This window comes from Pseudomonas sp. R151218B TE3479 (assembly GCF_053629195.1).
The window spans coordinates 569,403-680,915 of record NZ_JBRJHV010000001.1 but is presented as its reverse complement, the minus strand read 5'-3'; the positions used below and the strand labels follow the sequence as shown (position 1 = coordinate 680,915).

The 111,513-nt window shown below is 62.5% G+C and carries 106 protein-coding genes and 1 pseudogene (1 of these 107 cut by a window edge); 57 read left to right on the top strand and 50 right to left on the bottom strand.

From position 1 onward, the window contains the following. Nucleotides 1–1,512, bottom strand: the 5' portion of a protein-coding gene (locus tag AB7M32_RS03170; RefSeq protein WP_072405963.1) for a GspE/PulE family protein. The gene continues 273 nt to the left of window position 1, outside the view; only the first 1,512 of its 1,785 coding nucleotides appear in the window; its start codon is at nt 1,510–1,512; its stop codon lies off the left edge, out of view. A 145-nt stretch (nt 1,513–1,657) separates the two neighbouring features. Then, nucleotides 1,658–1,990: a hypothetical protein gene (locus AB7M32_RS03165; protein ID WP_454249066.1), complete on the bottom strand. Its 333-nt coding sequence runs from the start codon at nt 1,988–1,990 to the stop codon at nt 1,658–1,660. Nucleotides 1,991–2,116: 126 nt separating this feature from the next. Between AB7M32_RS03165 and AB7M32_RS03160 the strand changes: the two genes are divergently transcribed. Continuing rightward, complete coding sequence (locus tag AB7M32_RS03160; RefSeq protein ID WP_072405961.1) at nt 2,117–2,587, top strand: Lrp/AsnC family transcriptional regulator; 471 nt, start codon at nt 2,117–2,119, stop codon at nt 2,585–2,587. A 125-nt stretch (nt 2,588–2,712) separates the two neighbouring features. On the opposite strand, the gene AB7M32_RS03155 is transcribed toward AB7M32_RS03160, so the two are convergent. After that, nucleotides 2,713–4,080 (bottom strand): CYTH domain-containing protein, encoded by a 1,368-nt coding sequence (locus AB7M32_RS03155; RefSeq protein WP_454252092.1) that lies wholly within the window; start codon nt 4,078–4,080, stop codon nt 2,713–2,715. Nucleotides 4,081–4,238: 158 nt separating this feature from the next. Here AB7M32_RS03155 and argE point away from each other — a divergent pair, with 158 nt between their 5' ends. The 3 genes from argE (at nt 4,239) to AB7M32_RS03140 (ending at nt 8,640) form a co-directional block, all read left to right on the top strand. Further along, complete coding sequence (argE, locus tag AB7M32_RS03150) at nt 4,239–5,396, top strand: acetylornithine deacetylase (RefSeq protein ID WP_454249065.1); 1,158 nt, start codon at nt 4,239–4,241, stop codon at nt 5,394–5,396. 141 nt (nt 5,397–5,537) lie between these two features. Next, nucleotides 5,538–6,836 carry an amino-acid N-acetyltransferase gene (gene argA, locus AB7M32_RS03145; protein ID WP_053126389.1) on the top strand — a complete coding sequence of 433 codons (1,299 nt, stop codon included), beginning with the start codon at nt 5,538–5,540 and terminating at the stop codon, nt 6,834–6,836. A 469-nt stretch (nt 6,837–7,305) separates the two neighbouring features. Beyond that, nucleotides 7,306–8,640 carry an OprD family porin gene (locus tag AB7M32_RS03140; RefSeq protein WP_135847678.1) on the top strand — a complete coding sequence of 445 codons (1,335 nt, stop codon included), beginning with the start codon at nt 7,306–7,308 and terminating at the stop codon, nt 8,638–8,640. Nucleotides 8,641–8,748: 108 nt separating this feature from the next. Here AB7M32_RS03140 and hepT read toward each other — a convergent pair whose 3' ends face one another. Then, nucleotides 8,749–9,177: a type VII toxin-antitoxin system HepT family RNase toxin gene (gene hepT / locus AB7M32_RS03135; protein WP_454249064.1), complete on the bottom strand. Its 429-nt coding sequence runs from the start codon at nt 9,175–9,177 to the stop codon at nt 8,749–8,751. Further along, the gene (gene mntA / locus AB7M32_RS03130; RefSeq protein WP_454249063.1) at nt 9,167–9,562 is read right to left on the bottom strand and encodes a type VII toxin-antitoxin system MntA family adenylyltransferase antitoxin; all 396 of its coding nucleotides are present in this window, start codon (nt 9,560–9,562) and stop codon (nt 9,167–9,169) included. Before mntA ends, hepT begins: the two co-directional genes overlap by 11 nt. A gap of 335 nt (nt 9,563–9,897) precedes the next feature. Between mntA and AB7M32_RS03125 the strand changes: the two genes are divergently transcribed. The 7 genes from AB7M32_RS03125 to AB7M32_RS03095 all read left to right on the top strand — a co-directional run bounded on the left by AB7M32_RS03125 (nt 9,898) and on the right by AB7M32_RS03095 (nt 15,507). Then, on the top strand, nt 9,898–10,536 hold the full coding sequence (locus AB7M32_RS03125; protein ID WP_454249062.1) for a peroxiredoxin: 639 nt from the start codon (nt 9,898–9,900) through the stop codon (nt 10,534–10,536). A 312-nt stretch (nt 10,537–10,848) separates the two neighbouring features. Continuing rightward, complete coding sequence (gene ssuE, locus AB7M32_RS03120) at nt 10,849–11,442, top strand: NADPH-dependent FMN reductase (RefSeq protein ID WP_072405956.1); 594 nt, start codon at nt 10,849–10,851, stop codon at nt 11,440–11,442. A 91-nt stretch (nt 11,443–11,533) separates the two neighbouring features. Continuing rightward, nucleotides 11,534–12,499: a sulfonate ABC transporter substrate-binding protein gene (locus AB7M32_RS03115; RefSeq protein WP_454249061.1), complete on the top strand. Its 966-nt coding sequence runs from the start codon at nt 11,534–11,536 to the stop codon at nt 12,497–12,499. 25 nt (nt 12,500–12,524) lie between these two features. Then, nucleotides 12,525–13,673, top strand: coding sequence for an FMNH2-dependent alkanesulfonate monooxygenase (ssuD, locus tag AB7M32_RS03110; protein ID WP_060740150.1), 1,149 nt, complete (start codon nt 12,525–12,527; stop codon nt 13,671–13,673). A gap of 7 nt (nt 13,674–13,680) precedes the next feature. Next, complete coding sequence (gene ssuC, locus AB7M32_RS03105) at nt 13,681–14,463, top strand: aliphatic sulfonate ABC transporter permease SsuC (RefSeq protein ID WP_072342904.1); 783 nt, start codon at nt 13,681–13,683, stop codon at nt 14,461–14,463. Further along, nucleotides 14,460–15,266, top strand: coding sequence for an aliphatic sulfonates ABC transporter ATP-binding protein (ssuB, locus tag AB7M32_RS03100; protein WP_454249060.1), 807 nt, complete (start codon nt 14,460–14,462; stop codon nt 15,264–15,266). Before ssuC ends, ssuB begins: the two co-directional genes overlap by 4 nt. Nucleotides 15,267–15,291: 25 nt before the next feature. Further along, nucleotides 15,292–15,507, top strand: coding sequence for a TOBE domain-containing protein (locus AB7M32_RS03095; protein WP_003177394.1), 216 nt, complete (start codon nt 15,292–15,294; stop codon nt 15,505–15,507). A gap of 138 nt (nt 15,508–15,645) precedes the next feature. On the opposite strand, the gene AB7M32_RS03090 is transcribed toward AB7M32_RS03095, so the two are convergent. Then, entirely contained in the window at nt 15,646–16,281 is a 636-nt protein-coding gene (locus tag AB7M32_RS03090) for a TetR/AcrR family transcriptional regulator (RefSeq protein WP_072405953.1), read from the bottom strand. A gap of 365 nt (nt 16,282–16,646) precedes the next feature. Next, nucleotides 16,647–18,023: a glutamine synthetase family protein gene (locus AB7M32_RS03085; RefSeq protein WP_025216023.1), complete on the bottom strand. Its 1,377-nt coding sequence runs from the start codon at nt 18,021–18,023 to the stop codon at nt 16,647–16,649. Between the two features lie 278 nt (nt 18,024–18,301). On the opposite strand from AB7M32_RS03085, the gene AB7M32_RS03080 reads away from it, so the two are divergent. The 8 genes and pseudogenes from AB7M32_RS03080 to AB7M32_RS03045 all read left to right on the top strand — a co-directional run bounded on the left by AB7M32_RS03080 (nt 18,302) and on the right by AB7M32_RS03045 (nt 27,465). Then, a complete protein-coding gene (locus tag AB7M32_RS03080) occupies nt 18,302–19,078 on the top strand; it encodes a gamma-glutamyl-gamma-aminobutyrate hydrolase family protein (protein WP_454249059.1) in 777 nt (258 codons plus the stop codon). 40 nt (nt 19,079–19,118) lie between these two features. Then, on the top strand, nt 19,119–20,477 hold the full coding sequence (locus AB7M32_RS03075; RefSeq protein ID WP_060740155.1) for a glutamine synthetase family protein: 1,359 nt from the start codon (nt 19,119–19,121) through the stop codon (nt 20,475–20,477). Nucleotides 20,478–20,535: 58 nt separating this feature from the next. Continuing rightward, entirely contained in the window at nt 20,536–21,900 is a 1,365-nt protein-coding gene (locus tag AB7M32_RS03070; RefSeq protein ID WP_454249058.1) for an aspartate aminotransferase family protein, read from the top strand. 181 nt (nt 21,901–22,081) lie between these two features. After that, nucleotides 22,082–23,179, top strand: coding sequence for a polyamine ABC transporter substrate-binding protein (locus AB7M32_RS03065; RefSeq protein WP_092170604.1), 1,098 nt, complete (start codon nt 22,082–22,084; stop codon nt 23,177–23,179). A 184-nt stretch (nt 23,180–23,363) separates the two neighbouring features. Continuing rightward, nucleotides 23,364–24,461, top strand: coding sequence for a polyamine ABC transporter substrate-binding protein (locus tag AB7M32_RS03060; protein ID WP_072405949.1), 1,098 nt, complete (start codon nt 23,364–23,366; stop codon nt 24,459–24,461). A gap of 59 nt (nt 24,462–24,520) precedes the next feature. Further along, nucleotides 24,521–25,663, top strand: a complete 1,143-nt coding sequence (locus AB7M32_RS03055) for an ABC transporter ATP-binding protein (RefSeq protein ID WP_454249057.1) — start codon at nt 24,521–24,523, stop codon at nt 25,661–25,663. Further along, the gene (locus AB7M32_RS03050; RefSeq protein ID WP_057449505.1) at nt 25,660–26,580 is read left to right on the top strand and encodes an ABC transporter permease subunit; all 921 of its coding nucleotides are present in this window, start codon (nt 25,660–25,662) and stop codon (nt 26,578–26,580) included. Before AB7M32_RS03055 ends, AB7M32_RS03050 begins: the two co-directional genes overlap by 4 nt. Next, nucleotides 26,577–27,465 (top strand): annotated as a pseudogene (locus tag AB7M32_RS03045) (ABC transporter permease subunit). Before AB7M32_RS03050 ends, AB7M32_RS03045 begins: the two are co-directional and overlap by 4 nt. Before the next feature lie 882 nt (nt 27,466–28,347). Here AB7M32_RS03045 and AB7M32_RS03040 read toward each other — a convergent pair. Next, entirely contained in the window at nt 28,348–28,986 is a 639-nt protein-coding gene (locus AB7M32_RS03040) for an HD domain-containing protein (RefSeq protein ID WP_072405947.1), read from the bottom strand. Between the two features lie 188 nt (nt 28,987–29,174). Between AB7M32_RS03040 and AB7M32_RS03035 the strand changes: the two genes are divergently transcribed. After that, nucleotides 29,175–30,140 carry a GlxA family transcriptional regulator gene (locus AB7M32_RS03035; RefSeq protein ID WP_454249056.1) on the top strand — a complete coding sequence of 322 codons (966 nt, stop codon included), beginning with the start codon at nt 29,175–29,177 and terminating at the stop codon, nt 30,138–30,140. Between the two features lie 11 nt (nt 30,141–30,151). Here AB7M32_RS03035 and AB7M32_RS03030 read toward each other — a convergent pair whose 3' ends face one another. From AB7M32_RS03030 to AB7M32_RS03020, 3 genes are all read right to left on the bottom strand, one after another. Then, a complete protein-coding gene (locus AB7M32_RS03030) occupies nt 30,152–30,493 on the bottom strand; it encodes a carboxymuconolactone decarboxylase family protein (RefSeq protein WP_014340738.1) in 342 nt (113 codons plus the stop codon). A gap of 102 nt (nt 30,494–30,595) precedes the next feature. Further along, complete coding sequence (locus AB7M32_RS03025) at nt 30,596–33,001, bottom strand: penicillin acylase family protein (RefSeq protein ID WP_454249055.1); 2,406 nt, start codon at nt 32,999–33,001, stop codon at nt 30,596–30,598. Between the two features lie 101 nt (nt 33,002–33,102). Next, nucleotides 33,103–33,690 (bottom strand): DUF6436 domain-containing protein, encoded by a 588-nt coding sequence (locus AB7M32_RS03020; protein ID WP_454249054.1) that lies wholly within the window; start codon nt 33,688–33,690, stop codon nt 33,103–33,105. Nucleotides 33,691–33,798: 108 nt separating this feature from the next. Between AB7M32_RS03020 and AB7M32_RS03015 the strand changes: the two genes are divergently transcribed. After that, nucleotides 33,799–34,746 carry an alpha/beta hydrolase gene (locus AB7M32_RS03015; RefSeq protein WP_454249053.1) on the top strand — a complete coding sequence of 316 codons (948 nt, stop codon included), beginning with the start codon at nt 33,799–33,801 and terminating at the stop codon, nt 34,744–34,746. A 129-nt stretch (nt 34,747–34,875) separates the two neighbouring features. Here AB7M32_RS03015 and AB7M32_RS03010 read toward each other — a convergent pair whose 3' ends face one another. Next, nucleotides 34,876–35,619 (bottom strand): DUF2059 domain-containing protein, encoded by a 744-nt coding sequence (locus tag AB7M32_RS03010; protein WP_072405939.1) that lies wholly within the window; start codon nt 35,617–35,619, stop codon nt 34,876–34,878. A gap of 140 nt (nt 35,620–35,759) precedes the next feature. Between AB7M32_RS03010 and AB7M32_RS03005 the strand changes: the two genes are divergently transcribed. Together AB7M32_RS03005 and AB7M32_RS03000 are read left to right on the top strand one after the other, a co-directional pair. Next, nucleotides 35,760–36,392 carry a 2OG-Fe(II) oxygenase gene (locus tag AB7M32_RS03005; RefSeq protein WP_454249052.1) on the top strand — a complete coding sequence of 211 codons (633 nt, stop codon included), beginning with the start codon at nt 35,760–35,762 and terminating at the stop codon, nt 36,390–36,392. Between the two features lie 2 nt (nt 36,393–36,394). Further along, nucleotides 36,395–36,886 carry a DUF523 domain-containing protein gene (locus tag AB7M32_RS03000; protein ID WP_454249051.1) on the top strand — a complete coding sequence of 164 codons (492 nt, stop codon included), beginning with the start codon at nt 36,395–36,397 and terminating at the stop codon, nt 36,884–36,886. A 179-nt stretch (nt 36,887–37,065) separates the two neighbouring features. On the opposite strand, the gene AB7M32_RS02995 is transcribed toward AB7M32_RS03000, so the two are convergent. Both AB7M32_RS02995 and AB7M32_RS02990 read right to left on the bottom strand, forming a co-directional pair. Then, nucleotides 37,066–38,439, bottom strand: coding sequence for a GTPase/DUF3482 domain-containing protein (locus tag AB7M32_RS02995; RefSeq protein ID WP_454249050.1), 1,374 nt, complete (start codon nt 38,437–38,439; stop codon nt 37,066–37,068). Further along, entirely contained in the window at nt 38,432–39,799 is a 1,368-nt protein-coding gene (locus tag AB7M32_RS02990; protein WP_454249049.1) for a DUF2868 domain-containing protein, read from the bottom strand. The genes AB7M32_RS02995 and AB7M32_RS02990 overlap by 8 nt, the downstream gene beginning before the upstream one ends. An 86-nt stretch (nt 39,800–39,885) precedes the next feature. Here AB7M32_RS02990 and AB7M32_RS02985 point away from each other — a divergent pair, with 86 nt between their 5' ends. Further along, nucleotides 39,886–40,398: a dihydrofolate reductase gene (locus tag AB7M32_RS02985; protein WP_454249048.1), complete on the top strand. Its 513-nt coding sequence runs from the start codon at nt 39,886–39,888 to the stop codon at nt 40,396–40,398. 117 nt (nt 40,399–40,515) lie between these two features. Here AB7M32_RS02985 and AB7M32_RS02980 read toward each other — a convergent pair whose 3' ends face one another. Continuing rightward, nucleotides 40,516–41,907, bottom strand: a complete 1,392-nt coding sequence (locus AB7M32_RS02980) for an L-cystine transporter (RefSeq protein WP_454249047.1) — start codon at nt 41,905–41,907, stop codon at nt 40,516–40,518. Nucleotides 41,908–42,149: 242 nt separating this feature from the next. On the opposite strand from AB7M32_RS02980, the gene AB7M32_RS02975 reads away from it, so the two are divergent. Then, nucleotides 42,150–43,205 carry an HAD family hydrolase gene (locus AB7M32_RS02975; RefSeq protein WP_072405932.1) on the top strand — a complete coding sequence of 352 codons (1,056 nt, stop codon included), beginning with the start codon at nt 42,150–42,152 and terminating at the stop codon, nt 43,203–43,205. 188 nt (nt 43,206–43,393) lie between these two features. Here the strand turns inward: AB7M32_RS02975 and ilvD are convergent, their stop codons facing one another. From ilvD to AB7M32_RS02955, 4 genes are all read right to left on the bottom strand, one after another. Then, nucleotides 43,394–45,235 (bottom strand): dihydroxy-acid dehydratase, encoded by a 1,842-nt coding sequence (gene ilvD / locus AB7M32_RS02970; protein ID WP_053126275.1) that lies wholly within the window; start codon nt 45,233–45,235, stop codon nt 43,394–43,396. A gap of 268 nt (nt 45,236–45,503) precedes the next feature. Further along, nucleotides 45,504–46,709, bottom strand: a complete 1,206-nt coding sequence (locus AB7M32_RS02965; RefSeq protein WP_454249046.1) for an MFS transporter — start codon at nt 46,707–46,709, stop codon at nt 45,504–45,506. 214 nt (nt 46,710–46,923) lie between these two features. Beyond that, on the bottom strand, nt 46,924–48,120 hold the full coding sequence (locus AB7M32_RS02960; protein WP_003206543.1) for a class I SAM-dependent rRNA methyltransferase: 1,197 nt from the start codon (nt 48,118–48,120) through the stop codon (nt 46,924–46,926). 193 nt (nt 48,121–48,313) lie between these two features. Then, a complete protein-coding gene (locus AB7M32_RS02955) occupies nt 48,314–48,853 on the bottom strand; it encodes a type 1 glutamine amidotransferase domain-containing protein (RefSeq protein ID WP_454249045.1) in 540 nt (179 codons plus the stop codon). 233 nt (nt 48,854–49,086) lie between these two features. On the opposite strand from AB7M32_RS02955, the gene AB7M32_RS02950 reads away from it, so the two are divergent. The 3 genes from AB7M32_RS02950 to AB7M32_RS02940 are packed head-to-tail and all read left to right on the top strand — an operon-like array spanning nt 49,087 to nt 51,121. Further along, complete coding sequence (locus AB7M32_RS02950) at nt 49,087–49,902, top strand: HDOD domain-containing protein (RefSeq protein WP_454252091.1); 816 nt, start codon at nt 49,087–49,089, stop codon at nt 49,900–49,902. 30 nt (nt 49,903–49,932) lie between these two features. Next, nucleotides 49,933–50,745: a bifunctional DNA-formamidopyrimidine glycosylase/DNA-(apurinic or apyrimidinic site) lyase gene (mutM, locus tag AB7M32_RS02945; protein ID WP_454249044.1), complete on the top strand. Its 813-nt coding sequence runs from the start codon at nt 49,933–49,935 to the stop codon at nt 50,743–50,745. 55 nt (nt 50,746–50,800) lie between these two features. Continuing rightward, entirely contained in the window at nt 50,801–51,121 is a 321-nt protein-coding gene (locus tag AB7M32_RS02940) for a hypothetical protein (protein ID WP_060740179.1), read from the top strand. Between the two features lie 153 nt (nt 51,122–51,274). On the opposite strand, the gene AB7M32_RS02935 is transcribed toward AB7M32_RS02940, so the two are convergent. From AB7M32_RS02935 to AB7M32_RS02915, 5 genes are all read right to left on the bottom strand, one after another. Further along, complete coding sequence (locus AB7M32_RS02935) at nt 51,275–51,526, bottom strand: YfhL family 4Fe-4S dicluster ferredoxin (protein WP_016489663.1); 252 nt, start codon at nt 51,524–51,526, stop codon at nt 51,275–51,277. A 133-nt stretch (nt 51,527–51,659) separates the two neighbouring features. Further along, a complete protein-coding gene (gene coaD / locus AB7M32_RS02930; protein ID WP_003177462.1) occupies nt 51,660–52,139 on the bottom strand; it encodes a pantetheine-phosphate adenylyltransferase in 480 nt (159 codons plus the stop codon). 115 nt (nt 52,140–52,254) lie between these two features. After that, nucleotides 52,255–53,850, bottom strand: coding sequence for a GMC family oxidoreductase N-terminal domain-containing protein (locus AB7M32_RS02925; RefSeq protein ID WP_454249043.1), 1,596 nt, complete (start codon nt 53,848–53,850; stop codon nt 52,255–52,257). A gap of 149 nt (nt 53,851–53,999) precedes the next feature. Next, nucleotides 54,000–54,545, bottom strand: coding sequence for a twin-arginine translocation pathway signal protein (locus AB7M32_RS02920; protein WP_454249042.1), 546 nt, complete (start codon nt 54,543–54,545; stop codon nt 54,000–54,002). A 27-nt stretch (nt 54,546–54,572) separates the two neighbouring features. Further along, nucleotides 54,573–56,003 (bottom strand): coniferyl aldehyde dehydrogenase, encoded by a 1,431-nt coding sequence (locus tag AB7M32_RS02915; protein WP_454249041.1) that lies wholly within the window; start codon nt 56,001–56,003, stop codon nt 54,573–54,575. Nucleotides 56,004–56,150: 147 nt separating this feature from the next. Here AB7M32_RS02915 and AB7M32_RS02910 point away from each other — a divergent pair, with 147 nt between their 5' ends. Together AB7M32_RS02910 and AB7M32_RS02905 are read left to right on the top strand one after the other, a co-directional pair. Next, nucleotides 56,151–56,822, top strand: coding sequence for a TetR/AcrR family transcriptional regulator (locus tag AB7M32_RS02910; protein WP_072406112.1), 672 nt, complete (start codon nt 56,151–56,153; stop codon nt 56,820–56,822). A 33-nt stretch (nt 56,823–56,855) separates the two neighbouring features. Continuing rightward, on the top strand, nt 56,856–57,710 hold the full coding sequence (locus AB7M32_RS02905; RefSeq protein ID WP_454249040.1) for a sulfurtransferase: 855 nt from the start codon (nt 56,856–56,858) through the stop codon (nt 57,708–57,710). A gap of 160 nt (nt 57,711–57,870) precedes the next feature. Here the strand turns inward: AB7M32_RS02905 and AB7M32_RS02900 are convergent, their stop codons facing one another. Genes AB7M32_RS02900 through AB7M32_RS02885 form a run of 4 tightly spaced genes read right to left on the bottom strand, consistent with a single transcriptional unit; the run spans nt 57,871 to nt 62,349 of the window. Further along, complete coding sequence (locus AB7M32_RS02900; RefSeq protein WP_454249039.1) at nt 57,871–58,869, bottom strand: hydrolase; 999 nt, start codon at nt 58,867–58,869, stop codon at nt 57,871–57,873. A 30-nt stretch (nt 58,870–58,899) separates the two neighbouring features. After that, complete coding sequence (gene rsmD, locus AB7M32_RS02895; RefSeq protein ID WP_092170692.1) at nt 58,900–59,511, bottom strand: 16S rRNA (guanine(966)-N(2))-methyltransferase RsmD; 612 nt, start codon at nt 59,509–59,511, stop codon at nt 58,900–58,902. Continuing rightward, entirely contained in the window at nt 59,511–61,001 is a 1,491-nt protein-coding gene (locus AB7M32_RS02890; protein WP_454249038.1) for a M16 family metallopeptidase, read from the bottom strand. Before AB7M32_RS02890 ends, rsmD begins: the two co-directional genes overlap by 1 nt. Next, nucleotides 60,994–62,349 (bottom strand): M16 family metallopeptidase, encoded by a 1,356-nt coding sequence (locus tag AB7M32_RS02885; RefSeq protein WP_454249037.1) that lies wholly within the window; start codon nt 62,347–62,349, stop codon nt 60,994–60,996. The genes AB7M32_RS02890 and AB7M32_RS02885 overlap by 8 nt, the downstream gene beginning before the upstream one ends. A 344-nt stretch (nt 62,350–62,693) precedes the next feature. Between AB7M32_RS02885 and ftsY the strand changes: the two genes are divergently transcribed. The 4 genes from ftsY (at nt 62,694) to rpoH (ending at nt 66,781) form a co-directional block, all read left to right on the top strand. Further along, nucleotides 62,694–64,127, top strand: coding sequence for a signal recognition particle-docking protein FtsY (ftsY, locus tag AB7M32_RS02880; RefSeq protein ID WP_454249036.1), 1,434 nt, complete (start codon nt 62,694–62,696; stop codon nt 64,125–64,127). Continuing rightward, nucleotides 64,124–64,795, top strand: a complete 672-nt coding sequence (ftsE, locus tag AB7M32_RS02875) for a cell division ATP-binding protein FtsE (protein WP_003177474.1) — start codon at nt 64,124–64,126, stop codon at nt 64,793–64,795. The genes ftsY and ftsE overlap by 4 nt, the downstream gene beginning before the upstream one ends. Further along, nucleotides 64,792–65,814, top strand: a complete 1,023-nt coding sequence (gene ftsX / locus AB7M32_RS02870; RefSeq protein WP_454249035.1) for a permease-like cell division protein FtsX — start codon at nt 64,792–64,794, stop codon at nt 65,812–65,814. Before ftsE ends, ftsX begins: the two co-directional genes overlap by 4 nt. Nucleotides 65,815–65,926: 112 nt before the next feature. After that, nucleotides 65,927–66,781: an RNA polymerase sigma factor RpoH gene (gene rpoH, locus AB7M32_RS02865; RefSeq protein ID WP_003177476.1), complete on the top strand. Its 855-nt coding sequence runs from the start codon at nt 65,927–65,929 to the stop codon at nt 66,779–66,781. Nucleotides 66,782–66,980: 199 nt separating this feature from the next. Here the strand turns inward: rpoH and mtgA are convergent, their stop codons facing one another. Further along, complete coding sequence (gene mtgA, locus AB7M32_RS02860; protein ID WP_454249034.1) at nt 66,981–67,703, bottom strand: monofunctional biosynthetic peptidoglycan transglycosylase; 723 nt, start codon at nt 67,701–67,703, stop codon at nt 66,981–66,983. A gap of 73 nt (nt 67,704–67,776) precedes the next feature. Here mtgA and AB7M32_RS02855 point away from each other — a divergent pair, with 73 nt between their 5' ends. From AB7M32_RS02855 to trmB, 4 genes are all read left to right on the top strand, one after another. Further along, entirely contained in the window at nt 67,777–68,148 is a 372-nt protein-coding gene (locus tag AB7M32_RS02855; protein ID WP_192262661.1) for a DUF423 domain-containing protein, read from the top strand. A 90-nt stretch (nt 68,149–68,238) separates the two neighbouring features. Next, entirely contained in the window at nt 68,239–68,439 is a 201-nt protein-coding gene (gene thiS / locus AB7M32_RS02850; RefSeq protein WP_060740194.1) for a sulfur carrier protein ThiS, read from the top strand. Between the two features lie 54 nt (nt 68,440–68,493). Then, nucleotides 68,494–69,288 carry a thiazole synthase gene (locus AB7M32_RS02845; protein WP_003177480.1) on the top strand — a complete coding sequence of 265 codons (795 nt, stop codon included), beginning with the start codon at nt 68,494–68,496 and terminating at the stop codon, nt 69,286–69,288. A 9-nt stretch (nt 69,289–69,297) separates the two neighbouring features. Then, a complete protein-coding gene (trmB, locus tag AB7M32_RS02840) occupies nt 69,298–70,023 on the top strand; it encodes a tRNA (guanosine(46)-N7)-methyltransferase TrmB (RefSeq protein ID WP_454249033.1) in 726 nt (241 codons plus the stop codon). Between the two features lie 143 nt (nt 70,024–70,166). Here trmB and AB7M32_RS02835 read toward each other — a convergent pair whose 3' ends face one another. The 9 genes from AB7M32_RS02835 to AB7M32_RS02795 all read right to left on the bottom strand — a co-directional run bounded on the left by AB7M32_RS02835 (nt 70,167) and on the right by AB7M32_RS02795 (nt 76,884). Continuing rightward, a complete protein-coding gene (locus tag AB7M32_RS02835) occupies nt 70,167–70,490 on the bottom strand; it encodes a DUF3392 domain-containing protein (protein ID WP_060740196.1) in 324 nt (107 codons plus the stop codon). Between the two features lie 18 nt (nt 70,491–70,508). Beyond that, nucleotides 70,509–71,708: a radical SAM family heme chaperone HemW gene (hemW, locus tag AB7M32_RS02830; RefSeq protein ID WP_454249032.1), complete on the bottom strand. Its 1,200-nt coding sequence runs from the start codon at nt 71,706–71,708 to the stop codon at nt 70,509–70,511. Then, the gene (rdgB, locus tag AB7M32_RS02825; protein WP_454249031.1) at nt 71,705–72,301 is read right to left on the bottom strand and encodes an RdgB/HAM1 family non-canonical purine NTP pyrophosphatase; all 597 of its coding nucleotides are present in this window, start codon (nt 72,299–72,301) and stop codon (nt 71,705–71,707) included. The genes hemW and rdgB overlap by 4 nt, the downstream gene beginning before the upstream one ends. Beyond that, nucleotides 72,298–72,732 carry a DUF4426 domain-containing protein gene (locus AB7M32_RS02820; RefSeq protein ID WP_454249030.1) on the bottom strand — a complete coding sequence of 145 codons (435 nt, stop codon included), beginning with the start codon at nt 72,730–72,732 and terminating at the stop codon, nt 72,298–72,300. The genes rdgB and AB7M32_RS02820 overlap by 4 nt, the downstream gene beginning before the upstream one ends. 25 nt (nt 72,733–72,757) lie before the next feature. After that, the gene (gene metW, locus AB7M32_RS02815; RefSeq protein ID WP_454249029.1) at nt 72,758–73,378 is read right to left on the bottom strand and encodes a methionine biosynthesis protein MetW; all 621 of its coding nucleotides are present in this window, start codon (nt 73,376–73,378) and stop codon (nt 72,758–72,760) included. Between the two features lie 7 nt (nt 73,379–73,385). Next, nucleotides 73,386–74,525, bottom strand: coding sequence for a homoserine O-succinyltransferase MetX (gene metX / locus AB7M32_RS02810; RefSeq protein ID WP_454249028.1), 1,140 nt, complete (start codon nt 74,523–74,525; stop codon nt 73,386–73,388). Between the two features lie 217 nt (nt 74,526–74,742). Continuing rightward, nucleotides 74,743–75,333, bottom strand: coding sequence for a YggT family protein (locus AB7M32_RS02805; RefSeq protein ID WP_072405911.1), 591 nt, complete (start codon nt 75,331–75,333; stop codon nt 74,743–74,745). Between the two features lie 10 nt (nt 75,334–75,343). Next, entirely contained in the window at nt 75,344–76,162 is an 819-nt protein-coding gene (proC, locus tag AB7M32_RS02800; protein WP_454249027.1) for a pyrroline-5-carboxylate reductase, read from the bottom strand. Between the two features lie 35 nt (nt 76,163–76,197). Beyond that, nucleotides 76,198–76,884, bottom strand: coding sequence for a YggS family pyridoxal phosphate-dependent enzyme (locus AB7M32_RS02795; protein WP_454249026.1), 687 nt, complete (start codon nt 76,882–76,884; stop codon nt 76,198–76,200). Between the two features lie 54 nt (nt 76,885–76,938). On the opposite strand from AB7M32_RS02795, the gene AB7M32_RS02790 reads away from it, so the two are divergent. Further along, nucleotides 76,939–77,973, top strand: a complete 1,035-nt coding sequence (locus AB7M32_RS02790; protein WP_092170735.1) for a type IV pilus twitching motility protein PilT — start codon at nt 76,939–76,941, stop codon at nt 77,971–77,973. 161 nt (nt 77,974–78,134) lie between these two features. Here the strand turns inward: AB7M32_RS02790 and AB7M32_RS02785 are convergent, their stop codons facing one another. Then, on the bottom strand, nt 78,135–78,746 hold the full coding sequence (locus tag AB7M32_RS02785) for a C40 family peptidase (protein WP_454249025.1): 612 nt from the start codon (nt 78,744–78,746) through the stop codon (nt 78,135–78,137). Nucleotides 78,747–78,995: 249 nt separating this feature from the next. On the opposite strand from AB7M32_RS02785, the gene AB7M32_RS02780 reads away from it, so the two are divergent. Further along, nucleotides 78,996–79,424 carry an NINE protein gene (locus AB7M32_RS02780; protein ID WP_072405906.1) on the top strand — a complete coding sequence of 143 codons (429 nt, stop codon included), beginning with the start codon at nt 78,996–78,998 and terminating at the stop codon, nt 79,422–79,424. 132 nt (nt 79,425–79,556) lie between these two features. Here AB7M32_RS02780 and AB7M32_RS02775 read toward each other — a convergent pair whose 3' ends face one another. The 7 genes from AB7M32_RS02775 to gshB form a co-directional block, all read right to left on the bottom strand. Next, on the bottom strand, nt 79,557–80,828 hold the full coding sequence (locus AB7M32_RS02775; protein WP_454249024.1) for a dihydroorotase: 1,272 nt from the start codon (nt 80,826–80,828) through the stop codon (nt 79,557–79,559). After that, nucleotides 80,825–81,829, bottom strand: coding sequence for an aspartate carbamoyltransferase catalytic subunit (locus AB7M32_RS02770; RefSeq protein WP_003177495.1), 1,005 nt, complete (start codon nt 81,827–81,829; stop codon nt 80,825–80,827). Before AB7M32_RS02770 ends, AB7M32_RS02775 begins: the two co-directional genes overlap by 4 nt. A gap of 24 nt (nt 81,830–81,853) precedes the next feature. Further along, nucleotides 81,854–82,360, bottom strand: a complete 507-nt coding sequence (pyrR, locus tag AB7M32_RS02765; protein ID WP_454249023.1) for a bifunctional pyr operon transcriptional regulator/uracil phosphoribosyltransferase PyrR — start codon at nt 82,358–82,360, stop codon at nt 81,854–81,856. A gap of 84 nt (nt 82,361–82,444) precedes the next feature. Beyond that, complete coding sequence (gene ruvX, locus AB7M32_RS02760; protein WP_003177497.1) at nt 82,445–82,882, bottom strand: Holliday junction resolvase RuvX; 438 nt, start codon at nt 82,880–82,882, stop codon at nt 82,445–82,447. Continuing rightward, complete coding sequence (locus AB7M32_RS02755; protein ID WP_092329700.1) at nt 82,882–83,451, bottom strand: YqgE/AlgH family protein; 570 nt, start codon at nt 83,449–83,451, stop codon at nt 82,882–82,884. Before AB7M32_RS02755 ends, ruvX begins: the two co-directional genes overlap by 1 nt. Before the next feature lie 225 nt (nt 83,452–83,676). Beyond that, nucleotides 83,677–84,573: a TonB family protein gene (locus tag AB7M32_RS02750; protein ID WP_454249022.1), complete on the bottom strand. Its 897-nt coding sequence runs from the start codon at nt 84,571–84,573 to the stop codon at nt 83,677–83,679. Between the two features lie 76 nt (nt 84,574–84,649). Further along, nucleotides 84,650–85,603, bottom strand: a complete 954-nt coding sequence (gshB, locus tag AB7M32_RS02745) for a glutathione synthase (protein ID WP_454249021.1) — start codon at nt 85,601–85,603, stop codon at nt 84,650–84,652. A 224-nt stretch (nt 85,604–85,827) separates the two neighbouring features. Here gshB and AB7M32_RS02740 point away from each other — a divergent pair, with 224 nt between their 5' ends. The 6 genes from AB7M32_RS02740 (at nt 85,828) to AB7M32_RS02715 (ending at nt 96,002) form a co-directional block, all read left to right on the top strand. Then, entirely contained in the window at nt 85,828–86,256 is a 429-nt protein-coding gene (locus AB7M32_RS02740) for a response regulator (protein ID WP_454249020.1), read from the top strand. Nucleotides 86,257–86,304: 48 nt separating this feature from the next. Beyond that, nucleotides 86,305–86,670: a twitching motility response regulator PilH gene (pilH, locus tag AB7M32_RS02735; RefSeq protein ID WP_003206465.1), complete on the top strand. Its 366-nt coding sequence runs from the start codon at nt 86,305–86,307 to the stop codon at nt 86,668–86,670. Between the two features lie 10 nt (nt 86,671–86,680). Next, the gene (locus AB7M32_RS02730; protein WP_454249019.1) at nt 86,681–87,220 is read left to right on the top strand and encodes a chemotaxis protein CheW; all 540 of its coding nucleotides are present in this window, start codon (nt 86,681–86,683) and stop codon (nt 87,218–87,220) included. 159 nt (nt 87,221–87,379) lie between these two features. Further along, nucleotides 87,380–89,440, top strand: a complete 2,061-nt coding sequence (locus AB7M32_RS02725) for a methyl-accepting chemotaxis protein (protein ID WP_454249018.1) — start codon at nt 87,380–87,382, stop codon at nt 89,438–89,440. 180 nt (nt 89,441–89,620) lie between these two features. Next, entirely contained in the window at nt 89,621–95,539 is a 5,919-nt protein-coding gene (locus AB7M32_RS02720; protein WP_454249017.1) for an Hpt domain-containing protein, read from the top strand. After that, on the top strand, nt 95,532–96,002 hold the full coding sequence (locus AB7M32_RS02715; protein ID WP_454249016.1) for a chemotaxis protein CheW: 471 nt from the start codon (nt 95,532–95,534) through the stop codon (nt 96,000–96,002). The genes AB7M32_RS02720 and AB7M32_RS02715 overlap by 8 nt, the downstream gene beginning before the upstream one ends. Nucleotides 96,003–96,165: 163 nt before the next feature. Here the strand turns inward: AB7M32_RS02715 and AB7M32_RS02710 are convergent, their stop codons facing one another. Next, nucleotides 96,166–96,669 carry a hypothetical protein gene (locus tag AB7M32_RS02710; protein ID WP_454249015.1) on the bottom strand — a complete coding sequence of 168 codons (504 nt, stop codon included), beginning with the start codon at nt 96,667–96,669 and terminating at the stop codon, nt 96,166–96,168. A 522-nt stretch (nt 96,670–97,191) separates the two neighbouring features. Between AB7M32_RS02710 and mdcA the strand changes: the two genes are divergently transcribed. The 9 genes from mdcA (at nt 97,192) to madM (ending at nt 104,464) form a co-directional block, all read left to right on the top strand. Continuing rightward, a complete protein-coding gene (mdcA, locus tag AB7M32_RS02705; protein WP_003206457.1) occupies nt 97,192–98,862 on the top strand; it encodes a malonate decarboxylase subunit alpha in 1,671 nt (556 codons plus the stop codon). Beyond that, on the top strand, nt 98,863–99,738 hold the full coding sequence (locus AB7M32_RS02700) for a triphosphoribosyl-dephospho-CoA synthase (protein ID WP_454249014.1): 876 nt from the start codon (nt 98,863–98,865) through the stop codon (nt 99,736–99,738). Beyond that, nucleotides 99,738–100,037 (top strand): malonate decarboxylase subunit delta, encoded by a 300-nt coding sequence (locus AB7M32_RS02695; RefSeq protein ID WP_123343679.1) that lies wholly within the window; start codon nt 99,738–99,740, stop codon nt 100,035–100,037. The genes AB7M32_RS02700 and AB7M32_RS02695 overlap by 1 nt, the downstream gene beginning before the upstream one ends. Further along, nucleotides 100,030–100,881, top strand: coding sequence for a biotin-independent malonate decarboxylase subunit beta (locus AB7M32_RS02690; RefSeq protein WP_454249013.1), 852 nt, complete (start codon nt 100,030–100,032; stop codon nt 100,879–100,881). The genes AB7M32_RS02695 and AB7M32_RS02690 overlap by 8 nt, the downstream gene beginning before the upstream one ends. After that, complete coding sequence (gene mdcE, locus AB7M32_RS02685; protein ID WP_454249012.1) at nt 100,878–101,681, top strand: biotin-independent malonate decarboxylase subunit gamma; 804 nt, start codon at nt 100,878–100,880, stop codon at nt 101,679–101,681. The genes AB7M32_RS02690 and mdcE overlap by 4 nt, the downstream gene beginning before the upstream one ends. Further along, nucleotides 101,675–102,298, top strand: a complete 624-nt coding sequence (locus AB7M32_RS02680; protein ID WP_454249011.1) for a malonate decarboxylase holo-ACP synthase — start codon at nt 101,675–101,677, stop codon at nt 102,296–102,298. Before mdcE ends, AB7M32_RS02680 begins: the two co-directional genes overlap by 7 nt. Further along, complete coding sequence (mdcH, locus tag AB7M32_RS02675) at nt 102,295–103,215, top strand: malonate decarboxylase subunit epsilon (RefSeq protein ID WP_454249010.1); 921 nt, start codon at nt 102,295–102,297, stop codon at nt 103,213–103,215. The genes AB7M32_RS02680 and mdcH overlap by 4 nt, the downstream gene beginning before the upstream one ends. 66 nt (nt 103,216–103,281) lie before the next feature. Beyond that, on the top strand, nt 103,282–103,698 hold the full coding sequence (gene madL, locus AB7M32_RS02670) for a malonate transporter subunit MadL (protein WP_072405887.1): 417 nt from the start codon (nt 103,282–103,284) through the stop codon (nt 103,696–103,698). Nucleotide 103,699: 1 nt separating this feature from the next. Beyond that, a complete protein-coding gene (madM, locus tag AB7M32_RS02665; protein WP_454249009.1) occupies nt 103,700–104,464 on the top strand; it encodes a malonate transporter subunit MadM in 765 nt (254 codons plus the stop codon). Between the two features lie 137 nt (nt 104,465–104,601). Here madM and AB7M32_RS02660 read toward each other — a convergent pair whose 3' ends face one another. Then, nucleotides 104,602–105,516 (bottom strand): LysR family transcriptional regulator, encoded by a 915-nt coding sequence (locus AB7M32_RS02660; RefSeq protein ID WP_454249008.1) that lies wholly within the window; start codon nt 105,514–105,516, stop codon nt 104,602–104,604. Between the two features lie 299 nt (nt 105,517–105,815). On the opposite strand from AB7M32_RS02660, the gene trhA reads away from it, so the two are divergent. Continuing rightward, on the top strand, nt 105,816–106,433 hold the full coding sequence (gene trhA, locus AB7M32_RS02655; protein WP_060740225.1) for a PAQR family membrane homeostasis protein TrhA: 618 nt from the start codon (nt 105,816–105,818) through the stop codon (nt 106,431–106,433). Between the two features lie 126 nt (nt 106,434–106,559). On the opposite strand, the gene AB7M32_RS02650 is transcribed toward trhA, so the two are convergent. Together AB7M32_RS02650 and AB7M32_RS02645 are read right to left on the bottom strand one after the other, a co-directional pair. Continuing rightward, nucleotides 106,560–107,279, bottom strand: coding sequence for a 16S rRNA (uracil(1498)-N(3))-methyltransferase (locus AB7M32_RS02650; RefSeq protein ID WP_454249007.1), 720 nt, complete (start codon nt 107,277–107,279; stop codon nt 106,560–106,562). Nucleotides 107,280–107,486: 207 nt separating this feature from the next. Beyond that, the gene (locus tag AB7M32_RS02645) at nt 107,487–108,893 is read right to left on the bottom strand and encodes an adenosylmethionine--8-amino-7-oxononanoate transaminase (RefSeq protein ID WP_092177031.1); all 1,407 of its coding nucleotides are present in this window, start codon (nt 108,891–108,893) and stop codon (nt 107,487–107,489) included. Nucleotides 108,894–109,139: 246 nt separating this feature from the next. Between AB7M32_RS02645 and AB7M32_RS02640 the strand changes: the two genes are divergently transcribed. Beyond that, nucleotides 109,140–110,900 carry a flavin monoamine oxidase family protein gene (locus AB7M32_RS02640; protein ID WP_454249006.1) on the top strand — a complete coding sequence of 587 codons (1,761 nt, stop codon included), beginning with the start codon at nt 109,140–109,142 and terminating at the stop codon, nt 110,898–110,900. The last annotated feature ends 613 nt before the right edge of the window (nt 110,901–111,513 follow it).

Sequence of the window (111,513 nt, the reverse complement as noted above, 5' to 3'; positions counted from 1 at the left end):
CTGCCAGGGCCGCGTCAGGGTCTGCCAGTCGTCTTCGTCCAGGGCCAGCGGGGCCTTGCATTGCGGGCACAGGGTGCGCACCAGCCGTTGGGCCATGACCCCGAGCACGGTGGCCTTGATCAGGTAATGGGGCACACCCAGCTCCAGCAGGCGGCTGATGGCGCTCGGCGCGTCGTTGGTGTGCAGCGTCGACAGCACCAGGTGCCCGGTCAGCGCCGCCTGGATCGCCATTTCAGCGGTTTCCAGGTCACGGATCTCGCCGATCATGATGATGTCCGGGTCTTGCCGCATCAATGCACGTACCCCGGCGGCGAAGGTCAGGTCGATGTTGTGCTGGACCTGCATCTGGTTGAAGGAGGCCTCGACCATTTCTATCGGGTCCTCGATGGTGCAGAGGTTCACTTCCGGTGTCGCCAGTTTCTTGAGGGTGGTGTAGAGGGTGGTGGTCTTGCCGGAACCGGTAGGCCCGGTCACCAGGATGATGCCATTGGGCTGGCGGGTCATGTCCTGCCAGCGGCGCAGGTCGTCGGCGGAGAAACCGAGCTGGTCGAAATCCTTGAGCAGCACTTCCGGGTCGAAGATCCGCATGACCATTTTCTCGCCGAACGCCGTGGGCAAGGTCGACAGGCGCAACTCCACTTCGCCGCCGTCCGGGGTCTTGGTCTTGACCCGGCCGTCCTGGGGTTTGCGTTTTTCCGCGACGTTCATCCGCCCCAGGCTCTTGAGGCGGCTGACGATTGCCATCGTGACCTGCGGCGGGAACTGATAGACGGTGTGCAGCACCCCGTCGATGCGAAACCGCACGGTGCCCTGCTCGCGGCGTGGTTCGATGTGGATATCGCTGGCCCGCTGTTGGAAGGCGTACTGGAACAGCCAGTCGACGATATTCACGATGTGGGCGTCGTTGGCGTCCGGCTCCTGATCGCTGGCCCCCAGGTTGAGCAATTGTTCGAAATTGCTCAGGTTGCTCGGTTGCTGATCGACCGTGGTGGCGCCGCTGACCGATTTGGCCAGGCGATAGAACTCCACGCTCAGGCGCTGGATATCCACCGGGTTGGCGACCACCCGCTTGATCGGCAGCTTGAGCACGTGGGTCAGGTCGGCTTCCCAACTGCTGACGTAGGGCTGCGCGCTGGCAACGGTGACGGCGTCACGATCGACCGCTACCGCGAGGATCTTGTGGCGCTGGGCAAAGGCATAGGACATCAAGGGTGTCACGGCCGCTACGTTGATTTTCAGCGGGTCGATGCGCATGTAGGGTTGGCCGGCCTGCTGGGACAGCCACAGGGTCAGGTTCTCCAGGTCCAGGCGCTTGCCAGGTCGACTGAGGTCGTCCAGATGCTGGTTGGCAATGAACTCCAGCGGATGCAGCTGACTATTGGCGCTGTGGCGTCGGCGGGCGTTGAGCGCGGTTTCGGCTGAATCCTGGCTGATGAAGCCCTGGGTGACCAGTTGGCGCAGCAGATCATTGAGGTCCAGCCAGCGGTCCTGAGTGGCGTGTTTGGTGGACATGCGGGTTCCTATTGGACAATTGCAGCAAAGCCGCGATACAGACGCTTCGGCGTCCTCGCTCGGTCTGCAAAAGAATAGTCCCGACCCTGTGGTCCGTTGGGCCACTACCCGACCAATGCGTTACCAAGTCTTGCCCATGGGCCGCTCAACCGGCCGCTTGGGTCGGCTCAACCCTCGTAAATTCAGCGCTTTGCAGGTCCACCGAGCACATGCCGATCAGGTTACGTAATTTTTCAGCGATCACCTGGGCTCGATGCCAACTCAGCCCGTCCAGGCCGATGTCCAGGGAGAGCAGATCGTCGAGGCGCTCGACGTGCACGTGCCGTGGGGTCAGGCCCTGCAAGGCAAACAGGTTCAATGCCCGGCACAGCAGGTCCGGCTCGGCCTCGGCCAGCATCTGGTACTGCGCCCGGCAATGGGCATTGGCGGCGTGCCAGACGTCGGCGCGGATCGTGGTTGTGGCAACGGCTTCGAGCATGGATGGTCTCCTGGAGTGCGGGAGAAATATTTACATGTGTTGTGGGGTATTTCTTATCTAAAATGAGTGGTTGTGGCGATTTTTAGAATCGCTTGATTCTCAAGATCATTAATTACGGGTTTATTTATGCAAAGCGAGCTGGATGGCTATGACCGCCGGATACTGGCGTTGCTGCAAGAGGATGCCTCGCTGTCCAGTGCGCAAATCGCCGAGCAGGTCGGCTTGTCTCAATCGCCGTGCTGGCGTCGGATCCAGCGGATGAAGGAGGAGGGGATCATCCGCGGTCAGGTGACGTTGCTGGATCGCAAGAAAATCGGCCTCAACACGCAGATCTTCGCCGAAGTGAAACTCAACGCCCATGGCCGTTCGAACTTCACCGAGTTCACCGAGGCGATTCGCGGCTTCCCCGAAGTGCTGGAGTGTTACGTGTTGATGGGATCGGTGGATTTTCTGCTGCGCATCGTCACGGCGGACATCGAGGCGTATGAGCGATTCTTTTTCGAAAAGCTGTCGATGGTGCCGGGGATCCAGGAAGTGAATTCGATCGTGGCGCTGTCGGAGATCAAGTCGACGACGAGTTTGCCAGTGCTGCGCTGAGTTCTGTGGAGGATGTGCTGGCCTCATCGCGAGCAAGCTCGCTCCCACAGTTGATCTTCAGCGGCCACTAGATGTGATTACAACGCTGAACCCCTGTGGGAGCGAGCTTGCTCGCGATAGCGGCATCACAGCCGCAGCAAAGTCTTCCAGGCCCGATTCTGGTACACCGCGATCGCCTGTTGCTTGCGCGCATCCAGGGTTTCGTCGGTGATGGGTTGGTTGGCCAGTTGCGCCAGCTTGTTCAGTTCACCGTAAAGGCGATCCATTTCCGGGATCTCCAGCACATGACGGGCGTGGTGCAGCCAGGCCTGGATGCGTTCGATACGCGGCAGTTGCTCGGCGAGGTCTTCCGGCTGCTGCTGGTAGCGTTGCAATTGCAGGGACGAGGATTCTTCGCCCAGCAGACGCGGCAGCCAGCTGCCCAGTTGCGCCGCGCCCTGGCGATTGCCGCGGGTGTTGCGCTCGGCGGCCCAGCTGCGGGCCAGCAGCCAGCGTGACGTGTTGAGGGAAAACAGGCCCCAGCGCGGATCTTGCAGCTCTTCAAGGAACTGTTCCGGCGCGGCCTTGCGCACGTCTTCGTCGTCCAGGCCCGCCTGGACCAGCGGACGCCAGTCTTCCAGCAACGCGTCCAGGGCCAGGCGCAAGTCGTGGGTCGATTGGCGCGGCGCGGCCTGGCCGAGACTGCTGAGCAGGGCACGCAGTTCGGCGAGGTTTTCCACCCAGTCCTGCAGCAGGCGCCAGTGGCCGTTGAAACGGTATTGTTCGGCCAGGCGTTGGCTGCTGCCGAGCAAATGCCAGCTCAGCGCGGCGAAGGCGTCATCCAGCGGCGTTTCGGCAGTCAACTGTGGGGTCGGCAGGCTCAAGGCGTAGCTGCCCGCGTCATGCAAGCGATAGCCACGTTCGGCCTTGCTGATGTCGCAAGGCATTAAAGGCAGGGTTACGGCCAGCTCGGCGGCCAGTTCCAGCAGGGCGGCGGGCTCGCCTTCGCGCAATTCCAGCTCCAGCTCGCAGATTTCTTCCTTCTGCTTGCCGACCACGACATAGCCCAGGTCCAGCGCGGCTTCGATCACCACTTTGCTCTTGCCACGGCCCCAGGCGATTTCAGCGCGTTCGCGGACGAAATCGGTGGTGAAGATGGCCTTGAGGGTTTTCTTGTCCAGTTCGGCCAGGGTCTCGGGCCAGCATTCGCCGTCGAGCTTCTTCAGGTCGAGCTTGGCCTTGGGCAGGTGCCAGTCGTACTCGTTGCGCTCGGACAGGCCGGCGACGCTCTGGCCGCGGGTCTTGAGGGTCTGGATCACCTCTTCACCGTCGCGACGCAGGCGCAGGGCGACCTTGGCCCGGGCCAGATCGCGCTCCGGCGTGTCGAAATACTGGTTCATCAATTCGTGGCGTTCCCAGCCACTCTTGTTGCGTTTTTTCAGCAGCGGGTGCTCGCGCAAGGCTGCCAGGGTCTCGCGGCTGACGCGGAGTTTGATTTCGGTTTCTTTCTGCATGGCCGGAAAATCCAGGGATCGGGTGCGCAGCCGGGGGAAGGTGTGGCTGCCAAGGCCGTGCAGTGTACAGGACTCGTTCATCCTGCGCCCCGCGGCGGTTTCTTCCTTGCGCCGGATGGTTCTATGATGGACATCAATCTGTAAGCCTGGAGTCAGCGATGCCTTTGCCGTCCCTGAAAGATCAATTCGCTGCCCTGATCGCCACGCCTTCGGTCAGCTGTACCCAACCTGGGCTCGACCAGTCCAACAGTGCCGTGATCGAGCTGCTGGCAGGCTGGCTAACCGAGCTGGGGTTCTCCTGCGATGTCCAGCAGGTCAGCCCCGGCAAATTCAATTTGCTGGCCAGTTTCGGCAGTGGTCCCGGCGGCCTGGTGTTGGCTGGCCACAGCGACACGGTGCCGTTCGACGGTGCGTTATGGCAGACCGATCCCTTGAAGCTCACCGAGGTCGATGGCCGTTGGGTGGGCCTGGGCAGTTGCGACATGAAGGGCTTTTTCGCCCTGGCCATCGAAGCGGTCAAGCCGCTGCTGGACCAACCGTTCAAGCAACCGCTGCTGATCCTCGCGACTTGTGACGAAGAAAGCTCCATGTCCGGCGCCCGGGCGCTGGCCGATGCCGGCCGACCGTTGGGGCGCGCGGCGGTGATCGGCGAGCCGACCGGCCTGCGACCGATTCGCCTGCACAAAGGCGTGATGATGGAACGCATCGACATTCTCGGGCGCAGCGGCCATTCGTCCGATCCGCGCCTGGGCCACAGCGCCCTGGAAGCCATGCACGACGCCATGGGCGAACTGCGTGGCCTGCGCCTGCAATGGCAGCGTGAATTCCGTAATCCGCAGTTCAGCGTGCCTCAACCGACCCTGAACTTCGGCTGCATCCATGGTGGCGACAATCCCAACCGGATCTGCGGCCAGTGCTCCATGGAGTTCGACCTGCGCCCGTTACCGGGCATGGACCCGCAAGTGCTGCGGGCGGCGATCCGGCAGAAGCTCGAGCCCATTGCCGAGCGACACCAGGTCAAGATCGACTATGCGCCGCTGTTCCCCGAAGTGCCGCCGTTCGAGCAGGCCGAGGACGCCGAGTTGGTCCGCGTGGCCGAACGACTGACCGGCCATCGCGCCGAAGCAGTGGCGTTCGGCACCGAAGCGCCTTATCTTCAGCGCCTTGGCTGCGAAACCCTGGTGCTCGGTCCCGGCGATATCGCCTGTGCCCACCAACCGGGCGAGTACCTTGAAATGTCACGTTTGCAACCTACCGTACAGCTGTTGCGGCAGTTGATCGGCCATTACTGCCTGACGCCGGCCACGGCCGGTTAATTAAATTGCGCCCTTGCGGGCCCGTATTCATCACATGAGGAGAGCGCGCGTGTCGCCAAGCCTGTTCCGACGATAACCACCAGCCCGTTGTGCGTTCTGTTTCGTCTTTTTTTGGCTGTTATTTATTACAGGTCCAGGTTCATGCCCGAATACGTCAATTGGCTTCGTCACGCTTCGCCCTACATCAACGCCCACCGCGATTGCACCTTCATCGTCATGCTGCCCGGCGACGGGGTGGAACACCCCAATTTCGGCAACATCGTTCATGACCTGGTGCTGCTGCACAGCCTCGGCGTGCGCCTGGTACTGGTCCACGGCTCGCGCCCGCAGATCGAGACCCGCCTCGCGGCACGGGGCCTGACGCCCCATTACCACCACGGCATGCGCATCACCGATGCGGCGACCCTGGAGTGCGTGATCGACGCGGTCGGCCAGTTGCGCATCGCCATCGAGGCACGCCTGTCCATGGACATGGCCTCCTCGCCCATGCAGGGCTCGCGGCTGCGGGTCGCCAGCGGCAACCTGGTCACCGCGCGTCCCATCGGCGTGCTCGAAGGCGTGGATTATCACCACACCGGTGAAGTGCGCCGGGTCGATCGCAAAGGCATCAACCGCCTGCTGGACGAGCGCTCCATCGTGTTGCTGTCGCCGTTGGGTTATTCGCCCACTGGGGAGATCTTCAACCTGGCCTGTGAAGACGTCGCCACCCGTGCGGCCATCGACCTGGCGGCCGACAAGCTGTTGCTGTTCGGCGCCGAGCAAGGGCTTATCGGCGAGGACGGCCGGCTGGTTCGGGAATTGCGCCCGCAACAGGTCCCGGGCCACATGCAACGCCTGGGCAGCGACTATCAGGCCGAACTGCTGGATGCGGCGGCCCAGGCCTGTCGTGGCGGCGTCGCACGCAGCCATATCGTCAGCTATGCCGAGGATGGCGCGCTGCTGGCTGAACTGTTCACCCGCGACGGCAGCGGTACGCTGGTGGCCCAGGAGCAATTCGAAGTGGTGCGCGAAGCGGCCATCGAAGATGTCGGCGGCCTGCTGGACCTGATCAGCCCGCTGGAAGAGCAGGGGATTCTGGTGCGTCGTTCCCGCGAAGTGCTGGAACGCGAGATCGAACAGTTCAGCGTGGTCGAGCGCGAAGGCATGATCATCGCCTGCGCGGCGCTGTACCAGATCGCCGATTCGGATGCCGGGGAACTGGCCTGCCTGGCGGTGAACCCGGAATACCGTCACGGTGGCCGCGGCGATGAACTGCTGGAGCGAATCGAAACCCGGGCCCGCGCCCAAGGGCTCAAGACGCTGTTCGTACTGACGACCCGGACCGCCCACTGGTTCCGCGAACGCGGTTTCGAGCCCAGCAGCGTCGACCGCCTGCCGGCAGCGCGGGCGTCGCTCTACAACTATCAGCGTAATTCGAAAATCTTCGAAAAAGCGCTGTAGAGCCCGGCCTGAACCCTGCACGGCCCGCGATCTTCTTGATTTCAGACAATGAGCAGCTAGTCTGGAACGCTCAAGATCGCACCGTGCGCGAGCCGTTGTGATCATGATCGAAGCCATTGGAGGCGACGGAGCCTATTTCGCCGCAGGATGAGCGGCCCTCGCAAAAGCCCGACAAAACACCATTCAGTAATCCTCGATATCGCCGATAAGCCTTGTCACGGCTTGATGACGCTTTAATGGCACCCATATGTCGAAACGAGCTGAAAACTAATGAAACAATTCTTTTTGGATTTATAGAGAATCCATTATCCTGCGGGCCGGTGTCGCAGGGTTAGACCATGGTCGTAGTCACAAATGGTTACGATTGACTTGTCAGTCACGGTTTGGCGCTAATCGCGCATCCGCGGATTCCGGGCGTTCGATCCGGAACCAAAGACACACAAGAATTAGAAAACGAGAGGAGCGAAGCATGAACAAGTCCACCTTGGCCCTGGCTGTGGCCGTTGGGGTTTTGGCGCAGCAGGCAGGCGCCGCCGGTTTTATCGAAGACAGCAAGGCTACCTTGGGTCTGCGTAACTTCTACATCAACACGGATAACCGTGATGGCGCTGCCAATCCTTCCAAGCAGGAAGAGTGGGGTCAGGGTTTCATTTTCAACTTCACTTCCGGCTACACTCAAGGCACCGTCGGTTTCGGCGTCGATGCCATTGGCCTGCTGGGTGTGAAGCTGGACTCTGGCAAAGGGACCGCCTACAACGCTACCAACAACAAGGGTGGCACCGTCTTCCCTAGCGAAAGCGATGGCCGTGCGGTCGACGATTTCGGCAGCCTGGGCCTGACCGCAAAGGTCAAGGTTTCCAAGACTGAACTGCGTCTGGGCACCCTGCAGCCGAAGCTGCCTGTTGTGACCTTCAACGATGGTCGTCTGCTGCCACAAACGTTTGAAGGTGGTCAGATCACCTCCAACGATATCGATAACCTGACCCTGGTTGGCGGTAAGTTGGAGCATGCCAAGGGTCGTAACTCGACTAACAATGATTCGCTGACCATTGCAGGTTCCAACGGCGCAACGACCACCGCCACCAGCAACCAGCGCAGCAACGAGTTCTACTATGCTGGTGGTGACTACAAGCTCACCAAGGATCTGACCGCTCAGTACTACTACGGCAACCTGGAAGACTTCTACACCCAGCACTTCCTGGGTCTGGTCCACAACCTGGCGTTGCCAGTGGGTAGCCTGAAATCCGACTTGCGTTACTTCAACAGTGATTCCGATGGCAAGAACGCCAGCCAGGAAGGTCGTCTGGCGGGGTATCGCTCTTCTGGCTTCCAGAACAACGGTGGTGAAGTAGACAACCGTACCTGGAGTGCAAAATTCACGTATAGCCTGCAAGGCCATGCGCTCAGCGCCGGTTATCAGCGTGTGAATGGCACCAGCGACTTCCCATTCCTGAACCAGGGTGACGGTGCATCCGCCTACCTGATCACTGACGTTCAGATTGGCAAGTTCCAGCGGGCTGGCGAGCGTACCTGGCTGGCTCAGTACGCCTATGACTTTGCAACTGTTGGCGTGCCAGGCTTGACGACTTCGGTCATCTACCTCAAGGGCGACAACATTGCTACTGCTACCGGTGATAAGAGCGAGTGGGAACGTGACTTCACGCTCGGTTACGTTGTTCCGGATGGCAAGTTCAAAGGCCTGGGCCTGGCGTGGAGGAACGCTTCGCTGCGCTCCGAAGTGGCCAACCAGCGTAACCAGGACGAAAACCGCCTGATCGTGAGCTACACGCTGCCGATTCTGTAATTCGGCGGCAAAAAGCCCCGCCCGGCATCACGCCGGGCGGGGCTTTTACGTTTTCGGCGGCAGGTAGCAAGCTCTATCCCCTACTCCTTCTGCCGCTACGACCCAGCGCTATGACGCCGACTCCCTCGCGTCCTTACGCAGGACGAACGCACTGAATGCCAGGAAATCGTCCAGATGGCCGGTAATGATTGCGACCATGATCGGCAATTGCAGGGCTTGGTAGTCATGCACGGCGATGTTTCTGAAGCCAACCATGTTCTTCAGGTTTTTAACCAGGCCTTCCTCCGCCCAACCCCCTTGAAAAAGCAACTCGAACACATCCCGGGCACTTTGTGGGACGCCCAGTCGCTCACGGCGAATCAAATGCTGGCCCATATCCAGTGCCGCTTCACATGCACGCTGGATGTTCAGAACTGCCGAATCCTGACGAGTGAAGTCGGTGGCAAATGTAGCCGGATTCTTCTCATACTCCTCCCGTACCCTGGCGACGCAACGCTCGATACTCGCTGCTTTATTGATCAGTACATCATCGGCCATACACGATGCCTTCTTCCTGAATATCCTTGAGCAAGCCTGCTCGAGCTTCGTCGAAGGCTGTTTTCTCGCTGAGAACAAAACTTTCGAATAACCCGGCCTGTACGTCTCTGGCCCAGAGTCTCTGGCCTCGGGTCACGATCTGATATTGCATGACGGTGGTTGCCGCACGTAGGTCAATCAGATCCACCGGACTGCCAGCGATATCCGCCAAATCCCCTGAAAGCTGCCATAACGCCACAGGGTCAACCTCGCCGGACAAGAGCACAGCCAAATCGACATCACTGTCAGGTCCGGCGGTGCCCTGTGCATGGCTACCAAACAGGTAAACCGCCAGCAGACCAGGGAGTTGGTTTTGCAGATGAGTCAACAAGGCTTGAGTGTTCATGTTGCCTATCCTAGCCGCTCGTCCTGAAATCGCGTCAATAATTTCCTTAGTGTGGGTACAAAACAAAAAAAGCCCCGCCCGGCAACACGCCGGGCGGGGCTTTTACGTTTTCGAGTCAGGCCCACCCCTGTAGCCTTCCTCGAAACTTCTCCTCTTTCAGCAACTCGAGGCCTTCTCGAACCTCGATGACGATCTTGGGCCGGTATGCAAAATGGCGCCAGTGAACAGTTTTTTATATTCTTTAATGATCTAGATAAATGGATATTTATTCTTTTTAAAGAAATCGAAACCGGTGCAAAGTTGGGCTCACAACAACCCCATCCAGGAGCCGCACCATGAGCCTCAGACTCGGCGACATCGCCCCCGACTTCGAACAGGATTCCAGCGCCGGCAAGATTCGCTTCCACGAATGGCTCGGCGACAGCTGGGGTGTGCTGTTTTCCCACCCGGCGGACTTCACACCGGTATGCACCACCGAATTGGGCCTCACCGCCAAGCTCAAGGACGCGTTCGCCCAGCGCGGGGTCAAGGCCATTGCCCTCTCGGTGGACCCGGTGGACTCGCACCACAAGTGGATCGAGGACATCAACGAGACCCAGAACGCCGTGGTCAATTTTCCGATCCTGGCCGATGCCGATCGCAAGGTTTCGGACCTGTACGACCTGATCCACCCCAACGCCAGCGACACCTTGACCGTGCGCTCATTGTTCGTGATCGACCCGAACAAGAAAATTCGCCTGACCATCACCTACCCGGCCAGCACCGGGCGCAATTTCAACGAGATCCTGCGCGTGATCGATTCCCTGCAACTGACCGACAACTACAAAGTCGCCACCCCAGCCAACTGGCAGGACGGTGATGACGTGGTGATCGTGCCGTCGCTCAAGGATGAAGAGGAACTCAAGCAGCGCTTTCCCAAGGGCTACCGCGCCGTGAAGCCCTACCTGCGCCTTACCCCGCAACCCAATCGCTGACGCAACACCTGATCCGAACTTGTGGGAGCGAGCTTGCTCGCGATAGCGGTGTATCAGTCGCCATCGACGCTGGCAGATCCGACGCTATCGCGAGCAGGCTCGCTCCCACAGGGGGGATCTCTGTGCACCAAGGGTTTTGGCCGTTTCGACGGCCTTTTTTATTGCGCCAAGGAAAAGAAATTGAATATATAAAAATCGAATAACCAAATGAATAAATATGATTTAAAGATATATGAATCCCCTGTTATGGTTTGACCCATGCAGCGAAATCGCCCGCCGCGAATCGCACGTGACAGTTAAGGAAGGGTAGGCATGTTGGTCGTCTCACTCGGTGGCAGTCCCAGCCAACGCTCCCGCTCAGGGGTGCTGCTGGAACGTTCGCAACGCTGGTTGCAGCAGCAAGGTGTGGAAGTGGTGAGCTATCAGGTGCGTGACTTCCCGGCCGAAGATCTGCTCCATGCCCGTTTCGACAGCCCGAAGGTGATCGACCTGCTCCAACAGATCGAAAATGCCGACGGCCTGCTGATCGCCACGCCGGTGTACAAGGCGTCTTTTTCCGGTGCGCTGAAGACCGTGCTGGACCTGCTGCCTGAGCGCGCCCTGGCCCATAAAGTGGTGTTGCCGATGGCAACCGGCGGCAGCATTGCCCACATGCTGGCGGTGGACTACGCCCTCAAGCCGGTGTTGTCGGCGCTCAAGGCCCAGGAAATGCTCCATGGGATCTTTGCCGAAGACAGCCAGATCGCTTACGGCGAAGGCAGCGCCCAGGCGCAATTGGCGCCACCCCTGCAACAGCGCCTGGACGAGGCGCTGGAACAGTTTTTCAGTGCCATGGCCCGTCGGCCCAGGCCGCTGGACCCCAATGTATTGAACGAACGTTTGCTGAGTGCTCGCTGGAGCATTTGAACCCCGAACACCCCTGATTCAACTCACCTTACTCAGCCGCCAACGGCCCAGCAGGTGCAGCCAAAACCCCACAGCAAAAAGGAGAGGCGCCATGCGCACTGTCATTTTGCGTCGCGGGCTGGTCGCTCTGTTTGCTGCGGCTGTGTCCCTCGGCGTCATCGCTCAAGCTCAAGCCGAGACCTTGCGGATCGGTTATCAGAAATACGGCACCCTGGTGCTGCTCAAGGCCAAGGGCTCGTTGGAGAAACGCCTCGCCGCCCAAGGCGTGGACGTGCAATGGACCGAGTTCCCCGGCGGCCCGCAGCTGCTGGAAGGCTTGAACGTCGGTTCCATCGACTTTGGCGTGACCGGTGAAACCCCGCCGGTGTTTGCCCAGGCCGCGGGCGCCGATCTGCTCTATGTCGCTTACGAACCACCGGCACCCACCAGCGAAGCCATCCTCGTGCCCAAGGGCTCGGCCATCCAGTCGGTGCAAGACCTGAAGGGCAAGAAAATCGCGCTGAACAAAGGCTCGAACGTCCACTACCTATTGGTGCGGGCGCTGGAAGACGCCGGCCTCAAGTATTCCGATATCCAGACCGTGTTCCTGCCGCCGGCCGACGCCCGTGCCGCGTTCGAACGGGGCAGCGTGGACGCCTGGGTGATCTGGGACCCGTACCAGGCTGCCGCCGAACAGCAATTGCAGGCACGCACCCTGCGTGACGGCAAAGGCATCGTCGACAACCACCAGTTCTACCTCGCCACCAAACCCTATGCGCAAAAGAATCCCCAGGTCATTACGGCCCTGGTGGAAGAGGTGCGCGCAGTGGGGGAGTGGTCCAAGGCCAATCCCGAGGATGTGACCAAGCAGGTCTCGCCGCTGCTGGGCCTGCCGGCGGACATCACCCTGACGTCGGTGAAGCGCCAAGGCTACGGGGCGCTGTTCCTCACGCCGGAAGTGGTGGCGGCACAACAGAAAATCGCCGACAGCTTCTACCAGCTCAAATTGATTCCCAAGCCCTTGAGTATCAAGGACGTGATCTGGACGCCGCCGGCGGCCGTTGCGACCGCGCAGTAATTCGATTCCTTTAGGAGACCACTCCATGAGCCTCAATATTTTCTGGTTTCTGCCTACCCACGGCGACGGCCATTACCTTGGCACTGCCGAAGGCGCCCGCGCCGTCGATCACGGTTACCTGCAGCAGGTCGCCCAAGCGGCGGATCGACTGGGCTTCGGCGGCGTGCTGATCCCCACCGGGCGTTCCTGCGAGGACTCCTGGCTGGTCGCCGCTTCGTTGATTCCCGTGACCCAGCGCCTGAAATTCCTCGTGGCCCTGCGCCCCGGGATCATTTCCCCGACGGTGGCGGCGCGTCAGGCCGCGACCCTCGACCGGTTGTCCGGCGGGCGGGCGTTGTTCAACCTGGTGACCGGCGGTGACCCGGACGAACTGGCCGGCGATGGCCTGTTCCTCGACCACGAGCAACGCTACCAGGCGTCGGTGGAGTTCACCCGCATCTGGCGCCGGGTACTGGAAGGCGAGACCGTGGATTACGACGGCGAGCACATCAGTGTGAAGGGTGCCAAGCTGCTCTATCCGCCGATCCAGCAACCGCGTCCGCCGCTGTATTTCGGCGGCTCGTCGGAAGCCGCCCAGGACCTCGCCGCCGAGCAAGTGGAAATGGTACTGACCTGGGGCGAGCCGCCAGCGGCCGTGGCGGAAAAAATCGCCCAGGTGCGGGCCAAGGCGGCGAAGCTGGGCCGTACTGTGCGCTTCGGTATTCGCCTGCATGTGATCGTGCGGGAAACCAACGCCGAAGCCTGGCAGGCGGCCGACCGGCTGATCTCCCACCTGGACGATGACACCATTGCCCGTGCCCAGGCCTCCCTGGCGCGCTTCGATTCGGTGGGCCAGCAACGCATGGCCGCCCTGCACGGTGGCCGTCGCGACAAGCTGGAAGTCAGCCCCAACCTCTGGGCCGGTGTCGGCCTGGTGCGCGGCGGTGCTGGTACGGCGCTGGTGGGCGATGGCCCGACCGTGGCGGCACGGGTCAAGGAATACGCCGACCTGGGCATCGACACCTTTATCTTCTCCGGTTATCCACACCTGGAAGAGTCCTATCGCGTGGCGGAACTGTTGTTCCCGCACCTGGACGTGGAGCGCCCTGAGCTACCGAAAAGCCAGGGTTATGTGAGCCCGTTCGGTGAAATGGTCGCCAACGACATCCTGCCCAAAGCCGCGTCCCAGAGCTGAGGCGGCCATGAAGAAAATCATCCACAACCTAGCGCCCTGGGCGGTGCCGCTGCTGTTGCTGGCGGTCTGGCAACTGTCGGTATCGGCTGGCTGGTTGTCCACGCGGATCCTGCCGGCACCGGTGGCGGTGATCGAAGCCGGGGTCAACCTGGTGCGCAGCGGCGAGATCTGGACACACCTGGCGATCAGCGGTTGGCGCGCCGCGGTCGGTTTTCTGATCGGCGGCGGCATCGGCCTGGCCCTGGGCTTCATCACCGGTTTGTCGAAATGGGGCGAACGCCTGCTGGACAGCTCCGTGCAAATGGTCAGGAACGTCCCGCACCTGGCGCTGATTCCGCTGGTGATCCTGTGGTTCGGCATCGACGAGTCGGCGAAGATTTTCCTGGTGGCCCTGGGCACGTTGTTTCCCATCTACCTCAACACCTATCACGGGATTCGCAACGTCGACCCGGCGCTGGTGGAGATGTCGCGCAGCTACGGCTTGTCCGGCTTCAGCCTGTTTCGCCAGGTGATCCTGCCGGGGGCCTTGCCTTCGATCCTGGTGGGCGTGCGCTTCGCCCTGGGTTTCATGTGGCTGACGCTGATCGTGGCGGAAACCATCTCCGCCAGCTCCGGCATCGGTTACCTGGCGATGAATGCCCGGGAGTTCCTGCAGACCGATGTGGTGGTGCTGGCGATTCTCCTGTACGCCGTGCTGGGCAAATTGGCCGACCTGGCCGCTCGCGGGCTTGAGCGGGTCTGGCTGCGCTGGCACCCGGCGTACCAAGTGAACAAGGGAGGTGTGGCATGACTGCCCAACAACCTCCGCGTCTGCTGCGTGGCATCCCGCTGGCGGTGCGCAAGCTGCAAAAAACCTTCGGCACGCGCCAGGTATTGCGCGACATCGACCTGCATATCCCGGCCGGGCAGTTCGTGGCCGTGGTCGGTCGCAGCGGCTGCGGCAAAAGTACCTTGCTGCGTTTGTTGGCTGGCCTCGATCAGCCCACCGGCGGCCAACTGTTGGCCGGTTCGGCGTCGTTGAACGATGCACGGGAGGACACGCGGCTGATGTTCCAGGAGGCACGTTTGCTGCCCTGGAAAAAAATCATCGATAACGTCGGCCTCGGCCTCAAGGGCAATTGGCGCCCGCAAGCGTTGCAGGCACTGGAAGCGGTGGGCCTGGCCGACCGCGCCCATGAGTGGCCGGCGGCGCTGTCCGGCGGCCAGAAGCAACGGGTGGCCCTGGCTCGCGCGTTGATTCATCAGCCCCGGCTGTTGCTGCTCGACGAACCCTTGGGAGCGCTGGACGCCCTGACCCGTATCGAGATGCAGCAACTGATCGAAAACCTCTGGCAGCAGCACGGCTTCACGGTGTTGCTGGTGACCCACGACGTCAGCGAAGCGGTGGCGATTGCCGATCGGGTGATCCTGATCGAGGACGGCCAGATCGGCCTCGACCTGGCCATCGACCTGCCGCGTCCGCGGGCTCGCGGCTCTCATCGCCTGGCGAGCCTGGAAACCGAAGTCCTCAACCGTGTGCTGTCCTTGCCCGGCCAACCGCCGGACCCCGAACCCGTTTCACCCTTGCCCACGCAGTTGCGTTGGGCGCAATAACTTCATCCAGACAGGAATCGACACCATGACTATCAAAGCCATCAACGTACGCAACCAGTTCAAAGGCACCATCAAGGAAATCGTCGAAGGCGATGTACTGTCGGAAATCGACGTGCAGACTGCTTCCGGCATCGTCACGTCGGTCATCACCACCCGCTCGGTCAAGGAGCTGGAGCTGGCGATCGGCAGCGAAGTGATCGCTTTCGTCAAATCCACCGAGGTGTCTATCGCCAAGTTGTGAACGATGTGTGACCCGTAGCCCCGGACGGCGTGAGCCTTTCGGGGCTTTTTGGTTTTCTGGTGGCCTGTGAATACGCTTTGGTGAGGTTGGAAGGGGGCTGCTGAGCAGCCCAGCGGGAGCAAGCTCCCTCGCCACGATTCAGGGCGCTTCACGCTTGGGCAAATAGGGGGGCAGGTACAGCCCCAGGTAGGCATCGAACACCCGCATGCCTTCTTCGGCCATGCGTGGGGTGATCTGGCCGTGCTGCTGTATCGAGCGGGCGTAGACACGGTCGCCCAGTTCCATGGCCAGGGCGAACACATCGACGTCGCCGGGCAGGGGCGGCAGGGCGAAATGGTGGTCGAACACCTTGTGCATCAAGTCACTCAGCTCGAGGTCGTGTTGGCGGTCGGCCTGAGTGACTTCGGTCAGGCCGTGCTGGGCCAGGATCAGCTGGCGAGCGGCGGCGTCCTGGTTGTAGATGGCGAGCATGCGCTGTTCCACCAGCCGTGACAGGTCGTGCCAATGGTTCAGCGCCGCATGATCGATCGGTGCTTGCAGGCCCGCGCGAAAAGCGGCGTGGACGTCGGCGGTCAGGGCTTCGAGCAGGGCCGGGACGCTGGCGAAGAAGTGGTACACGGAAGAGGGCGGGATCCCGGCGCGCTCGGCGACGCTGTAGATCGACAGGCTGGCCACGCCTTCGGCGGCAAGCAGCGTACGGGCGGCATCGAGAATGGTGTCGATCCGGGCCTGGCTGCGTGCGCGGGGTTTGCGGGGTGTGGCGATGCGTGTCATGAAGCTCTCCTGCGGGGCTGCCGGGCATTGTACGAGTCGGGTCCGGTGTTGTCTTCCCGGCTGCCATTGCTCTCACAGGGGGATGGCGGTGGCCGGGATGTTGAAGGCATCACCGTACACAGTGTGGGAGCGGGCTTGCTCGCGATGGCGGTGGGACAGGCACTGATGAGTGTTGAATGAAAGGGCCCCATCGCGAGCAAGCTCGCTCCCACAGGGGATGGCAGTGGCCGGGATGTTGAAGGCATCGCCGAACACAGTGTGGGAGCGAGCTTGCTCGCGATCCGCCGAAGGCGGCCATCCCTCCAAATACAAAAAAACGCCGCAGCCCCGAAGGCCTGCGGCGTTTCTTTTTTTACTGCAACCGCTTACACGGTATGCAGGTACCAGTTGTACTCAAGGTCGGAGATGGAGTGTTCGAACTCCTCCAGCTCACTCTCCTTGCAGGCCACGAAGATATCGATGTATTTCGGATCGATGTACTTGGCCATGACTTCACTGTCGTCGAGCTCGCGCAGGGCATCGCGCAAGTTGTTCGGCAGGCTTTGCTCGTTTTGCTCGTAGCTGTTGCCTTCCACCGGCGCACCGGGCTCGATCTTGTTGACCAGGCCATGGTGCACGCCCGCCAACACTGCCGCCATCAGCAGGTAGGGGTTGGCATCGGCGCCGGCGACGCGGTGTTCCAGACGCACGGCATCGGCCGAGCCGGTCGGCACGCGCAAGGCCACCGTACGGTTGTCCAGGCCCCAGGTCGGCGAGTTCGGCACGTAGAACTGTGCGCCGAAACGACGGTAGGAGTTGACGTTCGGGCAGAGGAAAGCCATCTGCGCGGGCAGGGTCTCGAGCACACCGCCGATCGCGTGACGCAGTGCGGCGTTCTGCTCGGGATCCTCGCTGGCAAAGATATTCTTGCCGTCTTTATCCAGAATCGAAATGTGGACGTGCAACCCATTGCCCGCCTGACCCGGATACGGCTTGGCCATGAAGGTGGTGTCCATTTCATGGTCGTAGGCGATGTTCTTGATCAGGCGCTTGAGCAGGACCGCATAGTCGCAAGCCTTGATCGGATCGGCCACATGGTGCAGGTTCACTTCGAACTGCGCCGGGGCACTTTCCTTGACGATGGCGTCGGCGGGAATGCCTTGCTCCTTGGCCCCTTCCAGAATGTCCTGGAGGCAATCGACGTATTCGTCGAGGTCATCGATCAGGTAGACCTGTGTCGAATGCGGGCGCTTGCCGGAAATCGGCGAGCGAGGCGGTTGTGGGCGTCCATTCACGTTCTCCTGGTCGATCAGGTAGAACTCCAGCTCGAATGCGGCGCAGATGGTCAGGCCCAGTTCATCGAACTTGGTCACGACTTGGCGCAGGACTTCACGCGGGTCGGCGAAGAAAGGTTCGCCTTCGAGTTCGTGCATGGTCATCAACAGTTGCGCCGTCGGGCGTTTCTGCCAAGGCTCGTTGCACAGGGTGTCAGGAATTGGATAACAGATCCGGTCAGCATCACCGATGTCCAGGCCCAGTCCGGTGCTTTCCACCGTCGAGCCATTGATATCCAGAGCAAATAAGGAGGCCGGCAGGTTGATGCCTTTCTCGTAAACCTTGTGGAGGCTGGTGCGTTCTATGCGCTTGCCGCGCACCACACCATTCATATCCGCAATCAGAAGGTCAACGTACAGAACCTCAGGATGTTCCTTAAGGAACGCGTTCGCTTCGTTAAGCTGAACGGCACGCGGGGGTACCGACATGATGCAACACCTTTGTTGTTAAAAATATCAATCATTGATCTCTTCGAAAGCCAGTCAACCCGAACGGCATGCCGAAGTCAAGCAGGGCCTTTTTTGCCCTAAAAAAGCACCTGCAGGGCTTTTTTGAGGCAATTTAGGGCGTTTTTTTCCCTTTAGGGGCCTTGGCGCCCGCAGGCTTGAGCGGGCCGTGTTGTATTTTTTACGGGGGTGTTGTGTAAAAAAATGAACAAGGCTAAGCTCGATTCAAACCCATAACAGCAATAATACCGGGGTGCTTCATGTCTCGCCTGCCGTTAATCGGCGTCACCACCTGCTCCAGGCAGATGGGTCTGCATGCTTATCACACCAGTGGCGATAAATATGCCCGGGCTGTCGCGACAGCCGCCAAGGGCTTGCCGGTGCTGATCCCGTCCCTGGCGGATCTGTTCCCACCGTCCGATATTCTGGACGCCCTGGACGGCATTCTTCTGACCGGCTCTCCTTCCAATGTAGAACCTTTTCACTATCAGGGCCCAGCCAGCACGCCGGGCACTGCCCATGACCCTGCACGGGACGCCACCACCCTGCCGCTGATCCGCGCCGCTGTCGAGGCGGGCGTCCCGGTGCTGGGCATTTGTCGTGGTTTCCAGGAGATGAACGTAGCCTTTGGCGGCAGCCTGCATCAGAAAGTTCATGAAGTCGGAACGTTCATCGATCATCGTGAAGACGAGACGCAAACGGTGGAGGTCCAATACGGTCCTGCCCACGCCGTGCACATCCAGCTTGGCGGCATACTGGCAGGCCTGGGGCTGCCCCGGTTGATTGAGGTCAACTCGATCCACAGCCAGGGCATCGAGCGCCTGGCGCCTGGGCTGCGGGCCGAAGCCGTGGCGCCGGATGGCCTTATCGAGGCTGTTTCGGTGCCAGAAGGCAAGGCTTTTGCTTTAGGTGTGCAATGGCACCCTGAATGGGAGGTAAGCTCTAACCCGCACTACCTTGCGATTTTCCAGGCATTTGGCGATGCCTGCCGAGCAAGGGCAACACAACGCGACGCGGATGCGTCAAACAACGCCTGACGACTAATAGCCGTCAGGAAACTCACGCCTAGAGGCATTTATGAGTAACAACCTCGACCAGCTCACCGATTGGTTGAAAGACCACAAGATCACAGAAGTCGAATGCATGATTGGCGACCTGACCGGTATCACCCGGGGCAAGATTTCGCCGACCAACAAGTTCATCGCCGAGAAAGGCATGCGCCTGCCCGAGAGCGTTCTGCTCCAGACCGTTACAGGCGACTATGTCGAAGACGACATCTATTACGAACTGCTCGACCCGGCTGACATCGACATGATCTGCCGCCCGGACGAGAACGCCGTGTTCCTTGTGCCCTGGGCCATCGAGCCCACCGCCCAAGTCATCCACGACGCCTACGACAAGCAGGGCAACCCTATCGAGCTGTCGCCGCGCAACGTGCTCAAGAAAGTGCTCAAGCTCTATGCCGACAAAGGTTGGCAGCCTATCGTCGCGCCGGAAATGGAGTTCTACCTGACCAAGCGCAGCGACGACCCGGACTTTCCGCTGCAACCGCCCATTGGCCGTTCCGGCCGCCCGGAAACCGGTCGCCAGTCTTTCTCGATCGAAGCGGCCAACGAATTCGATCCGCTGTTCGAAGACGTCTACGACTGGTGCGAACTGCAGGAGCTGGACCTCGATACCCTGATCCACGAGGACGGCACCGCGCAGATGGAAATCAATTTCCGTCACGGCGATGCCCTGTCCCTGGCCGACCAGATCCTGGTGTTCAAGCGCACCATGCGCGAGGCGGCACTCAAGCACGACGTGGCCGCCACCTTCATGGCCAAGCCCATGACCGGCGAGCCGGGCAGTGCGATGCACCTGCACCAGAGCATCATCGACAAGGAAACCGGCAAGAACGTTTTCTCCAATGAAGACGGGACCATGAGCGATCTGTTCCTGCACCACATCGGTGGCTTGCAGAAGTTCATCCCCGAGCTGTTGCCGCTGTTCGCCCCCAACGTCAACTCGTTCCGCCGCTTCCTGCCGGACACCTCGGCACCGGTGAACGTGGAGTGGGGCGAAGAGAACCGCACCGTGGGCCTGCGCGTGCCGGACGCCGGGCCGCAGAACCGTCGGGTGGAAAACCGCTTGCCGGGCGCCGACGCCAACCCGTACCTGGCGATTGCCGCCAGCCTGCTGTGTGGCTTCATCGGCATGGTCGAAGGCATCGACCCGAGCGCGCCGGTGGTGGGCCGTGGTTACGAACGCCGCAACCTGCGTTTGCCGCTGACCATCGAAGACGCCCTGGAGCGCATGGAAAACAGCACCACCATCGAGAAATACCTGGGCAAGAAATTCATCACAGGCTACGTCGCGGTCAAGCGGGCCGAGCATGAAAACTTCAAGCGCGTCATCAGTTCGTGGGAGCGGGAATTCCTGCTCTTTGCCGTCTGAAGCGCCGGGCGAGGCTGCTTCAGCCAGCTTCGCCCTCACCGATAACAGGAGAATTCGCATGACCCGCAATAACCCGCAAACCCGTGAATGGCAGGCCCTGAGCAACGATCATCACTTGGCGCCGTTCAGCGATTTCAAGCAGCTCAAAGAGAAAGGCCCGCGCATCATCACCCACGCCAAGGGCGTCTACCTCTGGGACAGTGAAGGCAACAAGATCCTCGACGGCATGGCCGGCCTCTGGTGCGTGGCCGTCGGTTATGGCCGCGAGGAACTGGCCGACGCCGCCAGCCAGCAGATGCGCGAACTGCCGTACTACAACCTTTTCTTCCAGACGGCCCACCCGCCGGTGCTGGAATTGTCCAAGGCCATCGCCGACATCGCCCCTGAAGGCATGAACCACGTGTTCTTCACCGGCTCCGGCTCCGAGGGCAACGACACCATGCTGCGCATGGTCCGCCACTATTGGGCGATCAAGGGCCAGCCGAACAAGAAAGTCATCATCAGCCGCAAGAACGGTTATCACGGTTCGACCGTCGCCGGCGCGAGCCTGGGCGGCATGACCTATATGCACGAGCAGGGCGATCTGCCGATCCCGGGCATTGTCCACATCGCCCAGCCTTACTGGTTCGGCGAGGGCGGCGACATGAGCCCCGAAGAGTTCGGGGTTTGGGCGGCCAATCAGTTAGAAGAGAAAATCCTGGAGATCGGCGTGGACAACGTCGGTGCCTTCATCGCCGAGCCGATCCAGGGCGCTGGTGGCGTGATCGTGCCGCCAGACAGCTACTGGCCGCGCATGAAGGAAATCCTCGCCAAGTACGACATCCTGTTCGTGGCCGACGAAGTGATCTGTGGCTTCGGCCGCACCGGTGAGTGGTTCGGTACCGACCATTACGGGTTGAAACCGCACATGATGACCATCGCCAAGGGCCTGACCTCCGGCTATATCCCCATGGGTGGGCTGATCGTGCGCGACGATGTGGTCGCGGTGCTCAACGAAGGCGGTGACTTCAACCACGGGTTTACCTACTCCGGTCACCCGGTGGCCGCGGCGGTGGCCCTGGAAAACATCCGCATCCTGCGCGACGAGAAGATCATCGAGCGTGTCCACAGCGAAACGGCACCCTATTTGCAGAAGCGTTTGCGGGAACTGAACGATCATCCGCTGGTGGGTGAAGTACGCGGGGTCGGTTTGCTGGGGGCGATCGAACTGGTCCAGGACAAGGCCACGCGCAAACGCTACGAAGGCAAGGGTGTGGGCATGATCTGCCGGCAGTTCTGCTTCGAGAACGGGCTGATCATGCGCGCGGTGGGCGACACCATGATCATTGCGCCGCCGCTGGTGATCAGCAAGGCCGAGATCGATGAATTGGTGACCAAGGCGCGGCAGTGCCTGGACCTGACGCTCAATGCGTTGCAGGGCTAAGTGCTAGGCTCTGAGCGAGGTGCCGGCAAGGGCCTCGCCCAGCGTGAACAAAAGGCTGGGCTTGTGTTGAAAGCCTGCCCTGTAACTTGCCAGACTACCGCCTGTTCAAGTTGCCCGCGAGCCGGCTACTGAACGTGGCTAAAAAGAATAACTGGAGCATCAATCCATGAAGGCATTAGGTATGAAGATAGCTGGCAAGACCCTCCTCGCCATGTCCCTGATGGGCGTGATGGCGGGCGCCGTCCAGGCGGACGACAAAGTGCTGCATGTCTACAACTGGTCCGACTACATTGCGCCGGACACCGTCGCCAAGTTCGAGAAAGAAACGGGGATCAAAGTCGTCTACGACGTGTTCGACAGCAACGAAACCCTGGAAGCCAAGTTGCTGGCCGGCAAGTCCGGTTATGACATCGTGGTGCCGTCGAACAACTTCCTGGCCAAGCAGATCAAGGCCGGGGTCTACCAGGAGCTGGACAAGTCCAAGCTGCCGAACTGGAAGAACCTGGACACCGACCTGCTCAAGGCTGTCGGCGATGCCAGCGACCAGGGCAACAAACACGCCTTCCCTTACATGTGGGGCACTATCGGCATCGGTTACAACCCCGAGAAGGTCAAGGCCGCATTGGGCGTCGACAAGATCGACTCCTGGGACACCCTGCTCAAGCCTGAGAACATCGCCAAGCTCAAGAGCTGCGGCGTGAGCTTCCTCGATTCGCCAACCGAAATGATTCCGGTGGCCCTGCATTATCTTGGCTACCCGACCGACAGCCAGGACAAGAAGCAACTGGCCGAGGCCGAAGCGCTGTTCCTCAAGTTGCGTCCATCGATCGGTTACTTCCACTCTTCCAAATACATTTCCGACCTGGCCAACGGCAACATCTGCGTCGCCGTGGGCTACTCGGGTGATATCGAGCAATCCAAGAGCCGTGCTGCCGAGGCTGGCGGCAAAGTGAAAGTGGCCTACACCATTCCCAAGGAAGGTGCCGGTTCGTTCTACGACATGGTCGCCATTCCCAAGGATGCCGAAAATGTCGAGGCCGCTTACAAATGGATGAACTTCATCATGCAGCCGGAAATCATGGCGGAGATTACCGACAACGTGCGTTTCCCTAACGGCAACAAGGCCGCCACCGCTTTGGTGGACAAGGAAATCTCCGGTGACCCGAGCATTTACCCATCGGACGAAGTGAAGGCCAAGCTGTACGCCATCAGCGATCTGCCGCCTGCGACCCAGCGGATCCTGACCCGCAGTTGGACCAAGATCAAATCCGGTAAATAAGCCGGTCTGAAGCATCCTCCTGTTGTCGCTGGCATCGCGGCGGCGGCAACAGGAGCAACTCAATAACTAAAAGTTTTGCTGGATCGGTTTATCGAGGGTAAGTTGCGCGCCGGTTTTGTTGCAGGGTCCATCGTGGCCAAGTAACGGGGGCAACTTGGGCCCAACTATTTAAGAGGACCTCCACGTGCCAGTCTTTTCTTTGTTACGCAACGCCTTGCTGGTCGGCGCCGGCCTGACGCTCGCCGTCAGTGTCCAGGCCGCCTCCACCGTGCATATTTATAATTGGTCGGACTACATCGGCGAGACCACCCTGGCGGATTTCGAAAAAGCCACTGGCATCAAGCCGGTGTATGACGTGTTCGACTCCAATGAAACCCTGGAAGGCAAGTTGCTGGCCGGGCGTACCGGCTACGACGTGGTCGTGCCGTCCAACCACTTCCTGGGCAAGCAGATCAAGGCCGGGGCGTTCCAGAAACTCGACAAGGCGCAGTTGCCCAACTACGCCAACCTCGACCCTGCGCTGCTCAAGCGCCTGGAAAAGAACGACCCGGGCAACCAGTACGCCGTGCCTTACCTTTGGGGCACCAATGGCATCGGCTATAACGTCGAGAAGATCAAGGCGGTCCTGGGCGTCGAGAAGATCGATTCGTGGGCCATGCTGTTCGAACCGGAAAACATCAAGAAGCTATCCAGCTGCGGTGTTTCGTTCCTCGACTCGGGCGACGAAATGATCCCGGCGATGCTCAATTACCTGGGCCTGAACCCCAACAGCGAAGACCCCGAAGATTACAAGAAGGCCGAGGCGCAGCTTCTCAAGATCCGGCCTTACGTGACCTATTTCAATTCCTCCAAGTACATCTCCGACCTGGCCAATGGCGAGATCTGCGTGGCGGCCGGTTTCTCCGGCGATATCTTCCAGGCCCGCGCTCGTGCCAGCGAGGCCGGCAAGGGCGTCAACATCGCCTACGTGATTCCCAAGGAAGGCGGCAATCTCTGGTTCGACATGCTGGCGATCCCGCGTGACGCCACCAACGTCAAGCAAGCGCATGCCTTCATCAATTATGTGCTCAAGCCTGAGGTCATCGCCCAGGTCAGCGACGTGGTCGGTTATGCCAACCCGAACCCGAAGGCTGGCGAACTGATGGACCAGAAAGTACGCACCGATGAAGCGGTTTACCCACCGCAAGCGGTCGTCGACAAGCTCTACGTCAACTCCGAGTTGCCGCCCAAGATCCAACGCCTCATGACCCGCAGCTGGACCAAGGTCAAGTCGGGTAAATAACCTCAACACTCTTGTTCGTCCGTGCAGGGCGAACTGCAAATTCTGTGGGAGTTTCGTAAATGGCAGTTGCCTCCGGCGCCTATAAGAAAGCCCTCGAGGGCGACCAGACACCCAAACAGGTGCTGGTCAAAATCGACCGGGTCACGAAGAAGTTCGACGAGACGATTGCCGTGGACGATGTGTCCCTGGAAATCAAGAAAGGCGAGATCTTTGCCTTGCTCGGCGGTTCGGGATCGGGCAAATCCACCTTGCTGCGCATGCTGGCCGGTTTCGAGCGGCCCACCGAGGGACGGATTTTCCTCGACGGTGTGGATATCACCGACATGCCGCCCTATGAGCGGCCGATCAACATGATGTTCCAGTCCTACGCCCTGTTCCCGCACATGACCGTGGCGCAGAACATCGCCTTCGGCCTGCAACAGGACAAGATCCCGAAGGCCGAGATCGATGCTCGCGTGGCGGAGATGCTCAAGCTGGTGCAGATGAGCCAGTACGCCAAGCGCAAGCCGCATCAGCTCTCCGGCGGCCAGCGCCAGCGTGTGGCCTTGGCCCGTTCCCTGGCCAAACGGCCGAAGCTGTTGCTGCTCGACGAGCCGATGGGCGCGCTGGATAAAAAACTGCGCTCGCAGATGCAACTGGAGCTGGTGGAGATCATCGAGCGGGTTGGCGTGACTTGCGTCATGGTGACCCACGACCAGGAAGAGGCCATGACCATGGCCGAACGTATCGCGATCATGCACCTGGGCTGGATCGCCCAGATCGGCAGCCCGATCGACATCTACGAGACCCCGACCAGCCGGCTGGTCTGCGAGTTCATCGGCAACGTCAACATCTTCGAGACCGAAGTGGTGGACGACGCCGAAGGCCATGCGGTGCTGACCTGCAAGGACCTGGACCGCAGCATCTACGTCGGCCACGGCATCAGCACCTCGGTGCAGGACAAGTCCGTGACCTACGCCATTCGCCCGGAAAAACTGCTGGTCACTTCCGAGCCGCCGACTTGCGAGCACAACTGGTCCAGCGGCAAGGTCCATGACATCGCCTACCTGGGCGGCCACTCGGTGTTCTACGTCGAGCTGCCAAGTGGCAAGCTGGTGCAGTCCTTCGTCGCCAACGCCGAACGTCGTGGCCAGCGCCCGACCTGGGGCGACCAGGTGTTCGTCTGGTGGGAAGACGACAGCGGCGTGGTGCTTCGCTCATGAACATGCGCAAACTCAAACGCCGACTCGATCGAATAACGCCCGGTGGCCGCCAACTGGTCATCGGGGTGCCCTTCATCTGGCTGTTCCTGTTCTTCATGCTGCCGTTCTTCATCGTCCTGAAGATCAGCTTTGCCGAAGCCGACGTGGCCATCCCGCCGTACACCGAGATCTACAGCTACGTCGACCAGAAGCTGCAGGTGCTGCTCAACCTCGCCAACTACGCGATGCTGAGCGAGGACGAGTTGTACATTGCCGCCTACCTCGGCTCGCTGAAAATGGCCCTGATCAGCACGGTCTTGTGCCTGCTGATCGGCTACCCGATGGCCTATGGCATCGCCAATGCCCGCAAAGAGATGCAGACGGTGCTGGTGCTGCTGATCATGATGCCGACCTGGACCGCGATCCTGATCCGCGTCTACGCGTGGATGGGCATCCTCAGCAACAACGGCTTGCTCAACGGCTTTTTGCTGAGCATGGGTTGGATCAGCGAACCACTGCAGATCCTCAACACCAACCTGGCGGTGTATATCGGGGTCGTCTACTCCTATCTGCCGTTCATGATCCTGCCGTTGTACGCCAACCTGGTGAAACATGACGCCAGTTTGTTGGAAGCCGCGTCGGACCTGGGGTCGAGCACCTTCAACAGCTTCTGGAAAATCACCGTGCCGCTGTCCAAGAACGGCATCGTCGCCGGCTGCATGCTGGTGTTCATCCCCGTGGTGGGCGAGTTCGTGATCCCGGAACTGCTGGGCGGCCCGGAAACCCTGATGATCGGCAAAGTGCTGTGGCAGGAATTCTTCAATAACCGAGACTGGCCGGTGGCATCCGCCCTGGCGGTGGTGATGCTGGCGATCCTGATCGTGCCCATCATTCTGTTCAACCGCAGTCAGGCCAAAGAAATGGAGGGCAAGGAATGAAGCGCTTCAGTTTTTCAAGCCTGATGCTGGTGCTGGGTCTGTTGTTCATCTACGCACCGATGCTGATCCTGGTGATCTATTCGTTCAACGCCTCGAAACTGGTGACGGTGTGGGGCGGTTGGTCGGTCAAGTGGTACGTCGGCCTGCTGGACAACAGTCAGTTGATGGGCTCGGTGGTGCGCTCGCTGGAAATCGCCTGCTACACGGCGATTGCCGCGGTGGCCCTGGGGACGCTGGCGGCCTTCGTGTTGACCCGCATCACCCACTTCAAGGGCCGCACGCTGTTTGGCGGCCTGGTCACCGCGCCGCTGGTGATGCCGGAAGTCATCACCGCGTCTGTCGCTGTTGCTGCTGTTCGTGGCCATGGCGCAGATGATTGGCTGGCCCCAGGAGCGTGGCATTGTCACGATCTGGATCGCCCACACTACGTTCTGCGCGGCCTATGTGGCGGTGGTGGTCTCGGCACGCTTGCGTGAGCTGGACCTGTCCATCGAAGAGGCGGCCATGGACCTCGGTGCCCGGCCGTGGAAGGTGTTCTTTTTGATCACCATCCCGATGATCGCGCCGTCGCTGGCGGCGGGGGGCATGATGTCGTTCGCGCTGTCCCTGGATGACCTGGTGCTGGCGAGCTTCGTCTCCGGCCCCGGCTCGACGACCTTGCCGATGGAAGTCTTCTCGGCCGTGCGCCTGGGGGTAAAGCCGGAAATCAATGCCGTGGCGAGCCTGATCCTGCTGGCGGTGTCGCTGGTGACCTTCCTGGTCTGGTACTTCAGTCGCCGGGCCGAGGAGAATCGCAAGCGCGCGATCCAGCAAGCCATCGAAGAAAGCGCTGCCGACTCCTGGAAACAACCGGAAGTCCGCCGGGCCGAGACCGCACCGGTCTGACCCGACACAGCTCTATCTGTGGGAGCGAGCTTGCTCGCGATAGCGGTGAGACAGTCAATGAAGAGATTGACTGTCAGGCCGCCATCGCGAGCAAGCTCGCTCCCACAGTTTTTTGGGTCGCCTACAAGTCCGCAGCCGAACGCAGAGCCCATTGTGGGAGCGAGCTTGCTCGCGATAGCGGTGTGACAGTCGACGAAGATGTTGAGTGTCAGTCCGCCTTCGCGAGCAAGCTCGCTCCCACAGTTTTTTGGGTCGCCTACAAGTCCGCAGCCGAATGCAGATCCCATTGTGGGAGCGAGCTTGCTCGCGATAGCGGTGAGGCAGTCGACGAAGATGTTGAATGTCAGTCCGCCTTCGCGAGCAAGCTCGCTCCCACAGTTTTTGGGTCGCCTATAAATCCGCAGCCGAATGCAGATCCCATTGTGGGAGCGAGCTTGCTCGCGATAGCGGTGTGACAGTCGACGAAGATGTTGAATGTCAGTCCGCCTTCGCGAGCAAGCTCGCTCCCACAGTTTTTTGGGTCGCCTACAAATCCGCAGCCGAACGCAGAGCCCATTGTGGGAGCGAGCTTGCTCGCGATAGCGGTGAGACAGTCGACGAAGATGTTGACTGTCAGTCCGCCTTCGCGAGCAAGCTCGCTCCCACAGTTTTTTGGGTCGCCTACAAGTCCGCAGCCGAACGCAGAGCCCATTGTGGGAGCGAGCTTGCTCGCGATAGCGGTGAGACAGTCGACGAAGATGTTGACTGTCAGGCCGCCATCGCGAGCAAGCTCGCTCCCACAGTTTTTTGGGTCGCCTACAAGTCCGCAGCCGAATGCAGATCCCATTGTGGAGCGGGCTTGCCCGCGAAAGCGGCGTGGCAGTCAATGCAGAAGTGGGCGGGTTACGAATTCCAAGGCGATGTACGGATGACTTCGACAAAGTTCATCGGCTTGAACCCCGGTTCCTGATCCACCAGCACGTCGGTCTTCACGTTGCCAAAGGTGGTCTGCGGACGATGCCGCAAACCGTCGGCGAAGGCGCAGATGATGCACTCCTTGAACCCTTCCCCGCGCGGATGAGCATGCACCACGGCGTCTCGCTGCGCTGCCGGGAACGCGGCGTAGTCCATGCCCAGCACGTCCATCTCCACCCCGGCGGTCACCAGGGCGACGGTGGGGCGCAGGTGTTTGGGCACACCTGGCGTGGTGTGCAGGGCGATGGACAGCCAGACCTGTTCGATATCGTCATCACTCAACCCGTAGGGCTTGAGAAACGCTGCGGCCGCGTTCGCACCGTCCACTTCGAAACGCTCATCATCGCTGCGGTGACCTTCCACCAGGCCCAGGTCGTGGAACATCGCCCCGACATACAGCAACTCCGGGTTGTAGGCCAATTGCCGGCGCTGGCCACTCAAGGCGCCGAACAGAAATACCCGGCGAGAGTGGTGGTACAGCAAGTCGGACTCGATATCGCGGATGTATTCGGTGGTGGCGCGGGCGAGGGTGCTGTCGGGGATCTTGATGCCGGCGATGCTGTTCATGCTGTTCTCCTCTTGACGTTGGGCCAGTGCGGCGCCGAGGGTTTCAGTCTGTTCGCCGGGAGGTAGTCGAACAATGTTCCCATGGCTGCGATCCGTGCCAATAAACCTGGGTTTCGTGCCAGGGTGGTTTGCGAGACGCGAATTGGCTAGGGTGCTGGAGTCGTTCCACTCGAAGGCAAGCGAGCACCATGCAGAAAGTCGTCGCCGTCGTGGTATTCCCTGGCGTCCAGGCGCTGGACGTTACCGGGCCCATGGACGTGTTCAGCGAAGCCAATCGGTTCCTGGTCGCCGAGGATCACTATCGGCTTGAAGTGATCGGCGTCGAACAGGGCGCGATGTCTTGCTCCAATGGCTTGTCCCTCAATCCCCATCGGTACTTCAGCGCCGCTTCGCAAGCGTACGACCTGCTATTGGTGGCGGGCGGACCGCAGTTGCCGTTCATGCACTTTGGCGCGGTATTCGATACCTGGCTGCGGGACGCATGCGCACGAGCGCGGCGCTTTGGCTCGATCTGCAATGGCGCTTTCATGCTGGCCCGGGCTGGGTTGCTGGAGGGGCGGACTGTCACTACCCATTGGGGTGACGCCGCGGCGCTGGCGCAGCTGTGTCCCTCGACCCGGGTCGAAGCGGATCGTTTGTACGTACAGGATCGCCAGCTCTATACCTCGGCCGGGGTGAGCGCGGGGATCGACCTTTCCTTGTTCCTGCTGGCCCAGGACCATGGCCCGGACGTTGCCCTGAGTGTTGCCAAGCGCCTGGTGGTATTTACCCAGCGCTCGGGCGGGCAGTCGCAATTCAGCCCTTTTCTCGCACCCCACGCTGAGCCGACGTCCACCGTGGCCCAGGTCCAGGCGTATGTCCTGGCGCACCTGAACGGTGACCTGACCATCGCCGACCTGGCCAATGCCGCGAACATGAGCTCACGTAACTTCTCGCGGGTGTTCACCCGGGAAGCGAAGATCACGCCAGCGGAGTTCGTCGAGCAGGCCCGGGTGGACGCGGCGCGGGTGATGCTGGAAAGCACCCGCGCCCCGCTCAAGACCGTGGCCTGGCAGTGCGGCTTTCGCGATGCTCAGCACATGCGCAGCGTATTCAATCGCAGGCTGGGCGTGACGCCGCAGCAATTCAGGCTGAATTTCGCTGCGCTGGCATAGATGTCAGCCGCTTACTTCTTCAACGCGTCATGGGCCTCCAGGGCTCGCAGGGAATAGATGTACGCCGCGCCGGCATTCAATGACACCGCGGTGGCCAGGGTGGCGGCGATTTCTTCGCGGGTGGCGCCGGCCTTGATGGCGGCGTCGGTGTGAACGCCAATGCAGCCGTCGCAGCGGGTGGTGATGGCCACGGCGATGGAGATCAGTTCGCGGGTCTTGGCATCGAGCACGTTGTTTTCAGCCGCGGCTTCGTCCAGGGCCATGTAGGCCTTGACCATCTTCGGATTGCTCTTGCCCAGGGCGCCAAAGGCGCTCTTGATGGTGGGCAGCAGTTCGGACCAGTTATTGAACATAGCGTTGACTCCTGTGAAAGAGGCGGGGAAGTGAGCCCCTGTAGTCTTGACCATCCGTGACGATCAAGCCCGGTTCAGTGATGAAAGATCCGCACGCCCGGTTCAGGGCGCCCGGGCCGGCAGCAGCTTCAGGGTTGTGCGGGTATTGGCGACCACTTCTTCCTCGGCCAGGTGCGCCTGGTAATAGTCCCCTTCGATATACGCCTCGGCCTGATCCTCGTAATGTTTGTCGAACGGCACGCCACTCTGGCCGACCGGATTGATGGTGACGCTGTGGGTCGGGTCGGCGAAGTCGATGATGCGTCGGGTGGAAGGACCATAAGTCACCGGCCAAGGAGCCGGACCGACTTTGGCCGAGAGATTGTTGGGCACTTCATGGGTGCCGGGGGCCGCAAATGGGCCGACGTTGAAGATCTGGTCCAGCGGCTTTTGCTGGCCCAGCGGATGACCATGGGTCAGGGTGTGAGCCTTGCCCCACTGCCATTGTGTGGCATCGTCGCCCAAGGTGGCTCGCAGGTGCGCCAGGCTTTTCTTCCAGGCGATGCTCACCGTGTCGGCACGGGTTTCGGTGCCCAGCGTCGTGCGGTCATCCCACCACGGTGAATCCTTCGAGGCCGCCAGGCGTGGCAGGGCAGCGTCGATCACCCGGGTTGACAGCGCGGTGTCGAAGAACCCATCGCCCAGTTCATCGTGCAGGGCGGCGTCGGCCAGGTTGAACAGAAACTGGTTGAACAGCGTGGCACTGATGGAGTCCAGCGGGTAATCGCCCTCCCATTGGCCCAGTTGCTCCACCCATTTGCGTTCCTGCGGGGCGCTGACCATCTCGCGCAACACCGGCAACAAAGGCGCGAGCAGGCGCGGGCCGTAGGCGGTGGTGGTGCCCAGTTGCAGCTTCTGGGTGGTTGGGATGTCCCATTTCGCCTGCTTGTCGCTGAGCTGCTGGTTGAGTTGCTGGCCACGGTCGGCGAGGTTGTAGTAACCGGGGATCTCGATGCCGCTGGCCGGCACGGGTTGGAAGTTGGCCGAGAGGATGTAGCCCCGTGCTGGGTTCTCTTCCTGGGGGTTGCTGCTGAACGGATAGAAACCTTCCTTTTCCGACTCCGCGCTGCTGCCATCGAGGATGAACCCGGGCTTCACGCCGGCGGGACGCTTGGGCAGTTGCGCGGCGGCCCACCAGCCGATATCCCCCTTGGCATTGGCCCATACCACGTTCAGCCCCGGCGCGTGGATCTGGGCCGAGGCGCCACGGGCCTTGGCCAGGGTATCGGCGCGGTTGAGCTGGTAGAAGGCGTCGAGGATCGGGTTGCGACTTTCCAGGAACCCCCACCACATGGCGATCGGCGTCTTGCCGGCGTTCGCACCGAGGGCATCGTTGACGATCGGGCCATGGGGCGATTGACGCAGCACCAGCGTCACCGGCGCCTGGCCCTTGACCGCGATCTGCTGTTCGCTGCGGGTCATGTCCACCCATTGGCCGCGGTACCAGACCTGCTCGGGGTTGTCCGGGTTGACCTTCTCGGCGATCAGGTCCAGGTCGTCGTTCTGGAACATGGTGACGCTCCAGCCGAAATCCTTGTTCATGCCCAGCGTCGCAAAGGGCATCAAGGCCTGATAGTGCCCGTAGAGTTCGAAATCCGGCGCGGACAGGTGCGCCTCGTACCACACCGACGGCGTGGAAAACCGGATATGCGGGTCGCCCGCCAGCAACGGCTTGCCGCTGTGGGTGCGGTTGCCGGAAACCGCCCAGGCGTTGCTGCCTTCGAACTGCGGCAGGCCGTTTTCCGCCAGGGCCTGTTCGCTCAGGCGGGCCAGGGCATTGAGGTCTTTCCAGTCGGCGGCGGCCAGGGGCAGGCCGCGCTTGGGACCGTCGGCCAGCACGCCCTGGGGCTGCCAGTCGAGGTCGAAGATGTTCAGATACTCGGCGCCCAGTTGATCGCGCACGTAGGTCAGCAGCGGTTCGGTACGGAACGCCGCCGCGAAGCTGTAGGCCATGTAGCCGGTAATGCTCACGGTGTCTTCAGCCGTAAAGGGGCGCTTGGGAATGCCCAGCACATCGAACTCCACCGGCCGGGTGTGGCTGTCCTGGTAGGCATTGATGCCGTCCAGGTAGGCCTGCATCGCGATCCAGGCCGGGGATTGCGGGTCTTGCTCGGTCACATAGGCCGCGGCGCGTTCACGGATACGCAGGCTGCGCATCAGTTTGTCGGTGTCGAGCAGTTTCGGCCCCAGCACCTCGGCCAGTTCGCCACGGGCGAGGCGACGCATGATCTCCATCTGAAACAGACGGTCCTGGGCATGGACATAGCCGAGGGCGCGGTACAGGTCGGTTTCGTTCTCAGCGCGGATATGCGGTACCCCACGCTCGTCGTAGCGCACCGTCACCGAGCCCTGGAGCCCTTGCACCTGCGTCGTGCCCTGGCGGGTTGGCTGCTTGCTGTAGAGGTAGCCGCCCGCAACGATGATCGCGGTGACGATCAATGACAGGAAGGCGATGAGGGTGCGTTTCATGGTGATTCCTTATTCTGATGACAGCGGTTCCATGGTCTCGCTGTTGATTCCCTGTTTAGCATGCCACTGCTTTCCTGCGCATCGCCCCTCGGAGGGATTACTTATTCTTTGGCAGATGTGTCCTTGTCCCACGGACAATAACAACCCACCGCCATCGTATGGGTCGCATTGACCGTCCGACCAGCGCTCAACGCCTCGAGAATCGGCTCGATGAAGCTGTTGCTCGAATTGCAGGTCAGGCCTTCACTGTAAGGGCCGAAGTACGCCAGTTGGCCGCTGCGATCCCAGATCGCCACCGCTGGGCTGGCAGGAATCTGGCTTGAACCCGGAAGCGTCGGGAGGGTTTTCAGGCTGTTCAATGTGGTCGGCAGTTGACCTTGGCTGCCGGCTTTTTGCACGGCATAAAACTCAACGCCTTGTGGTACATACTTATTGATCAGTTCGGCAAGGTGCTGCTGGTTGCCAACGTTGCACGGGCACGCCGGGTCCCAGAAATGCACCAGGCGGATCGCGCCAGGGCCGGCCAGGTCGGCGGGCAGGCGTAGAGGGTCGCCGGAAAACACCGCCGTGTGTTGACTGAAGGTCCGCAGGAAACGCCCCTGGAACCAGTCGTAGGCGAACCACAATACGGCAGCGCACGCGAGGACAAGCAGGCTGGCAAGCAAGGTCGTGCGATGGGACGGGCGCATGAAGTCGATCCTCTGAGGCCGCGTAGCTTGCCATGCTTGCCGCGACAGATGAATATCGCAGGCCTGTAAAGTCTGTTTCGCGCGATGCGCCCATGCCTGGAAACCTTGATGCCTGCCACTTTCGACCCCGATCTCCTGCGTGCCAGCCTGCAACCGCTGGCCCAGTGGCAAGCCCTGTCCGAGCAAGCCCAGGCTTACCAGCGGTTCTACGGGCTGGATTTTCCCCAGCGCAATGTGCGCAAAGGGTTGGGGCGTTTCGAGGTGGGCGGGTATGAGCTGGTCAGCCAGGTCTGGTGGCCGGAAAAAGCCGTGGCGACGTTGTTTGTGTTCCACGGTTATTACGATCACATGGGGTTGTACCGGCACTTGATCGAGTGGGCCTTGGAGCAGAAGTTCGCGGTGATCGCCTGCGACCTGCCGGGCCATGGCCTGTCCAGCGGCGAACGCGCCAGCATCGAGGATTTCGCCGAGTACCAGGCCACCTTGCAGGGGCTGTTGGCCGAGGCCGCGACGCTGGACCTGCCGCAGCCCTGGCACCTGTGTGGGCAAAGCACCGGCGGGGCGATCGTAGTCGATCACGTGCTCAACCACGGCGCGCAGAGTCCGGCCCAGGGCCAGGTCATCCTGCTGTCACCCCTGGTACGGCCGCGAGCCTGGGGTTGGTCGCGCCTGAGTTATTACTTGCTCAAGCCGTTCGTGACCGGTATCGCCCGGCGTTTCAGCGAGAACTCCACCGACCCGCAGTTCCTGCCATTCCTGCAAGCCGACCCGCTGCAACCGCTGCGCCTGCCTACTGCCTGGGTGGGGGCATTGGCGCAATGGATCAAGCGTATCGAAGCCGCCCCCAGCAGCCCGCGCCAGCCGTTGATCGTGCAGGGGCAGGCGGACATGACGGTGGATTGGGCGCACAACCTGCAAGTGCTGCGTGGAAAGTTCGACCGACCGCAGGTGTTGATGCTGCCCGAAGGGCGGCATCATCTGGCCAATGAGGCCTTGGCGTTGCGGCAGGAGATGTTCGGGTTTCTGACCAAGCGGATGAGTCGGGTTCGGCGGTGACCGGGCCATTGCTATCGCGAGCAAGCTCGCTCCCACATTGGACTTTTGGTGCTCGCGAAACCTGAGTGCACTCAAGCCCCTTGTGGGAGCGAGCTTGCTCGCGATAGCAGTGCCTTGGACGCTGAAGATCTATTGCCCGAGCGTCTGCCCCACCGCCAACCCCGCCCGGATCGCCGCCAACGCCGCCTGGTAATAAGCCTGGCCCTCGGCCGATTCGGCGAAGGTGGCGAACTCTTCCAGCTCGGTATCCGACAAGTCACGGTAGACGTACAGCAACGTGTTGTTCAGGTCCGCGCCGATCTGTTCCATCAGTCGCTGGCGCTGGCCGTTGAGCATGCCTTGGGCCTGGCCGGCACCCAGCAGGCCGGGGATCATCGAGCTCAGGCTGTCGGCCGCCACGCCGGCGATCGCCAGGCTGACCTCGGCGCCAGCCTCGCGGGCGGGCAGGGCCTGGGCCAGGTGGCCGATGATCAACAGGCGGTTGTCGCTGGCTTGCATCTTCGGCAGGCCCTTGGCGTTTTTCGCCAATTGATCGCGCCGGGTCGCCAGCAACTCGGCCGCCACGACCTTGCGGCCCAGGGGCGACTGGAAAAAGGCCAGGGCCGGGTTCGGGTCTCGAAGCTTGCTGCGTAATTGCGCCTCGGCTCGCTGGTCCATGGCCTGGGGGGCGAAACGTTGATTGCTGTTGTTGACCAGCGCCTGGAACACCGCCGGTGGCAGGCTGCTCTGATAGCGCTGCTGGGCGGCGCTCAAGGCATCATTGAAATGCGCCCGCTGTTCCGGCCAGCCGGCGACCTTGTACAACTGGTCGTAGCTGTCTGCCCAGGCGGGCAACACGCAGAACATCAACAGTGAGAAAAGCAAACGGCGCATAGGGACTCCTGTCAGCAGCCGACTATTCTCCGTGGGGTGTGGGGTCTTGTCGAGAATTCGTATCAAGTTCGTACAGTGGTGCTATCCGACGCAGCGAACCTGCTGCGTGGCGCTGTCGGTTTTGCAGGCACAGGCATACTATGCGCGCCATGCAAATACCTTCTGATCACCCACTGCTGTTACGTATCGTCGACGACCTGGCCGAGCGCGGCTGGTCGCAGCAGAACCTCTTCCTGCCGGACGCGCTGACCCGTGCCCTGGCGGCCGAATGCCGCCAGCGTGCCGCCGAAGGTGAGCTGGCTCCGGCAGCGGTCGGGCGCGGGCCGTTCTCGGAGATTCGCGAAGGGATTCGGGGGGATCGCATCCAATGGATCGAGCCCGGCCAGGCACCAGCCTGCGACCGTTATCTGGGGGTGATGGACAGCCTGCGCGAGGCGATGAATCGCGGGCTGTTCCTGGGGCTGGAGGATTTCGAAAGCCATTTCGCCCTGTACCCGCCTGGTGCGTTCTACCTCAAACACGTCGACCGCTTCCGCGATGACGACCGACGCGCGGTGTCTGCGGTGCTCTACCTCAACGACGATTGGCTGCCGGAGCACGGCGGCCAGTTGCGGATGTATCTGGAGGATGGCGTGGAGCGTGACGTGGTGCCCGTCGGTGGTTGCCTGGTGGTGTTCCTGTCGGGAGACATCCCCCATGAAGTACTGCCGGCCACCCGGGATCGCCTGTCCTTGACGGGGTGGTTCCGACGCCGCGGCAACGAGTTGTTCTGACGATGGAAAAGATCCTGGTCAGTCGCTGCCTGCTCGGCCATCGCGTGCGCTATGACGGCGGTGCCAGCGGGCCGTACGATCAACTCCGGCAATGGCTCGACGAAGGCCGGATCGTGGCGGTGTGCCCGGAAGTCGCCGGCGGCCTGCCCACGCCCCGGGCGGCGGCGGAGATTCCTGGGGGGCAGGGTGGGCAAGTGCTCGACGGCCACGCAGCAGTGATCACTACCGACGGTGAAGATGTCAGTGCGCAGTTTTTGTCTGGCGCGTATCAAGCGCTGGAACAGGTGCGTGAACACGGCATCCGTATCGCCGTGCTCAAGGCCAACAGCCCGTCGTGCGGCAATCTGCTGTCCTATGACGGGACGTTCAGCGGTGTGAAGGTCAGTGGCGAAGGCGTGACGGCAGCGTTGCTCAAGCGCCATGGGGTGCAGGTGTTCAGTGAGCTGGAATTGCCTGAAGCGGTGGCGATCCTCAAGGCCTTGAACAACGATTGATGGATTGCTTTTGTGGCGAGGGAGCTTGCTCCCGCTGGGCCACGGAGTGGCCCCGAAATGCTGAAACGCGGTAGGCCTGACACACCAAGGTGTCAGGTTTTGGGGTTGCTTCGCAACCCAGCGGGAGCAAGCTCCCTCGCCACAGGGTTCTGTGTACTTGGCACAAGGTTTTGTGTCGTTCAGAGCTCCTCGGCCAACTGCTCGATCAGCTCCTGCCGTTCCACCTGGCTCAACCGCGCACGAGGGTTCAGCGACGACCACTGAGGATGCGCCCGGGCCTTGTTCAGGGCGTCGGGCAGCTTGCCTTCGCGCCAGGTCTTGTCTTGGGGGGCGGCGATGCGGATGCTGTCCATCGCCGCGTGGCCGCGCAGGTTGAGGGCTTGCAGCAATTGTCGTTGGCGCAGGGCCAGCAGGCGCAGCACGCCATCGTCCACCGTCAGTTCCCGTTGCCCCTTGAGCTTGCCCATCAGCCGGTTGCCATAGCTGCGGGCGGTTTGCAGGGTGCCGCCGACAATGGCCCCGGCCAGGGCAGCGGCACCGAGGGTCAGGCCACCCACCAGCAAATCCACGCCGGCACCGGCCGCCGCGCCTGCCGCGATTCCGCCGCCGACGCGTACGCCCAGCTGCTTGAGGGTTTCGGGGTTGAACAAATCATCGCCCCAGCGTCCGTCGAGCAGCGGCAGGTCGCTGGCGGCAGCGTCCTGGGAGCGGAACGCGTAGAGCTTGAGCAGGGCCTCGACGCAGCGCTGTTCGCGCTGACGCACCGCGTTGCGCAGCTCGCTGATGGCCTCGCGTTCCAGCTCGGCATCACTGGCCACGCTGCGTCGGCAGGCGGCGCAGTCGATCAGCAATTCGGCAATCAAGCGCGCCGCGCTCTGCTGGCGGGCCAGGCGTTGGGCCTGTTGATCGGCGACCAGTCGTTCCAGTTGCCCGCGGGCGCTTTCCAGCAACAACGCGAGGCTTTCATACAGGCGCCGCTCGCCGTCCTCGGGCGGGGCGACGCTGTCGAAGCGCACCAGGGCGTGCAACCCCAATCGCGCCAGGGCTTCGCGCCAGTCGGGCTCGCGATGGTGGGTGCTGCTGACGAAATTCAACACCGGCAGCAGCGGTTTGCCACAACTGGCGAGGACTTCCAATTCATCGCGGTACTTGGCCAGCACCGGCTCACGGGCATCTATCACATACAGCCCGGCGTCGCTGGCGAGCAGTTGCCGCAGCACCTTGGCTTCCTGTTCGAAGCGTTGCCGTGCCTCGCTGCCTTCTAGGAAGCGAGCCAGGCGCGCCGGGCCGTCCAGGCGTTCGCCAGGGCGCTCCAGGCGCTCGAGATAATCGAGCAGGGCGATGGCGTCTTCCAGGCCCGGTGTGTCGTACAGCTCCAGCAGCGCTTCGCCGTCCACCGACAGGCGCGCACCCTCGACATGCCGGGTGGTGCTCGGACGATGGGACACCTCGCCGAAGCCGACGTCCCGAGTCAAAGTCCGCAGCAGCGAAGTCTTGCCCACGTTGGTGTGGCCGACCACGGCCAGCTTCAACGGCTTCATGGCTTCAGTCATGGCCGGTCTCCAGCCAGTTCAAGGGCATGCAGTCGGCGAAGGGCAGTTGCAACTGCTGCAGCGCGTTGTGCCAGTCACCCAGGCGTTCGGCGTCCAGCGCTTCACCGGGTGGCGCTTGCAACAGCCAGACGCGGGTGGCGCTGGCGCTGCGGGCCAGCTCGGCGATCAGCGCCAGGCTGCCCCGGTCTGGTGAACGGCGTGGGTCACAGGCAATGGCCAGGCGTGCGGGCGGAAAGCGCGACAGTTGCTCCAGGAGTTTGTGGCGCGACTCACGGCTGTCGAGGATGCCGGCGCTCTTCACGGTTTCGGGCAGTTTGGGCGGCCAGGGCCGATTGTCCAGTTCGATCGCCACCAGCAGCGCGCCGTCGCTGTCCATCGCGCCGACGGCACTTTCGATGGAGTGTAACTGCGTGGGTGCGGCGTCGTTGACGCCCAGGCGTTCGCTGCTGGGCATCAGCCGTTCACGCAATTGGGCGTAGCCCGGCAGGTTCAAATCCAGGCGCAATGTGGCGCGACCGCGTCGCCAGCGCCACAGACACAGCAACGCCAGGCCCAGGCGCGGCAGCACGCCATAGACCAGCAGCACGCCGACCAGCCAGGCGGCCCAGGCCTGGCGGGCGCTCTCGATGGCCAGGGCGCCGTCGCCGCTGGCGCGGATCATGTCCACGGACGGCACACTGAAGCCCAACAGGGCAGGCAACGCACCGAGGCCTCGGGTCATGGCGACGAAGGTCTCGCTGCCGAGGAGGGTGGTTTCCCAGACAAAGCCATAGCGCCGGGTCGCCAACAGCATCAGTACGATGACCAGCGCGCTGAGCATCGCCAGCAGCCACAAGCCATTGACCAGCGCACCGAGGGCCCAGCGATTGAGCTTGTGCCGTTGCAGCAACAGCAGCAGGGCCGGTGCCAGTTGGGCGGCCTTGGCATCGCGGGCGAGTTTTTCGCTGAGCCACAGCCACAGGCGCCCCAGCGCGGCACCTTGCTCGCCCGCGAAGATCAGTCCCAGGACCCAACCGACGAGCAGGATCAGGTTCAGCCCCAGAAGACTGCCCAGGGCCCAGAACACATTGACCGGTGTTTGCCCATCGCCGAGCGCGGCGAACCCGAGGCCGGCGCCGCTGATGATGGCGAGCACCGCCAGCACGATCAGCGCCAGGCGTGCCCCTTGCAGCCAATGGCGCAGGGCTCGGGTAAGGCCATCGCGCTCGGCCAGCCAGCGGGCGCGGTGGCGGATGCGGGTGGAAAGATCGCCGCCTGCCGCGCGGGCCAGGCGATTGGCTTCCTGGTCCTCGAGCGGGCCGGCGTGTTCTTCACGCAGGCGGATCGTCTCGGTCAACCAGAGGTTCTGCAGTGCTGTCACGGGGGCTTCCGTTGCTCGAATGAGGGTTGAGCATAACCGCTGTGATGCCTGTCGGGGTACGCCGGGCCTCTGGTATCCTCGCGGCCATGAACAAAACTCTCCCCTTAAGCCTGATCGCAGCCCTCGGTGAAAACCGCGTGATCGGCGTCGACAACAGCATGCCCTGGCACCTGCCGGGGGATTTCAAATACTTCAAGGCCACCACCTTGGGCAAGCCGATCATCATGGGGCGCAAGACCTGGGATTCCCTCGGCCGACCGCTGCCCGGGCGCCTGAACATCGTAGTCAGTCGTCAGCCGGACCTGATTCTGGAAGGCGCGGAGGTTTTTTCCACGCTGGAGGCTGCGGTGGAGCGGGCCGAGGCCTGGGCCTTGGAGCAGGGCGTCGATGAGCTGATGTTGATCGGCGGCGCTCAGCTGTACGCCCAGGCCCTGGCGCAGGCGGATCGGCTGTACCTGACCCGCGTGGCGCTGAGCCCGGAGGGGGATGCCTGGTTTCCGGAATTTGATTCGAGCCAGTGGGCGTTGGTCTCGAACCAGCCGAACCCGGCTGAAGGGGACAAGCCGGCCTACAGCTTCGAAGTGTGGGAAAAGCTTTAAAAGCATCGCGAGCAAGCTCGCTCCCACGCGGGTTTCTGGTGAGCGCACGCTCTGCGATCACCGCCGACCCTGTGGGAGCGAGCTTGCTCGCGATAGCGATCGATCAGGTGCCACCCATCAAGCCTGCACCAACTCCCCATGCTCCTCGGCGCCCAGCAACGCCTTGTCAGTCTGTTGCATCACCTGGCTGGTAATCGCCCCGGCGGTGATCGAGCCACTGACGTTCAACGCCGTACGGCCCATGTCGATCAGTGGTTCGACGGAAATCAGCAAGGCGACCAGTGCGACCGGCAAGCCCATGGCCGGCAGCACGATCAGCGCGGCGAACGTCGCGCCGCCACCGACCCCGGCCACCCCGGCTGAACTCAACGTCACGATCGCCACCAGCGTTGCGATCCACACCGGATCCAGCGGGTTGATGCCCACGGTCGGCGCGACCATCACCGCCAGCATGGCCGGATAAAGGCCGGCGCAACCGTTCTGGCCGATGGTGGCGCCGAACGAGGCGCTGAAGCTGGCAATCGCCCGTGGGATGCCGAGACGGCTGGTCTGGGCTTCGATGCTCAACGGGATGGTGGCCGCGCTGGAGCGGCTGGTGAAGGCGAAGGTCAGCACCGGCCAGATCTTGCGGAAGAAGCGCAGCGGGTTGATCCCGGCAGCGGACACCAACAGGCCATGGACCACGAACATCAGGCCCAGCCCGAGGTACGACACCACGACAAAACTGCCGAGCTTGATGATGTCCTGCAGGTTGGAACCGGCCACCACCTTGGTCATCAGCGCCAGCACACCGTACGGCGTCAGCTTCATCACCAGGCGCACCAGGCGCGTCACCCAGCTTTGCAGGATGTCGATGGCGTTGATTACTTTCTGGCCTTTCTCCACGTCATCCTTGAGCAACTGCAACGCCGCGACACCGAGGAACGCGGCGAAGATCACCACACTGATGATCGACGTCGGCTTGGCCCGCGCCAGGTCGGCAAAGGGGTTCTGCGGAATGAACGAAAGCAGCAATTGCGGGATGTTCAGGTCGGCGACCTTGCCGGCGTAGTCGCTCTGGATCACTTGCAGGCGCGCCAGTTCCTGGGGCCCGGCCACCAGGCCTTCGGCGGCGAGGCCGAACAGGTTGGTCAGGCCGATGCCGATCAGCGCGGCGATGGCGGTGGTGAACAGCAGCGTGCCAATGGTCAGGAAGCTGATCTTGCCCAGGGACGAGGCGTTGTGCAGGCGGGCCACGGCGCTGAGGATCGAGGCGAAGACCAGCGGGATCACGATCATTTGCAGCAATTGCACGTAGCCGTTGCCCACCAGGTCGAACCAGCCGATCGAGGCCTTGAGGACCGGGTTGCCGGCGCCATAAATCGTGTGCAGGGCGATGCCGAACACCACGCCCAGCACCAGTGCCAGCAGCACTTTCTTGGCCAGGCTCCAGGTACTGTGACGGGTTTGCGCCAGGCCGAACAGCAAGGCGAGGAATACCAGCAGATTGAGGATCAGCGGCAGATTCATCAAAAGAGCTCCATCAGACTTGTGCCAGTCGCCTAAAGCCGCGACTGCGAACCGGGGAGCCTAACAGCCTGATAACTAATGAATTAATACTAAAAAAGCATGTAGATTGTCGTTTATGGAATAAGGCAATGACGTTTACGGATACGCGGCTGGCGTGATCACGATGTAAGCGGTCGCCCATAGGCGAGGACTGTCACAAGCATTTGTTAGCGTCGGATTCTTTGAACCCGGGAGAAATGCCGATGAAGCTCGCACCTCGTTTTCTCGCTGTCGCCTTGAGTCTTGGCCTAGCCGGCCAGGTGCTCGCCACCGAACTCAAGCACTGGCCGGCGGAACAGGCCAAGGCCCTGGACGCGATGATCGCGGCCAATGCCAACAAGGGTAACTACGCGGTGTTCGACATGGACAACACCAGTTATCGCTACGACCTTGAGGAGTCGTTGTTGCCGTTCATGGAAAACAAGGGCCTCATCACCCGGGAAAGCCTGGACCCGTCCTTGAAGCTGATGCCGTTCAAGGACACGGCCGACCACAAGGAAAGCCTGTTCAGTTACTACTACCGCCTGTGCGAAGTGGACGACATGGTCTGCTACCCGTGGGTGGCCCAGGTGTTCTCGGGCTTCACGCTCAAGGAGCTCAAGGGCTATGTCGATGAGCTGATGGCGTCCGGCAAGCCGGTGCCGACCACCTATTACGATGGCGACAAGGTGGTCCAGTACAACGTCAATCCGCCGAAAATCTTCACCGGCCAGGCCGAGCTGTACAACAAGCTGATGGAAAACGGCATCGAGGTCTATGTCATGACCGCCGCTTCCGAAGAGCTGGTGCGCATGGTCGCCTCGGACCCGAAATACGGCTACAACCTCAAGCCGCAGAACGTGATCGGCGTGACCACATTGCTCAAGGATCGCAAGACCGGCGAACTGACCACCGCCCGCAAACAGATCACCGCGGGTAAATATGACGAGAAGGCCAACCTCGGCTTGGAGTACACGCCTTACCTGTGGACCCCGGCGACCTGGATGGCTGGCAAGCACGCGGCGATCCTGACATACATCGACGAATGGAAAAAACCGGTGCTGGTGGCTGGCGACACGCCGAGCAGTGACGGCTACATGCTGTTTCACGATGTGGACGTGGCCAAGGGCGGCATCCACCTGTGGGTCAACCGCAAGGACAAGTACATGACTCAGATCAACGGCATGATGGCCAAGCACGCCGCGGCCCAGGCCAAGGAGGGGCTACCGGTGACGGCGGACAAGAACTGGGTGATCGTCAAGCCGGAAGATATCCAGTAAGCCCCACCCCCTGTGGGAGCGAGCTTGCTCGCGATGGCTTCGGATCAGTAGCATCCTTGTTGGCTGACACACCGCCATCGCGAGCAAGCTCGCTCCCACATTCGATTGTCGTGTTCTCAGGATTTGCGTTCATCGCCAAAAAAAAGCCCCGCACTTGGCGGGGCATTTTTTATTGCGACGAACGACGCTTACAGGCCGTCAAGCATCGCCTTGTTACGCACCGCACCCTTGTCGGCGCTGGTGGCGAGCAGGGCGTAGGCCTTGAGGGCCGTGGTGACTTTGCGCGGACGCACTTCCACCGGCTTCCAGCCCTTGTTGTCCTGTTCGATGCGGCGCCCGGCCAGTTCTTCGTCGCTGATCAACAGGTTGATCGAGCGGTTCGGAATGTCGATCAGGACCTTGTCGCCATCGCGCACCAGGCCGATGGCACCGCCAGCCGCCGCTTCCGGCGAAGCATGGCCGATGGACAGGCCCGAGGTGCCGCCGGAGAACCGGCCATCGGTCAGCAAGGCGCAGGCTTTGCCCAGGCCTTTGGACTTCAGGTAGGACGTCGGGTAGAGCATTTCCTGCATGCCCGGGCCGCCTTTCGGACCTTCGTAGCGAATGATCACGATGTCGCCGGCCTTCACTTCGTCGGCGAGGATGCCGCGCACCGCGCTGTCCTGGCTTTCGAAAATCTTGGCGTTGCCTTCGAACACATGGATCGACTCGTCGACGCCGGCGGTTTTCACCACGCAGCCATCCAGGGCGATGTTGCCGTAGAGCACGGCCAGGCCGCCCTCCTGGGAGTACGCGTGCTCGACGCTACGGATGCAGCCGTTTTCACGGTCGTCGTCCAGCGTCTCCCAGCGGGTCGACTGGCTGAACGCGGTTTGCGTCGGAATGCCCGCCGGACCGGCCTTGAAGAAGTGATGCACGGCCTCGTCGGTGGTCTGGGTGATGTCCCACTTGGCGATGGCCTCGGCCATGCTCTTGCTGTGCACGGTCGGCAGGTCGGTGTGCAACAGGCCGCCACGGGCCAGGGAGCCGAGGATGCTGAAGATCCCGCCGGCACGGTGCACATCCTCCATGTGGTACTTCTGGATGTTCGGCGCGACCTTGCACAGTTGCGGCACGTGACGGGACAGGCGGTCGATGTCGCGCAGGTCGAAATCGATCTCGGCTTCCTGGGCGGCGGCCAGCAAGTGCAGGATGGTGTTGGTGGAACCGCCCATGGCGATGTCCAGGGTCATGGCGTTCTCGAACGCCTTGAAGTTGGCGATGTTGCGCGGCAACACCGACTCGTCGTTTTCGCCGTAGTAGCGCTTGCACAGCTCGACGATGGTCCGGCCGGCCTGCAGGAACAATTGCTCGCGATCGCTGTGGGTGGCCAGGGTCGAACCGTTGCCCGGCAGGGCCAGGCCCAGGGCTTCGGTCAGGCAGTTCATCGAGTTGGCGGTGAACATGCCGGAGCACGAACCGCAGGTCGGGCAGGCGCTGCGCTCGTATTCGGCAACCTTCTCGTCAGAGGCGCTGGAGTCGGCGGCGATCACCATGGCGTCGACCAGGTCCAGGCCGTGACTGGCGAGCTTGGTCTTGCCGGCTTCCATCGGGCCACCGGAGACGAAGATCACCGGGATGTTCAGGCGCAGGGCGGCCATGAGCATGCCCGGGGTGATCTTGTCGCAGTTGGAGATGCACACGATGGCGTCGGCGCAGTGGGCGTTGACCATGTATTCGACGGAGTCGGCGATGATTTCGCGGCTCGGCAGCGAATAGAGCATGCCGTCGTGGCCCATGGCGATGCCGTCGTCCACGGCGATGGTGTTGAATTCCTTGGCAACGCCGCCGACGCGTTCGATTTCCCGGGCAACCAGTTGGCCGAGGTCCTTGAGGTGGACGTGGCCGGGTACGAACTGGGTGAAGGAGTTGGCAATGGCGATGATCGGCTTCTTGAAGTCGTCATCCTTCATCCCCGTGGCGCGCCACAAGGCACGGGCGCCGGCCATGTTGCGGCCATGGGTGGATGTTTTCGAGCGGTAATCAGGCATGGAGCACTCCGGGCGGCTAATCAGGTACTTATCAGGTATCAATGGGGAAGTGAGCTTCTGTCGACGTCTGGAGCACCCGGGTTTGGCCGTGTGTCCGGAAGTGGCCGATGACTTTGCAGGATCGCTGCGCGCCTCGGCATGAGCTCATAAACCCGCCGGGGATGAATGGCGATGAATGCCACGATTCTACACCGCTGACGCCAGGATGAAATGACGCAAAGCGCTGATCGGGCGCTAATGTCGTGCACGGGATGACGACTGGCAGGGTTCAGCCGGCCAACAGCCCCCTGTCACGCTGCCGGACCAGGGCATTGAGCACCATCCCCAGCAGGCTGAGCAGGACCAGGCACAGGGCCAGGGTGAGCTGCAAGTCCAGCGGGGTGAGGCTGATCGCGGCGCTGGTCAGCCCGCCGACAATGAAGATCAGCACGCTGCCGGCGGAGGCGGATGTGCCGGCCCGCTCGGGAAATCTGTTCATGGCTTGGGTGTGGGCGGCTGCGCGGGCAATGGTCGTTCCGGTGGTGCACACGATCATGGGCAGTAACAGGGTGGTGACTGACAGGCCCAGTTGATTGGCAAGCCCCAGCATCAGCAGGCCTGCGGTGAGGATCAGGGCCAGCCCGGTGATGATTTGCGTCTGTGGATCGATTCGATTGCTCAGCACGGACGCTACCGCGCCCCCGCCGATGTAGGCCAGCCCATAGCCCAGCAGCGCCAGGGAAAAAGCCTCGGAGGAGAGGCGCAACTGATCGATCAGGACCAGCGGCGAGATGACGATGAACGAAAAATGGCAGGAAAAAGCCAGCGCCGAGGTTAACCAATAGGCCATGAAGCTGAAGTCGCCGCAGACCTTTCGATAGGATGCGATGAAGTCCAGGCGCCTGGGTCGGCTGTCTGCCACAGTGCGTTGAAGTAAACGACTGGCGCTGATGAATGCACCGATTGCCAGGGCAATGAACACCAGGAAGCTGCCTCGCCAGCCCATCCAGCTTTGCAGCCCGGTGCCGGCCAGGGGCGAAACGGAAATGAAGATCCCCCCGCAGGTGACCAGAAAGATTCGCAGGCGCTGCTGTTCCCGACCAGTGAACAGGTCTTGGATCAGCGCTTGGGACAGTACGAAGCAACCGCATCCCAAGGCCTGGACGACACGCGAGAACAAAAAGGCCCCGTAACCGTCGGCGAGCACGCAACCGGCGGCTCCCACGGCGGAAACGGCGATCCCGATAAGCAACAGGTTTTTTCGTCCCATGACGTCGGAAAGCGGGCCGACCAGCAGTTGAGAAAGGGCAATCCCTATCGCGAACAGGCTGACAGACAGGGCAATGTCCGTGGATGAGCGTTCAAAATGCTCGGACAGGGCGGGAAACGAGGGCAACACGACATCGATGGGAAAGACGCCGAGCAGGGTCAGCGTCAGCAACAAGCCGACGGTGGCTGGTTTGCGGACAGCCAGGCGATTTTGCGGATCAGTCATTGACGAGGTCCAAGGCGTACCTGAGGGGCGCTTTCAATCCTAATGCGTCATGCCCGCCGGGCGCGGGGAGATTGAGTAGGAAGGCTCTGGTAATTGCGTGGGAGTTCTCCTGCGGACTTATTCAGGCGTGCAAAAAAAATCGCAGCCGAGGCCGCGATCAGAATGCGATTCGAGTGCGCGGGGCACAGCGCTGCGGCACTGGCCCCGCCCGGCCTCAGCTGTTGGGTAACAACCGGCAGGTGATGCTCTTGATATAGCGGGTCTCGGCGATGGCCGGGTGTACCGGGTGGTCTGGCCCCTGGCCGCCGCGTTCGAGCAGTTGGATGTTGCGGTCCAGATGGCGGGCGCTGGTCAGCAGGATGTTTTGCAGGTCGTCTTCGGGCAGGTGCATCGAGCACGACGCGCTGACCAGGATGCCGTCCTTGCTGAGCAGGCGCATGGCTTGCTCGTTGAGACGGCGATAGGCGCCTTCGCCGTTCTTCAGGTCTTTCTTGCGCTTGATGAAGGCCGGTGGGTCGGCCACGATCACGTCGAAACGTTCTTCGCTGGCCTTGAGCTCTTTCAGGGCCTCGAATACGTCGCCTTCGATGCAGGTCAGCTTCTCGGCGAAGCCGTTCAACGCGGCGTTGCGCTCGACACCGTCGAGGGCGAAGGCCGAGGCATCGACGCAGAATACTTCACTGGCGCCGAACGCCGCGGCTTGCACGCCCCAGCCGCCGATGTAGCTGAACAGGTCCAACACGCGCTTGCCCTTGGCGTACGGGGCCAGGCGTGCGCGGTTCATGCGGTGATCGTAGAACCAGCCGGTTTTCTGGCCTTCCATGACCGGCGCTTCGAACTTCACGCCGTTCTCTTCCAGGGCCACCCATTCCGGCACCAGGCCGAACACGGTCTCGACGTAGCGGTTCAGGCCCTCGGCGTCACGGGCCGCGGAGTCGTTCTTGAACAGGATGCCGCTGGGCTTGAGCACCTGGGTCAGGGCGGCGATCACATCGTCCTTGTGGGCTTCCATGGTGGCCGAGGCGATCTGCACCACCAGGATGTCGCCGAAACGGTCGACCACCAGGCCTGGCAACAGGTCGGAGTCACCGTAGACCAGGCGATAGAACGGCTTGTCAAACAGTCGCTCGCGCAGGGACAACGCCACGTTGAGGCGATGCACCAGCAGGGACTTGTCCAGCGGCAGCTTCACGTCACGGGACAGCAGCCGGGCGCAGATCAGGTTGTTGGGGCTCATCGCAACGATGCCCAACGGCTTGCCGCCGGCGGCTTCGAGGATGGCCTGGTCGCCGGCCTTGAAGCCGTGCAAGGGCGTGGCGGCCACATCGATTTCGTTGCTGTAGACCCACAGGTGGCCGGCGCGCAGGCGACGGTCGGCGTTGGCTTTGAGGCGCAGGCTAGGCAGGGACATGACGTCGCTCCGGAAAAAAGAGCGGGAGTATACCGTGTTGCAACCTTGGCGGGGCTTGCGCTGGACATGTGGCGATGTAGGAGCTGACGAGTGCAACGAGGCTGCGATCTTTCCCCGGACAATTTGATTCCCAAGCGAAAGATCAAAAGATCGCAGGCTTCGCCAGCTCCTACAGAACAGAGCGTCCCAGGCTTCAGGCGGACAACGCGCTGAGCAACTCGCGGTTGAACGCCGGGATGTCATCGGGCTGGCGACTGCTGATCAACGTGCCGTCCTTGACCACTTCTTGGTCGACCCAGTTCGCGCCAGCGTTGACCAGGTCATCCTTGAGGGTCTTGTAGCTGGTCATGGTCTTGCCCTTGACCAGCCCGCTCGACACCAGCAACCAGCCGCCATGGCAAATCACCGCAATGGGCTTGCCCGCCGCTTCGAAGCCCTTGACCAGTTGCTGGGCGTCGGGGTCGATACGGATGGTGTCGGAATTCTGCACGCCACCGGGCAGCACCACGGCGTCGTACTGCTCGACATTGGCGGCCTTGAAGGTCAGGTCGATCGGGAAGTCATCGGCCGGTTGGTCATGGTTCCAGCCTTTGACCTGGCCTTCGCGGGCCGAAACGATGTCCACTTTGACGCCGGCCTGTTCCAGCGCCTGCTGGGGGCCGGTCAGCTCGGCCTGTTCAAAGCCGTCGGTCACCAGGATGGCGACACGTTTGTTGTTCAGGAAACCAGACATGAAAAAATCTCCTCAAGCTGAGTGGTCGGGCTGCCGACTCAAGCCTGTATGCAGGCTTGGCTGTCGGCCCTGTAAAGTCCGAAGCCGATGCCTGAGGGAAAGTTCCGCCGATCTACCCGGCGGTGTATCGGATCCATCTTTAAGGGTTAGAATCCCCGCCTGACCCAGAGTGTGTACTCATGTCCAAAGAGCTTTCCGCCGAACAGATCCAACAATCCCTGCAAGGGATCAGTGTGCCGCCCCAGCCGCAGATCATGGTGGATCTGCAGATGGAGCAGTACATGCCCGACCCGGACCTGGAGACCATCGCCAAGTTGATCTCCCAGGACCCGGGTCTCTCGGGAGCCTTGCTCAAGATCGTCAACTCGCCGTATTACGGCCTGCGCAACAAGATCACCTCGATCCAGCGCGCGGTGAACCTGCTGGGCAGCCGTTCGATCATCAACCTGATCAATGCGCAGTCGATCAAGGGCGAGTTGCACGACGACGCCATCGTGACCCTGAACCGCTTCTGGGATACGGCCCAGGACGTGGCGATGACCTGCCTGACGCTGGCCAAGCGCGTCGGCCTGGAGAACGGTGACGAAGCCTATGCCTTGGGATTGTTCCACGACTGCGGCGTGCCGTTGATGCTCAAGCAGTTCCCCAACTACATGAGCGTGCTGGAGGAGGCCTACGCCAGTGCCAGCGCCGAGTGCCGGGTGGTGGATACCGAGAACCGCGTGTTCAACACCAACCATGCGGTGGTCGGTTACTACACCTCCAAGTCCTGGCGCCTGCCGGATCATGTCAGCCAGGCGATCGCCAACCACCACAACGCCCTGGCGGTCTTCAGCGACGAGTCTTCACGCAACAACAGCCAGCTGAAAAACCTGCTGGCGATCCTGAAGATGTCCGAGAACATCTGTGCGTCCCACCGGGTGCTCGGCAACCAGGCCGAAGACCACGAGTGGGATAGCGTCGGGAGCCTGGTGCTCGACTACATCGGTTTGTCGGAATACGACTTCCAGACCCAGAAACAGGAAATTCGCGACCTCGCCTCTCGTTGAGTGCGTGGCGTCGCCTGACGCGAGAACCTCATGCCAGAACTGCCGGAAGTCGAAACCACCCGTCGCGGCATTGCGCCCCATCTTGAAGGCCAGCGGGTCAGTCGCGTGGTGGTCCGTGACCGCCGCCTGCGCTGGCCGATCCCGGAAGATCTCGACGTGCGGCTTTCGGGCCAGCGCATCGTGCAGGTGGAGCGGCGGGCCAAGTACCTGCTGATCAATGCCGAGGTCGGTACGTTGATCAGCCATCTGGGCATGTCCGGTAACTTGCGCCTGGTGGAGGTTGGCATGCCCGCCCTCAAGCATGAGCACGTGGATATCGAGCTGGAGTCCGGCCTGGCCTTGCGTTACACCGACCCTCGGCGCTTCGGCGCGATGCTCTGGAGCCTCGACCCGCTCAATCACGAGCTATTGATTCGCCTTGGCCCCGAGCCACTGACCGACCTGTTCGATGGCGAACGGCTGTTCCAGCTTTCGCGGGGGCGTTCCATGGCGGTCAAGCCGTTCATCATGGACAACGCGGTGGTGGTGGGCGTGGGCAATATCTATGCGACCGAGGCGCTGTTCGCCGCCGGGATCGACCCGCGCCGGGCCGCCGGAGGCATTTCCCGGGCGCGTTACCTGAAGCTGGCGATCGAGATCAAGCGCATCCTCGCCCATGCTATCGAGCGCGGCGGCACTACGTTGCGGGATTTCATCGGTGGGGACGGCCAGCCTGGCTATTTCCAGCAGGAGCTGTTCGTCTACGGCCGGGGCGGGGAGCTGTGCAAGATCTGTGGCACGGGACTGCGGGAAATCCGCCTGGGCCAGCGCGCCAGTGTCTGGTGCCCACGCTGCCAGAGCTGATTCGTCCGACGGTCTATAGTCAGTAGTCATATTGATTTAGCCGAAGGATCGCCCGATGAAACCGCTTCGACCTGTCGTTCTAGCGTTGCTGCTGAGTGTCGGTTTGCCTGCCCTGGCAAACAGCGGCAGCGGCGACCCACGCTACACCATCCAGAATCCGCCGGCCTTCGCCATGCTCGGTGACCTGCTGATCGCCCGCCCGCTGCTGCTCGCCGCTACGGTGATCGGGGCTGGGGCATTCGTGGTGTCGTTGCCCTTTACCGCGCTGGGCGGTGGGGTCGGCGATGCGGGGAAGGCGTTGGTGGTGGACCCGGCCAGGGCCACGTTCGTGCGGTGCCTGGGGTGTGTGGGGGAGGGGTTTGAGCGGCAGGAGTGAGGCAGGCAACTGAATCTTGGTGCTGCTGATGGCCTCATCGCGAGCAAGCTCGCTCCCACAGGGGTCTGCTGTGGTTACACCATTCGTGCCTGAAGCAAAGCTCCTGTGGGAGCGAGCTTGCTCGCGATGGGGCCTGAGGGGCCGCCCAAAAGCTCAATCCTTGCCAGTAATCCTGCGATATTTCGCCATCAACTGTTCTTCAGTCTCCGGATGAGCCTCGTCCAGCGGGATGCAATCCACCGGGCAAACCTGCTGGCACTGGGGTTCGTCGTAGTGGCCGACGCACTGGGTGCACAGGTTCGGGTCGATGACGTAGATCTCCTCGCCTTGGGAAATGGCCTCGTTCGGGCATTCGGGTTCGCAGACGTCGCAATTGATGCAGTCGTCGGTGATGATCAGGGACATGCAGGCTCCTGCCGGGGCGTTGGGCCCGGGCATCTGAAAACGTATGGGCGCAATTGTGCCGCATTGGCGAGCGCAGTGCACGCGGGCGCGATGGACTGCGTTGCGCTGCGAGGTGGCTCGCAGCGCCTGCCGGTCATTTCTTGAAGCGCAGGGTCAGCGCATCGGCCACGGCCGGATGGACAAACTTGGTGATATCACCGCCCAACGCTGCGATTTCCCGTACCAGGGTCGAGGAAATGAAGGAGTAGCGCTCCGACGGCGTCAGGAACAGGCTCTCGACGTCCGGTGCCAATTGGCGGTTCATGTTGGCCAGTTGGAACTCGTACTCGAAGTCCGAGACCGCACGCAGGCCGCGCAGGAACACATTGGCGTTCTTTTCCTTGGCGAAGTGGGCCAAAAGCGTCGAGAAGCCGACCACTTCCACGTTGGGCAGGTGCTTGGTGACCTCGCGGGCCAGTTCCACACGTTGCTCCAGCGGGAACAGCGGGTTCTTCTTCGGGCTGGCGGCGACGGCAATGATCACGTGGTCGAACAGGCGCGCGGCGCGTTCGACCAGATCGCCATGGCCCTTGGTAATAGGGTCGAAGGTACCTGGGTACAACACTCGGTTCATCGCGTCGTCCTGGCGGGAGTCCGTTGGGGAGTCGGATGGTATCGCAGCCTTCTCGGTCGGCCAAGTCGGCTGTTGGATAAGAAAGCACTATAGACGTTGCGAATAATCCGGATATTCATGGGTTTTTCAGGCGTTCGGCCAGGGCTGTCGCCAATTGTGCGGTCAGCCCGTACACCGATAATTGCGGGTTGGCGCCGATGCTGGTGGGGAACAGCGAGCCGTCATGGATCGACAGGTTGCCCAGTTGATGATGGCGCCCCAGGCTGTCGGTGACGGCGGTTTTCGGGTCTTCACCCATGGCGCAGCCACCCATTACGTGGGCGCTGCCCAGGCGCGTGCGGTACAAGGCCAGGTCGAGCCCGTCGATCAGCGTGCGGGCCTCGGCCAGGGTCTTCACGTAGCGGGCGTCGCTGTGCAGGGGCATCACCGCCTTGGCGCCACCGGCGAATTGTATTTCGGCCATGCTGTGGAAGGCCCGGCGCAAGCCGTCCCAGGTATACGGCGAAACGGGGTAGTCGAGCACGGGCGCGCCATCGCTGCGCAACTCGACGCGGCCGCCGGGGCTGTCCGGGTGAAAACCGTCGCGCAGCAGCGCGAGCATGGCATGGGTGTGAGGCAGCCGGGACATGTGCAAGGCGTTCTCGGGGCCGAACCCGCCCAATAGCGTGGCGGCGAGCGCCGGGTGCAAGGGCGGGACTTCGAGCTTGTAGGACATCTTGCCGGTGGTTCCGTCCTGCCATTGGAAGTGATCCGAATAAATCGATTGCGGCGCACCGTAGAACGGGTTGATGACCTCGTCGAATTGCCCGGCGGACATGTTTACCAGGTGTAGGAAGGTACGTTTGCCCACACATTCGTACGGGTCTGGCGCAGCGGAGCGCAACAGCAGGCCGGGGCTGTTGATGCCGCCGCCCGCCAGCACGTAGTGCCGTGCCTTGACGGTGATGCGCCGCCCGCTGGGCGCTACGCAACGCTCATCCATGGCCTGGCACTCGAGGCCGACCACGGCATCATTCCTGATCGTCAGACGCTCGGCCCGCGCCAGGTAAAGCAGCGCGCCACCCTTGTCCAGTGTGGCCGGGATGGTGGTGACCAGCATCGACTGCTTGGCGTTGGTCGGGCAGCCCATGCCGCAATAGCCCAAGTTCCAGCAGCCGCGGACGTTGCGCGGGATGACGTGCCAGGCGTAGCCCAATTGTTCGCAGCCTTTGCGGATCACATCGTTGTTGGCGTTGGGCGGAACCCGCCACGGCGCCACGCCCAGGCGTTGTTCCATCTGCGCAAACCAGGGCGCCATTTCAGCACGGCCGTGGCCCTTGACGTTGTGCTCGGCGGCCCAGTGATCGAGGGTCTGGTCGGGCGTGCGGAAGCTGGAGGTCCAATTGATCAGCGTCGTGCCACCGACGGCCCGGCCTTGGAGAATGGTGATGGCGCCGTCCTTGCTCATGCGTCCGAGGCCTTCCTGGTACAGGCTGCTGTAGGCCTGGTCTTCGAGCAGCTTGAAGTCATGACTGGTCTTGAGCGGCCCTTCCTCGATCAACAACACCCGGTAGCCGGCAGCACTGAGGATTTCCGCCGTGGTGCCGCCACCGGCACCGCTGCCGACGATGGCCACGTCGGCTTCCAGCGTCAGGTCCTCGGTCAATTGCGCGCCGTTGTAGGTGGTCCAGCCACGGGCCAGGCCTTCGCGGAAGGGATCGGGTACGGGCATGTTCTGGGCTCTCTTATTGTTTTGAGGTTGCGATAGACCTCTTGTGGGAGCGAGCTTGCTCGCGATAGCGGTATGTCAGTCAATCGATCGGTGGCTGATGTGACGCTATCGCGAGCAAGCCCGCTCCCACAGCGGGTGGTTCTGGTTGGTCAAACCGTTGGCGGCCCCGGATACCCGCAATGCGCCCAGGCTTCGGATTGGGTGTACCAGGCCATCATCACCAATTGCAGCAACGAGCAGTGACCTTGCCGCAGCAGATCCAGCGAGCTGTTTTCCCACCGCGCGAGGAACTGGCGGATGTCATCGGCGCTAGCGTTTTCCCACGCCCCCCAGACCCCGGTCAGTGGCCCGCGGGTAACGCCCAGCGTGAGCACATCGAACAACTGGTGCGTGAGCTTGAGCATGGCGGGGGACAGGTGGGCCAGGCTTCTGTCCAGGCTGCCCAGGGTCGCGTCGATGGCGGCAGGGATCTGCCCGACGGCCACTGCGCCGTCCAGCATCACAGGGATGACGGCGCGTAAAAACGCCAGGTCGCTGTCGCGCAAGGCCGCCAGGCCGGCGGCCGGCTGGCTTGACGAGCAACCGCTCAGGCTGGCGCCCAGCCCGACGGTGGCCAGGAAGGCGCTGGCGCCGAGGCTGAATTTCAGCAGGCCGCGCCGTGACAGCGCGGGGGTATCAGTGAGGCTGGCGTTCATGATTGTGATTACCCGGGCAGGCACGCGTCAGCGGACAAACAGCTTCTGAATCAGTTTTTGCAAGGGCTTGCCGTAGGGCGGATAAACCAGCTTCGCCGCGTTGAATCGCTGTTTGGTCAGCACGCCCTTGGCCTTGCTGAAGGTCAGGAAGCCCTCATGCCCGTGGTAATGCCCCATTCCCGATGGCCCGATGCCGCCGAACGGCATGTCATCCTGGGCGACATGCAACAATGTGTCGTTCAGGCAGACGCCGCCGGAATGGGTTTCGTGGAGCACGCGCTGTTGTTCGGTCTTGTTGTAGCCGAAGTAGTAGAGCGCCAGCGGGCGGGGTCGCTGATTGATGTAGGCAAATGCCTGGTCCAAATGGTCATAAGGCACGATGGGCAGCAGCGGGCCGAAGATCTCGTCTTGCATGACGGTCATCTCATCGTTGACGTTGAGCAGCAGACTGTGGGCCATGCGGCGGCCCTGGCCTTGCTCGAACAGCTCGATCAGCAACGCGCCCTTGCCGGTGGCGTCGCTGATGTAGCCATTGAGCCGCGCCACTTGTCGTTCGTTGATGATGGCGGTGTAGTCCGGATTGTCCGCCAGGGTCGGATAAAACCTGCGCACCGCCTCGCGATACGCCTCGACGAACTCGCCGACGCGGTTCTGCGGCACCAGCACATAGTCCGGGGCGACACAGGTTTGCCCGGCATTCAGGGTTTTGCCGAAGGCAATGCGTTCGGCGGCGTCCTTGATGGGGACATCGACCGACACGATGGCCGGCGATTTCCCACCCAGCTCCAGGGTGATCGGGGTCAGGTTTTCGGCAGCGGCCCGCATGACATGCTTGCCGATGCTGGTGGCGCCGGTGAACAACAGGTGATCGAAGGGCAACTTGGAAAACGCCATGCCGACCTCCGCCTCGCCGAGCACCACGCACACCAGGTCCTGGGGGAAGACCCGGGCGAGCAATTGCTTGAGCAGCAAGCCAGTCGCCGGTGTCGATTCGCTGAGCTTGAGCATCACCCGATTGCCCGCCGCCAATGCCCCGACCAGCGGTCCGATGGCCAGAAACAGCGGGTAGTTCCACGGCACGATGACCCCGACCACGCCCAACGGCTGGTACACCACTTTGGCCGACGCGGGCTGGAAGGCCATGCCCACCTTGCGTCGGGAGGGTTTCATCCAGCCCTGGAGGTGCCGCCTGGCGTAATGAATGCCGTGCAGGCTGGGCATCAGCTCGGCCAACAGTGTTTCGTCGGCGCTGCGGTGGCTGAAATCCTGGCTGATGGCGTCGATCAAGGCTTGTCGTTCGTTGCTCAATACCTCGCGCAGTGCCTTGAGCCATTGCCGGCGCTGCTCGACCGGTGGCATTGGGTGGGCAGCGTAGGCCTGGCGCTGGGCATCGAAGAGCGACCGCAGTTCGTCCAGTTGTTGTTGAGACTCGTGCAGGTAGGCAACGTCGGCAGGCATCGTCAGGCACCGGATGTTATTAGAATGAGGGTTTTCTAGAGCTTATACTCTAGAAAGTCAATGACATCCGTAACGGCTTTGGGTTTTTCCTGTGACCGATAGGTCGTAAGATGCCGATCAATGCCTTCGTCGATTAAAGCCCAAACCATGGCCCCACGAATGAAAACCAGCGAGCGCATCGTGCAAAACAGCCTCGAGCTGTTCAACCAACAGGGTGAGCGCAGCGTCAGCACCAATCACATCGCCGCCCACATGGACATGTCCCCGGGCAATCTCTATTACCACTTCCCCAACAAGCAGGCGATCATCGCCGTGCTGTTCAGTGAATACGAGGACCTGGTGGACAGCTTCCTGCGTCCGCCTCAGGGCCGGGCGGCCACGGTGGATGACAAGCGCTTCTACCTGCAGGAGCTGCTGGCGGCCATGTGGCGCTATCGCTTCCTGCACCGGGACCTGGAGCATCTGCTCGACAGCGATCCGGACCTTGCGGCCCGCTATCGTCGGTTTTCCCAGCGCTGTCTGATCCACGGCACCGCGATCTACGAAGGTTTCGTTGCCGCCGGCATCCTGAAGATGGACCGGGTGCAGATCGAGTCCCTGACCCTCAACGCCTGGATCATCCTCACGTCCTGGGTGCGGTTCCTGTGCACCACGCGGGAAAATTTCAGCCACCTGAGTGAGCAGGCCATCAAGCGCGGCGTCTATCAGGTGCTGGTGCTGGAAGCCGGTTTCGTGACCGATCAGGCCCGCGAAGCGGTGGATGCATTGTTCAAGGAATATTACGTCCCCCTGGCCCAGACCCTGGAGGAAGGGCAGTAGGATCGATCCCCGACTTAGCCACAGGAGCTCACCATGCCCATTGCGCAACTCATCAGCCCCGAAGCCCTCGAACAGCGGCGATCACGGCCCGGGCTGGTCATCCTCGACTGTCGTTTTGCCCTGGAAGACCCGGATTACGGTCAACGCAGTTATGCCGAGGGCCACATCGCCGGGGCATCGTTCGTGGACCTTGAGCGCGATCTGAGCGGGCCGGTGACCAAAGGTGTGACCGGGCGTCATCCGTTGCCCGAGCCCGAGGCTTTGATCGAGCGCCTCAGGGCTTGGGGGCTCGATAACGACAGCGACGTCGTGCTGTATGACGACGGCCCCGGCGCTTATGCCGCGCGGGCCTGGTGGTTGCTGGCCTGGCTGGGCAAGCGCGATGGCGTGTCCATCCTCGACGGTGGGCTCAAGGCCTGGCATGCCGCTGGCTTGCCTTTGAGCCTGGATCCGCCGCAGAACAGCCGCGGGACTTTCACGGGTGCGGCGGATGCGAGCTTGTTAATCAATGCGCAAGCGCTGCAACAACGCCTCGGTGAGACGGCCATGACCCTGCTGGATGCCCGGGCGTTGCCGCGCTTCAAGGGTGAAGTCGAGCCGATCGACCCGGTTGCTGGGCATATTCCGGGCGCCCAGTGCGCGGCGTTCACCGACAACCTGGGCGCTGATGGACGCTTCTTGCCGGCCGCCCAGCTCAAGCAACGCTTCGCCGAAAAACTGGGCGAGCGCTCGCCCACCGAACTGGTGGCGTACTGCGGCTCCGGCGTGACGGCGTGCCATAACCTGTTCGCCTTGTGCCTGGCAGGGTATCCCTTGGGAAGGCTGTATGCCGGCTCGTGGAGTGAATGGATCAATGATCCCCAGCGGGGCGTGGCGAAGGGCGAATAGCTCCCCCAAAAAAAACCAATGTGGGAGCGAGCTTGCTCGCGATGGCGGTGTACCGGGCAACTTCAATGTTGCTGCCACACCGCTATCGCGAGCAAGCTCGCTCCCACAGGGGATTGCTGGCGAACGCTGAACCGGTGAACCCCCCAACAGAGAATTTGTATCAGCCGCGCCTCAGGCTGGCCAACCAATCGGGAATCCGCCGCTCCAGGTAATACCCCGGGCGCCGCAGGGTTCCGTCGACAAACCCTACATGTCCGCCCCGGGCGTGCAGTTCAAGTTGGGTCGAGGTGGATAGCTCGCCGGGTTCGGGCAGGCTGTGGGGAAACACGAAAGGATCGTCGGCGGCCTGGATGACCAGGGTCGGCGTGCTGATGCCCGCCATGAAATAGCGGCTGGAGGCGCGGCGGTAGTAGTCCGCGGCATCGGAGAACCCGTGCAGCGGCGCGGTCACCCGGCCGTCAAAGTCCCAGAAGGTGCGCATGTTTTCCAGCGGGCCAAGCGCCGCCAGGGTCGCCAGGCCTTCGTGGTGTCCGTCGTGCTGGAACTGGCGTTGCTTGTTGCGCACATAGGCCACCATCTGTCGCATGAAGTGCGCCTGGTAGAACTTGGAAAACCCCTGGCCGATGCGATCGGCGCACTGGTCGAGGCGAAACGGTACCGAGACCGCCACCGCCCCTTGTAGCTGGCTGTCGCGGCCGGCTTCTCCCAAGTGCTTGAGCAACACATTGCCACCCAGGGAATAACCCACCGCAAACAGCGGCGCCAAGGGCCGCCTGGCGCGCAAGTGAGTAATGGCGGCGGCCAGGTCTTCGCTGACGCCCGAATGATAGCTGCGGGGCAACAGGTTCGGCTCGCCCGAGCAACCGCGCCAATTCAAGGCCGCGCTGGCCCAGCCCTGGCGACCCAGCGCCTGCTGCAACCCGGCCACGTAGGGCGAGTTGGAAGAGCCGGTCAGCCCGTGCAGCACCAGCACCAGGGGTGCCTCGGCGCTGTGGGGGCCGTGCCAGTCGAGGTCGAGGAAATCGCCGTCTTCCAGCCACAGGCGCTCGCGTTGACGCTCGATATGGGTGGTCTTGCGCCACAAGGGGCCCCACAAGGTTTGCAGGTGCGGGTTGCCAAGGCCCGGGGCAGGGACGAAACGTTCAGATGCGGCGGACATCATTATTATTCTCGATGCACGGTCAGCCGTTCAGCCAATGTCCTTTGGCAAACGCTGCCACAACGCGTAATACACCCGTCCGGATTTCTGCTCGCGGTGCAAGCGCCAGTTACCCGGCAAGCCCAGAGTGGACGGGGCGGTCTCGCTTTCAGTGTAGACCCAGGCATCCTCGGCCAGCCACTGACGCTCCTCGAGCAAGGCGCAGACCGTTGGCAAAAGGTTCTGGTTGAAAGGAGGGTCCAGGAACACCAGGTCGAAAGGCGTTGCCGGTTGACTGTCCAGATAGCGCAGCGCGTCGGCGGTCTGCACCTGGCCGACGGTGCAACGCAGGGTGCCCAGGTGTTCCTTGAGGCTGGAGACCGCCAGGTTGCTGGCATCCAGCGCCTGGCCCATGGCGGCGCCACGGGACAGGGCCTCGAGAAACAATGCGCCGCTGCCGGCGAACGGGTCGAGCACCCGTGCGCCTGCCACGTAGGGCGCGAGCCAGTTGAACAGGGTTTCCCGTACGCGGTCCGGGGTGGGGCGCAACCCCGGGGCATCCGGGAAACTCAGGCGCCGGCTGCGCCATTCGCCGCCGATGATGCGCAACTGGTTCACACCGTTGTGCACGGGTTTCTTGCTGGAATTCGATGGACGGGCCATTAGTGCTCCGGAACCCCGAGCGGCTGCTCGGCAGGTTTGTCAGTAGGGGGCGGCAACGGCTTTTGCGGCACACTCGGGCCGGCGGTGACGATGACCATTTTGTCAGTGCTCAGGTGTTTGCTCAGCGCGGCCTTGACCTGCTCGACCGTCAGGTCCTGGGACTGGCGCATGAAGTCTTCCAGGTAGCTGAGCGGCAAGTCATAGAACCCCATGGCGCCGAGCTGACCGACGATGTCGGCATTGCTGGCGGTGGACAGTGGGAAGCTGCCCGCCAACTCACGCTTGGCGTCATCGAGTTCTTTCTGGGTCGGACCGTTCTTGAGGTAGTCGGCGAACACATCCTGCACCAGTTTCAAGGTACCTTCGCTCATTTCGGCACGGGTCTGCAGGTTGATCATGAACGGGCCGCGGGCTTGCATCGCCGTGAAGCCGGAATACACGCCATAGGTCAGGCCGCGTTTTTCGCGGACTTCAGTCATCAGTCGCGTACCGAAGCCACCGCCGCCGAGGATCTGGTTGCCCAGGGACACCGCGGCATAGTCCGGATCGTCTCGGTCGATGCCCAGTTGCGCGAGCATCAGATTGGTCTGCTTGGACGGGAACTCGATGTGGCCGATGCTTGCCTTCGGTTCCACCGGTGGCGGGGTTTTCGCCAGGGCCGGGCCTTTGGGCAGCGCGGCGGATACCTGGTTGGCAATCGCTTCGGCTTCGGCGCGGGACAAGTCCCCCACCAGTGCAATCACTGCGTTGCCGGCGGCATAGGCCTTGGCATGGAACGCCCGGGCCTGGGCCAGGGTGATCGGTGGAATGCTGTCGGCGGTGCCGTCGCTGGAGTGGGCGTAAGGATGATCGCCGTAGAGGCGCTTCATCAGTTCCAGGCCCGCCAGTTTGCCGGGGTTCTGCTTCTGGTATTCGAACCCGGCGAGCATCTGGTTCTTGATCCGGGCGAAGGAGTCGGCGGGGAAGGTCGGTTTGCCGACGACTTCGGCGAACAGCTTCAATGCCGGTTCACGCTTGTCGGCGGCGCTGAGACTGCGCAGGGACGCCACGGCCATGTCCCGATAGGCGCCGTTGCCGAAGTCCGCGCCGAGGCTTTCGAAGCCTTGGGCGATGGCGCTGACGTCCTTGCCGGCCACGCCTTCGTTGAGCATGGCGTTGGTCAGCAGGGCGAGGCCGGGGGCGTCGCCGTCCTGGCTGCTGCCGGCGGCGAAGGTCAGGCGCAGGTCGAACATCGGCAATTCCCGGGCTTCGACGAACAGCACCTTGGCGCCGTCAGCGGTTGTCCAGGTTTGCACGTCGAGCTGGCGCCGACTGGGGGCCTTGTCATTCAGTTCGGCCAAGGATTGCAGTTTGTTGCCGGACTTGGCTTTGTCCAATGCCTGGCTGGCGTTGGAGTTGCTGGACGGCGACAGGTAAAAGGCCAGGCCGCCGGCCAGGGCGAGCAATACCAGGCCGATTGGCACCAGGCGCGATGATTTGCGCTCACTCATGAGCTTTCTCCTCGGGCAGGACGTGCGCAACGCTCAGGCGCGAGCGGGTGAAATACAACTGGGCTGCCTTCTGGATGTCTTGCGGGGTCACGCTTTGCAGTTCGGCGAGTTCGGTGTCCATCAGCTTCCAGGACAAGCCGACGGTTTCCAGCTGGCCGATGGCGGTGGCCTGGCTGGTGATCGAGTCGCGCTCATACACCAGGCCGGCGATGACCTGGGCGCGCACGCGTTCCAGTTCCTCGGCGGTCGGGGCGGTGGTTTTCAACTGCTCAAGCAAGCGCCACAAGCCTGCTTCTGCCTGGGCGAGGGTTTTGTTTTTCTGTGTGTTGGGCGTCGCCGACAAGGTGAACAACGAGTCGCCGCGGGTGAAGGCGTCGTAGCTCGACGAGCCGCCGGACACTAATTCTTCGCCGCGCTCCAGTTGGGTCGGGATCCGGCCGCTGTAGCCGCCGTCCAGCAGGGCCGAGATCAGCCGCAACGCGTTGACCGAGGCCTTGTCCGTCGCGGTGGCGATGCTCGGCACGTTGAAGGCCAGCATCACGCTGGGCAGTTGGGTCTGCACGTGCAGGGTGATCTGGCGTTCGCCGGGTTCGGCCAGTTCAAGAGGGATTTTCGCGACCGGCACCGCGCGCCGGGCAATCGGGCCGAAATAACGCTGGGCCAGGGATTTGACCTCCTCCGGCGTCACGTCGCCAACCACCACCAGGGTCGCGTTGTTCGGGGTGTACCAGGACTCGTACCAGTGACGCAATTCCTCGACGGTCATCCGGTCCAGGTCGGCCATCCAGCCGATGGTCGGCGTGTGGTAGCCGCTGGCCGGGTAAGCCATGGCCTTGAAACGCTCGTAGGCCTTGGACATGGGCTTGTCGTCGGTGCGCATGCGGCGCTCTTCCTTGATCACCTCGATCTCGCGGCTGAATTCCTCCGGCGGCAGGCGCAGGCTGGCCATGCGGTCGGCTTCCAGTTCGAAGGCCACCCCCAGGCGGTCGCGGGCCAACACCTGGTAGTAGGCGGTGAAGTCGTCGCTGGTGAAGGCGTTCTCTTCGGCACCGAGGTCGCGCAGGATCAGCGACGCTTCGCCGGGACCGACTTTTTCACTGCCCTTGAACATCATGTGCTCAAGGGCGTGGGACAAACCGGTCTGGCCTGGCGTTTCGTAGCTGGAGCCCACCTTGTACCAGACCTGGGACACCACCACTGGCGCACGATGGTCTTCGCGCACGACGACCTTCAGGCCGTTGTCGAGGGTGAATTCATGGGTGGGTTGTGGGTCGGCAGCCAAGGCTGAAAAAGGCAGACAAACTGTGCTGAGCAGCAGGCCTGCGGCGCGGCGGGCAAGAGCATTCATTCGTGTTTAAACCTGTTGGGTTGCCTGCTAGGTCTTAGCCTCAGCGGGCGAGGAGGTGCTAGGATACTGATCCGTTTTACTGGCGGCCACGCCTATCGGGCCTTTTATCGGCCCGGGGTTGTCTGGGTTCTCCGCAGAAATGCTGGGTTTGCTCGTTGATCCCGGCGTTTTCGCCGATGATGCCGTACCAGTCCTTCGAAAAAATCGACTTTGAGGCGTCCTGGGGACGCTTCGACAAAATGTTGCGCGTGAACAAGCTGGATGAAACGCAGTCTGTTCAGCATTGAATATTTATCACCGAGGCGCCTTCGTGGCGCGTCGCTACCGTGAGATAGCCGTCCTCCATGTTTGGTTCCAACGACGACAAGAAGACCCCAGCCCCGGCTGGCGAGAAAAAAGGCCTGTTCGGATGGCTGCGCAAGAAGCCGCAGGATACCGTCGTCGAACAGCCACAAGCGCTGCCTGAGCCCGCCGCCGAGGCAGTGGCCGAAGAAGCCGCGCCCATTGTCCTGCCGATCGCCGAGCCGGTGCTGCAACCGGTCGAGCCTGAGCCCGTTGCCGAGCCGATGGTCGAGCAGCCGCTGACCCCGCCTGCCGAGCAAACGCCCTGGCTGACCTTGCCGGTGGCGGAAGAGCCTGTCGCGCTGGTGGAGGAAACGACGTCCCATATCACCCCGCCGATTCCAGCGCCGACACAGGTTGTCGAGGCGCCAGTCGTCGAAGCTGTCATTGAACCGCCAGCCGCCGTCGTTGCATCCGTGGTTGCGCCTGCCGCACCCGAGCCGGCACCTGCCGTGTTGGACACCATGGCTCCCGTCGAGCCCGTCCGCAGCGCTGAGGAAAACAAGGTCGGTTTCTTCGCCCGCCTCAAGCAGGGCCTGTCCAAGACCAGCGCCAGCATCGGCGAAGGCATGGCCAGCCTGTTCCTGGGCAAGAAAGTCATCGACGACGAATTGCTGGAGGACATCGAAACCCGCCTGCTGACCGCCGATGTCGGTGTCGAGGCCACCTCGGTGATCATCCAGAGCCTGACCCAGAAGGTCGCGCGCAAGCAGCTGACCGACGCCGATGCCCTGTATAAATCCCTGCAGGGCGAGCTGACCAGCCTGCTCAAGCCGGTGGAAAAGCCGCTGGTGATCGCCTCGCAGAACAAGCCGTTCGTGATCCTGGTCGTTGGCGTCAATGGCGCCGGCAAGACCACCACCATCGGCAAGCTGGCCAAGAAGCTGCAGCTCGAAGGCAAGAAAGTCATGCTTGCCGCCGGCGACACCTTCCGTGCCGCCGCGGTCGAACAGCTGCAAGTGTGGGGCGAGCGCAACAAGATCCCGGTGATCGCCCAGCACACCGGCGCCGACTCAGCTTCGGTGATCTTCGACGCCGTGCAGGCGGCCAAGGCCCGTGGCATCGATGTGCTGATCGCCGACACGGCCGGTCGCCTGCACACCAAAGACAACCTGATGGAAGAATTGAAGAAGGTGCGCCGGGTGATCGGCAAGCTCGACGCCGACGCACCCCACGAGGTGCTGTTGGTGCTGGACGCCGGTACCGGCCAGAACGCCATCAACCAGGCCAAGCAGTTCAACCAGACCGTCGAGCTGACCGGGCTGGCCCTGACCAAGCTCGACGGCACCGCCAAGGGCGGGGTGATTTTCGCCTTGGCCAAGCAGTTCGGCCTGCCCATTCGCTACATCGGCGTGGGCGAAGGCATCGACGACTTGCGCACCTTTGAAGCCGAGCCCTTTGTCCAGGCACTGTTTGCCGAACGGGAGCATTCATGATTCGTTTCGAACAGGTCGGTAAACGCTATCCGAACGGTCACGTCGGCTTGCATGAGCTGAGCTTTCGGGTCCGTCGGGGCGAGTTTCTGTTTGTCACCGGCCATTCCGGCGCCGGTAAAAGCACCTTGCTGCGCCTGTTGCTGGCGATGGAGCGGCCTTCCACCGGCAAACTGCTGCTGGCCGGCCAGGACCTGAGCACCATCAGCAATGCCCAGATCCCCTACCTGCGGCGGCAGATTGGCGTGGTGTTCCAGAATCACCAGTTGTTGTTCGACCGCACGGTGTTCAACAACGTGGCGTTGCCGTTGCAGATTCTTGGCCTGTCCAAGGCCGAGATCATCAAGCGTGTGGACTCGGCCCTGGAGCGCGTGGCCCTGTCGGACAAGACCGACCTGTACCCGGGCGACCTGTCCACCGGCCAGCAACAGCGCGTCGGCATCGCCCGTGCCATCGTCCATCGCCCAGCCTTGCTGCTGGCGGACGAGCCCACCGGTAACCTCGACCCGCGCCTGGCGGCGGAAATCATGGGCGTGTTCGAAGACATCAACCGCCTGGGCACCAGCGTGCTGATCGCCAGTCATGACCTGGCCCTGATCGCCCGCATGCGTCACCGCATGCTCACCTTGCAACGCGGTCGATTGATCGGTGACGGGGAGGCTGGCGTATGAGTGCTACTCGCAGCCCGAAAGTGGCCGAACGCGTGGCCCCGAAGGCCTCCGATCCGCAGCCGCAAAAGAAAAAGCGCGACGATGACGACGGCCCGGATTTCGCCACGCTGCTGCGCGCCTGGATCGAAAGCCATCGCGCCAGCCTGCTGGACAGCCTGCGGCGCCTGGGCAAGCAGCCCATCGGCAGCTTCTTTACCTGTATGGTGATGGCGGTCGCCTTGAGCCTGCCCATGGGCCTGTCATTATTGCTGAACAATGTGGAGCGCCTGGGCGGCTCCTGGCAGCGCGCGGCGCAGATTTCCCTCTACCTGCAGATGGACGCCAGTCCCGGCGAAGGCCAGGCATTGGGTGAGCAGATCAAGGCGATGCCGGGCGTGGCCGAAGCCGAGTACATCGGCCGCGAGCAGGCGCTGGAAGAGTTCCAGCAACAGTCCGGCCTGGGCGACGCGCTCAAGGAGCTGCCGGAGAACCCGCTGCCGGGCGTGGTGTTGGTGACGCCGAACGAGGTCGACAAGCCCGCCCTTGAAGCATTAAGACAAAGACTTTCCGAGTTGCCGAAGGTACAACAGGCGCAACTTGATCTAGTCTGGGTCGAGCGTCTTGCGGCGATCCTCAAGCTCGGCGACCGGTTTGTCTTCGGTCTGACGGTGCTGCTGGTTTCTGCATTACTTTTGGTGATAGGCAATACCATTCGTCTTCATATTGAAAACCGCCGCACCGAGATAGAAGTGATTAAACTCGTCGGCGGTACGGACAGTTATGTACGCAGGCCCTTCCTTTATATGGGGGCGCTGTATGGCTTCGGTGCGGGGATTCTGTCCTGGGGCGTATTGGCGTTTGGCCTGGACTGGCTAAACGATGCGGTAGTGGGGCTGGCCGGTTTGTACGGCAGTGATTTCGCGCTGGCCGGAGTGCCAGTCGCCGACGGTCTGTCGCTCTTGCTTGGCGCGGTGCTGTTGGGTTATATCGGTGCATGGATTGCGGTCGCACGCCACTTGCGTGAGCTTGCGCCAAAATAGTGTTTTTTGCGCGTATTGACCTTTCGGTTTTTGTGGGAACTTGTCTTAGGGTTCCCGGTCAATTTTCGCAGTGCTGAACTGCACGAGTTATGTGAGTCGGAGGTTTTTTCGTATGACCACTTCTTTGCAACCTGCTTATGCTCTGGTCCCGGGTGCGAACCTGGAGGCCTATGTGCACACGGTGAACAGCATCCCCTTGCTGACGCCCGAGCAGGAGCGTGAACTGGCCGAGAGTCTCTATTATGAGCAGGATCTTGAGGCGGCTCGGCAGATGGTGCTCGCCCACCTGCGTTTTGTCGTACATATCGCCCGCAGCTATTCCGGCTACGGGCTGGCCCAGGCCGACCTGATCCAGGAAGGCAACGTCGGCCTGATGAAGGCGGTCAAGCGCTTCAACCCGGAAATGGGTGTGCGCCTGGTGTCGTTCGCCGTGCACTGGATCAAGGCGGAAATCCACGAGTTCATCCTGCGCAACTGGCGCATCGTGAAAGTCGCGACCACCAAGGCCCAGCGCAAGCTGTTCTTCAACCTGCGCAGCCAGAAGAAGCGTCTGGCCTGGCTGAACAACGAAGAAGTCCACCGCGTGGCTGAAAGCCTGGGCGTAGAACCCCGGGAAGTGCGCGAGATGGAAAGCCGCCTGACCGGCCATGACATGGCCTTCGACCCGGCCGCCGAAGCGGACGACGACAGTGCTTTCCAATCGCCGGCCAACTACCTGGAAGACCACCGGTATGACCCGGCGCGTCAACTGGAAGACGCCGACTGGAGCGACAACTCCAACACCAACCTGCACGAAGCCCTGGAAGTGCTGGACGAACGCAGCCGCGACATCCTCTACCAGCGTTGGCTGGCCGAGGAAAAAGCCACGCTGCACGACCTGGCGCAGAAGTACAACGTGTCGGCCGAGCGGATTCGCCAGCTCGAGAAGAGCGCGATGAACAAGCTCAAGGTGTCGATTGCGGCTTGACCTGCGATAGCAGCCATAAAAAACGCCCCGAACAGTGATGATCGGGGCGTTTTTGTTCGGGCTCGATAATTTGAATTCACTGCTGACCCTGTGGGAGCGAGCTTGCTCGCGATGAGGCCATTACATTCAACATCAGTGTTGGCTGTCGAACCGCCATCGCGAGCAAGCTCGCTCCCACAAGGGATCCTCAGTGTCTGGGCTACTGCGCCCAAGGCGCCCGCCGCGCATGATCGAGCTCCAGCAGGTAGCTGTCACCCCCCAGCTGGCTCATCTGCTGGCGAATCCAGCCCGCCCGCCGCAGCACATAGGGGCTCGGCCGGCTGGCGCTCCATTTCCGCGGGTTGGGCAATACCGCCGCCAGCAGGCTGGCCTGTTGCCGGGACAAGGCGTCGGCGCTGGTGCGGAAGTGGTGGCGTGCTGCGGCTTCCGCTCCGAACACACCGTCATCCCACTCGACGCTGTTGAGGTACACCTCAAGGATCCGCTGCTTGGGCCAGAGCACCTCGATCAGCGCGGTGAACCAGGCCTCCAGGCCTTTGCGCAGCCAACTGCGGCCCGACCACAGGAACAGGTTCTTGGACACTTGCTGGCTGAGGGTGCTGGCGCCGCGAATCGAACCGCCACGCCCATTGTGAGCGAAGGCGGCCTGGATCGCGCCAATGTCGAAGCCCCAGTGTTCGGGGAATTTCTGGTCTTCACCAGCGATCACCGCCACCTTGAGGCTGTCGGAAATCCGGTCCCAAGGCTGCCAGCTGCGTTGCAGGTCGATCGGCTCACCGCCGAACCAGGATTCAACCTTGCGCTCGATCATCAGCGCGGTGAACGGCGGCGGCACCACGCGAAACAGCAGCACCAGCACGACGCTGCCGACGGCGAACCAGAGCAGGGCTTTAAGGAATCGTCGAAACAATAAACGCAGCATAGAGATGGCTTGGCCGAACCCGTCGAGCGGGCCATTATACAGACCCTGCCCACCGAGTCTGACTGGAGTTCCCATGTTGCGTAGCTTTCTGATGCTGGCGGCTTTTTTCGGCTTCACAGGCGTGGCGCTGGGAGCATTTGCCGCCCATGGCCTGAAAAATCGCCTGAGCGCCGATTACCTGGCGATTTTCCACACCGGCGTCACCTACCAACTGGTGCACACCCTGGCGTTGCTGGGCGTTGCGTTGCTGGCCACGCACATTCCTGGGCGCGTCGTCACTTGGGCCGGGATTTCGTTTGTCATCGGCATCCTGTTGTTCTCCGGCAGCCTGTACCTGCTGACGCTCACAGGCATCAGCAAGCTGGGCATCATCACCCCGTTGGGCGGTGTGGCGTTCCTGATCGGCTGGTTGTGCCTCGGGCTTGCCGCCTGGCGGCTGGGCTGACCTGCCGGTCCATTTCATGACGAATGGCTTGGGTCGCCCTGACTGATCGGGCTAGAATGCCAGCCCCTAAAAATGATGGCGGCATCCGGCATGCGCATTCAGTTGAACGGCGAACCCCTTGAACTGCCCGACGGCGAAACCGTTGCGGCCCTGCTGACCCGTCTGGAACTCGCTGGACGTCGCGTCGCGGTGGAGCTCAATCTGGATATCGTCCCGCGCAGCCAGCACGCCGAAACCACGTTGAACGACGGCGATTCGGTCGAAGTGGTCCACGCCATCGGTGGCGGCTAGTCGCCTCGGTTTCGCAGCATTTCGCAAGAACCTCACCCCAACAGAGGATTTCCCATGAGCATCGTTCGTAGCGACAAGCCCTTCGTCCTGGCCGGTCGTACCTACCAGTCGCGCTTGCTGGTAGGCACCGGCAAATACCGCGACATGGAAGAAACCCGCCTGGCCATCGAGGCCTCGGGCGCCGAGATCGTGACCGTCGCCGTGCGCCGGACCAACATCGGCCAGAACCCGGGCGAACCGAACCTGCTGGATATCCTGCCGCCGGATCGCTACACCATCCTGCCGAACACCGCCGGTTGCTTCGACGCCATCGAGGCCGTGCGCACCTGTCGCCTGGCCCGTGAACTGCTCGATGGCCACAACCTGGTGAAGCTGGAAGTGCTGGCGGACCAGAAAACTCTGTTCCCCAACGTGATCGAAACCCTCAAGGCCGCGGAAACCCTGGTCAAGGAAGGTTTCGACGTGATGGTCTACACCAGCGATGATCCGATCATTGCCCGTCAACTGGCGGAAATCGGCTGCATCGCGGTCATGCCGCTGGCCGGCCTGATCGGTACTGGCCTGGGGATCTGCAACCCGTACAACCTGCAGATCATCCTGGAAGAAGCCAAGATCCCGGTGTTGGTGGATGCCGGTGTCGGCACCGCCTCCGACGCCACTATCGCCATGGAGCTGGGTTGCGAAGCGGTGCTGATGAACTCGGCTATCGCCCACGCCCAGCAGCCCATCCTGATGGCCGAAGCCATGAAACACGCTATCGTTGCCGGTCGCCTGGCGTACCTGGCCGGCCGCATGCCGAAAAAACTTTACGCCAGCGCCTCCTCGCCGCTGGATGGTCTGATCAAGTAAGAGCCATTGATGACTGAATCGAACGACACGCCGGTCCTGCCGGAAGACGGCGAAGAGCGCCAGCACCGCCGCATCAAGAGTTTCGTGATGCGCGCCGGGCGCATGACTGAAGGCCAGCAGCGCGGCCTGGAGCAGGGCGCGCCGCTGTTTGTCCTGCCCCTGGCCGATGCGCCGGTGGATTTTGACCAGGTGTTCGGCCGCTCGGCCCCGCGCTCGCTGGAAATCGGCTTCGGCATGGGCCACTCGTTGCTGGAAATGGCCGCCGCTTCGCCGGAGCAGGATTTCATCGGGGTGGAAGTCCACCGTCCCGGTGTCGGTGCGCTGCTCAACGGCGTCCTGACCCAGGGGTTGACCAATCTGCGGGTCTACGATTGCGACGCCATCGAAGTGCTCAACCGCTGCGTGGCCGACAACAGTCTCGACCGGCTGATGCTGTTCTTCCCGGACCCTTGGCACAAAAGCCGGCACCACAAGCGCCGTATCGTCCAGGCGTCGTTCGCTGAACTGGTGCGCAGCAAGTTGAAGGTCGGCGGTGTGCTGCACATGGCCACCGACTGGGAACCCTACGCCGAGTACATGCTGGAAGTGATGAACGTCGCCCCGGGTTATCGCAACCTGGCCGAAGACGGCAAGTGCGTGCCGCGCCCGGCCGAACGGCCGATCACCAAGTTCGAGCGTCGTGGCGAACGGCTAGGGCATGGGGTTTGGGATTTGAAGTTCGAGAAGGTGGCGTAAGCACCGAAGATCCTGCTGAAATGGGATCCCCTGTGGGAGCGAGCTTGCTCGCGATGAGGGCATGACATCCAACATCAATGTTGACTGTTATACCGCCATCGCGAGCAAGCTCGCTCCCACATTTGTTTCTGGTGTGCCCTGGATCAGCGCCGATCCGCCACCACGCCAATCAATACCAGCACCACCAACAACACCGGCGCCAGGCTGTAGTTGTTGAACTGGCTCAAGCCCCTGACGATCCATGGCGTGGCATAGATCAGCGCGGCACCGCTGCCGATCATGCACAGCAGGGCGATCAAGGGGACGCGCAAGGCGCCGGCGATGCTGCCCAGGCGTTGGTCGACCCAGCCCTTGATGTCGGCACCAAACAGCACCAGCAGGCAGCCTACCAATGCCAGGGAGATTTCCGACAGGTTGCTGCGGCTCCAGCGGGACACGGTGGCCAGCAGGTCGAGTACCAGATCCATTCGATTTCCTTGTGTTGATCAGCTCAGAAATGTCTGCAGCAAGTCATTGAGAAACAGCTGTCCGCGCTCGGTGGCCGCCAGACGTGTCGGTTCGACCTGCAACAACCCGCTTTGTTCGGCCTCGCGCCGGCCTTCGGCCAGGCTTTGCAGGGGCAGCCCGGTGCGTTCCGGGTACAGTCGCGCGTCCACGCCTGCGGTCAGGCGCAGGGCGTTCATCAGGAACTCGAACGGCAGTTCTTCATTGGCCAGGGTTTTCTCGCCAGCCTGGAAGCTTTTGGCCGGATTGAGGTAGTCCTTGGGCAGGCGGGTCTTCCAGGTGCGCACGATGCGCCCGTCCGGATGGCTGAGCTTGCCGTGGGCGCCGGCGCCGATGCCAATGAAGTCGCCGAAGCTCCAGTAGTTGAGGTTATGCCGCGCCGCCCGGCCGGGCTGGGCGTAGGCCGAGACTTCGTATTGGGTGTAGCCGTGTTCGGCCAGCAAGGCCTGCCCGGCTTCCTGGATGTCCCACAGCGTGTCGTCTTCGGGCAAGGTCGGCGGCTGATTCCAGAACACCGTGTTCGGTTCCAGCGTCAACTGGTACCAGGACACGTGGGTCGGCTTCAAGGCAATGGCTTGGCGCAGGTCACTTAAGGCATCGTCGAGGGACTGGTCGGGCAGGCCGTGCATCAGGTCCAGGTTGAAGTTGTCGAACCCGGCCTGGCGGGCCATGCCGGCGGCGCGTATCGCTTCGTCACCGTTATGGATCCGCCCCAGGGCTTCGAGCTTGGCCTGCTGGAAGCTCTGGATGCCGATGGACAGGCGGTTGATGCCCAAGGCCCGGTAAGCGACGAATTTTTCTTGCTCGAACGTGCCAGGGTTGGCTTCCAGGGTGATTTCGATGTCCTGGGCGAACGGTATCCGCGCTTCGACCCCCTTGAGCAGCCGGCCCAGGGCTTGGGCACTGAACAGGCTTGGTGTACCGCCGCCGAAGAAGATCGAGCTCAGTTCACGGCCATGAACCCCATGCAGGTCCTGGTCTAGATCGGCCAGCAAGGCGTCGACGTATTCCTCTTCCGGCAGCTGCGCACTGGCAGTGTGAGAGTTGAAATCGCAATAGGGGCATTTGCGTACGCACCACGGGATGTGGATGTACAACGCCAGGGGCGGCAGCACCGGCAGCGGCGCCCGAGGGGGTTGTGCACGGCCATGGATCAGGGGTGCGGGGACGTCATCGGTCATTGCAGGCCCAGGCGTTGACGCAGCAGAACCATGGCGCGGGCGCGGTGGCTCAGCTGGTTTTTTTCCACCGGGCCCAGTTCGGCGCTGGAGCAGTTGCGCTCCGGCACCCAGAACAGCGGGTCGTAGCCGAAACCGTGTTCGCCGCTCGCTTCGGTGAGGATGCGCCCGTGCCACAGGCCTTCGCAGAGGATCGGCAGCGGATCGTCGGCGTGGCGCACCAGGGCCAGCACACACACGAACTGCGCGCCGCGCTCGGCTTCGGGCACGTCCTTGAGGGCGTCGAGCAGCTTGGCGTTGTTCGCCGCGTCACCTTTGCCGTCAGCGTAACGGGCCGAGTAAATGCCCGGTGCGCCGCCGAGGAAGTCCACGGCCAGCCCGGAATCGTCGGCCAGCGCCGGCAGGCCCGAAATACGCGCGGCATTGCGGGCCTTGAGGATGGCGTTCTCGACGAACGAGAGGCCGGTTTCGTCCGGTTCCACCTGGCTGAATTCGCCAATCGAGCGCAACTGCACCGACCCGCCGAGCATGGCCTGCAGTTCCTTGAGTTTGCCGGCGTTGTGGCTGGCCAGTACGAGTTGGGTGAGATTCATCATTCGCCGGGGAACAGTTCCTGGTTGAAGTTGAGGGTGTTGATCTTGTCGCCGGTTTTCACCTTGATTTCAAAGGTGCGGGTTTCCTGTTGGTCCACTGGATACTGGGCGATGTAATAGATCGCGCCTTGTTCGGTGACCTGGCGGAAGGAGAGGGGGACTGTCTTGCTGGTCAGGTCCTTCACCGTGCCGCTGACATCGGCGATCAATGGCTTGCCGCTTTTGATCACCGAGACATTGATCACACCTTGGTTTTTGCTGCGAATCAGCTCGGCAGCCTTGGCGATGTCCGGCGTCAGGAAGGTGGAGTTGAACGTGTTGTAGTGCACGGTGATATCACCGAACACTTCCTTGCGCTCAGCCTTGATGACGTCGGCGGCCATGGCGCCAACGCTCAGGCAAGCGGTGATGAGAAACAACGCTAGACGTTTCATGTCGTGCTCCTGGAGAGGCCGGGTCTTACACCGCGACCTGGTAATCGGCAAGGCTTGGGCTGCTGACCCGATAGATGCCTATTTCACCTAACAGATTAGGCCATAGCTTGCTGGCCCACCCGTGGCGGTGCTGCTGGTCCACGGCCAGGCGATCGATGACCTTGGCTTCACGTTCGCGGCACAGCGCTTCGAAATCCTTGAAGGTGCAGAAGTGGATGTTCGGCGTGTTGTACCAGGTGTAGGGCAGGAAATCCGAAACCGGCATACGCCCCTTGCTCGCCAGGTACCAACGGCAGCGCCAGTGGCCGAAGTTGGGGAAGGTGATGATGCACTGGCGCCCGACCCGCAGCATTTCATCGAGGATCTTGTCCGGGTAGTGCACCGCTTGCAGGGCTTGGGTCATGACCACGATGTCGAAGCTGTTGCTGGCGAAGTTGCCCAGGCCCTTGTCCAGGTCCTGCTCGATGACGTTGATGCCCTTGGCGACGCACTCGGCAATGTTGTCCGGGTCGTTTTCCAGGCCGTAGCCGGTGACCTGTTTGTTGTCCCGCAGCCAGGTCAGCAGTTCGCCGTTGCCGCAGCCCAGGTCGAGCACGCGGCTGCCGGCGGGGATCCATTCCTGGATGATGTCCAGATCGGCTCTCATGGCGTCCTCACAGCGTTATACGGTTCATGTAGTTGCCGAACGCCTGCAGGTAGCGCGGGATCGGGATCAAAAAGGCGTCGTGGCCCTGGGGCGCATCGATTTCCAGGTAGCAGACGTCCTTGCGCGCGGCCATCAGCGCGTCCACCAGCTCCCGCGAGCGCGCCGGGGAGAAGCGCCAGTCGGTGGTGAACGACATCACGCAGAACTTGGCGGTGGCATTGGCGAAAGTTTTCGCCAGGTCATCGTCGAAGTTCGCCGCCGGATCGAAGTAGTCCAGGGCCTTGGTCATCAACAGGTAGGTGTTGGCGTCGAAACGCCCGGAGAACTCTTCACCCTGATAGCGCAGGTAGCTCTCGACCTGGAACTCGACGCTGTGGAAGTCGTAGTTGAGCTTTTCGCTCTTGAGGCCACGGCCGAATTTCTCACCCATGGAGTCGTCGGAGAGGTAGGTGATGTGCCCGACCATCCGCGCCAGCATCAGCCCGCGCTTGGGAATCACGCCGTGCTCCTGGAACGAACCGCCGTGAAATTCGGGGTCGGTGAGGATCGCCTGGCGCGCCACTTCGTTGAAGGCGATGTTTTGCGCCGACAGCTTGGGGGCCGAGGCGATTGCCAGGCAGTGGCGCACGCGGTCCGGGTAGGTGATGGTCCATTGCAGGGCCTGCATGCCCCCCAGGCTGCCGCCGATCACGGCGGCCCACTGGCCGATACCGAGGCGGTCGGCCAGGCGGGCCTGGCTGTGGACCCAGTCTTCCACGGTCAGCACCGGGAAATCGGCACCGAAGGGCTTGCCGGTGTCCGGGTTGAGGCTGCTGGGGCCGGTGGAACCGTTGCAGCCGCCCAGGTTGTTCAGGCTGACCACGAAGAACTTGCTGGTGTCGATGGGCTTGCCCGGGCCGATGCAACTGTCCCACCAGCCGGGCTTGCGCTCGTCGATGCTGTGGTAGCCGGCGGCGTGGTGATGCCCCGACAAAGCGTGGCAAATCAGCACGGCATTGCTCGCCGTGGCATTGAGGGTGCCGTAGGTTTCGTAGATCAGGTCATAGGCTGGCAACGAACGGCCGCAGGCCAGGGCCAGGGGCTCGCTGAAATGCGCCGTTTGCGGCGTCACCAGACCAACGGAATCGGGGGGAAAGGCAGCTGGCATCGACCCTGCTCGCGTTGAAATGAGGCGTAAGTCTAAAGACCGCTGTGGCGGGCGGCAAGCAAAGGGCGGCGCTGATTCTTCGGTGAACGTAGACCCTGTGGGAGCAGGGCTTGCCCGCGATGGGGGCGATGCGGTCTTTTGGGGACCGAGGCGCCTGTTTCGCGAGCAAGCTTTGCTCCCACAGAGAGAGTTGCTGACTGATCAGGCCGGTAGCGGGTCAGATCAGCAGCCGCAGGATTTCCGGCATCATGGTCATCGCCGCCAGGTTGTTGATCACCAGCATGTCGATCAGCTTGAGCACCATGAACGCCAGGATCGGCGAGATATCCAGGCCACCCAGGTTCGGCACGATGCGGCGGAACGGCGCCAGGGCCGGCTCGCAGATCTGGTTCACCAGTTCGGCCCCCGGGTTATGGCTGCCCGGCGCGACCCACGACAGGATCACGCTGATGATCATGGCGAAGAAGAAAATCTTCAGGAACAGCGCGGTCACGCCAATGATCGACCAGATCAGCAATTGCAGCGGGTTGCCGGTGGTGCCGTAGGTCAGCAGCAGGGTCAGGGCCATCAGCGCCAGTTGCACGAGGATCGCCAGGACCAGCGACGACATGTCCAGGCCGAACAGGCTCGGGATGATCCGGCGCAACGGCTTGAGCAGCGGCTGGGTGGCCTTGACGATGAACTGGCACAGCGGGTTGTAGAAGTTGGCGCGCACCAGTTGCAGCACGAAACGCAGCAGCACGATCAGCAAGTACAGGCTGCCGAGGGTTTGCAGCACATAGACCGCTGCAGTGTTCAATCCAATCATGAATGGCTCCTTATTGGCCCAGTTGTTCGGCCATTTCGGCCGAGCGGTGCGCGGCGGCGCCGAGTGCTTTTTCCACCAGGGCTTCGAAGCCCCCGGCCTGGAACGATTTGATGGCCGCTTCGGTGGTGCCGGCCGGCGAGGTCACGCGACGACGCAGCTCGGCCGCATCGACGTCGCTCGACACCGCCATGTGTGCGGCACCGAGGGCGGTCTGCAAGGTCAGCTGGGCGGCGGTTTCCCGCGGCAGGCCAAGCTTTTCGCCAGCGGCGGTCATGGCTTCGATCAACAGGAAGAAGTACGCCGGGCCCGAGCCGGAGACGGCGGTGACCGCGTCCAGTTGCTGTTCGGTGTTCAGCCACAGGGCCAGGCCGACGGCCGACAGCAGCGTTTCGGCCTGCTGGCGTTGCTCGGCGCTCACGCGTGGCGTGGCGAACAGGCCGCTGACGCCCTGACGCAGCAGCGCCGGAGTGTTGGGCATGCAGCGTACGATCGGCTGCTCGCCGAGCCAGTTGTTCATGCTGGCGCAGGTGATGCCGGCGGCAATCGACACCACCAGTTGATGGGGCTTGAGGCTGGGGCGAAGGGTTTCGCAGACAGTTTTCATCGCTTGCGGCTTGACCGCCAGCACGATGACGTCGGCACCGTCGATGGCCTGGGCATTGTCGGCGAAGGTTTCGATGCCGTGCTCGGCACTCACTCGGGTGCGGGTCTCTTCACCCGGATCGCTGGCGCGGATCAGCGAAGCATCCAGGCCCTTGGCCCGCAGGCCGCCGATCAGGCTGGCGGCCATGTTGCCGGCGCCGATGAAGGCAATACGCGTGTTGCTCATGACAGGTCCTTATAAAGAGATGAGTCGGTCATGGTTCAGGATTGACCGTAGTCGCGGGCACCAAACAGGGCAGTACCGATGCGCACCCAGGTGGCGCCCTGGGCAATGGCCGCCTCGAGGTCGTGGCTCATGCCCATGGAAAGCGTGTCCAGCGGCAGTGCCAGGCTGGCTTGCAGGCGTTGAACGGCGGCGAAGGCTGCATCCTGGGCGGCACGCTCTTCGGTGGGTTCGGGAATCGCCATCAGCCCGCGCAGCTTCAGGCGCGGCAAAGCGCTGATGGCGCTGGCCAGGGCGGGCAGGTCCGCCGGGGTGCAGCCGGATTTGCTGGCTTCACCGCTGACGTTGACCTGGATGCAGATGTTCAGCGGCGGCAACTCGGCCGGGCGCTGCTCGGACAGGCGCTGTGCAATTTTCAAACGATCCACGGAATGCACCCAGTCGAAGTGTTCGGCGATAGCGCGCGTCTTGTTCGATTGAATGGGGCCGATGAAGTGCCAGATCAAGGGCAGGTCGGTCAATTCGACCTGTTTGCCCAGGGCCTCTTGCAGGTAGTTCTCGCCGAAGTCCCGCAGGCCGGCGGCATAGGCCTCACGCAGGGCCTGGGCGGGCTTGGTCTTGCTCACGGCCAGCAGTTGGACACTGCCTTCGGCACGTTGGGCGGTCTGCTCCGCCGTGCGGATGCGCGAACTAACCTGAGCAATGTTGTCTGCTATCGTGGACATAAAGGAAGCGCCAGCGGTGAGGTTCGCGGCATTCTACTGGAATTGAGGAGCGCTATGGATATCACTGAACTGCTGGCGTTCAGCGCCAAACAAGGGGCATCGGATCTGCACCTGTCCGCCGGGCTGCCGCCGATGATCCGCGTGGATGGCGATGTACGGCGGATCAACCTGCCGGCGCTGGACCACAAGCAGGTCCATGAACTGATCTACGACATCATGAACGACCGGCAACGGGTGGATTACGAAAAGTTTCTGGAGACTGACTTTTCCTTCGACGTGCCGGGCGTCGCGCGATTCCGGGTCAACGCCTTCAACCAGAATCGCGGCGCGGGGGCGGTGTTCCGGACCATTCCGTCGAAAGTCCTGACCATGGAAGACCTGGGGATGGGCGAGGTGTTTCGCAAGGTGACCGAATCGCCGCGCGGGCTGGTGCTGGTGACCGGGCCGACCGGTTCGGGCAAGTCCACCACCCTGGCGGCCATGATTGACTACCTCAACAGCCATAAGCACCATCACATCCTCACCATCGAAGACCCTATCGAATTCGTTCACGAACCGCGCAAGTGCTTGATCAACCAGCGCGAGGTGCATCGCGACACCCAAAGCTTCTCCACGGCCCTGCGTTCAGCCCTGCGGGAGGATCCGGACGTGATCCTGGTGGGCGAGATGCGCGATCTGGAAACTATCCGCCTGGCACTGACCGCCGCCGAAACCGGGCACCTGGTGTTCGGCACCCTGCACACCACCTCGGCGGCCAAGACCATCGACCGGGTGGTGGATGTGTTCCCCGGCGACGAGAAGTCCATGGTGCGCTCGATGCTGTCAGAGTCATTGCAGGCGGTGATTTCCCAGACGTTGATCAAGAAAATCGGTGGGGGCCGGATTGCCGCGCACGAGATCATGCTGGGCACTTCGGCCATTCGGAACCTGATCCGCGAAGACAAAATCGCGCAGATGTACTCATCGATCCAGACCGGCGGTTCGCTGGGGATGCAGACGCTGGATATGTGTTTGAAGGACTTGGTGAGCAAAGGCTTGATCAGCCGTGAGCATGCTCGGGAGAAGGCGCGGACGCCGGATAACTTCTAGGGGATCTGCGAGGGGATTTGCAGCGCTTTTGCAGGCCCCATCGCGAGCAAGCTCACTCCCACACTTGATTTTCAGTGTTCACAGAGATTGTGTCCGCCGCAAATCAAATGTGGGAGCGAGCTTGCTCGCGATGGGGCATTAGCTATGACACAAATGCTTGATCAGCGCTGAACCACGCGCAGCGCACCAGGCTCTTTGGGCAGCACTCGCTTGGCGACCACGTAGTGGGTGTCCCAGTACGGTTTGTTCAAGGTGTCGATGGTTACCGACTTGCCACGGCGTGGGGCGTGGATGAAACGGTCGTTGCCCAGGTAGATGGCCACGTGGTTGACCCGGCGGCTCTTGAGCTTGAAGAAGATCAGGTCGCCGGGCTTGAGATCCTTGCGCTCGACCTTCTCACCGTGACCGGCGGCCATGGCGTTGGACGTGCGCGGCAGGTCGAACGTGGCGTCGTTGAAAGCGTATTTCACCAACCCGCTGCAATCGAAGCCTTTACTTGGGCTGCTGCCGCCCCAACGATAAGGTGTGCCGAGTACATTCACGGCGCGGCTCAGCACGTTGCTGCTCGCTTTGGTCGCCATGGGCGGCACCAGCTTGCTGTTGGCCGTGCTCATGCGCTTGACGCTTGGCTTGTTCTTGCTCGAAGGAGCAGAAACATGGGATTTCGGGGTGTAGCCGTTGACGTTGGGAAGACGTTGCTCACGATTGGTGGCGTGGGCGGCCAGTGGCAATAATAGGCAGATGGTTAGCCATGTCTTGAAAAATGGACGCATTAGGCAAGGCTCTTAAAGGTTAGCGCGCAACTTTATAACAGCTTTTTTTGCCATTCCGAGGCCGTTTGTCGATTCGAAACCCAGCGTAAACCCTGCACAATGGCGACAATTGGGCTTGATTGTCCGACATAACCCCCGTGTCACGGGCATTTCCCCGGTTTGCGTCGCCCAGGACCGCTTGTCGGCGAGACACAAAAAAGTCACAAAAAGTCCGAACAAATTTTTCTATCGAGGCAAAAGAGGCCATTCATGAACAGCTATCAGCAGGACGCAATCCGCGATACCCACAGCAAAGTCATTGGGTATCTGCTGTGGATTTTCGGTTTTACCGGCGCCCACCGTTTCTATTACGGCAAGCCGGTCACGGGCACGATCTGGTTCTTCACCTTCGGCCTGCTGGGCATCGGTTGGCTGATCGACCTGTTCCTGATCCCGGCCATGGACCGCGAGGCGGACCTGCGTTTTACCCCGGGGCCGATCGAGTACAGCGTGGCTTGGATTCTGCTGACGTTTCTCGGGGTGCTGGGCGTACATCGGATGTATCAGGGCAAGTGGATCAGCGGGATTATTTACCTGCTGACCGGCGGGGTGTTTTTCCTCGGGGTGCTGTATGACTTCTGGACGCTGAACGATCAGGTCTCGATTCGTAATGCGCAGAAGCGGGGGGCTTTTCACTAAGTCGGCTAGACCGAGTCGCCTGCATTCGCGAGCAAGCCCGCTCCCACACGGGATCCGCTGTGAACACATGATGTGTGAACACCTCAGATCCAATGTGGGAGCGGGCTTGCTCGCGAAGCAGGCGACGCGGTATCAGGCCTGGTGAGTGATCCGCCCATCCATCAGGGTATAGCGCACCACCCCTGGCAGGCTGTGACCGAGGAACGGGCAGTTGTCGCCCTTGGAGCGCCAGGCTTCACCGGCCACGGTGGACGCAGCTGGGTCGAACAGCACCAGGTCCGCCGCGGCGCCCACCGCCAGTTTCCCCGCCGGCAATTGCAGCGCCTGGGCCGGGCCGGCGCTCAGGCGGGCCAGCAAGGTCGGCAGGTCCAGCAAGCCGTCTTCCACCAGCGTCAGGGCCAGCGGCAGCAGCAGTTCGACGCTGCTGATGCCCGGCTCGGTGGCGCCGAACGGGGCCAGCTTGGCATCTCGCTCATGGGGTTGGTGATGACTGGAGATGGCCGAGATCACTCCGGACTTCACCGCCTCGCGCAGGCCATCGCGGTCGGCGCGGGTGCGCAGCGGCGGCTGGACATGGTAGACGCTGTTGAAGTCGATCAGCGCCTCGTCGGTCAGGATCAGCTGGTACAGCGCCACATCGGCGGTCACCGGCAAGCCGCGGGCCTGGGCCTGGGCGATCAACGCCGCGCCGCGGGCGCTGGTCAGCTGGCTGAAGTGGGCGCGCACGCCGCTTTGTTCCACCAACAGCAGGTCCCGGGCCAGGGCCACGGTCTCGGCGGTTTCCGGGATGCCCGGCAGGCCGAGGAAGCTGGCGGTCGGGCCTTCGTGGGCCAGGCCACCTTCGGCCAGGTCGTGATCCTGGGAGTTGAAGATCACCGTCAGGCCGAAGGTCGCCGCGTATTCCAGGGCGCGGCACAGGGTGCGGGTGTTGCGGAAACTGTTCAGGCCGTTGCCGAACGCCACGCAACCGGCGTCACGCAGGGCGATGAGTTCGGCCAGTTGCTCGCCGTCGAGGCCTTTGCTCAGTGCGCCAATCGGGAAGACCTTGGTGTTGCCGGCTTCGCGGGCGCGGTCGAGGATCAGTTCGGCCACGGCCGAGGTGTCCAGCACCGGTTTGGTCTGCGGCGGGCAGCACAGGCTGGTCACGCCACCGGCAGCGGCGGCCCGGGTTTCGCTGACGATGCTGCCTTTGCGGCTGTAGCCCGGTTCGCGCAGGGCGACGTTCAGGTCCACCAGGCCGGGAGCAGCCACCAGGCCTTGGGCGTCGAGGGTGTCGACCGCGACAAAACCCGTCGGTGCCGCGCCAAGGGCGACGATCTTGCAGGCATCGATATGAATGTCAGTCACTTGATCCAGGCCACTGGCTGGATCGATCACGCGTGCGCCGAGAATGCTGAGCTTCACTGGGCGTTCTCCTGGTCGAATTGGCGCTGGGCCGTTTGCCCGCTCATGGCCATGGACAGCACGGCCATGCGGATGGCGATGCCGTAGGTCACCTGGTTGAGAATTACCGAGTGCGGCCCGTCGGCCACCGCCGACTCGATCTCCACGCCGCGGTTGATCGGCCCCGGGTGCATGACGATGGCATCCGGCTTGGCTCCGGCCAGGCGCGCCGTGGTCAGGCCGAACAGACGGTAGAACTCGCCTTCGCTGGGCAGCAGGCCGCCGGTCATGCGCTCGCGTTGCAGGCGTAGCATGATCACCACGTCCACATCCTTGAGGCCTTCGGTCATGTCGGTGTAGACCTTTACGCCGTATTGCTCGACGCCGATGGGCAGCAGGGTTTTCGGTGCGATCACGCGGATGTCCGGGCAACCGAGGGTCTTGAGGGCCAGCATGTTCGAGCGGGCGACCCGCGAGTGCAGGATGTCGCCGACGATGGCCACCGACAGGTTCTCGAAGCTGCCCTTGTGCCGGCGGATGGTCAGCATGTCGAGCATGCCCTGGGTCGGGTGGGCGTGACGGCCGTCGCCGCCGTTGATGATCGCCACTTGCGGGCACACGTGTTCGGCAATGAAATGCGCTGCGCCGGAGTCGCCGTGGCGCACGACGAACATGTCGGCGGCCATGGCTTCCAGGTTGCGCAAGGTGTCGAGCAGGGTTTCGCCCTTGCTCGCCGAGGACGTGGACACGTTCAAGGTGATCACGTCCGCCGACAGGCGCTGGGCCGCCAGTTCGAAGGTGGTGCGGGTGCGGGTGGAGTTTTCGAAGAACACATTGCACACGGTCTTGCCGCGCAGCAACGGGACCTTCTTCACTGCCCGGGCACCGACTTCGAGGAACGAGTCGGCAGTGTCGAGGATTTCCGTCAACAGCTCGCGGCGCAGGCCGTCGAGGGACAGGAAGTGCCGCAGCTGGCCCTGATCGTTGAGCTGCAGCGGGCGCTTGGTTTCGAGAGGCGTCATCGCGATGGACTCTTACAAGGGCAGTTAAAGGGCAAGGTCTTGCAGTTCGAGTTGCAGCGGCGACGGCCCGGAGAGCTTGACCCGCTCATGGGCGGCCAGCGTCAGGGTCGCGCCCACCACGTTCGGCCGGATCGGCAGCTCGGCGGCCTCCAGGTCCAGCAGGCATACCAGGGTCACGCTGGCCGGGCGACCGTAGTCGAACAGTTCGTTCATGGCGGCGCGGATGGTTCGGCCGCTCATCAGCACGTCGTCGATCAGCACCAGGTGCTGGCCTTCGATCTCGAACGGCAGCGCCGAGGGGCGTACTTGCGGGTGCAGGCCGTTCTGGCTGAAGTCATCGCGGTAGAAGGACACATCCAGGGTGCCCAGCGGCGATTGGCTACCCAGTGCTTCGAGCAAGGCCTGGGCGACCCAGACGCCACCGGTGCGAATGCCGATGTAGCGCGGTTCGCGGATGCCGCGTTGTTCCAGGTGTGCCGTGAGACGAATCGCCATCTGGCTGATCAGTTCGGCAGGATTGGGCAGGCTCATGCTGGCTCCTTCAGGTTCCCGGGCCGGTGGTGAGTGGCGCGGTCTATCGCTAAGAGAAAGCGCCTTGGCGGCGCTTTCAAAAAATCAGGTTTCGAACAGGGCGGCGTTGGCGTCGAGCCAGCCTTGCAGCAGCAGGGCGGCGGCGATGGCGTCCACCGGGTTGTCGCGGTAGCTGCCTTTCTGCCCGCCGCGCACCAGGCGCTCGCCCTTGGCCTCGAAGGTGGTCAGGCGCTCGTCATGGGTATAGAAGGGCAGGTTGTAGCGGCCATTGAGTCGGCGGGCGAACTTTTCGGCCCGCAGGCACATGTCGCTGGGCGTGCCGTCCATGTTCAGCGGCAGGCCGACCACCACGGCATCGGGTTTCCATTCCTTGATCAGCGCTTCGACCTGGTTCCAGTCCGGAACACCATTCTGCGCCTTCAAGGTGCACAACTCGCGGGCCTGGCCGGTAATGACCTGGCCGACCGCCACGCCGATCTGTTTGGTGCCGTAATCGAAGCCCAGCAACAAGCGCAGGGCCATCAGGCGTGTCCTGCCTGGCTGGTGAGCAGGCTGAGGTTGACCCCCAACCGGCTGGCCGCCGCTTCCAGGCGCAATTCGCTGCTGGTATTGAACAGGATGTCGGCGTCGAACGGGCAGGTCAGCCAGGCGTTGTCGGCCAGCTCGGCTTCCAGTTGGCCCGGTTCCCAACCGGCATAGCCGAGGGCGATCAGGCTTTTCTGCGGGCCGACGCCGTCGGCGATGGCGAACAGCACGTCTTGGGAGGTGGACAGCGACAAGCCGTCCAGGTCCACCGTGGCCTGGTATTTGGGGCCCGACGGATGGAGCACGAAGCCGCGGTCGGTTTGCACCGGGCCGCCGATGAAAATCGGCACGTGCTGGCACAAGAGTGGCGGTTCGACCTCGGGCCGCAGTTGCTCAAGAATGTCCGCCAGGCTCAGCTCCTGCGGGCGATTGATCACCAGCCCCATGGCCCCATTGGCCGTGTGCTCGACGATGTAGGTCAAGGTATGGGCAAAGTTCGGATCGGCCATGTGCGGCATGGCAATCAGGAAGTGATGCTTGAGGTAGGTGGGGCTGACGTTTTTCATAGGCGCTAGTGTGGCGGCGCAGGGCCGAACTGACAAGCTGGGGATGTGCAAGAAGTCCCCCGATCTGGCCGGCGACACCGATCAAATGTGGGAGCGGGCTTGCTCGCGAAGGGGCCCGTGTAACCGATAGATCTCTTGCGGCAGGACCGCCGTCTTCGCGGGCAAGCCCGCTCCCACAAGGGATCTGCGGCGGGCGCAGAGGTTATGTCCGGCACAAACCCGTGATCAATTGCTGGACAGCCGGTCGCCGCGGGCGAATTTCCAGGTGCGGATGATTTCCAGTCGGTCGATGTCCGACAGGTCCCCGGTAAACGGCGCGAACGGCGCAGCCAGGCGCACGATCCGTTGGGCGGCCTGGTCCAGCAGCGGCTGGCCGGAGGATTCGAGCACCAGCACTTCATACAACGAGCCGTCCCGATTGATCGAGACCATCAACCGCAGGTTGCCGTAGATCTGTTTGCGTCGGGCTTCGTCGGGGTAGTTGAGGTTGCCGATGCGCTCGACCTTCTTGCGCCACTCGTCCTTGTACCAGGCACCCTTGTCGCGCATGGTCGAAGCGGCGCTCAGGCGGTGGATGCGCGGGCGTTTGGCATACAGCTGTTGCTCCTGGGCCAGTTCGGCTTCCAGGCTGGCGATGTCGCTGGACAGCTGGGAACTGTCGAAAGTGGGCGCAGGGGCCTTGGGCTTGGGATCGGGCTTGACCTCTTCCTTGACCGGGGCTTTCTTCGGCTTCGGCGCCACGGTGGTCACGGCGGCCTTGGGCGCCGTTTCCTGCACTTCGGGCTTGGCCGCTGGCGGTGGGGTGACTTTCTGCACCGTGTTGTCCTGGAAGGGTGCGATCTCGGTGGTCTTGGGGATCGCCTTTTTTTCCAGGGTGCCGCTGCCTTGCTGGTTTTCCTGGGCGAGGAAATCGGCCTTCTTGGGCTTGGTTTCGCTCTTGAAGGTGGCCAGGGTGATTTCCAGGGTCTGGCTGATCTGTTTCGGCTCGACCGTGGCAAACCCGACGCCCAGCAGCAAGGCCAGGTGGATCAGCGCCGCCAGGAACAGGGTAAAACCGAGGCGATCAGCCGGGCGCACGCTGCGATGAGCGAGCTCTTGGGGCAGATCGGACGGGAGTGTCATGACAAGGAAACCAACATCGCGTTTTTTTCAGGCCGGGCATGATAACGCAATGTGGGTTTCCTTCAGCAGATCTGGATCAACGAGCCTTGAGCTTCTGATCGATGGCATCCATCAGCATGCCGCCGATGTCGGTGCCAAAGGCGTTGTCGATCTCGCGGATGCAGGTCGGGCTGGTGACGTTGATTTCCGTCAGGTGCTCGCCGATCACGTCCAGGCCCACGAACAGCAGGCCTTTCTCCCGCAGGGTCGGGCCGACCTGGGCAGCGATCCAGCGGTCCTTCTCGGTCAACGGACGGGCTTCGCCACGACCACCGGCCGCCAGGTTGCCCCGGGTTTCACCGGCGGCCGGGATACGCGCCAGGCAATAATCCACCGGTTCGCCGTCGATCATCAGGATGCGCTTGTCGCCGTCGACGATGGCCGGCAGGTAGCCTTGGATCATGATCTGCTGTTGGCCGTGCAAGGTCAGGGTTTCCAGGATCACCGACAGGTTCGGGTGGCCGGCGGTGTGCCGGAAGATCGAGGAACCGCCCATGCCGTCCAGGGGCTTGAGGATCACGTCGCCGTGATGGTCGGCAAATTCGCGCAGCACGTCCGGGCGACGGCTGACGATGGTCGGCGGTGTGCACTGTGGGAACAGCGTGGCGAACAGCTTTTCGTTGCAGTCGCGCAGGCTCTGGGGCTTGTTGACCACCAGCACGCCGGCGTTCTCCGCTTGTTCCAGCAGGTAGGTGGAGTACACGAACTCCATGTCGAACGGCGGATCCTTGCGCATCAGGATCACGTCCAGGTCGCTGAGCAGCGCATCACGTTCGTCGCCCAGCTCGAACCACTTCTCAGGGTTGGCGAAGACGTTCAGCGGCTTCATCCGCGCCCGCGCCTGGCCTTCGGCCTGGTAGAGGTCGCGCTGCTCCATGTAGAACAGCTCCCAGCCGCGCTTCTGAGCGGCCAGCAGCATGGCCAGCGAGCTATCCTTTTTATAGGAAATGCTGGCGATAGGGTCCATGACAATGCCGACGCGTACGCTCATGGCTTGGTTCCTCGAAATGTGATGGGCACATAATGGCGTGAAAAAGTGGCGTCAGAGTGGCGCCCGGAAGATTGGCGGTCAAGGAAAAACCACCGCGCCGAGCGGCCGATAGATCGGCGATGGAGACTGTGCTAAAAAGGCTGCCATGTGACGTGCGGGCCTTGAACATCAAGGGTTTGCGCTGTCGATCACACTTACGCGTTAAAAACCGGTTCGCAGTGGCAATGGCAGAGCATCTCACGCATCAGCAACCCAGCGCCTTGAAGGTCATGGTCATCGACGACTCGAAGACCATCCGCCGCACGGCCGAAACCTTGCTGCGCAACGTAGGCTGCGAGGTGATCACGGCTATCGACGGTTTCGATGCCCTGGCCAAGATCGCCGACCATCATCCGGGCATCATCTTCGTCGACATCATGATGCCGCGCCTCGATGGCTACCAGACCTGTGCCCTGATCAAGAACAACAGCGCGTTCAAGGCCACGCCGGTGATCATGCTGTCGTCCCGGGATGGGTTGTTCGACAAGGCCAAGGGGCGCATCGTCGGTTCCGATCAGTTTTTGACCAAGCCGTTCAGCAAGGAAGAACTGCTGGGGGCGATACAGGCCCATGTCCCGGGCTTTGCCGCTGTCCAGCCGCACCAGGCACATTAATGACACTCGGCCAACGGGCCTGGGGTCAACAAGAAAATGGGGAATACCATGGCACGAGTTCTGATCGTCGATGATTCGCCGACTGAAATGTACAAACTGACCGGAATGCTGGAAAAGCACGGCCATCAGGTCCTGAAGGCCGAGAATGGCGCCGATGGCGTGGCGCTGGCCCGCCAGGAAAAACCCGATGCGGTGCTGATGGACATTGTCATGCCCGGCCTCAATGGTTTCCAGGCCACGCGCCAGTTGACCAAGGACCCGGACACCGGCCATATCCCGGTGATCATCATCACCACCAAGGATCAGGACACCGACAAGGTATGGGGTACGCGCCAGGGGGCGAAGGATTACCTGACCAAGCCAGTGGATGAAGAAACCCTGATCGCGACCCTGAACAAAGTACTGGCGGGTTGACTGCGCGGCCATGAGCCAATCCCTGACGGCCTTCGAACTGCTGCTGCAGATCGACCGGCGTTGCCGGCTGCTGGGGGCGGACCTGCCCTCCCAGCCGGCCCACCGTGCCGGCTGGAGCGGCATCGGCTTTCGCCTGGGCGAGCACTGGTACGTGGCGCCGATGGGCGAAGTCAGCGAAGTGCTGCACGAGCCACGTCACACGCATTTGCCCGGGGTCAAGCCGTGGGTGCGTGGCGTGGCTAACCTGCGTGGGCGCTTGTTGCCGTTGATGGATTTGTGCGGGTTCTTCGGCCATGAGCTGTCTGCCGTGCGCAAACAGCGGCGGGTGCTGGTGGTGGACCACGACGAGGTGTTCGCCGGGTTGCTGGTGGACGAGGTCCTCGGGCTGCAGCACTTTGCCCAGCACAGCCCGGAACCGATGCTGGTGGACGACCACGACGGCCCGGAAGCGGCCTTCGTCAAGGGCCGGTTCGGCGGCGAGCGTGAGTGGCAAGTGTTCAGCCCGTTTGCCCTGGCGCGGTCGCCGGGGTTCATGGATGTGGCGATTTGACGAGATGCGGCGCAGGCCCCTTGTGGGAGCGAGCTTGCTCGCGATTGCGGTGGGTCAGCCAGAGCAATGCTGACTGATCCACGGCTATCGCGAGCAAGCTCGCTCCCACATGGGGACCACAGTGAGAGAGTTGGACTGGGCAGCACAGGCGAAAAATCGATGATCAAAGCAAAAACAGGCAAGCCACTGGAAGCGTCGCGCAGTCGTTCGCAGATCATCGTGCTGTTCGTCGCGCTGATCGTCTTCATCATGTTGCTGTTCGCCAACTTCGCTTACCTCAACACCCAATCCACCTACGATAAACAGTACATCGGCCATGCCGGTGAGCTGCGGGTGCTGTCCCAGCGCATCGCCAAGAACGCCACCGAGGCCGCCGCCGGCAAGCCTGCGGCGTTCAAGCTGCTGAGCGATGCGCGCAATGACTTCGCCCAGCGCTGGGGCTACCTGAAACAGGGCGATCCGGTGACTGGCCTGCCGCCTGCGCCCGCCACCCTGCGCCCGCAGATGCGCGCCGTGCAGCTGGATTGGGAGCGCCTGCTCAAGAACACCGATGCCATCCTCTCCAGCGAACAGACCGTGTTGTCGCTGCACCAGGTGGCGGCCACCCTGGCCGAAACCGTGCCGCAATTGCAGGTCGAGTACGAAAAAGTCGTCGAGATCCTTCTGCAACGTGGCGCGCCGGCCACCCAAGTGGCCATGGCCCAGCGCCAGTCCCTGCTGGCCGAGCGGATTCTCGGCGCGGTGAATACCGTGCTGGCGGGGGACGAAAACGCCAGCCAGGCCGCCGATACCTTCGGTCGCGACGCGGCGCGTTTTGGCCAGGTGCTCAATGGCATGCTGCAAGGTGACGCCGCCCTGAAAATCTCCCAGGTCCAGGACCGCGATGCCCGGGCGCGGCTGAGCGAAATCAGCGAGCTGTTCGAGTTCGTCTCCGGCTCGGTGGATGAAATCCTCGAAACCTCGCCGGAGCTGTTCAAGGTCCGCGAATCGGCCGGCAATATCTTCAACTTGTCGCAGACTTTGCTCGACGAGGCTTCGCACCTGGCCACAGCCTTCGAAAACCTGGCCGGCGGGCGTTCCGTCAATACCATCGGCGGCTATGTGTTGGGCCTGCTGGCGCTGATGTCGATCATCCTGATCGGGCTGGTGATGGTCCGCGAGACCAACCGTCAGTTGCACGAAACCGCGGAAAAGAACGAGCGCAACCAGAACGCGATCATGCGGCTGCTGGATGAAATCGAGGACCTGGCTGACGGCGACCTGACCGTTACGGCCTCGGTCACCGAGGATTTCACCGGCACCATCGCCGATTCCATCAACTACTCGGTGGACCAACTGCGCGATCTGGTGGCCACCATCAACCTCACCGCCGGCCAGGTCGCCGCCGCCGTGCAGGAAACCCAGGCCACCGCGATGCACCTGGCCCAGGCTTCCGAGCACCAGGCCCAGCAAATTTCCGAAGCTTCGACTTCAATTAATGAAATGGCCCAGTCCATCGACCAGGTGTCGGCCAATGCCGCCGAATCGTCGGCGGTGGCCGAGCGTTCGGTGGAAATTGCCAACAAGGGTAACGAGGTGGTGCACAACACCATCCATGGCATGGACAACATTCGCGAACAGATCCAGGACACCGCCAAGCGCATCAAGCGCCTGGGCGAGTCATCCCAGGAAATTGGCGACATTGTCAGCCTGATCGACGACATCGCCGACCAGACCAACATCCTGGCCCTCAACGCCGCCATCCAGGCATCCATGGCCGGTGATGCCGGGCGCGGGTTCGCGGTGGTGGCCGATGAAGTGCAACGCCTGGCCGAGCGTTCTTCGGCGGCGACCCGGCAAATCGAAACCCTGGTGCGGGCGATCCAGGCCGACACCAACGAAGCGGTGATTTCCATGGAGCAGACCACCACCGAAGTGGTGCGTGGTGCGCGACTGGCCCAGGACGCCGGCGTCGCCCTGGAGGAGATCGAAGGTGTGTCCAAGACCCTGGCGGCGCTGATCCAGAGCATCTCCAACGCGGCGCAGCAACAGACCACCTCGGCGGGGCAGATTTCCTTGACCATGAACGTGATCCAGCAGATCACCACACAGACTTCATCGGGCTCCACCGCCACCGCCGAAAGCATCGGCAACCTGGCGAAAATGGCCAGCCAGCTGCGCCGTTCGGTGTCGGGGTTTACCTTGCCGGCCGCACCTGTGGCGGATGAGGACAAGGGGTGACTGGCCGCACTTTCCTGGCCGCAGAGATCTTCTGTGGCGAGGGGATTTATCCCCGCTGGGGCGCGAAGCGGCCCCTAGCAATGCAGAACCCAATCTCTATGTACCAGACTGGCTATTTTGGGACTGCTTCGCAGTCCAGCGGGGATAAATCCCCTCGCCACAGGTTGATTTGGAGTGGTTATGGGTGATCGGCACGACTACGTGGCCCTGGAATGGGTCAAGGGCGAGATTGCCGAAACGCTGAAGCAGGCTCATCTGGCCCTCAACCGCCTGGTGGACGATCCCCAGGCGGCGGACGCTCTCGGGCAATGCCTGGCCTGCATTCACCAGGTCCATGGCGGCCTGCAGATGGTCGAGTTCTATGGTGCGGCCTTGCTGGCCGAGGAGATGGAGCAGCTGTGCGCCGCCCTGCAGGACAACCGCGTCACCCATCGCGATGAAGCCATCAGCCTGTTGAGCCAGGCCCTGGGGCAGTTGCCGATTTACCTGGATCGCATACAAGGCGCCCGCCGCGATCTGCCGTTAGTGGTACTGCCCCTGATCAACGACCTGCGCAGTGCCCGGGGCGAGAGCCTGTTGTCGGAAACCAGCCTGTTCAGTCCTGAATTGCCCGATATTGCGCCGCTCAGCGACGAGGCTTTGCGGCGCCTCGAACCCGCTGACCTGCCAAACACCTTGCGCAAATGGCGCCAGACCCTGCAAATGGCCCTGGTGGGCCTGCTGCGCGAACAGGATGACGCGACCCACCTCGGTTACCTGGCCAAGGTTTTCCAGCGCCTGGAAACGTTGTGTGCCGGGGCGCCGCTCAATGCCTTATGGCAGGTGGCCTCAGCGCTGGTCGAAGGCATGCGTGACGGGCGCATCGCCAACAGCCCGGCGCTGCGCAGCCTGTTCAAGGAAGCCGACAAGGAACTCAAGCGCCTGCTGGACCAAGGCATGCCCGGCATCAATCAGCCGGCACCGCCCCACCTGCTCAAGAGCTTGTTGTTCTATATTGCCAAGGCCGAACATCCCAGCGGGCAGATGCAGATCATGAAAGAACGCTACTCACTGGACGACGCGCTGCCCGACAGCGCCATGGTCGACGAAGAACGCGCGCGCCTGGCCGGGCCCGACCGCGATGCCATGCGCTCGGTGCTCGCCGCGCTGTGCGAGGAGTTGGTACGGGTCAAGGAGCGCCTGGACCTGTTCGTGCGCAGCGATCGCCAGCACGCCTCGGAACTGGACAGCCTGCTGGCTCCCCTGAGGCAGATCGCCGATACCCTGGCGGTGCTCGGTTTCGGCCAGCCGCGCAAGGTCATCATCGATCAGTTGGCGGTGGTCCTGAGTCTCGCCCAGGGCCAGCGCGAGCCGGATGACGCGACCCTCATGGACGTTGCCGGGGCCTTGCTCTATGTCGAGGCGACCTTGGCCGGCATGGTCGGCACCGTCGAGCCCGAGAGCCGCGAAGACACGCACCTGCCCACCACCGACCTGACCCAGATCCACCAGATCGTCATCAAGGAAACCCACACCTGCCTGCAACAGGCCAAGGATATGATCGTCGACTACATCGACGCGGACTGGAACAGCGAGCAACTGCAACCGTTACCGGCGTTGCTGACCCAGGTGCGCGGTGCGCTGGCGATGATCCCCCTGAGCCGTGCCGCCAGCCTGGTGGAGGCCTGCAACGCTTTCATCCGTGACCATCTGTTGCTGGAGCAGGCTCAGCCGGGTTGGGAAGAACTCGACCATTTGGCCGACGTGATCACCGGTCTCGAATATTACCTGGAGCGCTTGAGCGAGGATCCGGAAACCCCAGGCGAGCCCTTGCTCGATGGGGTCGAGCGCAGCCTGGCCGCGCTCGGTTATTACCCTGACGAAGCGCGGGTCCCGGTGCTTGACGATGTGTTGAGTCCCAACGAAGCCCAGGTCATGCAGGACTTGCAGGAACTGGATGACCCGCAGACGGTGCAGTCCTTGGCACAGGTGCTGGCCAGCCCGCTCTCGGCGGTCAATCCGCCGGCCAGGAGCACCCCGGGCAGCCTGTTGCCCCCACCACCGGACGAGAGCCCGGTGGACGACGAGTTGCGCGAGGTCTTCCTCGAGGAAACCGCCGAGGTGCTCGACGTTCTGCGCGAATACTTGCCGCGCTGGAGTGCGCATCCCGACGACCACGGCGCCCTGAGGGAACTGCGCCGGGCCTTCCACACCCTCAAGGGCAGTGGTCGGATGGTGCGGGCGCTGGTGCTGGGTGAACTGGCCTGGGCCGTGGAAAACCTGCTCAACCGGGTACTGGAGCGCAGCGTCGAGCCGCAGGCGTCGGTCCGTCAGTTGGTCGAAGACACGGTGCAGTTGTTGCCGGCACTGGTGGCCGAATTCGCGGCCAGTCGGCAGCGCCAGCGCGATGATGTCGACCGCCTGGCCGCCCGCGCCCATGCCCTGGCCAAGGGCGGCGATGAAGACGATGAAGACGACGAGCAGGACGTGGCCGCTCTCGATCCGCTGCTGTTGAAGATCTTCGACAACGAAGCCCAGGGCCACCTCGCCAGCCTCAACCGTTTTCTCGACCAGGCGGCCGACCACCTGCCGTTGCAGGCCAGCGATGAATTGCAACGGGCCTTGCATACCCTCAAGGGCAGCGCCTCGATGGCCGGCGTGCTACCTATCGCCGAGCTGGCCGGTGCGATGGATGAGCTGGCCCGAGAGTACCGGGCGCACCTGATTGCCCTCGACCTGGATGAGGTGGAGTTGCTGCTGGAGGCCGAAGGGCTGCTGCGCCGCGGCCTGCGCCAATTGCACAGCGAGCCGCTGGCGCCGATCCCCGGCGCCGAAGATTTGATCCTGCGCGCCCAGGCCCTGCTGGCCGAGCGTCTGCACGCGGCCAACAATGCGCCAGACAAAGCAATACGGACCAAGCGCGATCCACAGCTGATCAACAACTTCCTTGCCCAGGGCATGGACATCCTGCTGGACGCCGAAAGCCTCTTGCAGCGCTGGCAGCAGCACCCCGGCGAAGGCCAGGAACTGAGTGCGCTGCTGGATGAGCTGACGACCCTCGGCGAAGGCGCGCACCTGGCCGACCTGCACCCGGTGGACGAACTCTGCGAAGCCTTGCTGGACCTCTACGGCGCGGTGGAAGAAAGCAGCCTGGCGGTCAGCGATGAATTTTTCCAGCAGGCGCAGCTCGCCCATGAGGCGCTGATCGACATGCTCGATGAGCTGGCGGCCGGGCAGCACGTGCGTCCGCAGCCAGAGCGAGTGGCGGCCCTGCGTCGCCTGCTCCAGGAGAGCCTCGACCCGTCGGCCACCGGCCTGATCCGCAGCGACGGCAGCCGCACGCTGAGTATCCGCGAACTGGGCCACGCGACGGCGGAAATGGAACGCGACGTGCCCGCCAAGACCTCGGTGGACGATGACCTTGCGTCGATTTTCCTCGAAGAGGCCCAGGACATCCTCGAAAGTGCCGCCCAGGCCTTGCAGCGCTGGTTGGCAGATCCGGACAACGGTGCGCCGCTGTCCTCGCTGCAACGCGACTTGCACACCCTCAAGGGTGGCGCGCGGATGGCCGGCATCCGGCCGGTGAGCGACCTGGCCCAGGAGCTGGAAAACCTTTACGAGGGTCTGGTGGACCGGCGCTACAGCTACAGCGAGGAACTGGCGCACCTGCTCGGCAGCAGCCACGAACGCCTCGACCTGTTGCTCGGGCAGTTGCAACAGGGCCAGCCGTTGGGCGATCCCGTTGCGCTGATCGACGCTATCCGAAGGTTCCGCCAGGACAAGCCGAACGCCATCGAGGCGAGCGCAGCGGCCCAGGCCGACGGTGCCGGCCACGATCCCGAGCTGCTGGAAATCTTCCTTGAAGAAGGCTTCGACATCCTCGACAGCTCAGGCGCGGCGCTGCTGCGCTGGCAGGAAGAACCGTCGAATCGCCAGGCCGTGGAAACCCTGCTGCGGGATTTGCATACCCTCAAGGGCGGTGCGCGGATGGTGGAAATCGTCCCCATCGGCGACCTGGCCCATGAGCTGGAAAACCTCTACGAAGGCCTGTCGGCGGGCCTGCTCCAGCCGACTCCGGCATTGTTTGCCTTGCTGCAAAGCAGTCATGACCGACTAGCGCAGATGCTCGATGCGGTGCGCGCCGGCCATCCGTGCCCGCTGGCCGATCGGCTGATCGCGCAGATCCAGGCGGTGAATCATCCCCAGGCAAGTGCGGTGTCACAGGCTGCCCCGGCGTCCATCGCAAATCCGCCCGCGGCGCCCGCCAGACAAGACCCCAGTGCAGCGGGCGACGGTGCGGACATGGTCAAGGTCTCCGCCGAACTGCTCGACGACCTGGTGAACCTGGCGGGGGAAACGTCGATCTTCCGCGGACGCATCGAACAGCAGGTCAACGACGCAAGCGTGGCCCTGAGCGAAATGGAAACCACCATCGAGCGCATGCGCGACCAGTTGCGGCGCCTGGATACCGAAACCCAGGGGCGGATTCTCAGTCGTCAACAAGTGGAGGCCGAGCGCCTGGGCTACGAAGAGTTCGACCCGCTGGAGATGGATCGGCATTCCCAGTTGCAGCAGCTGTCCCGGGCGTTGTTCGAGTCTGCCTCGGACTTGCTCGAACTCAAGGAAACCCTGGAACGCAGCAATCACGATGCCGAACTCCTGCTGCAACAGCAGGGGCGGATCAACACCGAGCTCCAGGAAGGCCTGATGCGCACGCGCATGGTGCCGTTCGAGCGCATGCTGCCGCGGCTCAAGCGCATCGTCCGGCAAGTGGCGCAGGAGCTGGGCAAGGACGTGGAGTTCGTGGTGGGCAATGCCGACGGCGAGATGGACCGTAACGTCCTGGAACGGATGGCCGCGCCCCTGGAGCACATGCTGCGCAACGCCGTCGACCACGGCCTGGAACCGGCCGACGTGCGCGTCGCCGCTGGCAAGCCGGCGCGAGGACGCATCAGCCTCGATCTGTCGCGGGAAGGCGGCGACATCATTTTCGACATCCGCGACGACGGTGCCGGCGTGCCGCTGGAGGCGGTGCGGAGCAAGGCGATCAAGCGGGGCCTGCTGGCGCCGGACAGTGATATCAGCGATCGCGACGTGCTGCAGTTCATCCTGCAACCGGGGTTTTCCACGGCGGAAAAAATCACCCAGATCTCCGGGCGTGGCGTGGGCATGGACGTGGTCCACGAAGAGGTGCGGCAGTTGGGCGGCAGCATGACCATCGATTCCACGCCGGGGCAGGGCGTGCATTTCCGCATTCGCCTGCCGTTTACCGTGGCAGTGAACCGGGCATTGATGGTGCATTGTCACGAAGACCAGTACGCGATCCCGCTGAACGCCATCGAAAGCATTGTCCGGGTATTGCCGGCCGAACTGGATGGCTATTACCAACTCGACCCGCCGACCTACACCTACGCCGGACAACGCTATGAACTGTGCTACCTGGGCGAGCTACTGAAAACCGGCCCCCGGCCGAAGCTGCTGGGCCAGAGCCAGCCGTTGCCGGTGCTGCTGGTGCAGTGCAACGAGCGGCACGTGGCCGTGCAGGTGGACGCTATCGCCGGGACGCGAGAGATCGTGGTCAAGAGCCTTGGCCCGCAATTCTCCGCGGTGCAGGGCCTGTCCGGGGCGACGATCCTGGGGGATGGCCGGGTGGTGTTGATTCTCGACCTGCTGGCGCCGATCCGCGCCTTGCCCCACCAGGTCCCGCGCCGTCAGGTGCCGGCGGAAGGCGAGGGCGAACCGCAACGGCCACTGCTGGTGCTGGTGGTGGACGACTCGGTGACGGTGCGCAAGGTCACCAGCCGCCTGCTGGAGCGCCATGGCATGCATGTCCTGACCGCCAAGGACGGCGTGGACGCCATGGCGCTGCTGTCCGAGCACGCGCCTGACCTGATGCTGCTGGACATCGAGATGCCGCGCATGGACGGCTTCGAAGTGGCCACGCAAGTGCGCAACGACCCACGCCTGGCGCACCTGCCGATCATCATGATCACCTCCCGCACCGGCCAGAAACACCGCGACCGGGCCATGGCCATCGGCGTCAACGACTACCTGGGCAAGCCGTACCAGGAATCGGTGCTGCTCGACAGCATCGCCTACTGGAGCAGAACCCATGCATGACCTGCATCACTCACGCGCCAGCCACCTCACCGGCCTGCTGCTGCCACTGGCCGACCGCCACCTGATCCTGCCCAACGTGGCGGTGGCCGAGTTGATCGACTACCAGAGCAGCGCCTTCGATATGGACACCCCGCCGTGGTTCCTGGGGTGGGTGAGCTGGCGCGAACGGCAGATTCCGCTACTGAGCTTCGAATCGGCCTGCGGCCAGAAAACCGTGATCGGCGAGCGAGCACGCATCGTCATCCTCAACGCCCTGGGCGGACGGCCGGAGCTGCGCTTCATTGCCTTGCTGGTCCAGGGTATCCCTCGCTCCTGCAAGCTCGACACCCAGTTGAGCTATGTCGACGTGCCGCTGTGCGGGCTGGAACAGGCGGCGGTGCAGGTGGGGGAGCATGTGGCGAAAGTGCCGGATCTGCTGGCGTTGGAGGAGTTGGTGGTGGCGGCCGGGCTGGTAAACACCTGAGACGGGCACGATACCTGTGGGAGCGAGCTTGCTCGCGATGGCGGAGTGTCAGTCAGCAAAAATATTGGACTGACCCATCGCTATCGCGAGCAGGCTCGCTCCCACAGATTCAGTTCCAACTGATACGTCGGATCGGTTGGACGTGGGGTGCTCGCTCGTGTTTTTACTTATCGGGAACCCGCTCAACCGTGATGTCATCGATGTCTATCTTGCGGGACACTCCGGGTGCCGCGCTATTCGTACCGATCACGATATGAGCCTTAGTGCCGGAATAGCGAACTCCGATGGGTCCACTGGGTAGCCAACTGCCGGTTGGCGTGTCTGTGTCTATATTAAAGGCGGTATAGCCTAGCGATACGTTCGCTGTAACGATGACCCTGAGTACTGTTGCTTCCCCCGGCTCTGCTGGATGAATACGGAATCTGAAGGAGGTGAAAAGCCACCCTTGCTCTTCTTTGTCCCCCCTTGGGCCAGGAAAGGTAAACATTTTGGCAAGCGATGGTAGAAATATGTTCGGGGGTCTGTACTCCAGCTTACCGGACCAGAATGTATTCTTGCGACTTCCCTCTCCTTCCGATTTGAGTACCCCATCCAAGGAGCCAATATCATTTTCCCAGCCGTTTCGTTTCCCATCGTTGAAATCATGCCCGTACTTGTCATGGTCCATGCTGTCTCTCCAGTCATGACACTTTTGACCCTGCCCGAGGAAGCCGGACATTAAAGATCGCCGCACAGACTATTCGGCGCTGCAATGGGCAGTTTGGCTACTGTCAGGAATGACAGGTTGAAGCAAGAGCCGACAGACGGATATTTCTCAGGCGGTCCGTCTGTGGGAGCGAGCCTGCTCGCGATTGGCGGCGTGTCAGGCGACGTCATCGACTGATTCACCGCTATCGCGAGCAGGCTCGCTCCCACACTGGTCATCATTGCGCCGAATAGCCCCGTGGCGAGGGAGCTTGCTCCCGCTCGGCTGCGTAGCAGCCGCAAACCTGGTAATGCGGTCTGCTTGAAAAGTGCCGGAGCCTGCTTTGCAGGCCAGCGGGAGCAAGCTCCCTCGCCACATGGGTGGGTAGTCAGCTTCATTTGGCGATCATTACTCCAAGCGTAACGATCCGGCACCGAGCTTGATTGATGCCCCTCCATGACGCTCCTAAGGTAACCCCCACGACAGCGAACCCGTGGAGTGGTCATGACAACAACAATATCCCCCGACTCGCGCTGGACGCGGCGGCGCAGCGAGAAGCAGCGGCGTCTCGGGCTGGTGAAGGGGCTTGCCGATGGAGTGGTGTTGCCCACCGACAAGATCGTCGCGGCGCTGGAAGCGTTGATCCTTCCCGGCGACCGTGTGGTGCTGGAGGGCAATAACCAGAAGCAGGCGGATTTTCTCTCGCGCTCGCTGGCGAAAGTCGACCCTTCGAAGTTGCACGATTTGCACATGATCATGCCCAGCGTCGGTCGTTCCGAGCACTTGGATCTGTTCGAACGCGGCATTGCCCGCAAGCTGGATTTCTCCTTCGCCGGCACCCAGAGCCTGCGCATCAGCCAATTGCTGGAAGATGGCCTGCTGGAAATCGGTGCGATCCACACCTACATCGAGCTCTACGCCCGGCTGGTGGTGGACCTGATCCCCAACGTGGTGCTCTCGGCCGGTTTCATGGCCGACCGCGCCGGCAATATCTACACCGGCCCCAGCACCGAAGACACGCCGGCGCTGATCGAGCCGGCGGCGTTCAGTGACGGCATCGTCATTGTCCAGGTCAACCAGTTGGTGGATGACGTCAGTGACCTGCCACGGGTGGATATCCCGGCGTCATGGGTCGACTTCGTGGTGGTGGCCGACAAGCCGTTCTACATCGAGCCGCTGTTTACCCGCGACCCGCGCCACATCAAGCCTGTGCATGTGTTGATGGCGATGATGGCGATCCGTGGGATCTACGAAAAACACAACGTCCAGTCCCTCAACCACGGCATCGGTTTCAACACCGCCGCCATCGAATTGATCCTGCCGACCTACGGCGAATCCCTCGGTCTGAAGGGCAAGATCTGCCGTAACTGGACCCTCAACCCCCATCCAACCCTGATCCCGGCCATCGAAAGCGGCTGGGTCGAAAGCGTGCATTGCTTTGGCACCGAGTTGGGCATGGAAAATTACATCGCCGCTCGCCCTGACGTGTTCTTCACCGGCCACGACGGCTCCCTGCGTTCCAATCGCATGGTTTGCCAACTGGCCGGGCAATACGCGGTGGACCTGTTCATCGGCGCCACCCTGCAAGTGGACGGCGACGGCCATTCCTCCACCGTGACCCGCGGCCGCTTGGCTGGGTTCGGCGGTGCGCCGAACATGGGTCACGACCCGCGCGGTCGCCGTCATGGCACGCCGGCCTGGCTCGACATGCGCCATGGCGATGGCGAGGCGCCGTTGCTCGAACGCGGCAAGAAGCTGGTGGTGCAGATGGTCGAGACGTTCCAGGAGGGCGGCAAACCGACCTTCGTCGAGACCCTCGATGCGGTGGACGTGGCGAAGAAAGCCGGCATGCCCCTGGCGCCGATCATGATCTACGGCGACGACGTTACCCACCTGCTGACCGAAGAGGGCATCGCCTACCTGTACAAGGCTCGTTCCTTGGAAGAGCGCCAGGCGATGATCGCCGCCGTGGCTGGGGTCACCGCCATCGGTTTGCGCCATGATCCGAAAGACACTGCGCGCATGCGCCGCGAAGGGCTGATCGCCTTGCCCGAAGACCTCGGCATCCGTCGCACCGACGCCACCCGCGAGTTGCTCGCGGCCAAGAGCGTGGCCGATCTGGTGGAGTGGTCCGGTGGCCTCTACAACCCGCCCGCCAAGTTCAGGAGCTGGTAAATGCACGCCTTCAACCTGCAACCGAAAAAACTGTCCTTGGCCGAACGTCTGGCGGACATGGCGGTGGATGCGCTGATCGACGAAGCCGACCTGTCACCTAAACCGGCCCTGGTGGATCGTCGCGGCAATGGCGCCCACACCGACTTGCACCTGGGCCTGATGCATGCTTCGGCGCTGTCGCTGTGGCCGGCGTTCAAGGAAATGGCCGAGGCCGCCCTTGAATGCGGCGAAATCGACCTGCCGTTGCGCGAAGCCCTTGGGCGGATCGGCCGTGAGGGGGAAGCGACGATGCTTGCCACCACAGGCGGGGTGAACACCCACCGTGGCGCGATCTGGGCCTTGGGCCTGTTAGTCGCTGCTGCGGCGCTGGAGCCTGAATCCAGTGTCGCCAGCGCCGTGACTTTGCGCGCCGCCCGCCTGGCGTTGCTCAACGACCGTTATGCGCCCCAACCCTTGAGCCACGGCGCCCAGGTCGCCCAGCGCTACGGCGTGCGGGGTGCCCGAGAAGAAGCGCAACTGGCGTTTCCGGCGGTGACCGGCCTGGGCCTGCCGCAACTCAAGCGCAGCCGTGGGGCGGGGGTGGGCGAGCAGAACGCCCGGCTCGATGCCTTGCTGGCGATCATGTCTCGCCTGGCCGATACCTGCGTGCTCTACCGTGCCGGCGAAGCGGGTTTACAGGCCATGCAACAAGGCGCCAGAGCGGTGCTCGATGCCGGTGGCAGTGCGAGTCTGGGCGGTCGTCGCCAATTGCACGCGCTGGACCAACAACTGATTGCCTTGAACGCCTCGCCCGGCGGCGCTGCCGACCTGCTCGCCGCTTGCCTGTTCCTCGATCGTCTCGAGCGTGGCGATGGCCTCTTCCCTGGAGTGTGCTGATGGAAACCTTATCCTTTGAATTTCCCGCCGGGCAGCCGCCACGGGGCCGGGCGCTGGTGGGCTGCGTCGGCTCGGGCGACCTGGAAGTGCTGCTCGAACCCGGGCTGGCGGGCAAGCTGATCATTCAGGTGCAGACCTCGGTCAATGGCAGCGAACAACGCTGGCGGCATCTGTTCGCTCGCATGTTCGACGGCCAGACGCCGCCGGCCTTGTCTATCGATATCCACGATTTCGGCGCCACCCCCGGTGTGGTGCGTCTGCGCCTGGAACAAGGCTTCGAGGAGATCGGCCATGACTGACAGCGCAGCGTTGCTCAACAAACACAGCTTCGTCGAACTCGGCGCCCGGCAGCGGGCCAAGGCCTTGCTCGATGACGGCACTTTCCGTGAATTGCTCGACCCGTTCCAGCGGGTCATGTCGCCGTGGTTGTTGCGTCAGGGCGTGGTGCCGCAAAGCGACGACGGCGTGGTGATCGCCAAAGGCTCGCTCGATGGCCTGCCCGTGGTGATCGCCGCCATTGAAGGTGCGTTCCAGGGGGGCAGCCTCGGGGAGGTTGGCGGGGCGAAGATTGCCGGCGCATTGGAACTGGCCGCCGAAGACAACCGCAAAGGTATTCCGACCCGCGCCGTGCTGCTGTTGGAAACCGGTGGCGTGCGGTTGCAGGAGGCCAACCTGGGGCTTGCGGCGATTGCCGAGATTCATTCGGCGATTGTCGATTTGCGTCAGTACCAGCCGGTGGTTGGCGTGGTGGCCGGCAGCGTCGGTTGCTTTGGCGGAATGTCCATCGCCGCCGGGCTGTGCAGTTATCTGCTGGTGACCCGGGAAGCGCGCCTGGGCCTGAACGGTCCACAAGTGATCGAACAGGAAGCCGGCCTCGACGAATACGACTCCCGTGACCGGCCGTTCATCTGGAGCCTGACGGGTGGCGAGCAGCGTTTCGCCACGGGACTTGTGGATCGTTATGCGGCCGACGATGTGACGCAGATCCGCCAACAGGTCAGCCAATTGCTGCACCTGGGCGTGCCCGTGCAACACCGTAGCGGCCAGGCCGAACTGTTCCTGCAGCGCTTGGCGCGCTTGGACACTGACGTGCAAATCGAACCTGCAGCGGTTCGCCAGCTGTATCAGGGAGAACGCCCATGAATTCGTATTCATTGAGAGGCTTGCGCTGGTTCGAAGCCTTGAGTGGCGATGCCAGCGCGGTACCAGGTTTACCTGCTTCGTTGAAAGTCGCCGATGTCAGGCTGGGCGAGCAAACCGTGCGCCTGCTGGCGGTGGTGGCCGATCCCGATAACCGTTTTCCACGGGCTCGCAACGGCGAAGTCGGCTTGCTGGAAGGCTGGGGCCTGGCCAAGGCGGTGGATGACGCCATCGCCGCCGACCGCGATGCGTCTGCCAAGCGTGCGTTGATCGCAATTGTCGATGTCCCGAGCCAGGCCTATGGCCGGCGCGAAGAAGCCCTGGGCATTCATCAGGCCTTGGCCGGTGCGGCGCACAGCTATGCCCGTGCGCGATTGGCCGGGCATCCGGTGATTGGCTTGCTGGTGGGCAAGGCGATGTCGGGAGCGTTCCTGGCCCACGGCTACCAGGCCAATCGGCTGATTGCCCTGCGCGACCCGGGCGTGATGGTCCATGCCATGGGCAAGGCCTCGGCGGCGCGGGTGACCTTGCGCAGTGTTGAAGAGCTTGAAGCCCTGGCCGCCAGCGTGCCGCCGATGGCCTACGACATCGACAGTTTTGCCAGCTTGGGGTTGTTGTGGGAAACCTTGTCGGTGGAGCAGATCGAACAACCGACGGCGGCTGATCTGGCGCAGGTGACCGATTGCCTGCAACAAGCGATCAACGATATCGCCACGGCGCCTCGCGATTTGCGTAGCCGCCTCGGTGCGACCCATCGGGCAGCCTCCAGCACTGTTCGCCAATTGTTGAGCGCGCAGTGGTGAACGGGTTACTGGCCCATGACCTGCTCTGGGGAATGACGCCGGAGCACTTGCCAGCGGATGCGCCAGGCTGGGCCGTCGAGAGCCTCGGCCTCGGCCAACCGGTGGTGGTGCGCCGGGCGTTGACCTTGCCCGGGGATGTGGCGGTGGGCGTGCGCGGTCGCTTCAGGGAGCAGCGTTACGCCACGTCGATGCCGGTGGCTGCGATCCAGCGCCGGGTGCGTCCGGAGGACCTGTGCCAGGTCGAGTCGCCGCGCGACCTGCCGGCCCTGCACGCGCTGGCCCGGCTGCGCCCGCTGCTCGATGGCCGTGGCTGGACCTGGGGCGTCAGCGGCAGCGCCGGGTTCGAGCTCGCCAGCGGTGTCGAGGCCCTGCATGAACGCAGTGACCTGGATTTGATTCTGCGCACACCGCACTGCCTGGATCGTCTCCAGGCCAGGGATTTGCTGGCGCTACTGGATGCTTCGGTTTGCGCAGTGGACATGCAGTTGCAAACGCCTTGCGGCGCCGTGGCCCTGCGCGAATGGGCGGGTTCGTCGCCTCGGGTGTTGCTCAAGGATGACGTCCAGGCCCGGCTGGTGTGCGATCCCTGGCAGCCTTGCGTGGAACAAGTCGCGTGAGCAGCCTCTTCGTTTTTCCCGGCCAGGGTGCACAGCGTGTGGGCATGCTCCATGGGCTGGTGCCGCTGATCCTGGACGAGGCGGGGGATGTGCTCGGTGAAGACGTCTTGCGACTGGACAGCGCCGAGGCGTTGCAATCGACCCGCGCCGTGCAACTGTGCCTGCTGATCGCCGGCGTGGCGGCGGCCCGCCGATTGCTGGAACAAGCCCCCGCGCCGGATTATGTGGCAGGGCTGTCCATCGGTGCGTATCCGGCGGCGGTCGTTGCCGGGGCGCTGGGCTTCGAGGATGCGCTGCGGCTGGTCAGCCTGCGCGGTGAACTGATGCAGCAGGCGTATCCGCACGGCTACGGCATGAGCGCGATCATCGGCCTGGATCTGGCGGCAGTGGAAGCCTTGCTGGAGCAGGTGCACGGTGAAACAACGCCGGTCTACCTGGCCAATATCAACGCCGATAACCAAGTGGTCATTGCCGGCAGCGACGAAGCCATGGGCCTGGTCGCCGAAAAGGCTCGGCGCCAAGGCGCTGGCAAAGCCTGTCGGCTGGCGGTGAGCGTGCCGTCCCATTGCCCGTTGCTGGAGGCTCCGGCGCGGACATTGGCCCAGGCGTTTGCCGAGGTGCCGTTGAAAGTCCCCACACTGAGCTATCTCAGCGGCAGCCGCGCCCGGCCGGTGATCAGCATTGAGGCCCTGCGCGACGACCTGGCCTTCAACATGTGCCGCGTCGTCGATTGGCGCGGCACCGTGCAAAGCGCCTACGAGCGCGGTGTGCGGCTACAAATCGAACTGCCACCCGGCGCGGTACTCACCGGGCTGGCGCGCCGGGTGTTCGAGCAGGGCACCGTCATTGCCTTCGACGGTGCCCGGCTCGATACCTTGCAGGCGCTGTTGCGTGAGGAGGGAAACCGCCAACCCTAGACACCGACTCAAGCTGGCGAAGCACAAAAACAACAACTTCGACGATGCACTTTGAGGACTACGACAATGATTATTTACGGTGTGGCGCTGTTGGCGATCTGTACGCTGACAGGGGTGATCCTGGGCGACATGCTCGGCGTGTTGCTGGGCGTCAAATCCAACGTGGGCGGGGTCGGCATTGCGATGATCCTGCTGATCTGTGCACGGCTGTGGACGCAGAAGCGCGGCGGCATGACCAAGGACTGTGAGATGGGCGTCGCCTTCTGGGGCGCCATGTACATTCCGGTGGTGGTGGCGATGGCCGCGCAGCAGAACGTGGTTACGGCCTTGCACGGTGGTCCGGTGGCGGTGTTGGCGGCTATCGGCTCGGTGGTGCTCTGTGGTTGCACCATTGCGCTGATCAGCCGGACCCACAAAGGCGAGCCATTGCCCGATGAGCCGGCGGAACTGACCCCGCTGGGCACGCCAGCAGGAGGCCGCTGATATGTGGGATCTCATCGAGAAAGGCTTGGAGCATAACGGTCTGATCACGGCGTTCGCGTTCGTGGGCGTGATCATGTGGGTGTCAGTGGTGCTGTCCAAGCGCCTGACGTATGGCCGGGTCCACGGTTCGGCGATCGCCATCGTCATCGGCCTGGTGCTGGCCTGGGTCGGAGGAACCATGACCGGCGGGCAAAAAGGCCTGGCGGACCTGTCGCTGTTTTCGGGTATCGGCTTGATGGGCGGCGCCATGTTGCGTGACTTCGCCATCGTTGCCACGGCCTTCGAAGTGCAGGCCACCGAGGCGAAGAAGGCCGGGATGATTGGCGTCATCGCGTTGCTGCTGGGCACGATCTTGCCGTTCATCGTCGGCGCGAGCATTGCCTGGCTGTTCGGTTATCGCGACGCGGTGAGCATGACCACCATCGGCGCGGGTGCGGTGACCTACATCGTCGGGCCCGTGACCGGGGCCGCGATTGGCGCCACGTCCGATGTGATGGCGTTGTCGATTGCCACCGGCTTGATCAAGGCGATCATCGTGATGGTTGGCACCCCCATGGCGGCCCGCTGGATGGGCCTGGATAACCCTCGCTCGGCCATGGTATTCGGTGGCTTGGCCGGGACGGTGAGTGGCGTGACGGCGGGCCTGGCCGCGACGGACCGGCGGCTGGTGCCGTATGGCGCGTTGACGGCGACCTTCCATACCGGGCTGGGGTGTTTGCTGGGGCCTTCGTTGTTGTACTTCATTGTTCGCGGGATTGTCGGTTAAGTCTCCAGATCGGCTCTGAGCGGGCCGACGCTATCGCGAGCAAGCTCGCTCCCACAATGGATCGGGGTGAACCTGGATGCTGGGTATACCACGCACCTTGTGGGAGCGAGCTTGCTCGCGATGGGGGCGGAGCGATTTCATGCCTGGCGATTGGCATACATCCGGCACTCGGCCAACAACGCCAGCAGGTTCGGATCCCGCTCCTTGGCCTTGAGGAACACCACGCCGATGTGCTGCTGCAACCGGTACTTTTCCTGCAACGGGATCAGTTTCACCCGGTTTTCATACACCGCCGCGATCCGGCCCGGCAGCAAGGCATAGCCCACCCCGGAGCTGACCATGCTCAGCAGGGTGAAGATGTCGTTGACCTGCATCGCCACCTTCGGCTCGAACCCCGCCTGCTTGAACACCCGAATCCCGTCCTGGTGGGTGGCGAAGCCTTGGGTCAGGGTGATGAATGTCTCGTCGCGCACCTCGGCCAGGTCGACTTCGCTGCGCTGGGCAAAGGGTGAGTCGGCTGGCGTGGCGAGGAAGATGTCATCGGAAAACAGCTCGATATGCTCGCAATCCGGGTCGTTGATGCTGTCGTCCAGGGACACCAGGATCGCATCGACTTCCATGTTCTTGAGTTTGTACAGCAAGTCGATATTGGAGCCCATGATCAGGTCGATATTGAGTTCGCTGCGGCGGATCTTCAGGCCCATGATCAACTGCGGCACGGTCATGACCGTCAACGAATACAGCGAGCCGAGCTTGAAGCGCTCGGCGGAGAACCCGGCGGCCTCACGGGTCAGGCGCACGCTGTCGACCACGTCCTGGATCAGCTTCTGCGCCCGCTCTTCCAACACGTAAGCGCTTTCCAGCGGTGTGAGGTTGCGGCCTTCGTGCTTGAACAGTGGACAGCGCAGGGCGCTTTCCAGCGAGTGAATGGCCCGGTGCACACTGACGTTGCTGGTCTGCAATTCCGCGGCCGCCCGCGCCAGGTTGCCGGTGCGCATGAAGGCCAGGAACACCTCCAGTTTCTTCAGGGTCAATTCTTCGTCGATCAGCATGGGGCGGACTCTTATTCGTATCGCTCGATTGTGCCCCAATCGGTCTTTGTAGCGTGGGGATTTAGCTGCCATGCATATCTAATGAAGGCACACTCAACCAGTGGCGAGGGAGCTTGCTCCCGCTTGAGTGCGCAGCGCTCACAAAATTCTGGGGGCGGCTGCGCCACTCAGCGGGAGCAAGCTCCCTCGCCACAGAGACGGCACCACTCTTGAGTGTTGGCAGGTTGGAAGCAAACCATTGCACTTTGCAGCGCCAAGCCTGAGCCTTGGCGTCTGTTTCGGAATGTGAGGGGGATTGGATGTATCACGGGGAACGACTCAACGCCTGGACGCACCTGGTGGGGGCGGTGGCGGCGTTTATCGGCGCAGTGTGGTTGCTGGTGATCGCCGGGATGGCGGGCGATCCGTGGAAGATCGTCAGCGTGGCGATCTACGGGTTCACCTTGTTGGTGCTGTACAGCGCTTCGACGGTTTATCACAGCGTGCGCGGGCGCAAAAAAGAAATCATGCAGAAGGTCGATCACTTTTCGATCTACCTGTTGATCGCCGGCAGCTATACCCCGTTCTGCCTGGTGACCCTGCGCGGGCCGTGGGGCTGGACGTTGTTCGGGATCGTCTGGGGGCTGGCCGTGATTGGTATCTTGCAGGAAATCAAGCCGCGTTCCGAAGCGCGGATCCTGTCGATCGTGATCTACGCCGTGATGGGCTGGATCGTGCTGGTGGCGGTCAAACCGTTGTTGGCGGCCCTGGGCAGCACCGGATTTGCCTGGCTGGCCTCGGGCGGCGTGTTGTACACCGTCGGTATCATCTTTTTCGCCCTCGATCATCGGTTGCGCCACGCCCACGGCATCTGGCACCTGTTCGTGATCGCCGGCAGCCTGCTGCACTTCGTGGCGATTCTGTTTTATGTGCTCTAACCCCTGAGCAACCTGGATTCAATGTGGGAGCGAGCTTGCTCGCGATAGCGTCGGATCAGTCAGCATCGATGTTGACTGGCCCACCGCCATCGCGAGCAAGCTCGCTCCCACAGGGGGTATCTGACTTCAGAAATCCCCCCACAACTGCTGTGCCACGGCCAGGGCCACCACTGGCGCGGTTTCGGTGCGCAGCACGCGGGGGCCGAGGCGGGCGGCCTGGTAGCCGGCGGCCTTGGCCTGCTCGACCTCGGCATCCGACAGCCCGCCTTCGGGACCGATCAGGAAGGCCAGGGTCGACGGTTTTTCATGACTGACCAGCGGCTCGGCCACCGGGTGCAGCACCAGCTTCAGTTCGGCCTCGGCCTGCTTCAACCAGTCAGTCAGCAGCAGCGGCGGATGGATCACCGGCACGGTCGAGCGCCCGCACTGCTCGCAAGCGCTGATCGCCACTTGGCGCCAGTGCAGCAGGCGCTTGTCGGCGCGTTCGTCCTTGAGGCGCACTTCGCAGCGGTCACTGAATATCGGCGTGATCTCGCTGACCCCCAGCTCCGTGGCTTTCTGGATCGCCCAATCCATGCGCTCGCCCCGGGACAGACCCTGGCCGAGGTGGATACGCAACGGCGATTCAAGTTGTCCAGCGAACTGCTCGTCCAACTGCACCCGCACGCGCTTTTTGCCGACTTCGGCCAACGTGCCGCGAAACTCTTGGCCGGAGCCATCGAACACCTGCACCGCATCGCCCTCGGCCATGCGCAGCACCCGGCCGATGTAATGGGCCTGGGCTTCGGGCAGTTCGTGGTCGCCGAGGCTCAGGGGGGCGTCGATGAAGAAGCGGGACAGTCTCATTTCGAATCTCTGAAAAAGTTAACGGTGCTATGGATGCTCCCGGCACCTGTGGCGAGGGGATTTATCCCCGCTGGGCCGCGAAGCAGCCCCCAAAACATCCAACGCGATTTGCCTGAAACACCCGGGTGTCCGGTTTTAGGGCTGCTGCGCAGCCCAACGGGGATAAATCCCCTCGCCACAATAGTGTTCCAACAAGAAGACCGAGGTTCAGCCCGGATCGCGATAGCCTGGGTGAAAGTCCTTCGGCACCGCCACACTGACCTTGTCCCGGGTGGCGATGTCGATGCCTTCACTGGCTACTTCGGCGAGGAAGTCGATCTGCTCGGGGGTGATGACATACGGCGGTAGGAAGTACACCACGCTACCCAACGGCCGCAACAATGCACCGCGCTCCAGGGCATGCTGGAACACCGCCAGGCCACGCCGTTCCTGCCACGGATACGCGGTTTTGCTGGCTTTGTCCTTGACCATCTCGATGGCCAGCACCATGCCGGTCTGGCGCACTTCGGCCACGTTCGGATGGTCAGCCAGGTGCGCGGTGGCGCTCGCCATGCGCTGGGCCAGGGCCTGGTTGTTTTCGATGACGTTGTCTTCTTCGAAGATATCCAGCGTCGCCAGGGCCGCCGCGCAGGCCAGTGGGTTGCCCGTGTAGCTGTGGGAATGCAGGAAGGCCCGCAGGGTCGGGTAGTCGTCGTAAAACGCGCTGTAGACCTCGTCGGTGGTCACGCACGCCGCCAGAGGCAGGTAGCCGCCGGTCAGGGCCTTGGACAGACAGAGGAAGTCCGGCGTGATGCCGGCCTGTTCACAGGCGAACATCGTCCCGGTGCGGCCAAAGCCGACGGCGATTTCGTCATGGATCAGGTGCACGCCATAGCGGTCGCACGCCTCGCGCAATAACTTCAGGTACACCGGGTGGTACATGCGCATGCCACCGGCACCCTGGATCAGCGGCTCGACGATCACTGCCGCCACCGTGTCGTGGTGCTCGGCCAGGGTCTGCTCCATGGCGGCGAACAGGTTGCGCGAATGTTCTTCCCAGCCCATGCCTTCGGGGCGGTGGTAGCAGTCGGGGCTTGGCACCTTGATCGTGTCCAGCAGCAACGCTTTATAGGTTTCAGTGAACAACGGCACATCGCCCACTGACATCGCCGCGATGGTTTCGCCGTGGTAGCTGTTGCTCAGGGTGACGAAGCGCTTCTTGTCCGGCCGGCCGCGATTGATCCAGTAGTGGAAGCTCATCTTCATCGCCACTTCGATGCAGGACGAGCCGTTATCGGCATAGAAGCATCGGGTCAGGCCCTCGGGCGTCATCTTCACCAGGCGCTCGGAGAGTTCGATCACGGGCTGATGGCTGAAGCCGGCCAGGATCACATGCTCCAACTGATCGACCTGGTCCTTGATGCGCTGGTTGATGCGCGGGTTGGCGTGGCCGAACACGTTGACCCACCAGGAACTGACGGCATCGAGGTAGCGCTTGCCTTCGAAATCTTCCAGCCACACGCCTTCACCGCGCTTGATGGGGATCAGCGGCAGCTGTTCGTGATCTTTCATCTGGGTGCAGGGATGCCACAGCACCGCGAGGTCGCGTTGCATCCACTGGTTATTCAGGCCCATTTACAGTCTCCTCGAGGCGGCTCGCGGCGGGCGCGGGCAAAACAATCGCGCAAGCCTATGCAATGGCGGCCCTGGGGACAACCCATTGTGTCGTTGGCGCTACTTTGGGCGAGGCGATAGACGCCGCTGGCGGCGCTTTGATGGCTGTCGTATTCTTCGCCGTTCCCTGAGCCGACTGGCTCGAAAAACCGAGAGCCGCCTGGCTCGAAAGCTGAAATTTCCTACGTTTAATCCGGAGTTCGTTGAATGTCTGCTGGTTGGCTGCGCGCCTGTGCGCTGGTGATGATAGGGCTGTTCAGCGTTTCGGCGCTGGCCAAGGACAAACAACCGACGGCCATCGTCATCGGCGGCGGCCTGGCGGGGCTCACCGCGGCCTATGAGCTGCAGAACAAAGGCTGGGCCGTGACGCTGCTGGAAGCCAAGCCGGACCTGGGCGGTCGCTCGGGTATGGCCACCAGCGAGTGGATCGGCAATGAGAAGACGCAGCCGGTGCTGAACAAGTACGTCTCGACCTTCAAGCTGAGCACCACGCCGGCCCCGGAATTCGTGCGTACCCCCAGCTACCTGATCGACGGCACCTACTTCACCGCCGCCGACCTGGCGACCAAGCAGCCGGCCACCGCCGAAGCCCTCAAGCGCTACGAAACCACCCTGGACGACCTGGCGCGCTCCATCGAAGACCCGCAGAACCCGGCGGCCAATAACACGTTGCACGCCCTGGACCAGATCACCGTCTCCAACTGGCTCGATCGTCTACAACTGCCGGCCACGGCGCGTCAGTTGGTGAACCAGGAGATTCGCACCCGTTATGACGAGCCGTCGCGCTTGTCGCTGCTGTATTTCGCTCAGCAGAACCGCGTCTATCGTGGTGTTTCCGACCGCGACCTGCGAGCCTCGCGCCTGTTGGGCGGCAGTCCGGTACTGGCCCAGGCGTTCGTCAAGCAACTGAAAACCATCAAGACCAACTCGCCGGTGTCGGCCATCTCCCAGGACAAGGACGGCGTGACCGTCAAGGTCGGCAGCGTGGGTTACCAGGCTGACTACGTGGTGCTGGCGGTGCCGTTGCGGGCACTGAACAAGATCCAGTTGACCCCGGCCCTGGACGCCCAGCATCAAGGCGCGATCAAGGGCACCAACTACGGTTGGCGCGACCAGATCATGCTCAAGTTCAAGACCCCCGTCTGGGACAGCAAGGCACGCATGTCGGGCGAAATCTACAGCAACGCCGGACTGGGCATGATGTGGATCGAGCCGGCCATGAAGGGCGGCGCCAACGTGGTCATCAACCTGTCCGGCGACAACGCCCGGGTGATGCAGGCCTTCGGCGACAAACAGATGGTCGACCAGGTGCTGATCCGCCTGCACGCGTTTTATCCACAGGCCCGTGGCGCGTTCACCGGCTATGAAATCCGCCGCTACAGCACCGACCCGTCCACGGGCGGCGCGTACCTGGCCTTTGGCCCGGGCCAGATCAGCAAGTACTGGCGCCTGTGGGAAAAACCGTTGCAGCGTGTAGCCTTTGCCGGCGAACACACCGATACCCTGTATCCGGGCACCCTGGAAGGCGCGTTGCGCAGCGGCGAGCGGGCGGCCAGCCAGGTTGAAGACCTGGCGGCCGGCAAGTCGTTCGAGCCGGCCAAGGTGGCACCGGCTGCCACTGCGGCAGCTGCCGGTGCGGTGGCTGCGAAGAAGGGGAACTTCTTCAGCAACCTGTTCGGCGGTTCGGATGACGACAAGAAGCCGGAGCCGGTCAAGGCACCCGAGCCGGTAGCGCCAGCACCGACGCCTGCGCCAACCCCGGCACCTGCGCCGGTAGAAGCGCCGAAGGCTGCGGCCCCGGTAAAAGCCGAACCGACCAAAAAGGCAGCAGCAAAAGCCACGCCGAAGAAGCCGGCAGCCAAGGCCCCGGCGAAAAAAGCCCCGGCCAAGGCGCCGGTGAAAAAGACTGAACCGGCGAAGAAGCCAGCGGCCAAGCCGGCGACGACTACTGAAACCAAGGTTCAGTAGTCGTCCTGGTGAAAAGCGCGGCTCAAGGGTCTAGCACTGTTCACTTAAGGCTTGTCTGAATCATTGTGGCGAGGGAGCTTGCTCCCGCTGGGCCGCGAAGCGGCCCCAAAACCTGCCAAATGCGGAGCATCAGATACATCGCACCCGCCGGTTTACGACTGCTTCGCAGCCGAGCGGGAGCAAGCTCCCTCGCCACAGCTCCATTATTTTTCTCAAATGAACCACATGGGCCCAAGGGCCGCATTTTTTATCCCGCATCGAGCGTATCGGCGCCGCTTGATAAGCGTGACGTCCTACACGCCTCGGCGATATATCGGAAACTTCCCACCCTTTAACCGGAAGCAGGCGATAGCGCTTACCAAACCATAAGTCTAGGCTCCTCCAAAAAACAGAAGCGCGTATGAAAATACTAATGGCAGTGGTCGTATTGGCTTCGATGTAAGGATGTGTGTATGGCGAATGCCGGGATCCTTTGAAAATTCCAATGATTCCAAAAAGAGATCCGCAGTCAGCACACAAATGCTCCATCGATCCATATGAGGCTGAGTGCTCGGTAAACTAATTATTCACAATTTTCACCTCGTAAAAGCTGGAGTTAATATGAAGTTGATGG

Coding starts and splice junctions, on each gene's coding strand:
- trhA (WP_060740225.1), top strand. CDS start 105,816: ATGTATCACGGGGAACGACTCAACGCCTGGACGCACCTGGTGGGGGCG.
- mdcE (WP_454249012.1), top strand. CDS start 100,878: ATGAATTCGTATTCATTGAGAGGCTTGCGCTGGTTCGAAGCCTTGAGT.
- proC (WP_454249027.1), bottom strand. CDS start 76,162: ATGAGCAACACGCGTATTGCCTTCATCGGCGCCGGCAACATGGCCGCC.
- AB7M32_RS02965 (WP_454249046.1), bottom strand. CDS start 46,709: ATGACTGATCCGCAAAATCGCCTGGCTGTCCGCAAACCAGCCACCGTC.
- AB7M32_RS02940 (WP_060740179.1), top strand. CDS start 50,801: ATGAAACCGCTTCGACCTGTCGTTCTAGCGTTGCTGCTGAGTGTCGGT.
- AB7M32_RS03085 (WP_025216023.1), bottom strand. CDS start 18,023: ATGTCGGTACCCCCGCGTGCCGTTCAGCTTAACGAAGCGAACGCGTTC.
- madL (WP_072405887.1), top strand. CDS start 103,282: ATGATTATTTACGGTGTGGCGCTGTTGGCGATCTGTACGCTGACAGGG.
- AB7M32_RS02845 (WP_003177480.1), top strand. CDS start 68,494: ATGAGCATCGTTCGTAGCGACAAGCCCTTCGTCCTGGCCGGTCGTACC.
- AB7M32_RS02985 (WP_454249048.1), top strand. CDS start 39,886: ATGAACAAAACTCTCCCCTTAAGCCTGATCGCAGCCCTCGGTGAAAAC.
- madM (WP_454249009.1), top strand. CDS start 103,700: ATGTGGGATCTCATCGAGAAAGGCTTGGAGCATAACGGTCTGATCACG.
- coaD (WP_003177462.1), bottom strand. CDS start 52,139: ATGAACCGAGTGTTGTACCCAGGTACCTTCGACCCTATTACCAAGGGC.
- AB7M32_RS02725 (WP_454249018.1), top strand. CDS start 87,380: ATGATCAAAGCAAAAACAGGCAAGCCACTGGAAGCGTCGCGCAGTCGT.
- hemW (WP_454249032.1), bottom strand. CDS start 71,708: ATGACCGATGACGTCCCCGCACCCCTGATCCATGGCCGTGCACAACCC.
- AB7M32_RS03140 (WP_135847678.1), top strand. CDS start 7,306: ATGAACAAGTCCACCTTGGCCCTGGCTGTGGCCGTTGGGGTTTTGGCG.
- rdgB (WP_454249031.1), bottom strand. CDS start 72,301: ATGATGAATCTCACCCAACTCGTACTGGCCAGCCACAACGCCGGCAAA.
- ftsE (WP_003177474.1), top strand. CDS start 64,124: ATGATTCGTTTCGAACAGGTCGGTAAACGCTATCCGAACGGTCACGTC.
- AB7M32_RS02690 (WP_454249013.1), top strand. CDS start 100,030: ATGACTGACAGCGCAGCGTTGCTCAACAAACACAGCTTCGTCGAACTC.
- AB7M32_RS02885 (WP_454249037.1), bottom strand. CDS start 62,349: ATGAATGCTCTTGCCCGCCGCGCCGCAGGCCTGCTGCTCAGCACAGTT.
- AB7M32_RS02730 (WP_454249019.1), top strand. CDS start 86,681: ATGAGCCAATCCCTGACGGCCTTCGAACTGCTGCTGCAGATCGACCGG.
- mutM (WP_454249044.1), top strand. CDS start 49,933: ATGCCAGAACTGCCGGAAGTCGAAACCACCCGTCGCGGCATTGCGCCC.
- AB7M32_RS03125 (WP_454249062.1), top strand. CDS start 9,898: ATGAGCCTCAGACTCGGCGACATCGCCCCCGACTTCGAACAGGATTCC.
- mdcA (WP_003206457.1), top strand. CDS start 97,192: ATGACAACAACAATATCCCCCGACTCGCGCTGGACGCGGCGGCGCAGC.
- AB7M32_RS03155 (WP_454252092.1), bottom strand. CDS start 4,080: ATGCAGAAAGAAACCGAAATCAAACTCCGCGTCAGCCGCGAGACCCTG.
- AB7M32_RS03065 (WP_092170604.1), top strand. CDS start 22,082: ATGAAGATAGCTGGCAAGACCCTCCTCGCCATGTCCCTGATGGGCGTG.
- AB7M32_RS02890 (WP_454249038.1), bottom strand. CDS start 61,001: ATGAGTGAGCGCAAATCATCGCGCCTGGTGCCAATCGGCCTGGTATTG.
- rpoH (WP_003177476.1), top strand. CDS start 65,927: ATGACCACTTCTTTGCAACCTGCTTATGCTCTGGTCCCGGGTGCGAAC.
- AB7M32_RS03160 (WP_072405961.1), top strand. CDS start 2,117: ATGCAAAGCGAGCTGGATGGCTATGACCGCCGGATACTGGCGTTGCTG.
- AB7M32_RS02995 (WP_454249050.1), bottom strand. CDS start 38,439: ATGACTGAAGCCATGAAGCCGTTGAAGCTGGCCGTGGTCGGCCACACC.
- AB7M32_RS03020 (WP_454249054.1), bottom strand. CDS start 33,690: ATGCGCCCGTCCCATCGCACGACCTTGCTTGCCAGCCTGCTTGTCCTC.
- AB7M32_RS02650 (WP_454249007.1), bottom strand. CDS start 107,279: ATGAGACTGTCCCGCTTCTTCATCGACGCCCCCCTGAGCCTCGGCGAC.
- AB7M32_RS02700 (WP_454249014.1), top strand. CDS start 98,863: ATGCACGCCTTCAACCTGCAACCGAAAAAACTGTCCTTGGCCGAACGT.
- pyrR (WP_454249023.1), bottom strand. CDS start 82,360: ATGAGCCTGCCCAATCCTGCCGAACTGATCAGCCAGATGGCGATTCGT.
- metW (WP_454249029.1), bottom strand. CDS start 73,378: ATGAGAGCCGATCTGGACATCATCCAGGAATGGATCCCCGCCGGCAGC.
- AB7M32_RS02855 (WP_192262661.1), top strand. CDS start 67,777: ATGTTGCGTAGCTTTCTGATGCTGGCGGCTTTTTTCGGCTTCACAGGC.
- AB7M32_RS02720 (WP_454249017.1), top strand. CDS start 89,621: ATGGGTGATCGGCACGACTACGTGGCCCTGGAATGGGTCAAGGGCGAG.
- AB7M32_RS03010 (WP_072405939.1), bottom strand. CDS start 35,619: ATGCGCCGTTTGCTTTTCTCACTGTTGATGTTCTGCGTGTTGCCCGCC.
- thiS (WP_060740194.1), top strand. CDS start 68,239: ATGCGCATTCAGTTGAACGGCGAACCCCTTGAACTGCCCGACGGCGAA.
- AB7M32_RS02695 (WP_123343679.1), top strand. CDS start 99,738: ATGGAAACCTTATCCTTTGAATTTCCCGCCGGGCAGCCGCCACGGGGC.
- AB7M32_RS02975 (WP_072405932.1), top strand. CDS start 42,150: ATGAAGCTCGCACCTCGTTTTCTCGCTGTCGCCTTGAGTCTTGGCCTA.
- AB7M32_RS03040 (WP_072405947.1), bottom strand. CDS start 28,986: ATGAACAGCATCGCCGGCATCAAGATCCCCGACAGCACCCTCGCCCGC.
- AB7M32_RS03090 (WP_072405953.1), bottom strand. CDS start 16,281: ATGACACGCATCGCCACACCCCGCAAACCCCGCGCACGCAGCCAGGCC.
- AB7M32_RS03075 (WP_060740155.1), top strand. CDS start 19,119: ATGAGTAACAACCTCGACCAGCTCACCGATTGGTTGAAAGACCACAAG.
- AB7M32_RS02960 (WP_003206543.1), bottom strand. CDS start 48,120: ATGTCCCTGCCTAGCCTGCGCCTCAAAGCCAACGCCGACCGTCGCCTG.
- AB7M32_RS02785 (WP_454249025.1), bottom strand. CDS start 78,746: ATGCGTCCATTTTTCAAGACATGGCTAACCATCTGCCTATTATTGCCA.
- AB7M32_RS02955 (WP_454249045.1), bottom strand. CDS start 48,853: ATGTCTGGTTTCCTGAACAACAAACGTGTCGCCATCCTGGTGACCGAC.
- metX (WP_454249028.1), bottom strand. CDS start 74,525: ATGCCAGCTGCCTTTCCCCCCGATTCCGTTGGTCTGGTGACGCCGCAA.
- AB7M32_RS03095 (WP_003177394.1), top strand. CDS start 15,292: ATGACTATCAAAGCCATCAACGTACGCAACCAGTTCAAAGGCACCATC.
- AB7M32_RS02935 (WP_016489663.1), bottom strand. CDS start 51,526: ATGTCCCTGATCATCACCGACGACTGCATCAATTGCGACGTCTGCGAA.
- rsmD (WP_092170692.1), bottom strand. CDS start 59,511: ATGGCCCGTCCATCGAATTCCAGCAAGAAACCCGTGCACAACGGTGTG.
- ssuB (WP_454249060.1), top strand. CDS start 14,460: ATGACTGCCCAACAACCTCCGCGTCTGCTGCGTGGCATCCCGCTGGCG.
- pilH (WP_003206465.1), top strand. CDS start 86,305: ATGGCACGAGTTCTGATCGTCGATGATTCGCCGACTGAAATGTACAAA.
- ssuD (WP_060740150.1), top strand. CDS start 12,525: ATGAGCCTCAATATTTTCTGGTTTCTGCCTACCCACGGCGACGGCCAT.
- AB7M32_RS02820 (WP_454249030.1), bottom strand. CDS start 72,732: ATGAAACGTCTAGCGTTGTTTCTCATCACCGCTTGCCTGAGCGTTGGC.
- AB7M32_RS03030 (WP_014340738.1), bottom strand. CDS start 30,493: ATGTTCAATAACTGGTCCGAACTGCTGCCCACCATCAAGAGCGCCTTT.
- trmB (WP_454249033.1), top strand. CDS start 69,298: ATGACTGAATCGAACGACACGCCGGTCCTGCCGGAAGACGGCGAAGAG.
- gshB (WP_454249021.1), bottom strand. CDS start 85,603: ATGAGCGTACGCGTCGGCATTGTCATGGACCCTATCGCCAGCATTTCC.
- ftsX (WP_454249035.1), top strand. CDS start 64,792: ATGAGTGCTACTCGCAGCCCGAAAGTGGCCGAACGCGTGGCCCCGAAG.
- AB7M32_RS02920 (WP_454249042.1), bottom strand. CDS start 54,545: ATGAACGCCAGCCTCACTGATACCCCCGCGCTGTCACGGCGCGGCCTG.
- AB7M32_RS02750 (WP_454249022.1), bottom strand. CDS start 84,573: ATGACACTCCCGTCCGATCTGCCCCAAGAGCTCGCTCATCGCAGCGTG.
- ssuC (WP_072342904.1), top strand. CDS start 13,681: ATGAAGAAAATCATCCACAACCTAGCGCCCTGGGCGGTGCCGCTGCTG.
- ilvD (WP_053126275.1), bottom strand. CDS start 45,235: ATGCCTGATTACCGCTCGAAAACATCCACCCATGGCCGCAACATGGCC.
- AB7M32_RS02900 (WP_454249039.1), bottom strand. CDS start 58,869: ATGTCCGCCGCATCTGAACGTTTCGTCCCTGCCCCGGGCCTTGGCAAC.
- AB7M32_RS03035 (WP_454249056.1), top strand. CDS start 29,175: ATGCAGAAAGTCGTCGCCGTCGTGGTATTCCCTGGCGTCCAGGCGCTG.
- AB7M32_RS02795 (WP_454249026.1), bottom strand. CDS start 76,884: ATGTCCACGATAGCAGACAACATTGCTCAGGTTAGTTCGCGCATCCGC.
- AB7M32_RS02915 (WP_454249041.1), bottom strand. CDS start 56,003: ATGCCTGCCGACGTTGCCTACCTGCACGAGTCTCAACAACAACTGGAC.
- AB7M32_RS02740 (WP_454249020.1), top strand. CDS start 85,828: ATGGCAGAGCATCTCACGCATCAGCAACCCAGCGCCTTGAAGGTCATG.
- AB7M32_RS02905 (WP_454249040.1), top strand. CDS start 56,856: ATGCCCATTGCGCAACTCATCAGCCCCGAAGCCCTCGAACAGCGGCGA.
- ftsY (WP_454249036.1), top strand. CDS start 62,694: ATGTTTGGTTCCAACGACGACAAGAAGACCCCAGCCCCGGCTGGCGAG.
- AB7M32_RS02780 (WP_072405906.1), top strand. CDS start 78,996: ATGAACAGCTATCAGCAGGACGCAATCCGCGATACCCACAGCAAAGTC.
- AB7M32_RS02770 (WP_003177495.1), bottom strand. CDS start 81,829: ATGACGCCTCTCGAAACCAAGCGCCCGCTGCAGCTCAACGATCAGGGC.
- AB7M32_RS02805 (WP_072405911.1), bottom strand. CDS start 75,333: ATGATTGGATTGAACACTGCAGCGGTCTATGTGCTGCAAACCCTCGGC.
- AB7M32_RS03015 (WP_454249053.1), top strand. CDS start 33,799: ATGCCTGCCACTTTCGACCCCGATCTCCTGCGTGCCAGCCTGCAACCG.
- ssuE (WP_072405956.1), top strand. CDS start 10,849: ATGTTGGTCGTCTCACTCGGTGGCAGTCCCAGCCAACGCTCCCGCTCA.
- AB7M32_RS02660 (WP_454249008.1), bottom strand. CDS start 105,516: ATGCTGATCGACGAAGAATTGACCCTGAAGAAACTGGAGGTGTTCCTG.
- AB7M32_RS02710 (WP_454249015.1), bottom strand. CDS start 96,669: ATGGACCATGACAAGTACGGGCATGATTTCAACGATGGGAAACGAAAC.
- AB7M32_RS02645 (WP_092177031.1), bottom strand. CDS start 108,893: ATGGGCCTGAATAACCAGTGGATGCAACGCGACCTCGCGGTGCTGTGG.
- AB7M32_RS02640 (WP_454249006.1), top strand. CDS start 109,140: ATGTCTGCTGGTTGGCTGCGCGCCTGTGCGCTGGTGATGATAGGGCTG.
- mntA (WP_454249063.1), bottom strand. CDS start 9,562: ATGAACACTCAAGCCTTGTTGACTCATCTGCAAAACCAACTCCCTGGT.
- ruvX (WP_003177497.1), bottom strand. CDS start 82,882: ATGGCCCTGCGCTTGTTGCTGGGCTTCGATTACGGCACCAAACAGATC.
- AB7M32_RS02910 (WP_072406112.1), top strand. CDS start 56,151: ATGGCCCCACGAATGAAAACCAGCGAGCGCATCGTGCAAAACAGCCTC.
- AB7M32_RS02925 (WP_454249043.1), bottom strand. CDS start 53,850: ATGCCCGTACCCGATCCCTTCCGCGAAGGCCTGGCCCGTGGCTGGACC.
- argE (WP_454249065.1), top strand. CDS start 4,239: ATGCCTTTGCCGTCCCTGAAAGATCAATTCGCTGCCCTGATCGCCACG.
- AB7M32_RS03070 (WP_454249058.1), top strand. CDS start 20,536: ATGACCCGCAATAACCCGCAAACCCGTGAATGGCAGGCCCTGAGCAAC.
- AB7M32_RS02755 (WP_092329700.1), bottom strand. CDS start 83,451: ATGAAAAACGTCAGCCCCACCTACCTCAAGCATCACTTCCTGATTGCC.
- AB7M32_RS02790 (WP_092170735.1), top strand. CDS start 76,939: ATGGATATCACTGAACTGCTGGCGTTCAGCGCCAAACAAGGGGCATCG.
- AB7M32_RS03115 (WP_454249061.1), top strand. CDS start 11,534: ATGCGCACTGTCATTTTGCGTCGCGGGCTGGTCGCTCTGTTTGCTGCG.
- hepT (WP_454249064.1), bottom strand. CDS start 9,177: ATGGCCGATGATGTACTGATCAATAAAGCAGCGAGTATCGAGCGTTGC.
- AB7M32_RS02715 (WP_454249016.1), top strand. CDS start 95,532: ATGCATGACCTGCATCACTCACGCGCCAGCCACCTCACCGGCCTGCTG.
- argA (WP_053126389.1), top strand. CDS start 5,538: ATGCCCGAATACGTCAATTGGCTTCGTCACGCTTCGCCCTACATCAAC.
- AB7M32_RS02980 (WP_454249047.1), bottom strand. CDS start 41,907: ATGAATCTGCCGCTGATCCTCAATCTGCTGGTATTCCTCGCCTTGCTG.
- mtgA (WP_454249034.1), bottom strand. CDS start 67,703: ATGCTGCGTTTATTGTTTCGACGATTCCTTAAAGCCCTGCTCTGGTTC.
- AB7M32_RS03055 (WP_454249057.1), top strand. CDS start 24,521: ATGGCAGTTGCCTCCGGCGCCTATAAGAAAGCCCTCGAGGGCGACCAG.
- AB7M32_RS03080 (WP_454249059.1), top strand. CDS start 18,302: ATGTCTCGCCTGCCGTTAATCGGCGTCACCACCTGCTCCAGGCAGATG.
- AB7M32_RS03050 (WP_057449505.1), top strand. CDS start 25,660: ATGAACATGCGCAAACTCAAACGCCGACTCGATCGAATAACGCCCGGT.
- AB7M32_RS03000 (WP_454249051.1), top strand. CDS start 36,395: ATGGAAAAGATCCTGGTCAGTCGCTGCCTGCTCGGCCATCGCGTGCGC.
- AB7M32_RS03025 (WP_454249055.1), bottom strand. CDS start 33,001: ATGAAACGCACCCTCATCGCCTTCCTGTCATTGATCGTCACCGCGATC.
- AB7M32_RS02835 (WP_060740196.1), bottom strand. CDS start 70,490: ATGGATCTGGTACTCGACCTGCTGGCCACCGTGTCCCGCTGGAGCCGC.
- AB7M32_RS03165 (WP_454249066.1), bottom strand. CDS start 1,990: ATGCTCGAAGCCGTTGCCACAACCACGATCCGCGCCGACGTCTGGCAC.
- AB7M32_RS03005 (WP_454249052.1), top strand. CDS start 35,760: ATGCGCGCCATGCAAATACCTTCTGATCACCCACTGCTGTTACGTATC.